At 36.4% G+C, this 89144-nt stretch carries 87 protein-coding genes, 1 pseudogene and 1 other annotated feature; of the genes and pseudogenes, 12 read left to right on the top strand and 76 right to left on the bottom strand.

What is annotated here, in order from left to right; genetic code table 11:
• Positions 1 to 235 precede the first annotated feature (235 nt).
• The 6 genes from IEO70_RS04690 to IEO70_RS04665 form a co-directional block, all read right to left on the bottom strand.
• The gene (locus tag IEO70_RS04690; protein WP_190997196.1) at positions 236 to 415 is read right to left on the bottom strand and encodes a hypothetical protein; all 180 of its coding nucleotides are present in this window, start codon (positions 413 to 415) and stop codon (positions 236 to 238) included.
• 65 nt (positions 416 to 480) lie between these two features.
• A complete protein-coding gene (locus IEO70_RS04685; RefSeq protein WP_190997195.1) occupies positions 481 to 1452 on the bottom strand; it encodes an L-lactate dehydrogenase in 972 nt (323 codons plus the stop codon).
• A 148-nt stretch (positions 1453 to 1600) separates the two neighbouring features.
• A complete protein-coding gene (locus IEO70_RS04680; RefSeq protein ID WP_190997203.1) occupies positions 1601 to 2389 on the bottom strand; it encodes a DUF92 domain-containing protein in 789 nt (262 codons plus the stop codon).
• Complete coding sequence (locus IEO70_RS04675) at positions 2382 to 2948, bottom strand: 5-formyltetrahydrofolate cyclo-ligase (protein WP_190997194.1); 567 nt, start codon at positions 2946 to 2948, stop codon at positions 2382 to 2384. Before IEO70_RS04675 ends, IEO70_RS04680 begins: the two co-directional genes overlap by 8 nt.
• Positions 2949 to 3008: 60 nt before the next feature.
• The gene (gene rpmG / locus IEO70_RS04670; protein WP_019242566.1) at positions 3009 to 3158 is read right to left on the bottom strand and encodes a 50S ribosomal protein L33; all 150 of its coding nucleotides are present in this window, start codon (positions 3156 to 3158) and stop codon (positions 3009 to 3011) included.
• Positions 3159 to 3288: 130 nt separating this feature from the next.
• The gene (locus tag IEO70_RS04665) at positions 3289 to 3930 is read right to left on the bottom strand and encodes a hypothetical protein (protein ID WP_190997193.1); all 642 of its coding nucleotides are present in this window, start codon (positions 3928 to 3930) and stop codon (positions 3289 to 3291) included.
• 421 nt (positions 3931 to 4351) lie between these two features.
• Here IEO70_RS04665 and IEO70_RS04660 point away from each other — a divergent pair, with 421 nt between their 5' ends.
• Together IEO70_RS04660 and IEO70_RS04655 are read left to right on the top strand one after the other, a co-directional pair.
• On the top strand, positions 4352 to 4702 hold the full coding sequence (locus tag IEO70_RS04660) for a hypothetical protein (RefSeq protein WP_190997192.1): 351 nt from the start codon (positions 4352 to 4354) through the stop codon (positions 4700 to 4702).
• 18 nt (positions 4703 to 4720) lie between these two features.
• Complete coding sequence (locus tag IEO70_RS04655; RefSeq protein WP_235973492.1) at positions 4721 to 5167, top strand: endolytic transglycosylase MltG; 447 nt, start codon at positions 4721 to 4723, stop codon at positions 5165 to 5167.
• A 102-nt stretch (positions 5168 to 5269) separates the two neighbouring features.
• On the opposite strand, the gene pstB is transcribed toward IEO70_RS04655, so the two are convergent.
• The 10 genes from pstB to IEO70_RS04605 all read right to left on the bottom strand — a co-directional run bounded on the left by pstB (position 5270) and on the right by IEO70_RS04605 (position 18349).
• Entirely contained in the window at positions 5270 to 6079 is an 810-nt protein-coding gene (gene pstB / locus IEO70_RS04650) for a phosphate ABC transporter ATP-binding protein PstB (RefSeq protein ID WP_407948538.1), read from the bottom strand.
• A gap of 18 nt (positions 6080 to 6097) precedes the next feature.
• Positions 6098 to 6976: a phosphate ABC transporter permease PstA gene (pstA, locus tag IEO70_RS04645; RefSeq protein WP_190997190.1), complete on the bottom strand. Its 879-nt coding sequence runs from the start codon at positions 6974 to 6976 to the stop codon at positions 6098 to 6100.
• The gene (gene pstC, locus IEO70_RS04640) at positions 6976 to 7941 is read right to left on the bottom strand and encodes a phosphate ABC transporter permease subunit PstC (RefSeq protein WP_190997201.1); all 966 of its coding nucleotides are present in this window, start codon (positions 7939 to 7941) and stop codon (positions 6976 to 6978) included. The genes pstA and pstC overlap by 1 nt, the downstream gene beginning before the upstream one ends.
• A 53-nt stretch (positions 7942 to 7994) precedes the next feature.
• Positions 7995 to 8963 (bottom strand): PstS family phosphate ABC transporter substrate-binding protein, encoded by a 969-nt coding sequence (locus tag IEO70_RS04635; RefSeq protein ID WP_190997189.1) that lies wholly within the window; start codon positions 8961 to 8963, stop codon positions 7995 to 7997.
• A gap of 259 nt (positions 8964 to 9222) precedes the next feature.
• A complete protein-coding gene (locus IEO70_RS04630) occupies positions 9223 to 11346 on the bottom strand; it encodes a peptidoglycan D,D-transpeptidase FtsI family protein (protein ID WP_190997188.1) in 2124 nt (707 codons plus the stop codon).
• Positions 11347 to 11495: 149 nt separating this feature from the next.
• Positions 11496 to 13643: a peptidoglycan D,D-transpeptidase FtsI family protein gene (locus IEO70_RS04625; RefSeq protein ID WP_190997187.1), complete on the bottom strand. Its 2148-nt coding sequence runs from the start codon at positions 13641 to 13643 to the stop codon at positions 11496 to 11498.
• 95 nt (positions 13644 to 13738) lie between these two features.
• Complete coding sequence (locus IEO70_RS04620; protein ID WP_190997186.1) at positions 13739 to 14950, bottom strand: MFS transporter; 1212 nt, start codon at positions 14948 to 14950, stop codon at positions 13739 to 13741.
• 329 nt (positions 14951 to 15279) lie between these two features.
• The gene (locus tag IEO70_RS04615; protein ID WP_190997185.1) at positions 15280 to 15888 is read right to left on the bottom strand and encodes a superoxide dismutase; all 609 of its coding nucleotides are present in this window, start codon (positions 15886 to 15888) and stop codon (positions 15280 to 15282) included.
• Positions 15889 to 16003: 115 nt separating this feature from the next.
• The gene (locus IEO70_RS04610; RefSeq protein ID WP_190997184.1) at positions 16004 to 16486 is read right to left on the bottom strand and encodes a DUF456 domain-containing protein; all 483 of its coding nucleotides are present in this window, start codon (positions 16484 to 16486) and stop codon (positions 16004 to 16006) included.
• 219 nt (positions 16487 to 16705) lie between these two features.
• Positions 16706 to 18349 (bottom strand): Na/Pi cotransporter family protein, encoded by a 1644-nt coding sequence (locus IEO70_RS04605; protein WP_190997183.1) that lies wholly within the window; start codon positions 18347 to 18349, stop codon positions 16706 to 16708.
• A 247-nt stretch (positions 18350 to 18596) separates the two neighbouring features.
• Between IEO70_RS04605 and IEO70_RS04600 the strand changes: the two genes are divergently transcribed.
• From IEO70_RS04600 to IEO70_RS04585, 4 genes are all read left to right on the top strand, one after another.
• Positions 18597 to 19385, top strand: a complete 789-nt coding sequence (locus tag IEO70_RS04600) for a DUF1189 domain-containing protein (RefSeq protein ID WP_190997182.1) — start codon at positions 18597 to 18599, stop codon at positions 19383 to 19385.
• A 205-nt stretch (positions 19386 to 19590) separates the two neighbouring features.
• Positions 19591 to 19899: a hypothetical protein gene (locus IEO70_RS04595; protein ID WP_190997181.1), complete on the top strand. Its 309-nt coding sequence runs from the start codon at positions 19591 to 19593 to the stop codon at positions 19897 to 19899.
• A 203-nt stretch (positions 19900 to 20102) separates the two neighbouring features.
• The gene (gene ispG, locus IEO70_RS04590; RefSeq protein WP_328820869.1) at positions 20103 to 21203 is read left to right on the top strand and encodes a flavodoxin-dependent (E)-4-hydroxy-3-methylbut-2-enyl-diphosphate synthase; all 1101 of its coding nucleotides are present in this window, start codon (positions 20103 to 20105) and stop codon (positions 21201 to 21203) included.
• Positions 21204 to 21383: 180 nt separating this feature from the next.
• A complete protein-coding gene (locus IEO70_RS04585) occupies positions 21384 to 22697 on the top strand; it encodes an alkaline phosphatase (RefSeq protein ID WP_328820866.1) in 1314 nt (437 codons plus the stop codon).
• A gap of 94 nt (positions 22698 to 22791) precedes the next feature.
• Here the strand turns inward: IEO70_RS04585 and IEO70_RS04580 are convergent, their stop codons facing one another.
• The 31 genes and pseudogenes from IEO70_RS04580 to IEO70_RS04430 form a co-directional block, all read right to left on the bottom strand.
• Positions 22792 to 24279 (bottom strand): oligosaccharide flippase family protein, encoded by a 1488-nt coding sequence (locus IEO70_RS04580; protein WP_190997179.1) that lies wholly within the window; start codon positions 24277 to 24279, stop codon positions 22792 to 22794.
• A gap of 219 nt (positions 24280 to 24498) precedes the next feature.
• Positions 24499 to 25584, bottom strand: a complete 1086-nt coding sequence (locus IEO70_RS04575; RefSeq protein WP_190997178.1) for a phosphotransferase — start codon at positions 25582 to 25584, stop codon at positions 24499 to 24501.
• 176 nt (positions 25585 to 25760) lie between these two features.
• Positions 25761 to 26708, bottom strand: a complete 948-nt coding sequence (locus IEO70_RS04570) for a glycosyltransferase (RefSeq protein WP_190997177.1) — start codon at positions 26706 to 26708, stop codon at positions 25761 to 25763.
• Positions 26709 to 26823: 115 nt separating this feature from the next.
• Entirely contained in the window at positions 26824 to 27984 is a 1161-nt protein-coding gene (locus IEO70_RS04565; protein WP_190997176.1) for a hypothetical protein, read from the bottom strand.
• Between the two features lie 102 nt (positions 27985 to 28086).
• The gene (locus tag IEO70_RS04560; protein WP_190997175.1) at positions 28087 to 28866 is read right to left on the bottom strand and encodes a glycosyltransferase family A protein; all 780 of its coding nucleotides are present in this window, start codon (positions 28864 to 28866) and stop codon (positions 28087 to 28089) included.
• A 51-nt stretch (positions 28867 to 28917) separates the two neighbouring features.
• Positions 28918 to 30255, bottom strand: coding sequence for a UDP-glucose dehydrogenase family protein (locus IEO70_RS04555; protein ID WP_190997174.1), 1338 nt, complete (start codon positions 30253 to 30255; stop codon positions 28918 to 28920).
• A gap of 47 nt (positions 30256 to 30302) precedes the next feature.
• Positions 30303 to 31142, bottom strand: a complete 840-nt coding sequence (locus IEO70_RS04550; protein WP_190997173.1) for a hypothetical protein — start codon at positions 31140 to 31142, stop codon at positions 30303 to 30305.
• A 65-nt stretch (positions 31143 to 31207) separates the two neighbouring features.
• Complete coding sequence (locus IEO70_RS04545; protein ID WP_190997172.1) at positions 31208 to 31966, bottom strand: glycosyltransferase family 2 protein; 759 nt, start codon at positions 31964 to 31966, stop codon at positions 31208 to 31210.
• Between the two features lie 13 nt (positions 31967 to 31979).
• Positions 31980 to 32681: a sugar transferase gene (locus IEO70_RS04540; protein WP_206711496.1), complete on the bottom strand. Its 702-nt coding sequence runs from the start codon at positions 32679 to 32681 to the stop codon at positions 31980 to 31982.
• Positions 32682 to 32686: 5 nt separating this feature from the next.
• Positions 32687 to 33796: a DegT/DnrJ/EryC1/StrS family aminotransferase gene (locus tag IEO70_RS04535; protein WP_190997171.1), complete on the bottom strand. Its 1110-nt coding sequence runs from the start codon at positions 33794 to 33796 to the stop codon at positions 32687 to 32689.
• Positions 33797 to 33835: 39 nt separating this feature from the next.
• Entirely contained in the window at positions 33836 to 34747 is a 912-nt protein-coding gene (gene galU, locus IEO70_RS04530) for a UTP--glucose-1-phosphate uridylyltransferase GalU (protein WP_190997170.1), read from the bottom strand.
• Positions 34748 to 34951: 204 nt separating this feature from the next.
• The gene (locus IEO70_RS04525; RefSeq protein ID WP_190997169.1) at positions 34952 to 36751 is read right to left on the bottom strand and encodes a polysaccharide biosynthesis protein; all 1800 of its coding nucleotides are present in this window, start codon (positions 36749 to 36751) and stop codon (positions 34952 to 34954) included.
• Positions 36752 to 37029: 278 nt separating this feature from the next.
• Complete coding sequence (locus IEO70_RS04520; RefSeq protein ID WP_190997168.1) at positions 37030 to 38355, bottom strand: polysaccharide biosynthesis tyrosine autokinase; 1326 nt, start codon at positions 38353 to 38355, stop codon at positions 37030 to 37032.
• A 200-nt stretch (positions 38356 to 38555) separates the two neighbouring features.
• Positions 38556 to 38825, bottom strand: a complete 270-nt coding sequence (locus IEO70_RS04515) for a hypothetical protein (RefSeq protein ID WP_190997167.1) — start codon at positions 38823 to 38825, stop codon at positions 38556 to 38558.
• A gap of 886 nt (positions 38826 to 39711) precedes the next feature.
• The gene (locus IEO70_RS04510) at positions 39712 to 41439 is read right to left on the bottom strand and encodes a phospho-sugar mutase (RefSeq protein WP_190997166.1); all 1728 of its coding nucleotides are present in this window, start codon (positions 41437 to 41439) and stop codon (positions 39712 to 39714) included.
• Positions 41440 to 41512: 73 nt separating this feature from the next.
• Entirely contained in the window at positions 41513 to 42505 is a 993-nt protein-coding gene (gene galE / locus IEO70_RS04505) for a UDP-glucose 4-epimerase GalE (RefSeq protein WP_190997165.1), read from the bottom strand.
• A 99-nt stretch (positions 42506 to 42604) separates the two neighbouring features.
• A complete protein-coding gene (gene tagD / locus IEO70_RS04500) occupies positions 42605 to 43027 on the bottom strand; it encodes a glycerol-3-phosphate cytidylyltransferase (RefSeq protein WP_190997164.1) in 423 nt (140 codons plus the stop codon).
• A 182-nt stretch (positions 43028 to 43209) separates the two neighbouring features.
• Positions 43210 to 44649, bottom strand: coding sequence for a flippase (locus IEO70_RS04495; RefSeq protein WP_190997163.1), 1440 nt, complete (start codon positions 44647 to 44649; stop codon positions 43210 to 43212).
• A gap of 21 nt (positions 44650 to 44670) precedes the next feature.
• Positions 44671 to 45777, bottom strand: coding sequence for a UDP-galactopyranose mutase (gene glf / locus IEO70_RS04490; RefSeq protein WP_190997162.1), 1107 nt, complete (start codon positions 45775 to 45777; stop codon positions 44671 to 44673).
• Complete coding sequence (locus IEO70_RS04485) at positions 45774 to 46796, bottom strand: sugar transferase (RefSeq protein WP_190997161.1); 1023 nt, start codon at positions 46794 to 46796, stop codon at positions 45774 to 45776. The genes glf and IEO70_RS04485 overlap by 4 nt, the downstream gene beginning before the upstream one ends.
• Before the next feature lie 18 nt (positions 46797 to 46814).
• Complete coding sequence (locus IEO70_RS04480; RefSeq protein WP_190997160.1) at positions 46815 to 47966, bottom strand: glycosyltransferase; 1152 nt, start codon at positions 47964 to 47966, stop codon at positions 46815 to 46817.
• A 79-nt stretch (positions 47967 to 48045) separates the two neighbouring features.
• The gene (locus IEO70_RS04475) at positions 48046 to 48861 is read right to left on the bottom strand and encodes a LicD family protein (RefSeq protein ID WP_190997159.1); all 816 of its coding nucleotides are present in this window, start codon (positions 48859 to 48861) and stop codon (positions 48046 to 48048) included.
• A gap of 22 nt (positions 48862 to 48883) precedes the next feature.
• Positions 48884 to 49598, bottom strand: a pseudogene (locus IEO70_RS04470) (DUF4422 domain-containing protein).
• A gap of 25 nt (positions 49599 to 49623) precedes the next feature.
• Positions 49624 to 51039, bottom strand: coding sequence for a hypothetical protein (locus tag IEO70_RS04465; RefSeq protein WP_190997158.1), 1416 nt, complete (start codon positions 51037 to 51039; stop codon positions 49624 to 49626).
• A gap of 29 nt (positions 51040 to 51068) precedes the next feature.
• Positions 51069 to 51671: a sugar transferase gene (locus tag IEO70_RS04460; RefSeq protein ID WP_328820868.1), complete on the bottom strand. Its 603-nt coding sequence runs from the start codon at positions 51669 to 51671 to the stop codon at positions 51069 to 51071.
• Positions 51672 to 51775: 104 nt separating this feature from the next.
• A complete protein-coding gene (galU, locus tag IEO70_RS04455) occupies positions 51776 to 52657 on the bottom strand; it encodes a UTP--glucose-1-phosphate uridylyltransferase GalU (RefSeq protein WP_190997156.1) in 882 nt (293 codons plus the stop codon).
• 332 nt (positions 52658 to 52989) lie between these two features.
• Entirely contained in the window at positions 52990 to 53706 is a 717-nt protein-coding gene (locus tag IEO70_RS04450; RefSeq protein WP_190997155.1) for a CpsD/CapB family tyrosine-protein kinase, read from the bottom strand.
• A 30-nt stretch (positions 53707 to 53736) separates the two neighbouring features.
• Positions 53737 to 54423, bottom strand: coding sequence for a YveK family protein (locus tag IEO70_RS04445; RefSeq protein WP_235973491.1), 687 nt, complete (start codon positions 54421 to 54423; stop codon positions 53737 to 53739).
• Positions 54424 to 54693: 270 nt separating this feature from the next.
• Positions 54694 to 55383 (bottom strand): sensor histidine kinase, encoded by a 690-nt coding sequence (locus tag IEO70_RS20320; protein WP_328820867.1) that lies wholly within the window; start codon positions 55381 to 55383, stop codon positions 54694 to 54696.
• 252 nt (positions 55384 to 55635) lie between these two features.
• Complete coding sequence (locus IEO70_RS04435) at positions 55636 to 56313, bottom strand: response regulator transcription factor (protein WP_190997153.1); 678 nt, start codon at positions 56311 to 56313, stop codon at positions 55636 to 55638.
• A 227-nt stretch (positions 56314 to 56540) separates the two neighbouring features.
• The gene (locus tag IEO70_RS04430; RefSeq protein WP_190997152.1) at positions 56541 to 56864 is read right to left on the bottom strand and encodes a DUF4190 domain-containing protein; all 324 of its coding nucleotides are present in this window, start codon (positions 56862 to 56864) and stop codon (positions 56541 to 56543) included.
• 143 nt (positions 56865 to 57007) lie between these two features.
• Here IEO70_RS04430 and IEO70_RS04425 point away from each other — a divergent pair, with 143 nt between their 5' ends.
• Positions 57008 to 57607 (top strand): 5' nucleotidase, NT5C type, encoded by a 600-nt coding sequence (locus IEO70_RS04425; protein WP_190997151.1) that lies wholly within the window; start codon positions 57008 to 57010, stop codon positions 57605 to 57607.
• Between the two features lie 309 nt (positions 57608 to 57916).
• Here IEO70_RS04425 and IEO70_RS04420 read toward each other — a convergent pair whose 3' ends face one another.
• The 3 genes from IEO70_RS04420 to IEO70_RS04410 are packed head-to-tail and all read right to left on the bottom strand — an operon-like array spanning position 57917 to position 59979.
• A complete protein-coding gene (locus tag IEO70_RS04420) occupies positions 57917 to 58327 on the bottom strand; it encodes a Fur family transcriptional regulator (RefSeq protein ID WP_190997150.1) in 411 nt (136 codons plus the stop codon).
• 24 nt (positions 58328 to 58351) lie between these two features.
• Entirely contained in the window at positions 58352 to 59185 is an 834-nt protein-coding gene (locus IEO70_RS04415; RefSeq protein ID WP_190997149.1) for a metal ABC transporter permease, read from the bottom strand.
• 50 nt (positions 59186 to 59235) lie between these two features.
• Positions 59236 to 59979, bottom strand: coding sequence for a metal ABC transporter ATP-binding protein (locus IEO70_RS04410; RefSeq protein WP_190997148.1), 744 nt, complete (start codon positions 59977 to 59979; stop codon positions 59236 to 59238).
• Positions 59980 to 60177: 198 nt separating this feature from the next.
• Between IEO70_RS04410 and IEO70_RS04405 the strand changes: the two genes are divergently transcribed.
• Complete coding sequence (locus IEO70_RS04405; RefSeq protein WP_190997147.1) at positions 60178 to 60435, top strand: DUF2624 family protein; 258 nt, start codon at positions 60178 to 60180, stop codon at positions 60433 to 60435.
• 330 nt (positions 60436 to 60765) lie between these two features.
• Here IEO70_RS04405 and IEO70_RS04400 read toward each other — a convergent pair whose 3' ends face one another.
• Both IEO70_RS04400 and IEO70_RS04395 read right to left on the bottom strand, forming a co-directional pair.
• A complete protein-coding gene (locus IEO70_RS04400; RefSeq protein ID WP_190997146.1) occupies positions 60766 to 61659 on the bottom strand; it encodes a deoxyribonuclease IV in 894 nt (297 codons plus the stop codon).
• Positions 61660 to 61692: 33 nt separating this feature from the next.
• Positions 61693 to 63009 (bottom strand): DEAD/DEAH box helicase, encoded by a 1317-nt coding sequence (locus IEO70_RS04395; protein ID WP_190997145.1) that lies wholly within the window; start codon positions 63007 to 63009, stop codon positions 61693 to 61695.
• Positions 63010 to 63217: 208 nt separating this feature from the next.
• Between IEO70_RS04395 and vrrA the strand changes: the two genes are divergently transcribed.
• Both vrrA and IEO70_RS04385 read left to right on the top strand, forming a co-directional pair.
• Complete coding sequence (vrrA, locus tag IEO70_RS04390; protein WP_190997144.1) at positions 63218 to 63973, top strand: VrrA/YqfQ family protein; 756 nt, start codon at positions 63218 to 63220, stop codon at positions 63971 to 63973.
• Between the two features lie 72 nt (positions 63974 to 64045).
• The gene (locus IEO70_RS04385; protein ID WP_190997143.1) at positions 64046 to 64996 is read left to right on the top strand and encodes a 4-hydroxy-3-methylbut-2-enyl diphosphate reductase; all 951 of its coding nucleotides are present in this window, start codon (positions 64046 to 64048) and stop codon (positions 64994 to 64996) included.
• A gap of 231 nt (positions 64997 to 65227) precedes the next feature.
• On the opposite strand, the gene galE (IEO70_RS04380) is transcribed toward IEO70_RS04385, so the two are convergent.
• Together galE (IEO70_RS04380) and IEO70_RS20160 are read right to left on the bottom strand one after the other, a co-directional pair.
• Positions 65228 to 66205: a UDP-glucose 4-epimerase GalE gene (gene galE, locus IEO70_RS04380; RefSeq protein WP_190997142.1), complete on the bottom strand. Its 978-nt coding sequence runs from the start codon at positions 66203 to 66205 to the stop codon at positions 65228 to 65230.
• Between the two features lie 115 nt (positions 66206 to 66320).
• On the bottom strand, positions 66321 to 66542 hold the full coding sequence (locus tag IEO70_RS20160; RefSeq protein WP_190997141.1) for a sugar transferase: 222 nt from the start codon (positions 66540 to 66542) through the stop codon (positions 66321 to 66323).
• 354 nt (positions 66543 to 66896) lie between these two features.
• Here IEO70_RS20160 and IEO70_RS04370 point away from each other — a divergent pair, with 354 nt between their 5' ends.
• On the top strand, positions 66897 to 67073 hold the full coding sequence (locus tag IEO70_RS04370; RefSeq protein WP_190997140.1) for a hypothetical protein: 177 nt from the start codon (positions 66897 to 66899) through the stop codon (positions 67071 to 67073).
• A gap of 83 nt (positions 67074 to 67156) precedes the next feature.
• Here IEO70_RS04370 and IEO70_RS04365 read toward each other — a convergent pair whose 3' ends face one another.
• From IEO70_RS04365 to IEO70_RS04260, 22 genes are all read right to left on the bottom strand, one after another.
• Positions 67157 to 68278, bottom strand: a complete 1122-nt coding sequence (locus IEO70_RS04365) for a Nif3-like dinuclear metal center hexameric protein (protein WP_190997139.1) — start codon at positions 68276 to 68278, stop codon at positions 67157 to 67159.
• Positions 68278 to 68985, bottom strand: a complete 708-nt coding sequence (locus tag IEO70_RS04360; protein ID WP_190997138.1) for a tRNA (adenine(22)-N(1))-methyltransferase — start codon at positions 68983 to 68985, stop codon at positions 68278 to 68280. Before IEO70_RS04360 ends, IEO70_RS04365 begins: the two co-directional genes overlap by 1 nt.
• Positions 68986 to 69231: 246 nt before the next feature.
• Positions 69232 to 69588 (bottom strand): cytochrome c550, encoded by a 357-nt coding sequence (cccA, locus tag IEO70_RS04355; RefSeq protein WP_190997137.1) that lies wholly within the window; start codon positions 69586 to 69588, stop codon positions 69232 to 69234.
• Between the two features lie 163 nt (positions 69589 to 69751).
• Positions 69752 to 70300 carry a hypothetical protein gene (locus IEO70_RS04350; protein WP_190997136.1) on the bottom strand — a complete coding sequence of 183 codons (549 nt, stop codon included), beginning with the start codon at positions 70298 to 70300 and terminating at the stop codon, positions 69752 to 69754.
• 214 nt (positions 70301 to 70514) lie between these two features.
• Entirely contained in the window at positions 70515 to 71639 is a 1125-nt protein-coding gene (gene rpoD, locus IEO70_RS04345; protein WP_190997135.1) for an RNA polymerase sigma factor RpoD, read from the bottom strand.
• 49 nt (positions 71640 to 71688) lie between these two features.
• On the bottom strand, positions 71689 to 73506 hold the full coding sequence (dnaG, locus tag IEO70_RS04340) for a DNA primase (RefSeq protein WP_190997134.1): 1818 nt from the start codon (positions 73504 to 73506) through the stop codon (positions 71689 to 71691).
• The gene (locus IEO70_RS04335) at positions 73503 to 74015 is read right to left on the bottom strand and encodes a YaiI/YqxD family protein (RefSeq protein ID WP_190997133.1); all 513 of its coding nucleotides are present in this window, start codon (positions 74013 to 74015) and stop codon (positions 73503 to 73505) included. The genes dnaG and IEO70_RS04335 overlap by 4 nt, the downstream gene beginning before the upstream one ends.
• A gap of 273 nt (positions 74016 to 74288) precedes the next feature.
• Positions 74289 to 75095: a pyruvate, water dikinase regulatory protein gene (locus IEO70_RS04330; RefSeq protein WP_190997132.1), complete on the bottom strand. Its 807-nt coding sequence runs from the start codon at positions 75093 to 75095 to the stop codon at positions 74289 to 74291.
• A gap of 25 nt (positions 75096 to 75120) precedes the next feature.
• Positions 75121 to 75753 (bottom strand): helix-turn-helix transcriptional regulator, encoded by a 633-nt coding sequence (locus IEO70_RS04325; RefSeq protein ID WP_190997197.1) that lies wholly within the window; start codon positions 75751 to 75753, stop codon positions 75121 to 75123.
• Positions 75754 to 75899: 146 nt separating this feature from the next.
• Positions 75900 to 77972 (bottom strand): glycine--tRNA ligase subunit beta, encoded by a 2073-nt coding sequence (gene glyS / locus IEO70_RS04320; RefSeq protein WP_190997131.1) that lies wholly within the window; start codon positions 77970 to 77972, stop codon positions 75900 to 75902.
• Complete coding sequence (glyQ, locus tag IEO70_RS04315; protein ID WP_190997130.1) at positions 77965 to 78855, bottom strand: glycine--tRNA ligase subunit alpha; 891 nt, start codon at positions 78853 to 78855, stop codon at positions 77965 to 77967. Before glyQ ends, glyS begins: the two co-directional genes overlap by 8 nt.
• 198 nt (positions 78856 to 79053) lie before the next feature.
• Positions 79054 to 79234 (bottom strand) — a binding site (T-box leader).
• 82 nt (positions 79235 to 79316) lie between these two features.
• Positions 79317 to 80069 carry a DNA repair protein RecO gene (gene recO, locus IEO70_RS04310; protein ID WP_190997129.1) on the bottom strand — a complete coding sequence of 251 codons (753 nt, stop codon included), beginning with the start codon at positions 80067 to 80069 and terminating at the stop codon, positions 79317 to 79319.
• A 36-nt stretch (positions 80070 to 80105) separates the two neighbouring features.
• Positions 80106 to 80249: a YqzL family protein gene (locus tag IEO70_RS04305; protein ID WP_190997128.1), complete on the bottom strand. Its 144-nt coding sequence runs from the start codon at positions 80247 to 80249 to the stop codon at positions 80106 to 80108.
• Positions 80250 to 80335: 86 nt separating this feature from the next.
• Positions 80336 to 81247, bottom strand: coding sequence for a GTPase Era (gene era / locus IEO70_RS04300; RefSeq protein WP_190997127.1), 912 nt, complete (start codon positions 81245 to 81247; stop codon positions 80336 to 80338).
• On the bottom strand, positions 81237 to 81638 hold the full coding sequence (locus tag IEO70_RS04295) for a cytidine deaminase (protein WP_190997126.1): 402 nt from the start codon (positions 81636 to 81638) through the stop codon (positions 81237 to 81239). The genes era and IEO70_RS04295 overlap by 11 nt, the downstream gene beginning before the upstream one ends.
• Positions 81639 to 81737: 99 nt before the next feature.
• Entirely contained in the window at positions 81738 to 82118 is a 381-nt protein-coding gene (locus tag IEO70_RS04290; RefSeq protein ID WP_190997125.1) for a diacylglycerol kinase family protein, read from the bottom strand.
• Entirely contained in the window at positions 82096 to 82569 is a 474-nt protein-coding gene (gene ybeY, locus IEO70_RS04285) for an rRNA maturation RNase YbeY (RefSeq protein WP_190997124.1), read from the bottom strand. The genes IEO70_RS04290 and ybeY overlap by 23 nt, the downstream gene beginning before the upstream one ends.
• 10 nt (positions 82570 to 82579) lie before the next feature.
• A complete protein-coding gene (locus tag IEO70_RS04280) occupies positions 82580 to 84733 on the bottom strand; it encodes an HD family phosphohydrolase (protein WP_190997123.1) in 2154 nt (717 codons plus the stop codon).
• Positions 84734 to 84981: 248 nt separating this feature from the next.
• Complete coding sequence (locus IEO70_RS04275) at positions 84982 to 85944, bottom strand: PhoH family protein (protein ID WP_190997122.1); 963 nt, start codon at positions 85942 to 85944, stop codon at positions 84982 to 84984.
• 3 nt (positions 85945 to 85947) lie between these two features.
• A complete protein-coding gene (yqfD, locus tag IEO70_RS04270) occupies positions 85948 to 87138 on the bottom strand; it encodes a sporulation protein YqfD (RefSeq protein ID WP_190997121.1) in 1191 nt (396 codons plus the stop codon).
• Positions 87139 to 87190: 52 nt separating this feature from the next.
• Positions 87191 to 87475 (bottom strand): sporulation protein YqfC, encoded by a 285-nt coding sequence (gene yqfC / locus IEO70_RS04265; RefSeq protein WP_190997120.1) that lies wholly within the window; start codon positions 87473 to 87475, stop codon positions 87191 to 87193.
• 379 nt (positions 87476 to 87854) lie between these two features.
• Positions 87855 to 88496, bottom strand: a complete 642-nt coding sequence (locus tag IEO70_RS04260) for a hypothetical protein (RefSeq protein ID WP_190997119.1) — start codon at positions 88494 to 88496, stop codon at positions 87855 to 87857.
• Positions 88497 to 88604: 108 nt separating this feature from the next.
• On the opposite strand from IEO70_RS04260, the gene IEO70_RS04255 reads away from it, so the two are divergent.
• Positions 88605 to 88895, top strand: a complete 291-nt coding sequence (locus IEO70_RS04255) for a hypothetical protein (RefSeq protein WP_190997118.1) — start codon at positions 88605 to 88607, stop codon at positions 88893 to 88895.
• Positions 88896 to 89144 lie beyond the last annotated feature (249 nt).

Genomic DNA, 89144 nt, shown 5'->3' with positions numbered 1-89144 from the left:
TCCTTTGGTTATTTAAGGGTCCCGTGCACTGGACACCTCGTATCATACCAAGGAGGCTTTTTTTGTTCAAACTTCATTTTGCTTCAATACAGGAATGCTTTCTTATCTTTTAAGAAAAACTGTCACCGGTCCTTTTCGGTAAAGTGGATACTCGAAAATTTTCAGTTTTCTTTAGGCCACGCCCTTCATAAAGTGTTGCAAATCAAAAAACCGACTGAATAGCCGGTTTAAGAAATTACAAGTATACACGCGTTATTAACCCGACAGGTATATTGCCTGAACCTCCTGAGAAATTCACTGCCATCCGGCGGATCAGGGGTACCTGAAGGAAAATGTTCATCAATCGATATCGATGCATATAACCTACACGAACAGCCAACATAACCAGCAATACTTTCGCGATAAATCTAAGCATAAAAAAATCCCTCCTACACTTTATTGTGAACATAGGAGGGATTTTTATAACTTTCAGAGCGTACTTTAGACAGTCTGAAGTTCTTTCTCATCTTCTAACACAGGAGCCATTGTTTCTTTCAAAACGTTGACAGAGTGCTGAAGCTTCGCTTTTTCTTCTTCACTCAATTCTAATTCCACTACTTGACGAACACCTGAACGGTTAACTACACAAGGAACACCGATGTAGACATCGTTTTGACCATATTCTCCTTCTAATAAAGTTGATACAGTCAAGATGCTATTTTCATCTTGCAGAATCGCTTTTGTAATACGAACAAGTCCCATTGCGATACCGTAGAAAGTAGCACCTTTTCGGTCAATGATATGGTATGCCGCATCACGAACATTCTCGAAAATACGATCAAGATCTTCAATTTTATAATCAGCTTTTTCTGCTAAAGCTTGAGTAAGTGGTTTTGCCCCAATATTTGCATGGCTGTATACTGGCAATTCAGTATCTCCATGTTCACCAATAATATAAGCATGAACATTTCGAGTATCAACATCGAAATAATTTGCTAGTTCATAACGGAAACGGGCTGTATCCAAAATTGTACCGGAACCAATTACACGTTCTTTCGGTAAACCTGAATACTTCCATGTCGCATATGTAAGTATATCTACAGGGTTGGCAGCAACTAAGAAAATGCCATCAAAGCCAGATGCCATAATTTCTGAAACTAAACCTTTAAAGATATTTGCATTTTTTTCAACTAAATCAAGACGAGTTTCCCCTGGTTTTTGGTTAGCACCTGCAGTCAATACAACAATGTCTGCATGTTTGCAGTCAGAGTAATCGCCATTCCAAATTTTAGTTCTGTGCGGAGCAAATGGCAATCCATGTCTTAAATCCATTGCATCGCCTTCAGCTTTGTCTTTATTAATATCAATTAATACAAGCTCTTCAGTGATACCTTGGTTCAATAATGCAAAAGCGTAACTGCTTCCAACAAATCCTGTTCCTACTAAAACGACACGGTTAACTTTCTGTTTCATAAGAAAACTTCCTTTCACTTCTAGCCAATAAATATTACATTGTTATTCTAATATAACTTCTGTAACTTTTGTAACCGTGTAAGCGCTTCATATATTAACAATTTGTTACAAAAATATTTTTTGCACATTTTCTTAAGATAGTTTATTATCAAAAAATTAAATATTGTAATATACCTAACATCGCAGCAAATATAACAGACAGAAAATTTACGGCGTCATTATTAATAAAACGTACACCCTTAATGATTGTTGTAGTCTGATCGCAATGCAAAGCTTTCTCCGTTATAATTCCGCATTTCTGGCATTGAAGCTTCACTTGAATTGTCGCTCCTAACACAGTGTCAATCAAGCTTCCAAGCAATCCGCACCCGACCATAAATGCTATGACATCTAAAGAATACTCCGGCAATAAAATAACCGAAATCATAACAATTAATAATGAGCCTCCTAGAGAAGCAAGAAGACCAAGCAGAGAGACAGCACCCGACGTACCGCTTTCAACTTGCTTTAAGGAAAGAATATAAAACGGTCGTCGCTTGCTGAGCACACCGATTTCCGAAGCCCACGTATCGGCATTTGCTGCAGCAATACAAATAATAAATGCTATTTGCCATATATCATCGGATGTAAAATATAATAACACAGCCGCTAAAGAGGCAGCTGCTCCATTTGCCATGACTTGCAGCCAATCTCTTCTTTCGCCTTTTTCAAGTATGTCATTCAGTTTTTCTTTTTTCTGTTTTTTATACTTGGACCAAAGACTCGATGAAACAAAAAAAGCACCCAGAATAATGAGGCCTCTCCACCCCAACCCTAATGCGACACAACACCCGACAATAAATGCAGCGATACTACCGGAAAAAGTAAGGGATTTAATATGATAACCGCCGGCACAAACCATCGCAATCCCAATCAGATAGATAATGATATCAATCATCAATGCTCATTTCCCCATTCGGCAATATTAATTTTTGAACTGGCTGATCAAACGGCTCATAAGGTATATTTTCATAAAGCTGTTCCGGCAAGAGTAAAGAAACAGTCGATCCTCTATAATTTTCCAGAAAACGATCATAATAACCGCCGCCAAACCCGATACGATACCCATTCGGAGCAAAGGCGATACCGGGAACAATCATTAAATCCAATTCTTCCATTACTGCCGTGCGAGTAAAAGCTTCAACCGGTTCCTGCAAATCATTGTAAACTTTCTCTAATTGGTTAAAATGCTCTAAATAACGAAATGTCATCTTCCTATCTTTTGGATTACATTTCGGTACAGCAACTTTTTTTCCTTCGGCCCAAGCCTGTTCAATGATAGGAACGGTGTCTATTTCATATTTCGTTGAGATTGTGATTGCAATACAATCCGAATTCAGCCATTCAACAGATTGAAATAATCGTTTATGAATAAACTGGCATTGTTGTCGAAATTGTTCTTCCGGTATACTGATTATTTTTTCACGCGTTTCATTTCTAATCTTCTTTTTATTCATATTCATACCCCTAAGCCAAAAATGTATGTAAAAAAAAACAACAGGAGTAATTCCTGTTGCTTACTTTGTTTCACGGTGCAATGTTGCACGTTTTTCTCTTGAGCAATATTTTTTAAGCTCAAGACGGTCTGGGTTATTTCGTTTATTTTTCTTAGAAATATAGTTACGGTCTCCACACTCAGTGCAAGCTAACGTAATATTTACACGCATTGTATAATTCCCTCCAAACATGAGTCATCTTTACATAAGACTTTTCTATAATAGCATTTTTCTTTTTGAAATGCTAGTATGTTTTTTATCAAGTTGATAACTTTTATCTTCCTATAGTAAAGAATCATTATTATACAATGCTTGAAGTTAATTCTCTTTTCCTGTATTTCACTTTCTCCTCGGAATTCGCATAAAAAATCCAAACTACTCCTTCCGCTTCCGAATGCGAAGAAAGCTCAGTTTCAAAAATAAATGTGCTGCATATATTTCCTTTAGCAATCCAGGACATCGGCAGCTGCCCACGTTTTAAAATGTTTTGCAATTGTTTGTGATTATATTTTTCTCTTGGATGAATACAATATTGCTTCATAGGTTTTCCGCCCAATGATCCGCCAATTAGAGAAACCATCTCTCCTTCATCTGAGAAAGAAACAATAGCCGACTCACTTGGACTATAGTAGGCCGTCGATGGGGCATCATTTAAATTTTGGTATTGAACGACAATCTTTACATTTCGGCACGTCTTTTCGTCTGTGGATAGACAAAACTTAATCATTTCATACTCCGCCGAACAGTTCAATGACATAATCGATAGAATCGGTTGTTCTTCTTTCTGAAACTCTGTCATATCAGGATACTTCCAAACAATCTTACCGTCATAAAACACACCAATACGAATCGGGTTATTTATATTTGCATATAAAAACGAATCCGATATTTTAGCATGGTGATTTTTTTGCCCGTTCACTGTCAATTGAGGCATACGATGCATAGCCTTCTCTCCCTTTCAGTAAATTTTCTTCATATTATCAATCTGCGACATAATTATAGTTTCCGCAGATAACTTTTTATTATTTATCAGCCTAAGCACCCTCTAATGTAAGCGCTTCAGAAAATCTATACCTTAATTATCAAAAATAGAAATTCCTTATAAATATGGTAGCATTTTACATAATATTATACAATGAACACAATTTGTCGATAATTGCTGTAACCCTGCAAGAACATGCTATTTCTATGGTTTTGGCATTAAATTTTTTTGTTAATCATAAAACCATCATAGAAAACGACAAGTTACCACAAAATTTCTTATATGTTCCACGCAAAAGAAAACAATATACCCAAATATTTCCCCAAAATTGTTTAAAAATGTGTATGATATATTTGTACAATTCATACAAGGGGTGGACATAATGGAGATCGTAATAATCAGTTTGCTTGTGCTTGCTATTTTGTTATTTATTTTGTCTTTTTTCAAGATCGATCGCGTATCCGAATTAGAAAGAAACGTTGAGGAAATGTCGTTACAACATATACAGGATATATATCAGCTCAAAAGACAAGTTCGTATACTGGAAGAAGAATTATTGACTCCCGAGCATAGTTCTATTCCGTCTGATTTTCAAGAAAATACGACAAGAATTAGTGAAATATTGAAAAATCAAGTTAAATCACTTTATCAGCAAGGTTTCTCAATAGATGAAATTTCAGCTCGTTCTACTTTGTCTCACGATGATATTATGCAAATATTGCAAAATAGTTAACAAAAGGGGAATTCACATATGAGCAGAGACAGTATTAGAGGTTTTGCAGCAGGTTTGCTTTTTGCCGCAATCGTAATCGGCGGCTTCTATTATTTTATAGAAAAAAATTCGCAGCAAGATTTAAAACTTGAAGATTTAAAACAAGCAAGCATTGAGATGGGATATGAGCTTGTCGAGAAGGAATCCACAAACAAGGAAGCTATTAATCAAGAGACGACACCAAAGAAGGAAGAAACGCAAACTATCACACCTTCCGAATCTGAGACCTACCAATTCCAAATCCCAACCGGAATGGGCTCTGATGATATCTCCCGCCTTCTCTTTGAAAACAATATTATTGAAGATGCTGACCAATTTGAGATTTATTTAAAAGATCATGACTTAGCGAAAAAAATCCAGATAGGGACCTATCAATTACATAAAGGGATGACCTTTGAAGAAATTTCAGATACGATTACAAAATAATCTTAAAAACTACGGAAATAAGCTGTCCGGAGAGCATAATCCACTCTCAGGACAGCTTTTTGAAAAGAAAAACCGACACCGGTCCTTTTTCATTAACAAAATTTAACCGAAACGACCTGAAATATAGTCTTCTGTTCTTTTGTCAAACGGTCTTGAAAAGATCAAGTTAGTATCATCCACCTCAATAACTTCCCCATTTAAAAAGAAGGCCGTTTTGTCAGAAATACGGGCTGCCTGCTGCATATTGTGCGTCACAATAATTATGCTATATCTCTCCTTCAACTCTTGAACTAAGTCCTCTACCTTTGAAGTAGAAATCGGGTCAAGTGCAGAAGTAGGTTCATCCATTAAAATAACATCCGGTTCAATCGCTAAACAGCGCGCAATGCAAAGTCGCTGTTGCTGTCCCCCTGACAACCCGTATGCATTGTCATGCAAACGATCCTTTACTTCATCCCATATAGCCGCCTGCTTCAAGCTTTTCTCGGCAATTTCCATTAAGATTTTTTTATCGCGGATTCCATGAATCTTTGGTCCATATATAACATTTTCGTAAACCGATTTCGGAAAAGGATTCGGCTTTTGAAATACCATGCCGACTTTTGTCCTCAGCTCTTCAACTTTATAGGAACGGTCTAGTATGTTCCTTCCGCGATAATTGATCTCACCCGCTGTCTTAACAGATGGAACCATTTCAATCATCCGGTTCAAAGCTTTCAAATAAGTTGATTTTCCGCATCCTGAAGGACCGATTATTGCTGTTACTTCGTTTTCATAAATATCAAGGCTTACTTCCTTCAAAGCATGCTTATCGCCATACCATAAATTTAATTGCTTTGTTTCATAAACTTTTTGTATAGCAGAACGATCCTTTTTAACTACATTTTCCGTATGGTTTCTTAAAAGTGTCATCGCCATCCTTCATTCCCCCTAAAAGCGTTTTTGAAATTTATTTCGAATAAATATCGCGATACTGTTCATCAAAACCAACATAGTCAACAACACAATAATTCCGGCAGCGGCCACATACTGGAACTCCTCTTGCGGACGTGATGTCCAGTTGTAAATCTGCATCGGCAATACGGTAAAAGTATCAAAAACAGATTGAGGCAAAAAGGCTACAAACATCGGAATGCCAATGACGACTAGCGGAGCCGTTTCTCCTATTACTCGAGATAGCGCCAAAATTGCCCCTGTAGCAATACCGGGAAGAGCAGTCGGCAGTACAACTCTGACAATCGTCTGCCATTTTGTTGCTCCCATCCCGTATGAAGCTTCTCTTAGCTCCCGCGGCACAGCACGAATCGCTTCTTGAGCAGCAACAATTATGACCGGTAATACAAGCAAGCTCATTGTTAACCCCGCAGCAAGTACGGAACGGTCCAGTGCTAAAGCACGCACAAAAATAGTTAAACCAAGCAACCCAAATACAATAGACGGAACTCCGGCCAAGTTCGATATATTAACTTTAATAAAAGCGGTAAATTTATTGTCCTTCGCATATTCTTCTAAATAAATTGCCGTGCCGACACCAAGGGTAAGCGTAATAGGTGCGACTACTGCCATAAGCCAGATTGTTCCGATAAATGCTGCCTTTATTCCGGCTTCTTCCGGCTTTCTTGAGGCAAAGTTTCCAAAGAATGATAAATCCACATACGAAATACCTTGAGAGAATATACGATAAAGAAGCACCGCAAGTACCAACAGTCCAAATAGTGTTGCTGCCGCAAACACTAACTTGAATAAAACATTTAATTTTAATCGGCCTGACATCCGTTTCATTACTTTTGCATTATCAATTAAATTCATCAGTAAACCTCCCTAAATTTTCGAGAGATATATTGAGCCAATAAGTTCATCAGCAGCGTGAAAATAAACAGCGTTGTACCTACTGCATAAATGCTGTAATAAATCGTTGTTCCATAGCCTGCATCTCCTGTACTTACTTGAACAATATAAGCCGTCATTGTCTGTATTGATGAAGTGATATCCCAGCTTAAAATCGGGGTCGCCCCTCCGGCAACAGATACGATCATTGTTTCACCGATTGCTCTGGACAGCGCCAAAACAATCGATGCCATTATGCCGGAAATCGCAGCCGGCAAGATGACTTTAAATGTAGTTTCCAGTTTGGTTGATCCGAGGGCAAAAGCGCCTTCACGTATCGAATTTGGCACAGATGACATAGCATCTTCGGAAAGCGAAGCGATCATCGGGATAATCATAATTCCTACAACAATGCCGGGACTAACCGCATTAAACATCTCGATTGCCGGAAACCTCTCTCTCAATAAAGGAGTAACAAATGTTAAAGCGAAGAAACCATATACAATTGTCGGCACACCAGCCAAAATTTCCAGGATTGGTTTAACTACTTTTCTCGTTCTTTCACTTGCATACTCACTTAAATATATAGCCGCTGCAATTCCGATTGGCACAGCTACCAATGCTGCGATAACTGTAACCTTTAAAGTGCCTGATATTAACGCGGTAATGCCGTAACTGGGGTTGTCGGCAGCGAAAGGATACCATTTATCCGCTGTTAAAAAATCAACAATTGATACTCGCGAAAAAAACTCGAACGTTTCAAGAATCAATGTGAAAACAATGCCAATCGTCGTTAATACAGAAACAATTGCTGTGAAAAGTAAGATATAAGGTACAATTTCTTCAAAATTAAAACGGTTATTTCTTTGTTTTTTCTCTTCAATTAATTGACCTATCGATTTCTTTTGTTCACCAAGAGCCAATTTAAAAACCCCTTCCCAAAACATCAAGAGGCAGAAGCTGCCGCAAATAAATACTTCGGCGGCTTCTACCTGTCCAATTATTTAATCAGATCTTCGAATACTTGAAGTGATTTAGCATATTCTTCATCAGTCAATCTTACGTATCCAACTTCTTCAGCTAGGTCGCCTACATTTTCTAAAGTGAATTTCATAAAATCAGCTACTTGAGGTTTAGTTGTTACTGCTTCGTTTGCTACATATGTGAATACAGGACGTGAAAGTGGTGAATACGAGCCATCATTAATTGTCTTGTTTGTAGGCTCAACTGCACCATTTCCGCCATCGATGGCAACCACTTTTAACTTATCTTTATTTTCAGAATAATAAGCATACCCGAAGAACCCGATTGCATTCTTATCGCCGCTTACACCTTGAACTAATACATTATCATCTTCTGATAATGTCGCATTTGCTACCAATGCTTGTTCATCAAGAATTACTTCATTAAAGTAATCAAATGTACCCGAATCCGTTCCCGGAGAATAAAACTTAATTTCCTCTGCAGGCCATTCAGGACGAATATCAGACCAAAGCTTAGTTTTTCCATTATCAACCCACATCGCTTGCAATTCTTCTATTGTTAACGAATCTACCCATTCATTGTCTTTATTGACAACAATAGAGATACCATCTTTCGCTAATTCAAACTCTGTAAACTCAACACCATTTGCTTCTAATTCCGCTTTTTCTTCATCTTTAATCGTACGAGATGCATTACTCATATCTGTTTCGCTGGCGATAAACTTTTTGAAGCCGCCGCCAGTTCCGGAAAATCCAACAGATACTTGAACTTCAGGTTGTTCTGCCATATATTCTTCAGATACTGCTTCCATGATAGGGAACACGGTAGAAGATCCGTCAATCAATACTGACCCATTTAATGTTTCTTCATTTGATCCGTTTGAATCCTCTGAGCTGCCACTTTCGGCCTCGCTTCCGCATGCCGCCATAATTGCCAGTATTCCAATCATTGAAACCAATAAAAGCAACTTCTTAAAACCATTCATTCCTACATCCTCCTGATTACTTCATTCGTTTATTTGTATTTCCCTTACAAATACATCTTAACGAACGACTATTAATGCCATATAAATGGACTGTTAAAGAAATGTAAAGAACTGTATGATAATTGTAAAAATAAGAAAAAACCGTCACCGGTCCTTGTTCATTTTTGGTTTCGCTCCTTGCCACTACTCCAATGAAAAAGGACACTTTTCTTTTAACAAAAAAAGAGACAAGCTCTGCTCGAGTTTGCCTCTTAATCTATTAATCTGTATCAGTTGCTGCTGTTTCTTCTTCCGCACCAGCAACTTGTTGACTTTGACGATTTTCCTTTAATTCAAAGTAGGCCTGGAATGCTTTTTTCCCAATATCAAGATTGATACTATGGCCGCTTCTCCCTTGATAGGCCCACGGAACAATAATAGCCATGGCAATCTCCGGATTATTATGAGGAGCATAAGCGACAAGTGAAAGATTCATCGTTGGAGCAACTCCGTACTTCTCTTTTTCCGGACCATCATAAAATGATTCAGCTGTTCCCGTTTTTCCGGCCGGGCTGTATGGTTCGCGCGCAAAACCGCTTGCAGTGCCTCCAGGAGACTGCATCACTTGTCTAAAACCTTCTTGTACTCTTTTGATCCATTCCGGTTTCATATCTAACGTATTTAAAACTTTCGGCTCTATAGTCATTACAACTTGCCCTAATTCATCCGAATCAACAGAAGGTTCCCTGATTTCTTTCACTACACGCGGTTGAATCCGTTTTCCGCCATTTGCAATCGTCGATACATATTGCGCCATTTGCATTGTTGTATATGTGTCATATTGTCCAATTGATAAGTCGAGAATTTTCCCGACCTGCAGACTATTTTCTCCTGGCATACCTCTGCTTTCATTCGGCAAATCAATGCCTGTTCGTACCCCTAAGCCAAACTGGTTGTAATAGTATCTCATTTCATCATATAAATCTTGGTCAAGCGAAAGCGGCTGATTGGGTCTGTATGTAGATTTCCCCATCCTGATTGCCGTCATAAACATATACACATTGGATGACCTTTTGAGTGCGGTAAGATCGTTAATTGAACCCATGTTTGTATACGAGCCTTTTGGCGGCGTGCCTTTTATGTGAAGCGTTTGGTCATAAATGTAGCTGCCCGGTGAAATCGCTCCTGTTTGGTAGCCCATTAAAACGGTAGCTCCTTTTACAGAGGAACCGACATTATAAGAAGTTGTTATTGTACCTTGTGCAAAGTCCTGGAGCTCCATTTTACCTTGTTCATTCTTTACAAACCTCTTGCCTGCCATCGAGAGCACTTCACCTGTATTCGGATCCATCATGACAATGAAGGCTCGGTCTAATAAATACGTACCGCCCATCGCTTTTTTCGCTCTCAATTCTTCTTCGAGTATTTGCTCCATTTTCTTCTGTAAATCGATATCTATTGTCATCACCAAGTCTTTTCCGCGTTGTCCTTCTGAAACAACCATTGATTCAATGACATTTCCAGCTTTATCCGTTATATTTCGTTCCTTTGATTTTTCACCGGATAAAATATCTTCATACTGCATTTCAAGATTACTGACTCCTACTCGGTCATTACGTTGGTAGTCCCTGATCGTGTAATAGTCGAGCTTATCCTCAGGTAATCCTTTGTCTGTATCAGTAACTCTCCCGATAATGGAGCTTAAGGTTTTATCATACGGGAATACACGCTCCCAATCTGTGAAAACATCAATCCCGGGCAATGATTCTAAGTTCTCGCTTATAATGGCTACTTCTTCACTAGTGACATTTTCATTTTTTATAATTTTGGGTGTCAATGCCTTAGCACTGGCCATCTCACGATATATAGCTAAAACTTTTTGGTCTTCGGCATCAAGTTCCGCTAATTCCTTCTCAGTGACCCGATTGACCTGCATCTTGTACAACTGCCCTTGCGTCAGTTTTTCTTCCTGAACAAGTTTTAACTCTTCTTCAGTGATCTTCGCTTCCGCCCTTTCAGGATTCAGCAAAATCCAAAAATCACGCTTATCCCGATCAGTTACCTTTTTATCATCCATTACAATAATTTTCGATAACTTACGGGCAAGCTCAAGCATTTCCTCATTAGTCGTTCCTTGGTATCTTGTATATGTAATCGCATCTACAGACGTGTTATCGACAATAGTTCTGTAATGACGATCCAACAGCTTACCTCGAGGGACAGATCCATTTACTGTCACTTCTTCTGTCTGTTCCACTTTACTGAGATAATCTTCTCCGTCCACAATTTGAACAACTCCCAGCCTGAAAATCAATCCCGAGAACAATAAAAAGACAATAAAAAATAAAGCATTCATCCGAAAAGGTATATGCGATTTTTTCTTCTTTGCCGTTTCTTTTTTCATGGCGAACCATACCCTCCCGCAAAAATAATGTTTAATTTTTCTAATATTTACTATTTTATATAATTTCTTTAATTTTTACTAGCAATATCCTATTTTTTCAGAAGTTATAGCTCTCAACAAAAAAACCGGCTATAAAAGCCGGTTTTTAATTAGTCTTCGATATTCTCTTCGTCTTCATTTTGCTCAGCTTTCTCTGCTGGCTCTTCATCAACTGCCGGTATTCCCTTTGCCCTTGATTCTTTCAGTTCAAAGTATTTATCTAATACTTTGCGACCGATATCCAGGTTCATTGAGTGACCGCTGTTTGTTTGATATGCCCATGGCACAACAACAGACATGGCTACTTCTGGATTATCTGATGGAGCATAGGCCGCGAGCGTGATATTCCATGTCTCCATGACTTTATCAAAGTTATCCTTTTTCGGACCGTCATAGAAAGCTTGAGCTGTTCCCGTTTTACCGGCAGGACTATAACTTGCGCTTGCAAACTTGCTGTAAGCTGTACCACCTTGTTCTTGCATTACTTTTCGGAAACCGCTTTGGACGAGCTTAATCCAACTTTGTTCCATATCTAACCTATTCATGACGGTTGGTGATACTTCCTTGACAATTCCACCTAATTCTTCAGGATCATCAGAAGGCTCTCTCACTTCTTTCAATAAATGAGGTTGCAATCTATTGCCGCCATTTGCGATTGTTGATACATATTGCGCAAGTTGCAACGGTGTGTATGTGTCATATTGACCAATAGATAAGTCCATCAGTTTACCGGCATTTTTTTCCGTCCCTTTAAAACCAGTCATTTCATTCGGAAGATCAATACCAGTTCGAACACCAAGACCCATTTGGCTGAAATAATAACGCATTGTATCATAAGCAGCAGGATCAACACTTAACGATTCGTACGGTCGGTATACGCCTCCACCCATTTCAATTGCTGTTCTGAACATGTACACGTTAGATGAACGTTTCAGAGCATTTTCGATATTCATGTAACCTAAGTTTTGGTATGAACCTTTTGGAGGAGTACCTTTAATATACATTTTCGTATCCATAAATCCTGTGCTTGGCGTTATCGCACCTGATTGGAGACCGGCCAGTACAGTCGCACCTTTAACTGCAGACCCCATATTGTATGACGTTGTGAAATTTCCCAATGCAAAGTCATTAAAGATAACATTTCCCTCTTTATCTTTATCATATTGTTTTCCTGCCATAGTCAAGATCTCACCTGTATTTGGATCCATCAAAACTACAAAAGCACGGTCAAGTAATGCCGTATTACCGTATGCCTTTTTCTCCCGTAACTCTTCTTCGATAATTTTCTCAACAGCCAATTGTAAGTCCATATCAATCGTTAAGACAAGGTCACTTCCTCGTTTGCCATCAGTAATTGGCACAGATTCAATAACTTCACCGGACTTGTTCGTTATATTCTTAACCTTTGCCTTCTGACCTTGCAATAAATCCTCATACTGATATTCAAAATAACTTTTACCTACTCGGTCATCCCGATTGTAATCGCGGGATAAATAGTAATCTAAGCGTTCCATAGGAAGCCCTTCTTCAGAAGAAGAAACTTTGCCGATAACAGATTGCAGCGTTTTGTCATACAAATATTTACGGTTCCAATCCGTTGTCACCTCAACACCTGGCAACGACTCCAAATTCTCACTGACAATCGCCACTTCTTGCGGCGTAACATTTTCATTTTTGATAATATAAGGCGTCAATGATTTCGCGCTGGCTAATTCGCGATATACAGCCAACACTTGAAGCTCTTCATTCGAGAAACTGTCCAACTGTTTTTCTGTAATCCGTTCCAGCTGAAGCTTATACAAATCTCCTTCTTCTATTTCCTCAGCTTCTACTTTCTTTCTATCGGTATCCGTAATGAGCTCTTCCGCTTCATCCGGGTTCATTAAAATCCAGAAATCTTTTTTATCTCGTTCAGTAATTTTTTTTGTATCCATTTGGATAAAAGTCGCTAATTTTTTTGCAGTATCGAGCATTTCTTCCGTTGTTGTCCCTTGATACCTTGTATAAGTAATTGCATCAACCGGATTATTGTCCACAACCGTCTTCAGCGTACGATCCAATATTTTGCCGCGCGGGACCGGATTATTGACCGTCACATCCTCTGTCCTCTCTAATTCGCGACTATAGTTTTCTCCATAGATAATTTGTAATACACCTAATCTCAGCACTAAAATGGAGAACAATAAAAAAACAACAAAGAAAAGTATATTCAATCGAACAGGTACGTGCGTTTTTTTCTTTTTCTTCTGACTGTTCAACTCTGTGCACACATCCTTTAGTCCATTTCACGTATCTTGTTCATTGTATACAATTCACCCTGTATTTTCTAGCATTACACTCCGACTTCAATTTTTTACAAACCCAATTGAATATCTTTTACAAAAAAGTAAATAAGGAGATGCCCGGAACCGAGCACAACAATTATGTAAGGCATTACCGTTTCTATGTTAAAAAGCGAAATGGACAATAAAAAAACGACTATAGACATGGCGCGACCGGCATTTAAGTATAATTCGCGGACAACTACATACTCAATCCTCATTTCAGCTGCTTTCCACCCTCTTCCAATCACATCATATGTTAATGAAATATACGGAATAAGCAACAATGGATAAAATACAGCAATACTCGCCCCATAAAGCATCAGGTTGAAAAAGGACACATGGAATATAAGCAAAAAAATACTGATGAATAAACCGCATCCACCAATTAATATAAACCGATTTCTATATTCCTTTTTAATAAATCTCGAAGCAATAAAATAGACAATAAAGCCGATTCCGGAATTAATTAGTCCATATGAGCCTATCGATAGCTCGCTTCCTGTCGAGATAAAAACAAATACAGAAACGATGAAGAAAAATGTCCCTTCTCTCCATCCTTGGCAGACATGTGCTAATGTAATTTTTCTCCAAGCATCATTTAGCTTTCTTTCCTTAATTATTCTGATGAAATGAAATTTTCCGTGTGCCGGTCTCCTTTTTATGAACAAACTCAAAACAACGGCCAGTGCGAAGAAGACCATAGAAATTGAAAAAATAACCGTATAGCCTTTATTGCCGAACATATGCGTGATGATATAGCCGGCTAAAAAAGGACCTACCATACCGCCAATTGAAGACATAATCCCTAGAAACCCATTAAAAAAATCACGATTTTCCGGCTCTGTTATTTCAAATGTCAGCACATTAAAAGCAAGCCAATAAAAACCGTATCCGATGCCTAATATTGCTCCCAACAAAAATAGGTGATCGCTAGCCGATCCTTTCACAAATAACACCGTTAAATAAAAAGAGGTCAGAAAAACTATGCCTAAACGAAGCACAATGACCCGGTCAAACATTTTTGCCATTTTCCCGGCCAAAATAAATGTAATAGGCTGAAAAACAACAACGACTAAATTATAAAAGCCAATATCATAAAAACTGCCGGATTGTTTCCACAGATAGATATTTACAAAAGTGTTCGATAACGCCACACTTAAGCTGTATAAACCGCCAATAACAATGAGAAGGATTAAATCCCGTGTTAACGGCACATCTCCCAAAATTTTTTTTAGAATCATTTACGACTCTCCTTTACCCCGCTAAAAAACGCTTAGCAAAGTAAGACATATGCCAAGCAAAAACGATCTCAGATAAAAATAGCTTGCGATGAACAAAGAATCGCTATTCCGGAAAATAACACCAAAAGCAAAAATACCCCCGTTTAGCGCCGTGTGTAGTTACATCGGACAGCATAAGCAGGCCGATTCCACATTTCAGCGTTACTGATTGTAGGGAGGTTGGGGAAGGTATTAAGTACTGAAGTACTAGAGCAGGATGTCGCACTATTATTTTTCTCCATAAAAAAACAAGAGCATATTTCAGCTCTTGTTCCTCATTCATATTAAAATTATTTTGCCGCTTGGTAACGTTTTTCTACTTCATCCCAGTTTACGATGTTCCAGAAGCTACCGATGTATTCCGGACGACGGTTTTGGTAGTGAAGGTAGTAAGCATGTTCCCATACGTCTAATCCAAGGATTGGCGTTTTGCCTTCCATGATTGGAGAGTCTTGGTTCGGAGTGCTTGAAATTTCTAGCTCTCCATTGTTTACAGATAGCCAAGCCCAGCCAGAACCGAAACGTGTAGTTGCAGCTTTTGCAAATTCTTCTTTGAAAGCGTCAAAGCTTCCGAATTTAGCGTCGATAGCTTTAGCAACTTCGCCTTTTGGTGCTCCGCCGCCATTTGGAGAAAGCAGTTGCCAGAATAGAGAGTGGTTCGCATGTCCGCCACCGTTGTTACGTACAGCTGTACGGATTGCTTCAGGTACTGCATCAAGGTTAGCAATGATTTCTTCTACGCTTTTAGCAAGCAACTCATCATTTCCTGCTAGTGCATTGTTTAAGTTTGTTACATAAGTGTTGTGATGCTTTGTATGGTGGATGTTCATTGTTTCTTTGTCAATATGAGGCTCTAAAGCATCATAAGCATAAGGTAATTGTGGTAATTCGAATGACATAATAATAATCCTCCTATATGTAGAAAGTTTTTCAGCTGAAGGCGGAACACGCCAACAGTTGTTATCATTAGATTAACAAAGATTGCTAGTTGCTTCAATCAATATGACTTCATTTTCACAGGACCTTGAACAAAAAATAAATAACCATAAACGCTTGAATAATAAACTTAGCAAATGCGCCGGTAATAAAGCCTATCACCGAACCAAAACCGATTTTGAAGGCCTCTACTATACCTTTTCTTTCTATTAACAGTTCAGCCAGTACTGCGCCGATGAACGGCCCTAAAATGATGCCGACAACAGGAATAATGAATGGACCGAGCAACAGACCTATTGTACTTCCCCAAACACCTGCTTTGCTGCCTCCGAATTTTTTAACCCCAATCAAATTCGAAATATAGTCAGCTCCGAATAGTAAGATAATAAATAGTGCCTGCACAATCCAAAACATCCAATTAAACGACTCAAAACTATAAAACAAACCATACGCAGCTATACCGCCGATTATAAAAAGCACACTCGGAATTATCGGATACACGAGACCAACAAAACCGATAGCGAACAGTACAATAATTATTATCCAATATAAAATCTCCATAAACATCCTCTTTTCAAAGTAATGAATATCGGCTAAGAACGCGTGCGGCCGCATGTCTTCGCCGATTTGACCTACATTATGTAGGCCTCCAAGTATGGCAGGTAAGAGGTTAGACAGCTATCCCAATATTTTTATCTACGTTTATCATATCAGAGACAATCCCAAATACATAAAAAAACAGGCTGCAGTATAGAAAATTACTGCAACCCGCTATCTATATTATCTATATTTATATTTACTGTCTCCTAGAACCGTCTCCGCAATATTGACAGCGTGGTCACCTATTCTCTCAAGGTTACTTGCGATATCTACGAAAACGACACCAGATTTTACGCTGCATTTGCCGTCATTCATACGGGCAATATGTTTCTTGCGCAGCGATTTTTCCATATCATCGATAATGCGTTCTTTCTTCAACACTTCGACTGCTAAATCCTTCTCATTAAAATCAAGAGCGTCAATCGCTTTTCTGACTGTTTCCAATGTCACTGAGAACATACTTTGTAGATCCTCAAGCGCTGAATCAGAGAAGAATGTTTTACTATTAGCTTGAACTTCAGTCAATTCCACAATATTTTCGAAGTGGTCGCCAATACGTTCAATATCTCGAACTGTATCGACTAATATAGCATGTCTTGAAGACTCATTCTTAGATAATGAACGAGATGACAGCTTAACTAAATAATCGGTGATTTTTTGATCAAGATTATTAATTGCATCCTCAAGCTGGTAAGCTGTTTCCGCATGTTTTGGCTGCTTAGTATTTAAAAAGTCTCGTGTTTCTTCCAATCCTTTAATTGCGAATTTACCCATACGAATTACTTCTTCCTGAGCTTGTCCAACAGCGATTGCCGGTGATTGTTCAATAAAGATTGGATCTAGATGCTGAGTTTTATATTCAATAATTGAATCGTCGCCAGGAATTAGCTTTGTTACGATATACGCCAGTCCAGCAATGAACGGGAATTGAATAACTGTATTCGTAACGTTGAAAATGCCGTGCGCAAAAGCGATTGTCATCTTTGGATTCAAATCAAGTGCACCCTGAAGCGCAACCACTATATCCGTAAAAAACGGAAGAATTATAATGAAAATAGTTGCCCCAATCAAGTTAAACAAGACGTGTGTCGCAGCTGCTCTTCTGGCTGCAACAGAAGCTCCGATTGATGCCAATACAGCTGTAATGGTCGTACCGATATTATCCCCGAATAAAACAGGAAGTGCTGCTTGTATATCCATTAAACCTTGAGCATGCAGCTCCTGCAAAATACCGATTGTTGCGCTTGAACTTTGAACAATTACAGTAAAAATTGTTCCTACAAACACCCCAAGAATGGAGTTATCGCTCATCATCAATGTGAAGTCTCTAAACTCTTGAAGCGATTGAAGTGGCTTCATGCCGTCTCCCATTAACTCTAAACCGAAAAACAATGCCCCGAATCCGAATACAATTTGTCCGAAATTGTGTACTTTACGACTCTTAAAGAAAAATAATAAGACTGCGCCTACTGCTATAATCGGCAATGCATAGTCTGAAACTTTAATACCAATAATGAAAGCTGTAATAGTCGTTCCGATATTAGCCCCCATAATAATTCCAATTGCTTGTCTTAAGTTCAGAAATCCTGCACTGACAAGACCTACTGTCAAAACAGTCGTTCCCGAGCTGCTTTGAATTAAACATGTAACAATAATACCCGTTAAAACACCCATAAACGGGTTTGTTGTGAAACGATCTAAAATATCCCTTAAACGGTCGCCTGCTGATTTTTGCAAGCCATCACCCATATATTTAATACCAAACAGGAAGATACCAAGACCGCCCAGAAACTGAAAAATCATTTCCTGTATATTTAATTCCACTAATATTTCAACCCCTCAAACCTTAATCGTCGACTAGGACTTTGTTATTATGTGATTAAATTCACGAAGTGTAAAGGTTTTTAGTACAGAATTTACAATACCTTAACATTTAGACGTATTATTTACATTTCTTCTTATAATCAACAATTATTTTAACTATTAGTTATAGAATTCTTTAAATTTATTGTAATATGCACTTACGGGAAGTAAAATTAGCAGTAACTATGTAGAAATTAGGTGTGACAGAATGAATATTTTCAAACAGTTATGGCTAAGCCTTTATTCTCCAAAGGATATTGCCAAGTTTAGATTTCAAGGAATCGGAAAAACGATATTGTATGTCTTTTTACTGGTGCTGATTTCATCATTGCCCGTTTTCATCACGACAGCAAATAGTGTAAATAACGGTGCCCAAGCACTTCAAAATGCCATCGAACAGAAATTGCCTGACTTCGAAATTTCAAATGGACACCTGCAAGCTGATAATGACGCTCCTATTGAAGTTACTAACGATGAATTTGATATTTACTTCGATGCACAAGGTACTTGGTCTGTGAATGATATCGCTTTAAAGTCGGATAATGCGCTCGCTATATTACCGACTGAATTTGTACTCGTCACTAACGGGGTCGTGCAATCACAACCATACAGCTTATTTGAAGGCTTTGACTTAACAAAGGCTAACATTATGCAATTTATGGAGCAAATGGATGGTTTACTGACAATTTTATTGGCCATTATCATAGTTGTTTCGTACATATTTACAGCAGGATTGAAGTTTATCGAAATTACGATGTTGGCATTGTTCGCAACGCTTATCTTAAATATCAACAAAAAGAAACTGCAATATCGACATATGTGGCGCATCTCAGCATATAGCGTAACATTAGCGACCATCTTCTTTGCCATCATGAACGCAATGCAAGTGATTGTAATCGGGGGCGTATTCGTAAATTGGGGTGTATCCTTCGTAATAGTGTACCTCGCTTATAAAGAAATTCCGTTTCCAAAACAAAAAACTCAAACAATAGACTAAAAAATGCTAGCCGGTTGTGACCCGGCTAGTTTTTTTATGCGAATCTTCTCTTTAATCGTCCCTGTCCATTATCCGTCCGAATTATAAACGAAATATTAATGGCGTTTACAATTATTGTTTTTTGTTTATGTGCCGATTTTTCGGCATAAACATCTCTCATAGCTCATACATATTAGTAAAAGGGGAATGATCGGGGGAGAAACGGTTGAAAAAAATATTTGCTCTGCTTTTAGTCGGGCTTATTATATATAGCGTCTATTTTGATTTAACAACTGGTACTTTGCCGGCCGCTTCTGTACCGGCTACTGCAGAGGAAGCAAAGCCTGAGCTTCCATACAATGAAATTGAGGTAAAACCGGGAGATACGCTGTTGAGCATCATTGAGCGCGAGGAAGGAAGTTTGCCGAAACCAATCGATAAAATCATCCTTGATTTTCAAAAACTGAACGATGGACAATCTCCACACGAAATGCAAATCGAAAAAACATATAAAATTCCGGACTACACTCCCTGACAAATCATTCTAAACCCGTCAATGATAGTCAAACTGTTGTCAAAAACTAGACATCACTGATACAATTACTAATGTATGTATTTCTGAAATTATAAAGATAGCGCAGAGCGCATTGCTCTATAGCGCCATATAAAACTGAACGCAAATATTCATATCGTTCCTGGGATACAGCAGGAATAAAGGAGAGAAAAAACGTGAGTGAAATCACACATCGTTCAAAAACCCGTCCCGTCAAAGTCGGCAATTTGACAATCGGCGGCAGCAATGAATTATTTATTCAAAGCATGACAACTACAAAAACGCATGATGTTGAGGCTACAGTTGCAGAAATTAAACGTTTAGAAGAAGCAGGCTGCCAAATTGTCCGTGTTGCTTGTCCTGACGAAAGAGCAGCTCGCGCCATTGCCGATATAAAGAAACAAATTTCAATTCCATTAGTAGTAGATATACATTTTGATTACAAATTAGCGTTAATCGCAATCGAAGGCGGAGCAGATAAAATCCGCATCAATCCGGGTAATATCGGCCGCCGTGAAAAAGTGGAAGCTGTCGTAAATGCTGCAAAAGCAAAAGGAATTCCGATCCGTATCGGTGTCAATGCCGGTTCGCTTGAGAAGAAAATCATTGAAAAATACGGCTATCCTACAGCTGACGGTATGGTAGAAAGCGCCCTTCATCATATTAAAATTTTAGAGGACTTAGATTTCCACGATATCATCGTATCTATGAAGGCATCTGATGTTAACTTGGCGATTGAAGCATATGAAAAAGCTGCAAAAGCTTTTGATTACCCGCTTCATCTAGGTATCACAGAATCGGGAACTCTTTTTGCTGGAACTGTCAAAAGTGCAGCCGGTCTTGGACCTATTCTCCACATGGGAATCGGAAATACACTTCGTATCTCATTAAGTGCCGATCCGGTTGAAGAGGTGAAAGTAGCACGTGAATTACTGAAATCATTCGGACTAGCTTCGAATGCTGCGACACTTATTTCTTGCCCTACTTGCGGAAGAATCGAGATTGACTTAATCAGCATCGCTAACGAAGTCGAAGAATATATCAGTACGATCAAAGCGCCAATTAAGGTTGCTGTACTTGGCTGTGCTGTTAACGGACCAGGAGAAGCGCGCGAAGCTGATATCGGTATCGCAGGCGCCAGAGGCGAGGGTTTGCTATTCAGAAAAGGGAAGATTGTCCGCAAAGTGCCTGAGGAAATCATGGTTGAGGAACTGAAGAAAGAAATCGATCAGATTGCTGAGGAGTATTATGCTAAGCAGGCGGAGGAAGCTGCTGCTAATAACTAAACTAAAACGAAGGTCTCCCGAAAGTTCGCTTTTGGGAGACCTTTTTTTGTGAATTAGTATCCTGATTAGTTCTCATTTCTATTATTTATATAAATGACGTATTTTCATACCTAAAACCTCATTATTATATCTTACATACCATTTATACTTTTTTATAAAGATAGATGGGAGGGAAAAACAGTGATAAAAAAGAAACAGAAACGAATTATACTATCAATTATTATATTAACTCTTATTTTAGGAAGCTTAATTGGAGGAATTTTCATAACCTCCTCTCCTAAAGTTAAATCTAGCAACGATAACGGAGATAACGCAAAAAATGTTATCTTTATGATTGCTGATGGCTTCTCAACTTCTTATGCTACTTGTTACAGATGGTATAAAGGAGAGGAAACACTTTTAGACTCCATGCTGGTAGGAATGCACCGTAATTATTCAGCTAACAGTGAAGTGACCGATTCAGCAGCAGCAGCTACAGCTATGGCAACAGGCGTCAAAACAAATAATGGGATGATTAGCACTTCACCCGATGGAAAAGGGTTAAAAACAATCTTAGAGGCAGCTAAGGAAATTGGAAAATCAACAGGCATCGTAGCTACATCTGCTGTTACTCATGCAACACCAGCCTGTTTTGCCTCCCACGTAGATAACCGTTCAAATCAAGAGGATATAGCACCACAAATTTTAGAAAACGACGTTGATGTAATTTTAGGTGGTGGGAGTAATTATTTCTCCGATTCTTTAATCGAGGATGCCACTGATAATGGTTATACTTTTGTCACCAATAGAAATGAACTGTTAGACGATTCTACTAATACAACAAAACTTATTGGATTATTTTCAGAAGATAGCATGGCACCAGAATTAGATCGTGAAGAAACAATCGAACCTAGTATTGCAGAAATGTCCAAGGCTGCTATTAACATCTTAAAAAAAGATGATGACGGCTTTTTCTTAATGATTGAAGGAAGTCAAATTGACTCAGCTGGACATGACCATGATGCCGCCTGGGCGATGAAAGATATGGAAGCATTTGAAGAAGCACTTCAAATAGTTTTAGATTTTGCTAAAGAAAACGATGATACATTAGTCATTGTCACGGGAGATCATGATAATGGAGGATTATCAGTTGGTGGATATGATCAATATGATGCTAATGTTGATTTGCTCCGAAATGTAACTGCATCAGGAAAGTTTATGGAGGCTCAACTTGATAACGACCGTAACAATATATCAGAAGTTGTGAAACAATACACAGAAATTGATTTGATAGAAGAAGAAATAGATAAAATAAAAACAGCAGAAAACCCTTCTGATGCAATTAATGACGTTATTTCTGAGAGAGCATTAATTGGGTGGACAACTAGAGGACATACTGGAGTAGATATTCCAGTGTATGCATTTGGACCAAAATCCAAATTATATGAAGGTCTTCATGAGAATACTGATTTACCGGTATTGATGGCTAAAGCTATGGAAATTCCATTTGATTAACAACAAGAATAAGCTCGCTTTTATGAAGTATTGATAAATACTAAAGAATTATTCCCCCGAAAACACATTCTACTTATCATTTCGGGGGTTCTTTTTAATCTATACGTTTACGTTTCTTTCTTTCCTTAAGTACTTTAAAAAATAGTGGAAATCGCTTTCGTTGCATAAGTAAAAATAATCCAATATAAATAGAGAAAATAAAACACTTATAAATAAAATTCCAAAAGTTTATTTCATATAAAAATATAGTGTAACTAAAATATAGACCAATAAAAATAACAGATATATTTAAGAAAGTGATCCCTATAAACTTCCATATATTATAACCTAGTTTATCATATCGGTAACTTAGTACGACAATAATAGCCACTCTTAATATCATTGCTATAGCATCAGCAAATACCGATCCATAAATCCCATAAAGCGGTATCAATTGGTACGACAAATATATATTTATAATACTACCTGTTAGAGTTGCTAAAAATATATATTTAGTCGCTTCCTTGTAATAAAATAGAATATTGATATAAAAGTAATATGGTGTTTTTATTGTGTAGGTTGCAATAATAAATGGAACAACAGTCCACGCAACTGCATAGGACTCGCTAGTCATAATTAATACCGCTTCTTGTGAAAATAGACCCAAACATAAGAACACTATACCATAGATCCACATTAATATATCAGACATAGTATTTACATCTGATTTTAGATTTTTCTCCCCCCTATTCATTTGGTCAAAAAACCAAGGCCGATATGCAGTATTAACAGATGATTGAACTAAATCTGACACTGTTCCAAAGTGACTTGCCAAACTATATATTCCAACTGATGAAAGAGAATTACTATTATTAATTAACACTTTGGAAACTAATTGTGTTATTTGGGTAGATAAATTATGTGGCAAAAGAGGAATCGAATATTTTAGCGATTCTTTAAGCATACTACTATCAATATTAAATTTGATTAATTTTTTTGATTTCAAGTCCAAGAACATAAAAACAACAAATAAAATATTTACAATTAAACTTGATAATAGTACACCGTTAACCCCCCATTGACATTTAACTACAAAAATAATATTTAATGCAAGGTGAATGAAAAAATATGCTAGTGTTACAATAGATGATTTCATTGCTAACTGCATACCCTTTAAAATTTCTTGATAGATATTATATAGACATAAAAACACAACAGAAATTACTGCTATCAAGATTACAGGAAAAAATTGAATCCCTGAAAATAAATAACTCATAAAAACATTTCTAAAAACTAAGGCTAATGTTAAAAAAATAAATCCGCTAATAATTACAAAACAAATAATTGTTCCAAAAAAACTTTTCACTTTTTCTACGTCATCTTTATAATCTACATAAAATCTAGTTATTGCATTATACAAACAAAATGTAATAATAAAGGTTGCAGCAGCATTAAAGCTACTAACCATGTTTGATATACCATAGTCAGCTGTAGTTAAATATTTAGTATAAAGAGGCAAGAGCAGGAAATTAATAGCATGTAACATTATATTGTTAACAGTATAAACAATAGAATTACTAATTACTTTCTTATTGTTGCTCATTATTTCTGTGACCTTTCATTTAGTAATTTATCTTTAATTTCTATAGAGACTCATGTGAAGCGTATACCCAATGTCATCACTATGGAACCGAATCAACATAGATATTTTAATTTTTTCTGTTTCATGTTGTAAAAAAAAAGACCCTCTAAAAAATTAAGGCTCTGAGCTTTTGTATTATTAGATGATTTTAAACGATTCAAACTGTTTCTTATTTAATGATTACCATTTGTCTACCTCTGTTAAGAGGAAAGTATAATTCCTAAGTTGTACTTTCTTTTCTTCATTTGTTTTATTAGCCATTTTTTCACAAATCATTTCTGCCAGAAAAAATAGGAAATAAATCTTTCTTTTACTTTGATTAAATTCCATATTAACCGTACTAAATAGTTTTATCATATATGTATCATATCTGCCTTCAAGATACTTTTTTAAATAGTCAGAGTTACTGTGTAAAGATTCAGTCCCTATTAAAAAAAATAAATCATAAAAGAAAAAGAACTCTCCGGAATCTTCCCAATCTATAAGACAGATTGACTGCTCCTTATTTTCCCTTACCAATATATTAGGTAGCCATAAGTCACCATGCTGATAAAAAATTGGTATTTCAATAGACATTAATTCCTTAGAAATCCTAGTTTCTAACATATAACCGATATTCGAAAAAATGCTATCACTTTTTAACCAATTAATTTTGCTCGAAACACTATCAAATTCCAAATCATTTTTTTTTAGTATTGATTTATAATAATTAATATAACTATGAAACAAACCATTTATTAGTGCTTCGTAATCATTCTGATTCCAATCCTTTTTATCTTTTGAGATCACCAATTCCTCAATAGAAATGTTTCTATTAAAATCAAAGAATTTAATACATGGCATATCAAAATAAAGTCTAAAATAATTATAATCTAGAATTTTCTTTTTTAATTTATCAGCATTTGAATATATTGATAGCACTTCTTTTTTTCTGACATTAAATATCTTTATATCTTTATTCACACTATGAGACAAAAAAAAGACTGTCCCTTTAAAGCACTCATCCTGATTTTGATCTTTTATCATAATTTTTTTCGGTGAAAGAATACCTTTCACTATACCTTTAAAACAAAATTCACGCTTAAGATTGTATGTATTTTTCACCAGGTTATCTTCAACAAACTTTACTGTATTATAATCCTTCCTCCAAGCCAAATTTGTAACATTATCTATGGAGTATGTGCCTGGTTCTAAATATCTAGTATTTTTCTTTATACTATTCTTTAAAAAGAATAAATTAAATATCTTCTTCATAAATACTCTCATTACTCTACGCTCCTTTAGGACTCTGCTAAAAACCCTTAAGTCCTATTGAGAATCTATTTATACTTAAAACAAAGAGACTATCCTAATAAATCAGTATTCACCTAACCTATAGGATAGCCTCTTCTTTAAACTAGAAAGATTGCTTCGTATATAATAGACTTTTTCGCACTAATACTTCACTTAATTATTTTTTCACTCACCTTAAATCTAATAGTATCCGAAATTTTCATAGAAAAGTATCTACTAGTGAACATACTCCTCATGAACTCAAAAGAACCCTTAAATATTCTTTTATTTTTAAAATAAGTCAATGCAGCATTGAATTTGTGATCAGCAAGGTTGAATTTTTGGATTTCCTTTATTCCACAAAGTTCCCTAGACTTTTTAGTCATGTTAGATAATAATGAGTAATCATCTAACTTTTCCTTCCTATACAGATGTAATAAACAGCGCGTATTTAAGTACTGTTCTAAACCAAAACTTCTTGAAATACTTGTACTCCGTATCCTATATAATAATAAAATTTCACTCATTTTCCCTATTTTATAATCTTTGCTTAAACATCTTAACAAGAAATCATAATCTTCACTATAAGGAACATCCCTATAGCCTTTTAAGTTATCATATATTTCCTTTTTCAAAAACCAAGTAGGGTGTTTGGAAATACATCCTTTCTCCAATAACTTACGAGAATTATTACTGTTTAGCTCTCTATCATTTTCTTGATAAAGTCGATTTCCCTGCTCATCAATTATCTCAACACCTGCAAAAACAAAGTCTAAATTGTGTTTTTCTAAATATTCTTTTTCAAGCTCTAAACGTGACTGGATAGAGATATCATCCGCATCCATCCGGGCTATATATCTGCCTGTACAATGTTGTAATGCAATGTTCAAACTAGAAACCAAACCCATATTCTTTTTATTTAAAACTAATTTAATCCTCTTATCTTCTCTTTCATATTTTTGAAGTAATTCTTTTAACTGATAATTATCAGGATTATCCAAAACAATTATAAACTCTATATCTTTATACGTTTGATTTATTATTGACTCAACACTTAATCTAACCCAATCTATTTCTTCATTATAAGTACTCATTATTACTGAAATTATGGTACTCATTTCATGCTCCCTTCTAGAATGTACTATAACAATACATCTTCGTTTTTTAGATTATGGCTAAATAGGAGGTAACAGGTATTTGTGCTTCATTTATGAATTAACCTATAATTAAAATTCACTCTTTGGACAATCTTCTATTATAAATTATTAATAAAAACACTAATATCCAAAAACCAACCCCAAGATATCCTCCTTTTTGAATATTTAAAACCAAAAAAACCATCTCTAATTTGAAATTTAATCTTAATAAGATTAAATTGAATAGTAAGTAAAGCACGAAAGCAATTAATCCTAGATCCGATAAGATATACGCAAAATTATTGTATATAGTTGGAGTGTTTCCGATTCCGTTTCCAATAAATATAGTGTCTTCTGCGACGTAACTCCAACTTCCTTCAATTCTACTGTCGGTTGAACTATCTTCTCCATTAAATATCTCTTGAGTTCTTTTAAATACCGTTCCCTCTATTGAATCTCCCATATTTAATAAGAAAAGAAGCAAGCATAAAAATATAGGAAAGTATTTTTTGCTGTTAACTATAATTTCTCTAACATTATCTAGGTTAGAATAATGCAACAATTTCAAAAGGAACATTATAAGTATTGATCCATAAGAAAGAGTTAAAATAATGGAAAAAGTTATAATAATGTCCACTTTCTTTGATATCTTGTAATTTTGTCTATTAAAACAAATAATTGCTAAAACAGAATTAAGAAAAAATCCAAAATGAGCAGGTTCTGAAAACAAACTTCTAGTTCGTATGATCGACCCATACCCCCTGTATATATAACTTGCTACGTCATTCCTAGTGAAATTCCAAAAGAATTCATAAGGAAGAACACCTTTCAGATAGATAGCAAGCGTTATATATATTCCGATAAAACATACTATAACAGTTACAACACTAATAATCTGAAGAAACTTATATTCAAGCCTATTTATAACAATAAAGTTATACAATAAAATAAAAGCTATTGTATAAAATATAACTTTACATAAACTAATAATGCTTTCATTAATGGAGAAATCTGGATTGATTAATAAATTTGACATTATATTTAATACAACCAATAGAACTAATCCTATGAGAATAATAATTTGATTCCTCTGAATTCGTAGGGTTTTGGTTAATAGTCCTATTGTCAATACTAATCCTGCATCTATTAATACTAGTATATCCCCAAAATTTATAATTCCTATACTCCAATCTACCAGTACGTATGCAATACTTAAAAGACTCAGAATTAAAGTTAAGAAGAAATTGTTTTTTTCCATTCTAGAAAAACCCTTCAATCAAAAATAATTCTATTTCTTATATCGAAAAAACACTTATATTGCCAAGCTACTTATTTTTAAATCCTTTCTTTCAGTACTTTATCATCCTTTAGTCTCTTTAATACCTTTTTTCATGGCATTATATGCTTCCCTAAAACTCATATTACTTAGCATTTCTCTATGCCTTAAAATAAATTGTAAACAAAGAATTCTTGCCCACCTTTTTGATATAAAAGCAAACAAGACGCCTTTATCAAAAAAGAACTTATCAGTATACCCACGGAACCACGAAGAATTACTTTGACTTACATAACCAATAATGGAGGAATTAGTATATACGTTTAACCCTTTTTTCAAACAATCAACAATAAAAAGACTATCCTCTCCAGATCCATACTTTGCTCCTCCCCCAAATAAAAGGGAAAAATATATATTAGCTTGTTTTATACGTTCTGTTCTGACTGCCATTTGATATGTACCAAATCTTAAACAATTGAACCATCTTACTCTTCTACTTTTTTCAATTTTATATGATGGTCTTTTCAAATTACGACTGAGTACATTAAAAAAAATTAAATCAGCCTTTGGATTTTGCTTGAAGGCTTCAATAACTATTTCCCTATAATTATCAACATATATCACATCATCATCAGCAAATAAGCAAATATCTCCCGTAGCTCTCATTAGAGCGTTATTCCTACTCAATCCAATTCCTCGTTCGTTAAAGCATAGAAAAGAAATATGATGTTTTTTATATTCAAAATTGACAACTTCATTTTTATTACATTGATTGATAACTATAGCATCAGATTGTATATTCATTTTTTCCAACAAGCTATAATCAATTTGATCCATTGTTGATACCAGTACTTCCAGATTCATGAATATGCTCCTTGTCAATTTTTATTTCTGACAAAATAATAATAGTAATTATCAAACTGTCAGTTGTGTTTCTTCTTCTAATGCTGAAATTTTATCTCCTCGTCCGATAGAATAATACTCTACTCCGATGTCTTCCATTACTTTTGGTTGATAGCAGTTTCGACCATCAAATACCTTTGCTTTACTCATTAACTTTTTAAATTTTGACGGTTCAATGTTTATTATCTCTTCCCATTCAGTCATAATAAAGCACATTTCCGCCCCCTGTAATGCCTCTTCAATAGATGTTGTATAAGTAATTGTATTTCCAAAATAACGCTTTGCATTATTTACACCTACCGGATCATAGGCTATCACTTCTGCTCCATGTTCAACTAAATAATTAATATTTACGATTGATGGAGCATCACGCAAGTCATCTGTCCCAGGCTTAAACGTTAAACCCAGCACAGCAACTCTTACATTATCAAAACTCTCTATCGTTTTACGTGCTTTTTTTATTAACTTCATTTTTTGGTTTTCATTTACCTCTATTGCTGCTTTAACTGTTCTCAATTCATAATCTTGATCACACGCTAACCAATGCAATGCTTTCGTATCTTTAGGAAAGCAAGAACCACCGTAGCCAAGACCTGCTTTTAAAAATTTGCTACCAATCCGTTCATCGTAACTCATGCCACGAGCAACATCTTCAATGTTAGCACCAACAATTTCACAAAGATTTGCAATATCGTTAATAAATGATATTTTTAAAGCTAAGAAATCATTTGATGCATATTTTATCATTTCCGCACTACGTCGATTTGTAATAACAATTGGTTGATTAAAGGCTTGATATACTCTCTCCAGAAGTTCACGAGCCCATTCACTTTCGACACCAATAACAATACGTGATGCATTTAGCGTGTCATTAACTGCTGTCCCTTGTGCCAAAAACTCGGGATTAGAAGCTACCTCAATATGAACATCATTTACAAGATGTTTTTTTATTAAAGCCTCAATACTGTCATTTGTTCCAATCGGCACCGTTGATTTCACAACTACTAGCGTATCTTTCTCAACATTTTCTGCAATTTGAATTGCTACTTTTTTAACATGATCTAAATTAGCTGAACCATCGTTCCGTTCAGGAGTACCTACAGCAATCATGATAATGTCAGCATCTTTATAAGCATTCTTATAATCAGTGGTATAATTTAATCTACCCTCTGTATAATTATTTTTCATTAACTCCTCAAGATCAGCTTCATAAATTGGAGATATACCAGCTTTCATGTCCTTAACTTTATTCTCATCAATATCAACACACACAACTGAATGGCCAACTTCCGACAAACACACTCCTGTGACTAATCCTACATAACCTGTTCCTGCTATAGCTATTTTCATTTTTGATCACCTACAATCCAAAATTTATAAAAATGAGTTGATATTAATTACATTTGATTTTTAAGTTGTACTTCCAATTTTTTCTGACTTCTTATTATTTCTTCATGTCTTAAAACAACAGCAATCTTACTAAAAACACCTGTTTTGAACTTATAAAAAAATTTTCTAAAAGGATACAAGAATCTTACAAGGACTTGTACATACCAAATATAAACTACATGTAACTTACAGTATCTTCTTTTGTAATTGAATTTCTTTACTAAGTAGTTTTGGATATTCGTATCATGATTTAATGATTTAGTACCGGCTATAATAAATTTATTGTGTTTTTTTATATAATATTGATTTATCGAATAATTAATAGCAGCACTGATCTCGAATTTTAAAAAATCAGGGTCATATTTTACTACTTGAAAATCACAAAATTTATCGTATACTTTCACTGTACCCCAGCCTACTAAGATACTGTCATAAAATACGCCCCAGATATCTATCGATTCATCCAAATTTTCAACCATTTCTTCAAATTGCTGTTTATTCATTTTATTTACATTAGTAATATATTTTTTGAACGCTTTATCATAAACATTGTATCCTTGTTCAATTAAAGATTTTTTTGAAATGATTTTTACACTACAATATTTAAAAGCTCTTCGTAATTCATTTCTTACTTTCCTTAATTCAACATCTTCAACTTCAATAAATTTATCACACACTAAATAATAGAAATCTTTATATACATCTGAATCAAAATCTGTTGTCCATCTAGCCATATAACAATGCGACTTTTTCATTAATTTCTTGATTTCTTCAATACTTTCTTCTGGCTCACTAACTTGGGGAATACAAGGTATAAGAACTTTATGATAAGCTTTCCAATGAGTCATGCCATCTCCCCCTCTCTATAAGCAAATTAATGCTTGCTATATAATTAGTCCTGCATACTAAGTGACTAACTATAGTGTTTTTTCACAGCATTTATCCCATAAAAAACAAAAAAATAAAGACATTTAAATATTGATAGATGCTCAACTTTTCTGCAATTAATCCAATGGTTTTTAGCTGCCTCAAACTTATTATGTGATATTGATCCTTTTACTTCCCTGTAATAGGCTAAACTTTCATTTAAGCCATATGCGCTATGACCTTCTCTAAGCAGTTTAGCCCAAGTCATTGAATCATGGTCTTTCTTCACATTAACTAATCTAACTTCGCCCACAATATCAAGATTTATCATTACAGTCAGTGTTCCAATAATAGTATTTTTCATGAATTGACTATAATTCAGTTTCGAAGGTACTCTAATAATCTTGTTCTGGTTCTCTCTTACAATCTCATACCCTGTGAATGAGAACCCAATATTATTTTCAATCATGAAATTTAATTGGTTTTCTAGCTTATTAGGTTTCCACATATCATCCGCATCTAAAAAAGCGATGTAACTTCCTTGCGCTTTTTCAAGAGCCTTATTTCTTGCGACAGCAGCTCCAGCATTTTTCTCTAATCTAAAATATTTGATTCTAGAATCTTTAAATCCATCAATCACTTTAGCCGTTCTGTCTGTCGAACAATCATCAGCAATAAGCATCTCCCAGTTTGGATATGTCTGAGCCAATACACTCTTTATTGTTTCACCTATATACTTTTCTGAATTGTAAACAGGTGTGATTATTGAAACTAAAATATTTTCTTTATTATTCTTGTTTCCCATTCTAAACACCGTCTTACAAGATATTTTCTATTTCTCTACTTTTCTCTATCAATGCCAAATAGGTCTTTTCATCAATCTGTCCTATTCTTAATAGGTAATCTCCAAGGTTCTCAGCGGTTATCATACCTTCTTCACTTACTCCCTCCCGCTCTAAAACCTTAATTACTGTCAAAAAAATTATTTTCCAATCTTTTATGAAAGTAATATTATCGATATATTCCAAATCCATTTCTAATTTTTCTTCCCATGTCACTGAATTGCGCCCGTGGATTTGAGCCCAACCCGTAAGTCCTGGTGTAACCTCGCATCTCTTTCTTTGTTTTAAAGTCATAAACACTATATCTTGCACAAGTTGAGGTCTTGGTCCGACAATTGAAAGATCACCTTTCAAAATATTAATTAATTCAGGAAGCTCATCCAGTGATGTATCACGAAGAAACTTGCCAAGTTTAGTAATTCTAATATCATCCGGCAATAATTCTCCATTCTCATTTCTGCTATTAGTCATTGTCCTAAACTTATATAACGTGAAAATCTCCTCATTTAATCCTGGACGTTTCTGCCTAAAAATAACGGGACTTCCCAAATTCAACTTAATAAGAATGGCAATCAGCAAAAGAATAGGACTTAAAATTACAAGTGCCGTTAAAGATAAAAGAAAATCCATTGGTCTTTTTATATACCTTCTATAAATACCTCCTTTAGAATGAAGCATTAGTATCACCGCAATTTCTTAATAATTTTTACAATTCTATTCAAATCCTCATCAGTCATCTTCGTATCACTCGGCAAACATATACCATTCTCAAATAATCGCTCTGCTACATCTGTTCCTATATAGTCATATTTCTCGAAAAACGGCTCCAAATGCATCGGCTTCCAGATTGGTCTCGATTCAATATTTTCCTTCTCAAGAGCTTCCATAACATCCAGCGGCCTTACTTCTCCACTTAATGTCATGCAGCTCAACCAAAAATTCGGTTCATTCCATTCATTAACCGGCATAAAATCCACACCATTTAGCCGCCCAAGTTCATGTCTATAAAATTCAAAGATATATTTCTTCTTACTCATTCTTTGATTTAGCACTTTAAGCTGGCCTCTTCCGATTCCCGCCAAGATATTGCTCATTCGATAATTAAACCCTAGCTCACTATGCTGATAATATCTTGCCGGATCTTTACTTTGCGCAGACCAAAATCTAACCTTTGCAATTCTCTCCTCGTGATCAGAGACAAGCATGCCTCCGCCAGAAGTAGTAATAATCTTATTTCCATTAAAAGAAAAGATACCATAATCACCTATGGTACCTAATTGTTTCCCTTTATAAAACGAACCGAGGCCTTCCGCAGCATCTTCAATCAAAGTAGCATTATATTTATGGCAAAGTGCGACTATTCGATCCATATCAGCAGATAATCCATAAAGGTGTACGACGATGACTGCTTTTACTTCCGGGTATTTCTCAAACGCTTCTTCAAGTGCCTTTGGACACATATTCCATGTTCGCTCATCACTATCAATAAACACAGGTATTGCATTTTGATAAATAATTGGATTGGCTGAAGCTGCAAAAGTAAGTGTCTGACAAAAGACAATATCTCCTTCTCCCACTCCCGCTGCTTTAAGAGCCATATGAATAGCTGCTGTGCCAGACGATAATGCTACTGCAGCTTTAGAACCAACTTTAACAGCAAATTCGTTTTCAAATTCATCTACATTTTCTCCAAGAGGGGCAATCCAATTTGTATCAAACGCTTCTTGTATATATTGCATCTCATAACCATCATCGCTCATATGGGGCGATGAAAGATAGATTCTATCAGTCACACCTCATACACCTCCTAAGGAAATATCTTAAAAAAACTACTAATTAATTAACTTTCCCTTTCCAATGTCTTCTTTACCTGTTTTTTCTTTCTCTAGTTGCTCTTCCATAAAATCCATCAAGTCTTTTTTTAATTCCGGCTTATTCAACGCAAATTCAATTGTTGTTTCAATAAATCCTAATTTTTCACCGACATCATACCGTTTCCCATCGAATTCGTAAGCAAATACGCGCTGAATCTTATTCAACTTCTGAATGGCATCAGTTAATTGGATTTCTCCTCCTGCACCTGTTTCTTGTTTTTCAAGAAACATAAAGATTTCTGGTGTTAATATATAACGTCCGATAATACCTAAATTCGATGGAGCCGTTCCTTGTTCTGGTTTCTCGATAAAGTCACTTACTTCATATAATCTTCCAGTTTGCTTAATAGGATCGATAATGCCATATCGGTGCGTTTCAGAATCTGGTACTGCTTGCACCCCAATAACAGAAGAAAATGTCTGGTCATGAACATCTATCAATTGTTTTAAGCATGGTGTTTGCGCTTCTACAATATCATCGCCCAGTAATACAGCAAAAGGTTCATCACCAATAAATTTTCTAGCACACCAGACAGCATGCCCGAGACCTTTTGGTTCCTTTTGTCGAATATAACAAATCTCAACATTTGCTGAGTCGTTCACTTTTTCTAATAAGTCTAGTTTATGTTTTTCTAATAACGTATTTTCAAGTTCAAAGGCATGATCGAAGTGGTCTTCAATTGCTCTTTTCCCTTTCCCTGTTACAATGATGATGTCCTCTATACCTGAAGCAATCGCTTCCTCTACAATGTATTGAATGGTTGGTTTATCAACAATAGGAAGCATTTCCTTAGGCATGGCCTTTGTTGCAGGAAGAAATCTTGTACCTAAACCAGCTGCTGGTATAATTGCTTTTTTTACTTTTTTCATAGCCAGCTCCCCAATCTTTTTTTAATCTTTAGGCTGTGTTAAACGATATTGTTGATTTCCGCTACGGGGAGACGCTTTCCGTGGGGCAAGTCCTGCCCGCTTCGTCTGAGCAAGAGTCACCATTCCCTCCGCTACAATTAACATTTTCCGTCCAAATCAACAACGAACGATAACAGAGCTAATTTTTAAAAAGGATTACAAAACCTAAAATCTGCTATTGGAAACTTTCAAGAGTGTATCTTTCAATTGCTTACTATCCATCATTTTGAATTGATCGATAAGTTGATACAATTCCTGTTTCTTCATCGGGTTCGCCTTACCGATATGAATTTTCGGATAAATTTGCTCTGTTTGTATTTCATCTCGACTTAATAATTCCTCATATAACTTTTCTCCAGGTCGCATACCTATATAATCAATGCCTATTTCTTCTTCTGTATAACCTGATAAAGAAATCATATTTTTAGCTAAATCAGCTATTTTGACTGGCTTGCCCATATCAAGTACAAATACCTCTCCACCCTTAGCAAGTGAGCCAGCTTCAATAACTAATCGTGCTGCTTCAGGAATGGTCATAAAATACCTTGTCATTCTCGGATCAGTGACTGTCACTGGACCTCCTGCAGCAATTTGTTTTTCAAATAAAGGAACAACACTGCCCCTACTTCCGAGTACGTTTCCGAACCGTACCACTACAAATTTTGTAGCACTTTCTTCAGCTAAATTTTGAATGATCATTTCCGCAAACCTTTTTGTTGCTCCCATCACATTCGTAGGTCTAACTGCTTTGTCTGTAGATATCATGACAAAGTTCTTCACCCCATATTGTGATGCTACCTCTGCGATATTTTTGGTTCCAAGAATATTATTTTTTACAGCTTCTTTCGGATTATATTCCATCAACGGCACATGCTTATGGGCCGCAGCATGATAGACGATGTCAGGTTTATATTTGTTCATCAATTCACATAATAGTTCTCTATCTTGTATTTCGGCTATAATAGGAACAATCTCAATTTCGTTCACGTACTTATCTCGTAATTCCATATCAATGTGATAGATACTATTTTCCCCATGACCTAAAAGAAGAATTTTCTTTGGATTGAATCGGCAAACTTGGCGACAAATTTCTGATCCGATAGATCCACCTGCCCCGGATACTAGAACCACTTTACCAGTAATATCTTCACGTATTGAATTAAGATCTAATTCGACCGGATCTCTTCCCAATAAGTCATCAATGTTCACATCTTTCAATGCGCTAAATGAAAGTTTACCGAGCATAATGTCTTCAATTTTAGGTATTATTTGTGTCTTTGCACTTGTTTTCTTGCATTCACCAATAATACTCTGTAACTTTTGCTTGTTACGTAAGGAGGGAATGGCAATGACGATATGGTTAATAGCATTGGACTCTGCTACCTTAACGATATCTTTTGTAGTTCCCAAAACAGGAATGCCCAACACTTGTAGTTTTTGCTTATTCAAATCATCATCAATAAATGCTACTGGATGTAATCCACTATCCGTGTGATTCAATAAGTGGTGTACAATCATAACTCCAGCAGAACCTGCACCAACTACTAATGTTCTCTTAACTGATTTATTGTCCGCTATTTTATAATTACTATATAGACGCCAGCATAAACGGGAAGCACCTAAAAGCAACAGATGAATCATCCACACGACGATAAAAACCCGTATATATATGTAGCTCAAAATAATGTACTGTAAAATTATTGTTACTATACACGATATAGTTACTGTTTTAAAAATAGCAATTAATTCACTGATACTAGCATACTCCCATGCCTTTTTATAAAGATTAAAATAAGAAGCACACAAAAAATAGCTGATCAATAAACCAACTACTGAAAACGTTATTTCGCTAGTTCCCATTACGGATCTGCTTTCAAATACCAGTCCATATCCTAAAAAAACCGAGGTCACTACAATCAGTGCATCAATAATATTTAATATACAAATACGTTTTTTGATTGTCATTAGCAATCCCCTTCTTCCTTAAAATAACCTATAAAAATAAATAACTAATGAAAAAGCAAAATAATTTCCTGCTTTTTCATTAGTTATTTAAATTAAAATGGGCATCTAACCCGCCCTCACACCACATTCTTGACAACGAATGCGTCTAAGGATATCTTTCGCAGAATATCCCACAACATGGCCGAGTGCCTCCATTGATAACGGATAGGAAGCCTCTCCACTTCATTTCGGTTAAATTTTTATATTCTCTAAAAGCATCAAACAAAGTATTTTTTATATTAATAGTCATTATCACTAGATTTTTTCTTATTTAGGATTACACCCAATAATTTTGTACTTGTCTTTTCTAATATTTTTTTAGCTTTTTGTGCTTGTTCGATTTCTGTCTCTCCACTTGAAACAACTATAGTAGCTGCATCGCAAAATTTAGCAAGAATTTGCGCATCAGATACAGCTAAGATCGATGGTACATCCAGAATGACTAAGTCAAACTGCTGATTTAATATCTCAAGAAGACTCCCCATATCTTTGGATACTAGTATTTTAGTTGGGTCAGGTGATGCAGGACCGCTAGTCAATATTGATAGATTATCAACTTTTGTCTTTGTAACTACTTGGTCAAGAGTTGCTTTTCCACTAAGTATAGTGGATAATCCTCTAAGATTATCTGCTTTAAATAAGTTATGAACATTTGGTCCCCGCAAATCAGCGTCTAATAACAATACCTTACGACCTTCTTGTGCAAAGGCAGTAGCTAAATTCGCTGCTGTTATTGATTTCCCCTCTCCCGGATTAACTGAAGTAACCATAATTGATTTTAATTCATGTTTAATTTCAGCATATTCAATATTAGTCCGCATCGTTCTATATTGCTCAGTAAATGTAGTTTGTTCATTATTGATAATTAACTTTTGTGGTTCGGGTGTTCTTTTGCTAAGTTTACTAATTACACCTATCACCGGCAGATTTAAACGTGTCTCGATATCCTTTTCTGTTTTCAGCGTATGATCAAGGAAAGCCAATAAAAAGGCTAAACCAACGCCCACCGTTAAACCGACAACCATTGCAATCGCTAAGTTCAATACACGATTAGGTTTAACAGGAGTCTCATGTCCCTTAACTTTCGCTTCTGTAATAATCGTTACATTATTGATATTCATGATATCGGCAATTTCCTTTTGAAATACCTCAGCTGTTTTATTTGCAATCCTAACAGCTGATTTAATACTCTTATCCTCTACTGTGATGCTCATTATTTGCGTATCGTCTTCACTTGATACAGTGATTATGTTATTTAAATCATCAATTGAATAATCTAAGTTAAGTTCATCTTTCACTTTTTCTAAAACAGTTGAGCTTTTAATCATAATTCTATAAGTTTTAATGAGTTGCACATTCGTTTCTACTTCGTTAGAATCATAAAGATTATTTTCATTGCCCGATTGATTAACAAGAATTTGCGAAGTTGCTTCATATGTAGGTGTAATAACAAAATAACTGATAATGCCTACTATAATCATCGTAATCGCTGTCAGAGATAAAATGAGTAAGCTTCTTTTTTTTAGAATATGAAATATCTCCTGAATACTAACTTCTTCCCCCATCTAATCACCTCTAGCGAACATATTTACCTTTCAACTATTTTCTTAATATACTAACTATAGTTAATTTTTGTGAATAATTAGAGAAAACACAATGGCACTTATGTTACTATCTTCTACACTTTAGAGTTAAATCAAAAGGCAATAGAAAGCATTCCATTTTACTCTTTATTGGAATGCCTTACATTAGCTAATTGAATTAATTAAATATAAGGCACAACAAAAACAGAAAGAATGATAGATAATGCACAAACCCCAATCGCCCAAGAACTAAGAGTAATTTCACCTAGTTTCATAGCAATAAAGCCTAATATGATACCAATTCCTCCTAGAACATATGGAAAGTAAAATAAAGAGACTACACCAAAAAGAATTCCGATATATCCAATCGCCTTGGAAATAGCTGATACTTTTTTTGCCGATTCATATGCTTCTTCACTTTTAGACAGATGAGAAGACTGTTTAGTTTCCATTTGTAATCACTCACTTTCTTTCCTTAAGGAATAAGCCTTATTACTATATAGACAAAAAGTGCACAATAAAAACCTTATCTGTCATTTTATATACAATATTTATGAATTTATTTTTAGGAGAATTTAAAATGAACGAGGCTTGGAATCAAATGTATAGCAAACTCTTGAATTAATTAGCGCACTAATGGAGTTGTATTCGAAGGGTATGGTGGGCTTCACACGATTTACGGAGTTGCTTAATCAGGATCCCAATATTGAAGACCGTAAAAAATGTAAGGGCAGCGAAAAATTTCACATGCAGGGGAAACAATCACTTTTGTCGATCCATCAGGTGCCAGCAAAACAACGATTTGTTCACTGATACCAGATTTTTTATGTTGGAACTTCTGGAACGATTACAATCAACAGATATGATAATTACGATACACACTGAATTATCGTTGTCACAGAAGACGGCATTGCCAAGCAAAGAACATATGCATAATTATTAAAGCAAACGGTTTGTTTAAAAAGTTCCTGATACTAATCTCAATAACCTTTTTCGGTAGACAGGGGAACGTGGAGGACTTTTGACATATTCAGCGGACAGTACAATTCATCAATGCATGATCCGCGACTATTTGATTCAAGGGACATTATTGTTGGATTGGTTGTTATTTTTCAGTGCTTTTATTTGCTTGCATGCCGATGCTCTTATCTAATTTTTTCTTCAGCTTCTCTAATTCTGTATTTGTTTTGACTGACATAATGAATTATCCTTTTTTAGTCTATTGCTTAAACACATTTAAGAAAGCGCTTTCCCTCGACTTCTATATTAATCCCGATATTGAGGTCTCCCGTGTAAAAAACATAAGAGAGACCTCAATATCAGGAGATAGTAAAGTTGTTACTTAACAAGCTCATTAACTCGTTGCATGACATCTGTTTCTAATTCTTGCAGCAGTTGCTGACTGTCTGCCTGTGATTCTCCACACACAGCGAAATAAAACTTCATCTTCGGCTCTGTACCTGAAGGTCTTAGGCAGAACCATGACCCGTTCTCACAATAAAATTTCAATACATTTGATTTAGGCAATACAAGCTTCGTTTTTTCCTTAGCGATCAAGTCGCAGCGTTCACCAGATTGATAATCTTCAACTGCAACAACCTTCACACCAGCTATTTCTGTTGGAACTTGCTGACGGAATTCATTCATCATAGCTTCAATTAACGCTGCCCCTTCTTTCCCTTTAAGCGTTAACGATTTAATTGACTCTTGGAAGTAACCAAATTGGTCATATAAAGAAAGTAAGCCATCATATAACGACATTCCCTTTTCTTTATAAAATGCTGTCACTTCAGCCACCATCACCGCTGCTTGGATAGCATCTTTATCACGAACAAAATCACGAATTAAGAAACCATAGCTTTCTTCATAGCCAAATAAAAATTCATTTTCTTGCTTTTGGCAGCACTCTTCAATTTTTTCAGCAATATATTTAAAGCCCGTCAACGTATCCTCTGCGTATACACCAAATGACTTTGCAATCTCGACACCCATTTCAGATGTTACGATTGATTTTAACACCATACTGTTTTCAGCTAATGTTCCTTGTTCTTTCTTCTGTTTGATTAAATAATGAATAAGGATAGCACCGATTTGGTTACCAGTTAGAATTGTGTAATTACCTTCTTTATTTCTCACAGCTACACCCAGTCGATCAGCATCGGGATCTGTCGCCAATAATAAATCCGCATCCATCTTCTCACCGTAGGAGATTGCCAATTTAAACGCATCATGTTCTTCAGGATTCGGCGATTTCACAGTTGAAAAATCCGGATCAGGCAGTTCCTGCTCTTGTACCACTGTTACATTTTCGAATCCAAGTCTCTTTAGACCTTCTTGCACTAACTTGTTGCCGGTACCATGAAGAGGAGAATATACAATTTTGATATCTTCCATTTTTTTGTTTTGTAGTGAAATATTTTGCAATTGAGACAAGTATGCTTCATCAATTGTTTCCCCAACGTAAATCAACAGACCTTGTTGAATTAAAAGTTCTTCTTCCATTACCGGGATTTGAAGTTCATCATCTATTTGATTAATATTGTGGATAATTTGCTCCGCTGCATCCGGTGTGATTTGACTTCCGTCTTCTCCATATAGTTTAAAGCCATTGTAAATTGAAGGATTATGACTAGCTGTAATCATAACACCTGCAAATGCTTCTAAATAGCGGACAGCAAACGATAATTCGGGAGTCGGGCGCAATTCATCGAACAAATACGAACGTATACCGTGGTTCCCAAGCGTCTTAGCAACTTCCAGGGCAAATTCTGCTGACTTATGGCGGCTATCATAAGCAATCGCCACACCACGTTCCTTCACTGCTTGACCTTGCTCATTCATATAGTGCGCCAATCCTTCTGCTGCTTTACGCACTGTATAAATGTTCATTCGATTCGTACCGGGACCAATTTCACCACGCATACCTGCTGTACCGAATTCCAAATTGCGGTAAAACATGTCCTCTAATACTTTTTCATCTGTTGCATGTTGTTCTAACTGTTCTTTTAATTCTTTTTCTAAAACAGCCGATTGCTGCCAATTGTTTGCTTTCACTTTCCAAGCCATTTAATACACCCCTATTAAAAATACCTATAGTTAAAAAGCCCGCCTCATAATGAGACGGGCTAAAAGATCAATTTCATTTATCCAAATATCCATTTGGATGGTTTTTATGCCACACCCACGCATTTTGGATGATTTGAGAGATATCCGTATACTTCGGATTCCATTTTAAAATTGCCTTAGCTTTGTCACTGGAAGCAATTAACGTACTAGGATCTCCGGCTCTTCTTTCACCTTGCACGACATTGATTGGCAAGCCTGTTACCTCTTTTGCCACATCGATGATTTCTTTCACCGAATAACCAGTCGCACTTCCTAAGTTGAAAATATTACTATCGTTACCTTCTGATAAATACTCTAATGCTAGAATGTGCGCATTAATTAAATCCACAACATGGATATAATCACGAATACATGTACCATCCGCTGTATTGTAATCATCTCCAAAGATTGTAATACTTTCTCTCTTTCCTTGAGCTGTTTGCAATACTAACGGAATTAAATGCGTTTCAATGCGGTGATCTTCACCGATTGTCCCATCTAAACTAGCACCAGCTACGTTAAAATAGCGAAGAGATACAAAACGAATACCATATGCTTCATCTGCCCACTTCATCATTTTTTCCATCATCAGTTTAGATTCACCATATGGATTGGTAGGATTCGTTGGCTCTTCTTCCGTAATAGGAATATTTGTAGGCTCACCATATGTAGCAGCTGTAGATGAGAATACAATCTTATCTACATTTCTTTCCTTCATAACCTCAAGCAATACCATCATACCGTATGTATTGTTGTGGAAATATTTTAGTGGATTCGCCATAGATTCTCCAACCAGAGAATGTGCAGCGAAGTGCATCACCGCATCAATGTTTTCTTTTTCAAAAACATTATCTAAAAAGGATTTATCACGCATGTCTCCGATATATAAAGAAACATTTGAAGGAACAGCTTCCTTATGACCAGTTTCTAAGTTGTCCACAACAACAACCTCGTGACCTTTTTCCAAAAGACCTTTTACTGCGTGTGAGCCGACGTAACCGGCCCCGCCGATAACTAGGATTTTCATAACTTCTCCTCTTTCTTTAGTTCAAATGAGTTTATTCTAACCGATAATTTAGATTCAATAAATAACCTCTAATCATGAACTGATATTAGAAATTAATATCTAAACCTCTTTAACATTTGAAGAGTTATCATTAAAGAGATCTGATTTTATCTTTGTAGTGGAGACTCCAACAGTACGCGGTAAATATATTACTTCGCAATATTCCGCTAAGAAGTCAAACTTGCCTTCCCAATCGTCCCCCATAAGAAAAATATCAATTTTATTATCTTTAATGTCCTGAACTTTCTGTTCCCAAGTGTTTTCAGGAATGACCTTATCAACGTAACGAATTGATTCCAACATTAATTTACGATATTCGTAACTATAATATGATTTTTTATCCTTCAGCTGATTAAATTCATCTGTTGAGAGACCTACTATTAATTCGCCTCCTAATTCTTTTGCCCTTCTAAGTAGATTTATATGACCATAATGCAGAAGATCAAATGTACCGTATGTTAAGATTCTTTTTCTAATTTTCATTTTTTCCTCTCCTATATCCTATTAAAAAACAAACTAATAATGCTTAGAAGTTTAAATATTTTGGCTAAAATCTTTTATTAACAGATTATTCTTAGAGCCTGTTTGACATAAAAAGAAAACATTCACACAAAGTGAATGTTTTCACATTAATTTAGTTTTAAATTAAATATATTAACAAACAGTCAAGACTGGATAACCTTCCCTATAATTTCCCATCCTTTAGAAAATAGCTTTTTATTCATATCTGATTGCAATAAAAATAAGATAGCAAAATACGAAATAGCTCCTAATACACATTGGATTATAGTTGTAAACATCCCGATGCCCATTATAACACCCAAAAATCTAATAACGCCGAACATTATGGCACCAGAAAGGAAATATTTCCATATTGGAATGAATAATTTCTTTAACTCAATATCACGTCTCACCCAATAAATTTGAACCAAAGTAACCATGCATTCAGCTATTACTGTTGCTATAGCCGTACCAATGGATAAGAAATGCTTTATCAATAATAAGTTTAGTGAGAAATTAACAAGCGCACCCACACAGACAGATGATGTATAACCTCTTACCTTTCCAACAGGCAGTAAATATTGTTGTCCTAAAACATTACTCCAAGCAATAAAAACAATAGCAGGACTAATTACCCCTATTAAAATACTAGTCTTGCTATATCCGGGACCAAAAAACCATGGAGTGAATTCATTGGCAATTCCAGCTAATCCAAACATCATAGGAATTGCAAGATAAGATACAAAATCAAATGATTGATACAAATAATTTCTTACCTTAGACATTTCTCCCTTCGCAAATGTATTAGCTACTCTAGGAAGCATGACCACTCCCATTGCCGTAACAACAGCTAAAACCACCTTAACTATCTTGTCCGAGTTATCAAAGAAACCTACTTCATCCATATTTGAAAAATAACCTAGCATCGTTTTATTTAAAACAATGTAGACTTGAATCGCAATCTGGGGTATGAATAGTTGGATAGACGGAAGGAAATGCTTACTTATATCTTTCCACTTTAGTTTCACTTTAATAACAGTTTTCGGTAAATAAAACCATAACGTTAAGTGACCAATTAACTGTGATGCTGATAAAATGAAGACATACTTCCATAAATCTGAAGTTGTTTTTACAAAAACAAATATGAGAATAACTCCCATTAACCTTACTATTAGATTTCTTATGACTGTTTTCTTAAAATCTTCTAATCCCATAAACAACCATGAAATATCAACAGCCGCAGCAATGATGTAAAGAGACTGAAATACAAAAATATTTTTGAATTCATCTGTTATATTTAAATAAAATAAGAAAACACCATAAGCAGTTAAAGTAGTTAAGATCTTTAATATAAAAATTCCCCAAAAGTTTCGACTAAGCTCTTCTTTATCGTCTCTAACATATGCTATAGTACGGTTACCATAAAGGGAAATGCCTATTGTGCCGAATAAAACAAAATACTGAACAATAGAGTTCGTATATGCATTAGTACCAATACCACTACTTCCTAATACCCTTGAAATATAAGGAATCGTTATTAAAGGTATAATCAATACTACAATTTGATAAGCCACATTGTAGAAATAGTTTTTTGCTATACTCATATAAAAATTCCTATTTCTACATTATTTAAATTCTACTTTTACAGCTTCTAATGCTGCATCGATGACTTGATGCATATCATAGTATTTATACATCCCCAGTCTGCCACCAAAAATCACATTTGGAGTTTTATCTGCTAATTCAAGGTACTGTTTAAAAATAGTATTATTCTTATCATCATTCATCGGGTAATAAGGTTCATCACCTTTTACCCATGTTTTCGGGTATTCCTTTGTAATAATTGTTTTAGCTTGTGTACCGAATTCAAAGTGTTTATGTTCAATAATTCGAGTATATGGTGTTTCTGCATCAGTATAGTTCACTACAGCATTCCCTTGGTAGTTTTCTACATTTAATGTTTCATTTTCAAAATGTAAGCTTCTATATTCTAACGTTCCAAATTCATAATTAAAGAACTGATCAATCATCCCTGTATAAACAATTTTAGGGAAGTCTTTTAAATACTCATCCTTTTTATCAAAGAAATCGACACCTAATTCAACATCAATTAAATCACTTGATAGCATCTTTTCAACTAACTGTGTATATCCACCCTCTGGAATCCCTTGATATTTATCATTGAAATAATTGTTATCATATGTGAAACGAACAGGTAATCGTTTAATGATAAAGCTTGGAAGTTCTGTTGCTTTTCTTCCCCATTGTTTTTCTGTATATCCTTTAATTAATTTTTCGTAAATGTCTGTACCAATTAATGAAATAGCTTGTTCTTCTAAGTTTTTAGGCTCATCAATTTGTACTGCTGCTTTTTGTTCCTCGATTTTTGCCTTTGCTTCTTCTGGAGTAAATACACCCCATAATTTATTGAACGTATTCATATTAAAAGGCAGATTATATATTTCACCATTATAGTTTGCTATAGGTGTATTCGTGTAACGATTAAACTCAGCAAATTGATTCACATAATCCCAAATTTCTTTATCATTTGTATGAAAAATATGCGCTCCATATTTATGCACATTAATATCTTCCATTTTTTCTGTATATACATTACCAGCTATGTGATTTCTTTTATCAATAACCTTTACTCTCTTGCCTCTTTTAGCTGCTTCGTAAGCAAAAACACTTCCAAATAAACCAGATCCAACTACTAGATAATCGTACTTCATTTCATTTCCTCCATTAAAAGGTTAACCGCTCTATTTATAGATGTTTTACAAAAATGACCATTTCTTATTTTTCCCGCCATGCTAATTACATTATTTTTCATAGTACTATACTGCTTTTCTGTTACTTTAGAAAGTTCATGATCAATATTTTCTAAAGAATTTATCGCAATTCCTAAATTATGTTTTTCTATAAATTTAGCTAGTGCTGCTTCCTTCCAAATAATAACTGGCAATCCACAACTCAAATACAAAGATGTTTTATGAGGATTATTATATTTCATATACTCACCAAATAAACCTGAACAAGTATCAACCGAAGTTCCATCCCATATTAAACCGAATTTACCATTCATACGATTTGGCAACTCATTTGGAGGGAATGCTCCGATATATCTGATATTTTTTGCTTTGTATGTTTGAGGATTTGGACCATATAAAATTAATTCATTATTCATATTCGAAATTTCACTCAAGAATTCCGATTTTTGCAGATTACCAGCAAAAACAATACCATTATTATTAGTTTCTTGGAATGCACTATGATTATGATAATCAAAAATTTCTAAGTCAATAATATTCCTTTTAACACCAATTTCCTTTAAAAAAGAAGTCATTTCTTCATTATGAGAAATGATAATATCAAACTGATTTAATGTCTTTACCTCTTCAGCAATCACTTTTTTATCAGCTTTATTTCTTATCGAGTCTATGTCATGTACAACCAATATACTAGATAATCCTTTTTGCTTTATTGTTTTATATAGAACACTAGCAAAAGAACTCTTTCCGTATATTGGATACTGAATTATTACAATATCATCCTTATTTAAATTAGATAATTTTCTTTTTACATTACTATTCATAAACAATAATTTTTCTAATTTACTTACAGATCGATCAAAAACAATTTTAGGGATGCCCATTTCACTAAAGAAATGGTTCATATCATCTCTTGCTTTTGAACCTGCATGAAAATGTGCAGGTTCTATAGTTTCTATTGAATATATACGTCTTTTCATAAAAGTACTCCTATTTTATTACAAACAGTTATTATATCTAGTTTGATCATTGTTACTCTCAGCATTTAAATAAAACTCAGCTAAATCATCAGCTACATCCTTAATGTCATAACCTGACTCTTTCACTTGAAAATAACCATTACATCTATTTCTACTATGGTTATGTTCTTCCTTTAATATCGCATCTGCCCACTTTTCAGGTTTATCTTCAAGTGATAAAAAAGAAACAAACTCTGAACATTTTGTTTCACTTGCTATTGAGTCTGAAATAAAACATGGTAAACCTGCTGTTTGTGCTTCTATTAATGTCAATGGTAAGCCTTCATATAATGAAGGAAATAGTAATACATCCATCCCCTGAATTAACTTTGAAACGTCATTTCTTAAACCTAAAATTTTAACACTATCTTTAAGATTTAAACTGTTTACCATTTCAATAATTTCTTTTTTTGTATTTCCATCTCCTATAAGTAAAAGAACAGCATTTTTATTTTTCATATATATTTGATGAAACACCTGTATGAGAAATTTATGATTCTTTTGAGTTTCAAATCTTCCAACATGACCAATAACAAATTTTTCGTTAATGTTCAATTCTTCCCTTATATCCCCACGTACTACTGGAGAATATTTGAAAGAATCTAAGTCAATACCATTTTTTATTATCTGTATTTTATTTTCACTCAATATTTCTTGTTCATAAAACCATTTTGCTGCCTTACTCGAACATGCAAAGAAGTGAGTAGCATTTTTGGCAACAATCCCCCTACCAATATTGTGCAATTTCATCTTGATAATATTATTCTTATCATTATATGAATTATGCGAATGAACAATTATCTTAGGTATCTTAAACTTTTTCGCCCAATAAAACGGCATAAATTTGTGTAATGAATCATAATGAAAGTGGATAGCTTCATATTCTTTTGCATGATGTTTAAGAAATAAATACCATTCAATTAGATGTTTACACACATTTTCTTTAATTGGAGTTATACTAACTTGTCCCCAACCTTTTTTATCCATTTCTTCTTTATAATCATTTTTCCCAAACTCACTTACAAAATCAAAACGGAGCTCCTTATCTTGTATATTGGAATATGTGGTCATTAAAAATTTCGAAATACCCCCGCCTCGAGCCATTCCACCAACTACAAGTACTCTCTTCATTGTCCACCTCTGCTCTAGTTAAAATCTATAAAATATTATTGTTAAACCCTTATTTTACAATTCCAGTTTTTCTGTATTTCTAAATAGTTTTGGTATTATGTTTATTTTTAGCATCTTCCCTTGGTGGAGTCATATAATCGCCATACATTTGCGACAGTACGAAATTAAAATTTTTAGGCGCTATCAATTGTTCAGTCTCAAATTCATATTTTTCTGTATCATCGTATATTTCTCTTAGAAACATTTCTTTAAATTTATATGCCCCCATAAAATTCACAACATATTTAGAATTATGGTAATTGTATTTCTTTAAAGCTATATCTAATTTATTCATACATTTTTCTGTATCTAAAATTCTCTCGAAGTTAATCATTTTACCTATTTTTATTAATATATTTTCATGTAGTGGCCTATTAGGTAAATTTTGATTAACTATTACTGAGAATTGAGAATACTGTAATGTAACTCTTAAATATAACAATCTAATTTTATGAAAAAACCTAACAAGTCTATTGTTAGGCATACCATCAAGTGGAAAAATATCAATCCAGGCATTTCTAATTCTCTTCTTAATTGCAGAGTTATCTTCAATTTCAAAGTTAATATTCTCTACCCTTGAAAAATAAATAGTTTTCTCATTTCCTTTTTTAAAGTTTTTATATATATAATCACCATGCAATTTTTGATCTACAATTTCAAAAAAATTTTCATAGTCTTCCCTTGGCATTGCTATATCAATGTCATCATCCCAAGGTATAAACCCCTTATGCCTTACTGCTCCTAAAAAAGTACCTCCCATTAAGAAGTATCTTAAATTATTTTCTTCACAAATTTTCACAACATCTTTTAATATTTCTAATTCAACTAATTGTAGTTCCCTTAAAGGTGTACTCATTTTAGATATCCTTTCTAAAAATCTACATTTCTAATTGGTTTATAGTAAATTTTCTTTTAATAAATTGAAAGATTTTCTTAGGCCAATTCTGATTCTCCATATGCACTACAGGTACTTCGATATAATTTACATTATGAACTTCAATCCATACATCTAATAAGCGCTCACTAATAAATCCGAATACTCTAGCTTGATATGTAGAATAATTTGAAATATCAATTTTTTTCTAGTTCAAATAAGATTTCAAATAACCATTCACAATAAGCATCAAAGAGTTCTTTTTTCATCACAAACATATTAAATCTATGTCCTGAACGTTTATTCATAATCATATCAAAAGCACTAACGTACTCTGGATATTTCTCACTAATAATATCTTTTGTTAATTCCAAATCTCGGCCATAATGAGCATTGACATACTGTGACTTATTTGTTTCAATCCAATAATTTCGTTTCTTAGGAAAAATTGCATCATATCCTTTTAAAAGTTCTTGAGCTTTGTCTTTAGTTAATATATTCTTTTTCTTTTCTGAACCAATAAAAAAAGACTTGCTACCAAAGTGTCTTCGATAATGAACTAGTCCTAAATAATCAGTATCTATATTTTTCCAAGCCCAATACATCGCTGTAAGCTCACAATAATTTGGGTTTTTAAGCGAGATATTTTCACCTGTATTGTCACCAATATATTCCAAGGAACTGTTGATTGCCTTCCCTACTTGAATTGGTAAATACATTTGGTCTTCTGGCATCTCATACTTTTTATGTGTTGCTACAATAATTTTTATATTCAATCAAATTACTCTCCTTGCTCAATTCATCTTTCAATAATTGTCGAACTACTATAAAAAAGAAAAACATAATTAAATAACAGCTTTCAGACCAACCAAAACTTAAAAAGGATATTATTATATAGAAATACACAAAAAAATGGGCTGCATCTTTAATAGCTATAATCAATTGACAATTTTCATGATTAATCGAAATGGCTTGTTTACTTAATAGTCGATAATCCTTTAAAAGTTTATTTAAGTAGAGAATAATAAAGATCATACAGACTGTACCAAATTCTGCTAACCAGCCAAAAAATATACTTAAGATAGGATAAAAATTTTCTGGTACATAAACGTTATGATATTCCCAATTTCCGGTTGACCACAATGGAACGTTTTCGAATAAATAGAAATTATGATAGTCCCAACCAATTCCGGTTATTAAATGCTTTAACCATATAATTATAAGCCCTATAGTTCCTCCCGAACGATTCATAGCAGATCCACTTTGTGCTTTATTAAATAAATTTTCATTTAAAATTTCCATCATATAAGTATTGCTTAGACAATAAACAATTCCTATAGAACCTAAAAATACAAACATAATAGCTGTAGTTACTTTTCTTTTCCACGGCAAACTCATCCAAAAAAATGCAAAAATCATTAAAATTGCAACAAGACCAGTTGTTGTTTTTGCGAAAAATAAGATTATTACGATACTAGTTAACAAAATATAAAAAAATGTAGGTTTATATTTTTTAGAACTTGAGAAAATATTCACTTTGTTTTTTATAGATGCTAATATAAACGGTACGAATACTATTAATAATTGTGCTGCTAAATAACCAGCTTCCGGATTTAAACCATTGATTCTTCCCATTGTCTGTACATAGCTTCCATTGTCATACCATGATCTATCAAATCTATGCTCAAATAATCCAATTATACTTACAAGCCCATCAAAAAGACCTGGGAATATTACGTATAAAAGTTGAATATAACTAATTGCAAGAATAATAAATAAAGAGATTATATTTCCTCTTATAAACCCTCTAATATCTTGCATATTATTGATAAAGTATTTGACAGCAAAATAGTGAATAAAAATACAAGTTAGAAAGATACATAGCTTTATAAATTGTTTAATAGGATTTATATTTAACGAATCATTCCCTATATAACCATAACTTATAAGCATTGCTAACAATTGAAAACCTAAAACAATTGCTATAAATATAAATACTTTCGTATTAAATAATCTTTTTAATTTTATTTTAGTTCCTATTATAATTGAGATTATTATTAGCAATAAATAAAAATAAATAGGTAATTCTCTCAAATAAGAGATAGGTAACTCAATAAAATTTTTAATAAATAAACTTATTGGTAAAAGTAAAGCTGACATTGATATACCTCTAACCTTTTTAATTAACCTTAGTAAGCACCTTTTCTAGCAATTACTTGAAAAACGGTTTTAAACATAATTTTTATATCAAGTATAATTGATTGATTGTAGACATAATACAATTCAATATCAACTCGTTCTGGATACTTCACATCACTTCTACCACTTGCTTGCCAATACCCTGTTATCCCTGGCTTAACGGATAAAAACTCTTCTACTCTGTTTTTATATTCACGTAGCTCTTCTTCAACAACTGGTCTTGGGCCTACAAGACTCATATTACCTTTTAAAACATTATAAAACTGCGGTAGTTCGTCTAAACTTGTCTTTCTTATAAACGCTCCCAATTTTGTAATTCTAGGATCTTCACTAGGTTCTAATTTATAATCATTTTGAATATATTTTGCATATAATACTTGATTCTCTTTTAGTTTCTTCTCAGCATCCATTACCATAGAACGAAATTTATAGATATAAAATTCATTTCCGTTTTTCCCGATTCTTTTTTGTTTAAAAAACATGGGACCTTTATTATCACCGATTCTATAACAGCAGAATAATACTAGGTAGACAGGAATAGTTAAGAGTAATCCAACAATCGATCCGAAAATATCAATAAATCTTTTTAAAATTCTATATACATTACTCTGTTTTACTCTTCTGTCATTAAATACTTTGTCCGTTGTTGTTACTTGCTTCTTAGCTGTTGAAAAATCCAAATCTATTGTTCCTCCTCTTATACAACTTCTTTTTCTTTGTTCAACATTTCTTCTAAGAATGTTAAAAGATCTTTTCTAAGACTTGGATCTTTAATTGCAAACTCAATAGTCTTTTGAATAAACCCAAACTTTTCACCTACATCATAACGTTTACCTTCAAAGTCATAAGCAAACACATTTTGAATTGTATTAAGTTTTTGAATAGCATCTGTTAATTGAATTTCTCCACCCGCTCCAATTTCTTGCTCTTCTAAAAACTTGAAAATTTCCGGTGTAAATACATAACGCCCCATAATAGCCAAATTTGATGGAGCTGTTCCAGGTGCGGGTTTTTCAACAAAATTACTCACTTGGTAACGGCGGCCTTCACTTCCACAAGGGTCAACAATTCCGTAACGATGTGTTTCATTTTCCGGAACAGTTTGAACTCCAATTACTGAAGAAGAAGTTTTTTCGTATTCATTCATCAATTGACGTAATCCTGGTATTTCCCCTTGCATAATGTCATCACCAAGCAACACAGCAAAAGGTTCATCCCCAATAAAATTACGTGCACACCATACAGCATGCCCTAAACCTTTTGGTTCCTTTTGACGGATATAGTGGATGTCTACTTTTGAAGATGCTTGTACTTTTTCAAGCAAGTCAAACTTTTGCTTTTCTAACAAATTATGCTCAAGCTCAAAAGAGTAATCAAAATGATCCTCAATAGCTCGTTTTCCTTTACCAGTAACGATAATAATGTCCTCAATTCCTGATTCAATTGCTTCTTCTACAATATATTGAATCGTTGGTTTATCAACGATTGGCAGCATTTCCTTAGGCATAGCTTTTGTTGCAGGTAAAAATCGTGTACCTAATCCAGCAGCTGGTATAATTGCTTTTCTAACTTTTTTCATCTATTCTCCTCCTAATATAAAATAGTTAATGAAAAAATATGTCCAACACATATTCTTTCATTAACTATTTAAAAAATATTTTATTATTATCGGGCATCTAACCCACCCTCACATCATACCCTTGACAACGCGCGCATCTAAGGATGTCTTCCTTACAACATCCCACAGTACAACCGAGTGCCTCCATTGATAACGGATAGGAAGCCTCTCCAATTCGATCATTATATTAATCTTTCATAAATAGACTTTAGTTTCTCACTTTATAGCCAATGAAAAGAGACAGCTATATTTGAAATCAACTGTCCCAATGCGAGTATTCCATCCGTTCAACGTTAAATCGCCTTTTCATCATGACCATAATAATAGTAATAATCGTTCTTCTCTTGCTTTTTATTGTTTAGAACTACACCTAATAATGGTGCATTAGAGGATACTAATAATTGTTTCGCCTTTTTGCCTTGTTCTGTTTCTGTTTTGCCATATGACACAACTAAAACGACCCCATCGACATGCTTGGATAGGATTTGCGCATCAGATACCGCTAAAACAGGTGGTGTATCAAGAATGATTAAGTCAAATTCCTGACCTAACATTTCGAGTAAATGCTCCATTGATTTGGATGTCAGCAGTTCAGCCGGATTTGGTGGTATAGGACCACTTGTTAAAATCGATAAATTTTCAATTGATGTTTCAATGATTGCATCTGTTAAGGCATGTTTTTTCGTTAATACACTCGATAAGCCGATATGATTATGGACACAGAATTTCTTGTGAACTGTTGGCTTTCTTAAGTCTGTATCTACTAATAAGACTTTTTTTCCTTGTTGAGCAAATACAATAGCTAAGTTACAAGATGTTGTCGACTTCCCGTCACCAGGGGTGGCCGATGTAACTAAAATGGATTTTATATCTTTATCAATCGCCGAGTACTCAATGTTTGTTCGAACCGTTCTATATTGTTCTGCAATGACTGACTTTGAATGACTGCTTGCTACTAAATGATGACGCAAAGTCAAATTTTTCTTTTTCTTGAAAATTCGCTTGAACATTTCATTCTACCTTTCTGTTCAAAATTCGCTTTATTCTAATCCTTCAAATGTAGGGATAACACCTAAGATTGGAAGTTCCAAATGCTTCTCGATATCTTTTTCTGTTTTAAATGTGTTGTCCAAATACTCCAACAGAAAGGCCAATCCGATACTAGCCATTAATCCGACAACAAGTCCAATTGCTGTGTTTAATAGAGTATTTGGCGATACAGGAGATTCATTCCCTTTCACTCGTGCCTTCGACAAAATTGTGACATTGTTCACATTCATAATATCGACAATTTTCTCCTTAAACACTTGTGCTGTTTTATTTGCGATATTTACCGCATTAAGGATACTTTCATCCTCAACTACAATATTCATAACTTGAGAGTTATTTGCGCTTGATACTGAAATTTTCTTATTTAATTCCTCTATCGTTAAATCCAATTCCAAATCATCTATAACAGATTGCAAAACCGCAGGACTTTTTATAATCTCATTATACGTATTAATCAACTGGACGTTGGTTGAAACTTCATTAGAACTATAAATGCTATTCTCACTTTCTGCTTTGTTAACTAAAATCTGTGAAGATACTTGGTACTTCGGAGTTAAGCACAAGCTACTAAACATTCCTGCTACTAATGCTGCAATAATTGTTATTATTAAGATAAGTGCTGCTCTCTTCTTTAAAACTTGAAATAATTCCTGTAGACTAATTGTCTCTTCCATCATGTCCTCCCATTAACCGCTTAAGAAATAAATTATTACTGCTCTTCCAATATATATAGTTCGAAAAGTTTTTCTAAGAAAACTTATACACATCAAAACATACTTTAAAATAATAAAAATTCGGATTAATATTTACCGTTATCCGTGAAGTCGATGATCTTTAAAACTCCCTAGTGTCTTCAGACATAAAAAAACTCTTCCGGATGCTCATATTCAGGTTAGCGAACCCGAAATATCTTTGCTTCTCCGGAAGAGTTTTAAAGGAAGACCTTGTTACTCTCGTTTATATGATTGTAATAATATAGTAACAATCGTTGAATCTTTTGTACTTCTGGCATATACTTGTCCATTGTATACATTGACTATCTCTTTCACAATCCATAGTCCTAAGCCCGAACCACTTACTTGTTTTTTCGTATTTCTAATACGATAATATTTCTCGAATATTTTTTCCTGATCCTCTAATGAAATAGTCGGCCCTCTATTTTCAACCGCAAGTTCAATTTCATGACGCGTGTTGCTGCTGATTCGAATAATGATAGGAGTACCACAGTCTGCAAACTTAACTGCATTACCGATGAGGTTTTGCATAACTAATCTGAATAGAGCAGGTTCCATTTTTATGTAGTTATTAAACCCTTTTTGGATTTCTAAAACAAATCCTCTATCCGGATATGTATCTTCAAAATAATCCAAAATTTTTTCTATGTTTTCGATTGGACACATTTCTCTATTTAAAACTTCTGTTTGGTCTTTTAGTAAATGTATATTTGATAAATCGCGTAATCCATCCAGCAAAGAATTAATTGTATATGCATGATGAATTATAATATCCATTAGTTCTGCACAATTCTCATCCATGTCTTTTTGCAGTTCAGCGACATTGATAATATTGTTCAATGGATTTTTAATTTCATGCGCAGCTTCCTCTGAAAAGGTTTTAAACGTGGATTTTGCTTTTATGATCTCACCTTTTTGGATATTGATTTTATCGATTAGCGAAGTAATACTTTCATCTTTTATACTGGAGTATTCAACTCTGTCTCAATAATATCGACAGTAAGAAAACAACTCTTACTTTTTTTCCTGTTTTAGTATGATCATTTAAAAATGATTTGTTTCCGAGGGCCAGTATCTTATCCTTTACTCTCATAACCAGCCCCTCAATTTGTTTTAATTTTTAAATTTATAATATGAAAATGTTGAGTGGAGGACTTAAGGTGCAATTTCATAGCCAAAGCCCCGATGCGTTATTATTATATCGTCCACTAACTCTTTTCTGATTCGATTGATAGTTGAATTAATGACATCATCGCTGACATAATATTCTCCCATCCATACGTGTTCGGATAATTCCTTCTTACTGATAACTCTTCCCTTATTTTTTATCAAATAAGCTAAACAAGCCATCGGTTTTGGGCTTAAGCGAATACAATAATCTTTAGTATGAATAATATTTCTTTCTATATCTAATTTATAGCCTTTGTAAACCAGCGGTTGGATTTCACCGGTCCCGGAACTTTTAATGTTATACAGTATATTTTTAACTTGCAGAGCCAATACTTTAAAGCTTATAGGCTTCGTAAGATAAGCTACAGCTCCTTCATTTAATCCTCTAAGGTGAGCATCTTCACTGCTGGCAGATGTTACAAAAATAAAAGGAATATTCGCCTTGCTGCGTCTCCTGATCATGGATGCAGCCTCTACACCATCGATATCTGATTCGTGCATTACAACATCCAATATTAACAGATCATATTGGTTGTTATCACAGGCTTCAATTGCCTCCAATGGATCTGATACACAATCTACTGTATAGCCTTCAATTTCCAGTCTGCGTTTCAAAGTAACAGAAGCAATTTTATCATCATCTAAAACTAAAATCCGAGCCATAATAATAAATTTTCCCCTTTTTTACTATGATTTTCTTACTATATGAATCTTCTTGAAGAAGCAAAACTCATAACCGATAAGCTAAATTGTTTATTTCCATTACTGATAATATCATCTAAAAAGCCAATTCTGCTTTTTATAGTTTTTTCACTAAAGATTAATAATTCTAAACATTACAAACGGTAATATAGGCTGTCTCATACAAGTGAGGCAGCCTCTTTAACACCTCAAAAAAGCGGTATTATGAAAATGGCAAGGATAATCGATAACGCACTTATACCAATTGCCCAGGCTCCAATGGCGATTTCTCCAATTCGCTGAGCAAAGAAACCTATTATAATGGCGACCACAGCACAAACAAATGGTGCTATAAAAAATGATAATAAACTTAAAAACAGTGCCACAAAGCCAGCCAATTTAGACAAGTTCCCGGTTTCCCGGTTATTTGCTTGATCTGTATCCCTTCTATAAGGAGAACAAATCATTTCTGCCGCAATCTCCTCATGATAAATATTTGCTCTGGCATGCCTCTTGTTTTTGCGATACCTCACACTATAGTCCTCACTTTCATATTAAGGTGCCAGGTTATTTTCTCCAATTATATTTGTCTTTACTCATCATCAAACTCTAACAGTGTCAACTTGACGGAATTGTTTTACAATGGTATTAAATAAATTTATTTAAGGGGAGTAAAATGAGTAAAAAACGATTTGGTATTGATATTGACGGAACAATTACCAGACCTGATACAATTCTGCCTTATATAAATAAAGATTTTAAAACCGAACTAAAGCTCGAAGATATTAAAGAGTACAATATCAGAAAATTCGTTGGAGTTGATGAACAAACGATGTATCAATGGTTTCGCTCTAACGAAGAGAACATATACAAAAATTCGCCTTTAAAGGATGATTCAAAGCAAATACTTAATACATGGGCTGAGCATTTTGCTGAGCTGTTTTACATCAGTGCCAGAAATGCCTCATTAATGACTATTACAGAGGAATGGTTTATTCATCATCAATTAACGTACAACCATCTTGAACTTATCGGCTCTCATGACAAAATCGAATCGATCAAAAAACACAAGATTGAACTTTTTTTTGAAGATAAAGATGATAACGCGGTTCAAATTCTCGAGGAATGTAACATACCTGTCGTTTTATTTAATACACCCTACAACCAAGGCGTTACTCCTAATGGCATCATTAGGGTCAATAACTGGACTGAAGCTGATGAATGGGTACGAAGATGGCTAAATAGAAAAAACGGCACCGGTCCTTTTTCATCATGAATATGCTACTTAGATTTACCTCGATGAAAAAGGAGACATGCAGGAGGACTAAGATGACTCCCCCAAGGAACCGTTTTTTTGTTTCTTGGGGGAGTCACATGTAATGAACATCAGCTAAAACCATCACGTCCGCATGTCTTCGCCGATGTGACCTACATCCTGTAGGGCTCCGAGCATGGCAGGTGCAAGGTTAGACATCTATCGTTGTTCAGAAATATCAACTTTCTTACCTTTTAAAAAACGGCACGCAACAATAAAAAAGCGCCTGTCAGAAAACTGTTTCACAGCTTTACTGACAGGCGCTTCTCATTATTGACATTGCGGGCAGCGTCCATAAATTTCGAACTTATGGCCGGAAATATCATATTCTTTTAAGTCTTCATTCAGCGTGCTCATCGGACACGTTTTAATTTCCTTTGTCTTCCCACAGTCCAAGCAAATAAAATGATGGTGATGATGATTATGACTGCAAGTAAAACGAAAATGTTTTTCACCCGATAACTCTGTCATTTCCAGAATCCCCAGATTTACAAACAGCGATAAATTTCGGTAGATTGTATCGAAACTTAGGCCAGGATAATTCACTTTCATATTTTCAAGCACATCTTTAGCTGTCAAATACTTGTTATGATCAGAAAAAAGCTGAAGCATTTCTTCGCGTTTCCCTGTAAATTTATATCCCTTTTCCTTTAAAAGCAATAATGCTTCATCCACTCTCATAAAGGTTCACTCCTATGACAAGTTTTAAGCACGACGAAACTTCTTGATTAAAATAGAGCCGATCAAAATAAGAATAGCGAGCATTACAATTGTTCCGCCCGGCGCCAAGTCTAAATGATAGGCTAGTATAAGTCCGCCGACAACAGAAATTTCTCCAAATATGACCGAATAGACAATCAGCTGTTTAAACCCTTTCGCTAATCGAAGACCTGCCGCAACAGGCAATGTCATTAGTGACGAAACAAGCAAAATACCGACTATACGCATAGAAGCGGCAATCACAAGCGCCACTAACACAATAAAAATAAAATGGATATATTTTGCCGGAATGCCCGATGCCTTTGCATGGTCTTCATCAAATGACAGTAAAAATAATTCCTTAAATAAGATATAAACAATTGCTATAACAATAATCGCTACACCAGCAATCGTCCATAAATCCTGCCTAGAAACAGCGCTGACACTGCCGAATAAATAATTAAATAAATCTGTATTAAACCCATCTGCCAAAGAAATGAAAATAACACTAAGCCCCATCCCGGCAGATAAAATAATCGGAATAGCAAGCTCCTGATAATGCTTATATACACTTCTCAGCTTTTCAATTATAAGTGAGCCGCCGACCGAGAATGCCATTCCCATATAAAGCGGGTTCATCGCACCGGCAACAAGAAATTTTTTCTCAATAAACAAACTGAATGCGATACCGCCAAGCGTTACATGGCTTAGCGCATCTGCTATTAATGATTGTCTTCGCACCACAACAAAAACACCCAACAATGGTGCGATGACGCCAATGATCATCCCTGTAAAAAAAGCATTTTGCAGGAATTCATATTTAAGTATACCTGATATCATCGGAAGCCTCCCGATTCATTTTTCTAAATTCATTGTTGTGATAAATTAAATTATCTTTTCCTTGGACTATTATCATAGAAGCATGATAATTCCACATCGCTTAACTGCTGATATTCATGGGAGTTTCCATGAAAGTGAAGATGTTTATTCAGGCAAGCAACCTGCGTCACTTCATCGCTGACAGCTTCTATATCATGTGTCACAAGTATGATTGTAATGCCAAGGTCTTTATTTAAATGCTCCACGATTTTATAAAACTGCGTTTCGTTTGCCGCATCGACGCCGACTGTCGGTTCATCCAAAATCAGCAGTTGCGGATCGCTGACAAGCGCTCTGGCAATGAATACGCGCTGTTGCTGACCACCGGAAAGTTCACCAATGTTACGATCGGCAAAATCAAGCATATCGACTGATTTCAAGGCACTCATCACTTGCTCGCGATGCTGCTTTTTCGCAAAGTGGAAAAGACCGATTTTCTTTGTCAATCCGCTCATGACAACCTCAAAAACAGTTGCCGGGAACCCGCTGTTAAACGAGTTTGCTTTTTGCGAAACATAACCGATTTGGTCCCAATCTTTAAACTCCTGAATTGGCTGTCCGAACAGCTCGATTGAACCTGTTTGGACTTTTAATAACCCGAGCATTAATTTAATTAAGGTCGATTTACCAGAACCGTTTGGCCCGATAATCGCCAAAAAAGAGCCTTTAGGAATATTAATATTTATATGTTCAAGCACTGCTTCCTTTTCATATCGATAAGAAAGGTCCTTGATATTAATGACTGTTTCATTCAATATAATCACCTATTTTAAGAATCATTACGATTTACTTGTTGTAGTATACTCTCTTCCAAGCAAAAAGTAAAGAAAACTCGGTTAAGAACCTCTCAGTATACATTGCAGACCAACGATACATATTTTATAGGAAAACAAAGCACTTTTTTGGTCACTAATCCAAGTTCTCTTCATATGTTAATGAAGAGGAGGGATAACGTGAAATTTTTGGAAAACCTTGTGAATATGAAACTGAACAACATCAGACGAGGAGAATTGCTGCAGTTGGCTAAGCAAAACGGTATTGCCCTCTCAACAGCTGAGGCAGACCAAATCGCCATGGAACTGAACGGAAAAAACTATAACCTATTCAATGACAGCCATCGAAATATGATCTTAAATAAAATATCCGGGATTGTTGGCAATGAACGTGCCAAACAAATTGAATACGTTTTCCTGAAACTGACGGGAAGATAATAAGAAAAACCGTCACCGATCCTTTTTCATCATGAATATGCTACTTAGATTCACCTCGATGAAAAAGGAGCCATGCGGGAGGACTAAGAAGAATCACACAAGAAACCCGCCTTTGGTTTCTTGGGGGAGGCTGCTTAGGACCGAGCATGGCAGGTGTAAGGTTAGACAGCTAACCGAGTTCATAATTTTATACTTTCTTAAGAAATAAGAAAAACCGTCACCAATCCTTTTTCATCATGAATATGTTACTTAGATTCATCTCGATGAAAAAGGAGCAAACAAAAGAGAGGATATGCTCGTCAATATGAGCGTATCCTCTTTGTCGTTTAATCAGGAATTAGCAATGATTGTTTGCAAGTCTTCCTGGAACACACCTTTTTTCAACATATCGATTTCATACTTATAAGGTGCCTTTTTATTGTTTTTATCTTCACCGACAAACGGCGTTTCCAAGATTTTTGGAATGTCCATCAATTGCGGGTGATGAACAATTTTATGAATCGCATCAAAACCGATGTGACCAAAGCCGATATTTTCATGACGGTCTTTTCCGGCTCCACGTACATTTTTGCTGTCATTAATGTGCAGCACTTTTAAGCGATTGATACCGATAATTTTATCGAATTCATTCAATACACCATCGAAGTCTTCAACAATATTATAGCCTGCGTCATGCGTATGACATGTATCAAAACATACTGATAAACGGTCATTATGCGTAACACCATCGATGATCATCGCCAGCTCCTCGAAGCTGCGTCCGCATTCAGTCCCTTTACCCGCCATCGTTTCTAGCGCGATTTGCAGTTGCTCTTTGCCCGTCAGTACTTCATTTAGGCCTTCAATAATCTTTTTGATGCCTTCCTCAGCGCCAGCGCCGACATGAGCGCCTGGATGAAGCACAATTTGCTTTGCTCCAATCGCTTCTGTACGCTGAATCTCAGATGTTAAAAACTCAACACCTAATTGAAATGTTTCCGGCTTCAGCGAGTTCCCGATATTAATAATGTATGGAGCGTGAACGACAATGTCATGCATACCGTGCTCTTCCATATGTTTTTTGCCGGCTTCAATGTTTAAATCCTCGATTGGTTTTCTACGCGTATTTTGCGGCGCACCAGTATAAATCATAAACGTATTGGCACCGTAGGATAAAGCTTCCTCACTGGCTGCCAATAACATCTTCTTCCCGCTCATAGATACGTGTGAACCGATTTTTAGCATTGTTCCACTCCCTTTAATCCGTCAATATTCATCTTACTTCTTTTTTCTTGTTTCGATTTTACGTTGGCGTTTTTTATATTTATCCAATTCCCATTGCTGTTTCTTCTTATAGCCAGGCTTAACCTTCGTTGGTTTCTTCACGATTTGCTTCGCTCTGACATCAAGCTCTTCTTTTGTTTTCTTGCGTTTTTTACGCTTATTGCGGTCGTCTGTCTCTTCCCATTCACCATTAACAAGATCTTTATTGATGAAAGTCAAGCCCATTTTTTCAAGTTTATTTAACGCATCGTCATCCGGCAAATCATAAATTGTAGCTGCAATACCTGAATAACCAGCACGAGCTGTACGACCTGTTCTATGAATATAGAAGTCCAAATCTGTCGGCAATTCATAGTTAATGACATGGCTGACACCTTCAATATCAATACCTCGGGCTGCTAAGTCTGTCGCAACAACATATTGGAATTCCAGATCATTGATTTGCTTCATCATTTTGCGGCGTTCACGCGGACTTAAGTTTCCGTGTAATCTTCCAACTCGCAAGCCCTTATTCATCAAATCATCCGCAACGATATCAGCTGTTTGTTTTGTATTTGTGAAAATTAAAGCCAAATATGGGTTGTACGATGTTACAACATCATATAACAATTGCGCTTTATTGCGGTGGCGAAGTGGAATAAGAATGTGCTCGATTTTTCGAGCTGTAATTTGCTTCGGATCAACTTGGAAATAACGCGGGTTTTCCATGTACTTCTGTAAGAATGGTTTCAGCTTCTCCGGAATCGTTGCTGAGAAGACAAGCATTTGAAACTTCTCACTCATACGTGCGGCAATATAATCAACATCTTGAATGAAGCCCATATCAAGCATTAAATCTGCTTCATCGACTACTAAAGTAGATGCCGTATACACCTGCAGTGCTTTCGCATCCATTAAGTCTTTAATTCTTCCTGGTGTTCCAATTATAAGTTGTGGTTGCTGTTTTAGCTTATCAATCGTTCTTTGTTTATCGGTTCCCCCAATATAGCAGCGAACAGTAAGTGGCGACTCTTCCGGGAAATGTTCCGCAATTTTCAGCGCCTCTTGGTAAATTTGGTTCGCTAGTTCACGAGTAGGAGCTGTAATGATTGCTTGCACTTCTTCTTTTTGCGGATCGATCTTGTTCATAATCGGTAGCAAGAACGCATGCGTCTTTCCCGTACCCGTTTGCGATTGCCCAATAATACTTGTGCCTTTTAATGTCGCTGGAATAACTCGTTCCTGAATATCAGTAGGTTTCTCAAAGCCGCGTTCTTCAATGGCTTTTAAAATATATGGATGAAAGGAAAACCTTTCGAATTGGTTTGTCATAGCGTAATACTCCTTATATAATCTGCATTTTTCAACAATTACTGCTTGTACTATCTTACCCTTAAAGCTATATTAACTCAACAATTCCAACTACATTATGAAAATTCTTTTTTTGATTAAGCGGAAATATTCCCAAACCTTCCAAAAATGCATACGCTATATTAGAACATAATATGGTCAAAATTATTCAGAGGGAGGAATATTCACCATGAACAGAATGTATAACCAGATGCCCCGCAATCAATTTATGCCGAATCAATATCCCGTTCAGCAGCCAATGACCTATAACATGAACTATTATCCAAACAATACGCAACAAATGCCGCCTCCTTACCCTCTTCAGCAGCAATATCAGCCTGGCGGGAATTATAGACAATATCCGAACCGACCACCTTCCCAATCGTATATGATGCCTCCAAGGCAAGGATTTAACGAGCCTCCGGAGCAGGAGAAGAAAGGATTTCTTTCCAAGCTGTTCAGAAATTCAAACAAGCAGCCGCCTCCACCTGCACCAACTGCCCAATCGCTCTTTTCGCTGCCTTCTGACAATACAAGAGGCGCCGCTTCAGCCGCCACAGCAGCTGCCGAAAGCGGAGGAATTCTGCAAAGCATCGTTAATCCGGCTAACCTTACTAATATGTTAAACAATACCCAAAAAGTTTTGCAAGCAGCTGAATCGTTTGGCCCGCTCGTTCAACAATACGGTCCAATGGTCAAAAACATCCCTTCAGTGTGGAAAGTTATTCAAGGACTAGGCAGCAAAGAAGATGAACAGCAAAAATCGGAGAATAGAGAACACACTGCTGTTGCCTCTCCATTAAAAAGCGAGCAGGCACCGATACCTGAACAAAAGCCAATCACTCAACACCAACCGCATATTAAGCCGCCTTCTCCGATACAAGGACAAAATCGATCTTCCCGTCGCTATGCACCAGGTGAGTCAATTCCGCGGTTATTCGTTTAGTTGTACTTTGTAAAGTCATCAAACGTTATATATAATAGAAGTATTATGATGATTTTTTGCAGGAGGTTCTAAATGAAAGTTATAAAAATATCTCCGCGGGGCTATTGCTACGGAGTTGTAGACGCTATGATTATTGCGCGAAATGCCGCTTTAGATAAAACATTACCAAGACCAATTTATATATTAGGAATGCTCGTTCATAATAACCATGTCACAGAAGCATTCGAGGAAGATGGTATTATTACGTTAGACGGAAAAAACCGATTAGAGATTATTAATCAAGTAGAAACCGGAACAGTAATTTTCACCGCTCATGGGGTTTCACCTGAAATCAGAAAGCTTGCCGAAGAAAAAGGACTTGTCACAATCGACGCAACATGCCCGGACGTAACTGTAACGCATGACCTGATTCGCGAGAAAAAAGCGCAAGGTTATCATGTCGTTTATATCGGTAAAAAAGGGCATCCCGAACCGGAGGGCGCAATCGGTGTCGCACCGGATATTGTTCATCTTGTTGAAAACTTGCAGGATGTCGAAGACTTACACATCGAATCAGATAGAATCATCGTCACAAACCAAACAACGATGAGCCAATGGGACGTGCAAGAAATTATGGAACGCGTTCAAGAGAAATATCCGCAAACTGAGATTCATAAAGAAATTTGCAATGCAACACAAACGAGACAAGAGGCGGTAGCGGAGCAAGCAGGAGCTGCTGATTTGTTGATTGTTGTCGGAGATCCGCGCAGCAATAACAGTAACCGTTTAGCACAAGTATCCGAAGAAATTGCCGGTACTAAAGCTTACCGTGTCGCAGATGTTTCAGAAATTGACCCTGAATGGTTAAAAGGTATTGAGACCGTAGCCGTTACAGCTGGTGCTTCCACCCCAACGCCAATTACGAGAGAGGTCATTGCTTATTTAGAGAAATTTGATGTAAATGATCCCGCTACTTGGAAAGGCGAACGTCAAGTTCCGTTGAATAAAATTTTGCCTAAAGTGAAGAAGAGTGTAGAGGCGTAAGAAAACCGTCACTGGTCCTTTTTTATTTCCGTTTTGTCTCCTTTTTATTCAATGAAAAAGGAGACATGGGCAGGAGTAATGAACATCGGCTAAAGACGTCACGTCCTGTGACAACGCCGATGTGACCTACATCTTGTAGGCCTCATGGCAGGTTTAAGCTTAGACAGCTCTAATTTTAGAAAAAAGGCGGTCATCTCCAAGCATAACACTTGAAGATGACCGCCTTCACTATTATCTCAATGCTGATTTTTGACTATGCCAATTCCATGCGCTTGAAATAATTGTTTCTAAGTTTCTCTCTGCCTTCCAACCCAGTTCATCTGCAATTTTTTGAGAGGAAGCAACTAGTTGTGCCGGGTCGCCTGCACGTCTTTCACAAAATTCAATCGTAGCCTTACGATCTGTAATTCGCTCACACATATCAATCACTTCTTTTACCGTATAGCCAGTACCGTTCCCTAAGTTATATGTTGCCTTTTCTTTTTTGCCGGAAAGGAGCGCCTTAAGCGATAAAATATGAGCATTTGCAAGGTCTGTTACATGAATGTAATCTCTGACGCAAGTTCCGTCCTTAGTCTCATAATCTGTACCAAATACAGAGATTTTTTCTCTTTCGCCTAATAAATGCTGTAAAATAATCGGAATCAAATGAGTTTCAGGATTATGATTTTCACCAATCACCCCTGTTTCATACGCCCCGGCTGCATTAAAGTAACGCAATACAACATAATTCATGCCGTATGCTTTATGATAATCCTCCAAAATTTGCTCAATCATCAATTTAGAACGACCATATGGATTGATTGGATTTGTTCGGCTTTCTTCCGTCAACAAATCTGTGTCCGGAATACCGTAGGTAGCTGCTGTAGAAGAGAAAATGAATTTCTTCACATCATACTCCATCATCACCTTCAGCAAGGTTAATGTCGCTCCAACATTATTTGTGTAGTATTTTTGTGGGTCTACAACCGATTCACCAACTAAACTATTCGCTGCAAAGTGCATTACCGCATTAATTTTGTAAGCAGTAAATAGTTTGTGTAAATCCTCAGCATTTCCTAAATCACCTTCAACAAATACAGCTCTCTCATCGACTGCCTCTCGGTGACCAGTGGATAGGTTATCCAGGACAACAACTTCATATTTCTTTACTAATTCTTTGACTGTGTGGCTGCCGATGTATCCTGCTCCGCCGACTACTAGTATCATATTTACACTCTCCTTTTCCCATCTAAAATAATATCATATTTACATTCTCCTTTTCCCATCTAAAATAATGCCAATCATTATCTTACTTTATATCTACTCTTCTAATTTATAATAATTATAGCTCCTCACCAACAATCATACCTTTTACTGTTTTTAACATAATGATAATATCTAATAAAGTACTTCTATTTTGTATATATGTAAGGTCCATCTCAACCATTTCCTTAAACTCCTCACTAAGCAATAAAATCGCCAATCGTTTCAGGCTTTTTCTAAATCTGTATAACCAATTTTTTCGTAAATTTTTAATTCGCTGTTCTCCTCTTCGGGTACCCATGATTCTAAAAAATGATGAATTGCAAATGTTTTAGAAGTAAGTCTCAATTTGCCTGATTCTCTTTAGTACAAAAATGGGATGCAGGATAAATGACTAGACCATTATTAAGCTCTTGATAGGTATTCTGTAGTTTCACATCATACACTGCTTCTGTAAGTTCAGTAATTACTTCAACATTTGTTGTTAAATCCAAATCACTATTTTCTAGAATAAAAGAGCGATTAAGTTATTTCTTTATAACTCCTACCTATCAAGCATTCAACACAATTATTAGTAAACAAAGCAGAAGATGAAGAAACACTTTATAACAGTAATGAAATACAAACAAATCTGCAGTTGATGAATACATAATATGTGATTCTTGAGAGCCCGCGTATTCTTAACCTTGTGATTGAAGAGTTAGATTTATCAATAACAGCAGCAGAATTGAATGAAATGATCACTGTTGAAAGCAAGGAGAACTCTCAGGTCCTTGATATAACGGTTAAAAATGAAAATGCTGTAACGAAATTAAGTTATTTCAAATATTAAGAAATTATGTATTTTATAACTTTTTTAATATAAAATTAACTTATTAAAAACAACAAAAAAAGAGCACCATATAGCGCTCTTTTTCACATAAACACAAAAGGATCAGTATGAATTTCTGAAGGGAATATGTTCAGTTCCCATTTTTGCTTGTTGCTGTGTGCTGTTAACACATTTGTCACACCTTGTTTCATTACTTTCTCGATATTATGGCCGGGATCGACGATATTCAAGCCTGCCATCATTGCATCGTGGGCCGTATGGTAATACATATCACCTGTCACATATACATCGGCACCTGCAAATTTAGCGGACATAAAGTACTTATTTCCGTCCCCGCCTAATACGGCTACCTTTTTCACTGTATCTTTCAAATTACCGACTACGCGGACGCCTTTAACATCAAAAGCCTTTTTGACATAGGTAGCAAATGCTTCAAGTGACATTTCTTGCGACAGTTCGCCTATTCTGCCTAGGCCAAGAATTTCGCCTTTATTGGCTAAAGAATAAATATCATAAGCCACCTCTTCATACGGATGCGCCTTAATCATTGCTGAAAGTACTCGTTTTTCGATATCTGCTGTGAAAACCGTTTCAATTTTCACTTCTTCGACACGTTCCAGTTGGCCTGTCGTGCCGATATAAGGGTTTGTTTCTTCCCCCGGCATGAATGTGCCATGACCACCCGATGTAAAGGTACAGTGGCTGTATGCGCCGATATGGCCTGCTCCGGCATTGCCTAGTGCTTCCCGAACTTGCTGCTCAGCCTCTTTTGGCACGAAAACCGCCAATTTCTTCAATCCTACTTCATACGTCGGTGAAAGCACCTTTGTATTTTGCAACTCCAACGCTTCCGCAATCCAATCGTTAACGCCGCCTTTGGTCACATCCAAATTAGTGTGAGCCGCATAAACAGTAATATCATTTTTAATCAGCTTTTCGACAATGCGTCCTGCCGGCTGATTTGTATCAATCTTTTGAAGCGGACGATAAATGAGCGGGTGATGAGCAATAATGAGGTCCACTTGCTTGTCGATTGCTTCATCCACTACTTCCTCGAGCACGTCCAAAGCAACCATGACGTTTTTCACCGACTTGTTCAATGTTCCAATCTGAAGTCCGATTTTATCGCCCTCCATTGCCAAATGCTTCGGTGAAAATTGTTCAAATGCCGCGATTACCTCGAAACCATTAGGTATTTTCCCCATTATGATAGAGCCTCCTCCACATATGTGTTATAAGTGCGCAGTTGCTTTTCTTTTTCAACAGAGGACTCTGTTTTTCCACTCGTTTGCAGCTGTTGAATGATGTTTTTCCAATGTTTGCTTTCAGCTGTCCATTTCTTGCGAAATACATCAGAGCATTTCTTCATTAGAAAAGGACCAAGCAATAGCTCTTTGTCTATTTCTTTCGTATACGGAGCGGAACTGTTTCCTTTCTCTGCAACAAGAATTTCATAAATTTTACCATCTTCCTCAAGAATTGTTTCGTCAATTAATTCCCAGTTGTTTGCGATAAGCCATTTGCGAATATTGATTGCTTGTATATTAGGCTGAAGGATTAATCGTTTTGTTCCGACCAATTTATCTTTGCCGTGTTCAAGGATTGAGGAAATTAGTGTTCCGCCCATTCCAGCTATGGTAATGCATGTTGCCTCTCCCGGAGAAAGCACGTCCAGGCCGTCACCTTTGCGGACAGATATAGTCTTTTCCAAGCCCTCCTCTTTCACTTGATTGAGAGCACTGTTGTAAGGACCATCCACAACTTCTCCTGCGATCGCTGATGTCGCTATGCCTTTATGCACCGCATAGCACGGTAAATACGCATGATCCGAACCGATATCAGCTAAAACGCTGCCTTCCGGAATGTATGTTGCTACTGTATGTAATCTTTTAGATAAGTTTTCGCTATTCATGTTTGTCACCTTTTCTTTTTCTTTTCCTCCTACAGTATAAAGAACATTTCCATCACTATGCAACCTTAAAGAAAAACCGGCAACGGTCCTTTTTGGTTTAACGCATACTCAAGAATTTGCAGTCATCCTCAAATGTTTTCTTATAATGTCAGGAAAAACCATTATCATTCTTTCTTTGTCTTATACAGCACCGTTTTCTGACACACAAAAAGCGACCAGAATTGCACCAGTCGCTTTTTGATGACCTTATAACGAAGAAAGCCATTCCGTCATACTATCAATTTGTTCCTCAGGAACAAGTCCTCCAGGCATTGAGCCTTTACCATTACGCAAAATTTCTTTGATTTCATCAGCTGATAATTTGTCGCCAACTCCAGTTAGCGCAGGGAAACCGCCCATCCCTTCTTGGTTACCACCGTGACAGTTGATACATCCAGCAGATTGATAAAGCTCTTCCGGAGTGCCCGCCACTTGTTCACCATTCGATCCGCCTTCCTCTTCTGTTGCCGCTTCTTGATTGAGTCCCACAAAGGAAAGAGTAAACATTAACGCAATACCCATTACCATAATTAATACAAATGGAATAACCGGATTATTCTTCATTCCTCCTACCTCCCCTATGTACCTTTTCAAATCTGCATTTTATAAATCCAAACTACATTCATTTTACTTTAATTCAGATAATTGGAAAACCCCAAACATACAAATGATGGAATATTTTCAGAAATTAGACATATATGGGGTTTTTTATTGTCATAAAGTCATGCTATAGCAGACCAAAAAACATACTGACAAAATAAAGAATGACAGCTGTTCCAAGCCAGCCGGCAACAGTGAAATACAAATAGCCAGTTTTTTTTCCGGCAATCAGCCACAGAAAAGAATTAATCAATAAAATGCTATACAATAGCAGAGTCTGTGAAGGAAAGAACAGTTCCCAAGCTCTTACAGACATCAGCAGAAGAACTATGGCCGATGCAATTAATGGATATAGCAAGGTTTTTTGTTTTCGAAATTGATAGTAGGTTATCCCTAAGAGCAAGCAAATAAAAAATGTGAAAAGAGACATTTGCATTGCTCCCTTAACTTCTGTAAAATAATTTACAATTAAAGTAGTCATAAGAATGAGACTGATAAAAATCGCAGTCAGGAAATAACTGATTTTTCTCTTCGAGGGTTTTGTTGCAACCTGCAGCTCCAAATCTCCCTCCGAATAAAGGGCAAGTAAGTAATCGCAGTATTTTTCCGGCAAAATTCTCGTTTGTTTCCAATATAAGATCTCATTCAATATGACTTTCTTCCGTGTCTCATTCATAAGTAACACATCCTTGGGCAGATCTCTCTACTTGTTATATCGGGGTGTATTTGAAAAATTCAAACACGGAGAAGCGCATTATTTGAAATAAAAAAAATAAACCATAAGCTTGCTTACGATCATACAAGCAAAAGGGCAAACCGTCTTCTTCTTGCATTCGCTGGCGCAAACCTATGATTTATTAATTTATTTAGAGCTGCTGACTCTCTAGACTCTATTCTAAGAAGTCTTTTAATCGCTTGCTTCTGCTTGGATGTCTTAGTTTTCTTAACGCTTTTGCTTCGATCTGACGAATACGTTCACGTGTAACACCAAACACTTTGCCCACTTCTTCAAGAGTGCGTGTTCTGCCGTCGTCTAATCCGAAACGAAGTCGAAGGACATTTTCTTCACGATCTGTCAATGTATCAAGTACATCTTCAAGTTGCTCTTTTAATAGTTCATAAGCAGCATGTTCAGATGGAGAAGTAGCATCTTGGTCTTCAATGAAATCTCCTAAATGCGAGTCATCTTCTTCACCAATTGGTGTTTCAAGCGAGACAGGTTCTTGAGCAATTTTTAAAATCTCTCTTACCTTTTCCGGTGTTAAATCCATATCTTCAGCAATTTCTTCCGGAGTTGGTTCACGTCCTAAATCTTGAAGTAATTGACGTTGTACACGAATTAATTTGTTGATCGTTTCAACCATGTGTACAGGGATACGGATTGTTCTCGCTTGGTCGGCGATTGCGCGAGTGATTGCTTGACGAATCCACCAAGTAGCATACGTACTGAATTTAAAGCCTTTACGATAGTCAAATTTTTCTACCGCTTTAATCAGTCCCATGTTTCCTTCTTGAATCAAGTCAAGGAACAGCATGCCGCGACCGACATATCGTTTTGCGATACTTACTACAAGTCGGAGGTTGGCTTCAGCCAAACGACGTTTCGCTTCCTCATCGCCTTGCTCGATTCTTTCAGCTAAGGCAATTTCTTCTTCACCTGAAAGCAAGTCAACTCGACCGATTTCTTTCAGGTACATACGTACAGGATCATTAATTTTAACACCTGGAGGAACACTTAAGTCATTTAAATCAAACTCTTCTTCTTTTTCTAACTGCTTTATGTTAGGATCACTTTCTTCGTCTTCATCCGCAAGAACTTCAACACCTTGCTCACCCAGGTATTCAAAGTATTCGTCCATAGCATCAGAGTCCAGCTCAAACGTTGAAAGTTTTTCACTAATTTCGTCATAAGTGAGGACACCGCGTTTTTTTCCTGCTTCAAGTAATTGATCCTTTACTTGATCAAGTGTTAATTCATTTTCTACATCTTTGGAACGAGCTGATTTATCAGCCATGTGTTCCCCTCCTTCCAAACTTTCGACACATCATGCAAATATAACAAATTTACAAACTCTTCTTAAGTTGTATGATTTCAGAAGCGATTACAGCAGCCTGCTTATAGTCCTTTAAGCGTTCCGCCTCAGCTCTTTGCACTTCTTTTTCTTTTATCATTAACATCTTTTGCTGTTTCAACACTACACTAATATAATCTTTTATTTCTTGATCCGACGGTTCGGGTGTAACCGACATCATCTGGATTTGTGAAATGATTTTGCGCAGTTGCTGATCAGGGACAAAAGATAAAAATAAACTGATATCCGAATCTTCACTTTGTTCGTAGAAGCCGAATAAATATGTCATGATTGCCTGATGTTCATCAATATTGAGCAGGATATTTCCCATTAAATGCTTGATTTTATAGGCTATTTCCTTGCTTTGCATCATATGAGCCAACAGCTTTAACTCTGCATTGATATAGGCTGGCTTCAATTTTTGTTCGTACTGCAATACCATTTGACCATTCATGTTTTGTTGATTAGTCTGCGGCAAATTCCCTCGTTTCTTTTCGGCGAAGTAAAACTTTTTTTGCTGTGCTTTCAGCGCTTCTAAAGAAAGAGAAAACTCAGAAGAAATTTGGCGCAAATAATGCTCTCGTTCAACAGGGCTCGGAAACTTGTTGATTTCTTTCAAAACATCTTCAATATATTCAATTTTGTCGCCTTCATTATTCAGATTGCGACCTTTGCGCAAATACCTCATTTTAAAGGCAAGATACGTAAGGCTATTGCCAATTACATCTTGCATGAAGCTTTGCGGACCATATTTCTTTATATATTCATCCGGATCCAGCCCATCCGGCATATATGCTACTTTGATGGTCATTCCTTCTTGAAGAAACATGTTAGAAGCACGGTTTGCCGCTTCGATTCCGGCATTGTCGGAGTCAAAGCAAATGAGCACTTCGTTACAGTTTCGTTTTATGATTTGGATATGTTCTTCCGTTAACGATGTCCCCATCGTCGCCACACCATTATCTACTCCCGCTTCTGTGGCCGATATAACATCAGCAAATCCTTCAAAAAGCACGACAAATTCTTTTTTGCGGATTGCTGCTCTTGCTTGATGAAAGTTAAACAGCAACTTGCTTTTATTAAAGATTGGCGTTTCAGGGGTATTTAAGTATTTTGGTTCATCATTCCCAAGGGCGCGGCCTGAAAAAGCTACCACTTCTCCTTGGTGATTGTGTATTGGAAACATAACCCGGTTACGGAAGCGATCGAATTGCTTACCGTCATCCTCACGTTTGACAATAATTCCCGCCTGATATAGCAGTTCACTATCAAAGCCCCGTTTGGATAAAAAATTTGTGACGAACTCCCATGAGTTCAATGCATAACCAATTGAAAATCGATCGATAGCTTGACGGGTAAAGCCTCTATCCTCTAAGTATTGTAACGCGTTTTCTCCTTCTTTTGTGTTAACAAGTAAATGATGGTAGAATTTACATAATAGCTCATGAGCTGCTATCATTTTCTTAGAGGTGCTCGGTTGTTCACTGCGCGCTGAAGAGTCGCTAATCTCAATTTCTAAGGGGATATTCCCTCTCTCGGCTAACTCCTTGGCAGCTTCCACAAATGAATAACCTTCAATATCCATTAAAAAAGTAAAAACATTTCCGCCCGCTCCACATCCAAAGCAATGAAAGATTTGCTTATCAGGAGATACAGAAAAGGAAGGAGTGTTCTCACCATGAAACGGGCAAAGTCCAAAATAATTGCGCCCCTGCTTTTTCAGTTGTACATATTCGTTGACAACATCAACAATATCTACAGCATTTCGAATCATATTCAATTGTTCTTCAGAAATCTTCTGTGTATTCATTCGATCACACCATTTTCTTTCGGTGATAATCTATAATTCGATACTAATTCTTTATTTCCTTCAAAATTCGACAAAATTCTTGTCAATTCTTCATGAAATTTTTTTCGATCCGCCGCAGTAAATGCTTTAGGGCCTTTTCCGTATATTCCATTGCGTCTTTTTTTAGCCGCTACGTGCCGCATAAATAAAAGAGAATCAATGGACTCCTCATTATAGATTATTCCCTTTGAAGAAATAACACAAACCCCTTTCCCCAGAAGAGCAGCTGCTAAACCGATATCATTTGTGACTGCAATATCGCCTTTACGTGCTGCATTCATTATATAGAGGTCCGCAGCTTCCTTATCCCAATCGACATACACCCATTTCGCTTCCAGGTTGTGATGTGATTGATTTTTAATCGACGCAACGATTGTAACCGGAACAGAAAATTCACGGGCACAAGCAATGCATTCTTCTTTAACAGGACATGCATCCCCATCTATAAATATGGAAGGCTGATAAGTCATTTATCTAATTTCTCCATTTTTCTTCATATTCCTTCTAACTGCTGCAAAAGAGATGCCTTTTGTCGAAAAGTATTTATATTATATCTTGACAATCCCTTGTTATTTAGTTTATTCGTTCAGATTCAACTCTAAACCTAAAGAATCATAATTTATAACAATTTTTCATTATAAAACAAAAAAAAAGAAAAATCCACATAAATTTATTATAGGGCTTCTCAAAAGTGCTACATATAACACCTATGAGACAGCCCCTTCGCTTTTTTATATAAAAAATTATTTTCTGCTTTGAATAGTTGTAATAACAGTATTCGCTGTTTCTTCAATCGCCTTGTTCGTTACATCAATAACCGGACAATTCAATTTCTCGACAATCTTATTAAAGTACGCCAATTCTTCTTTAATACGTTCCAAATTAGCGTAAATCGCATGATCGCCCAGACCTAGTGTTTTCAAACGTTCTTTACGGATATGATTTAACTTCTCCGGACTGATTTTTAACCCGATACACTTCTCAGGCGCTACTAAGAATAACTCCTCAGGAGGCTCGACCTCCGGAACAAGCGGCACGTTCGCCACTTTATAGCGTTTATGCGCCAAAAACTGCGATAATGGCGTTTTGCAAGTTCTGGAAACACCGACTAAAACAATATCTGCGCGTAAAATCCCTCTCGGGTCTCTGCCGTCATCATACTTGACTGCAAATTCAATTGCTTCTACTCTTTTGAAGTATTCATCATCCAGCTGTCTGACCAATCCAGGTTCAAACTCAGGCTTGGATTTATATTTCTTCTCTAATTCATCCATTAAAGGCCCGATTATATCATAAGCAAATATACCTTCTTCTTGAGCTCTCTTTCTCATGTATTCACGATCTACAGGGCGAACAAGTGTGTAAGCAATAATTGCCTGATTTAATTTAGAAAGCGATATGACTTCTTCTATATGCTCCGGGCTTTCAATAAATGGAAATCTTTTTATTGAAACATTTGATTGTAGAAACTGGCTGGCAGCTGCCTTCGTGACAAGCTCAGCCGTCTCACCGACAGAATCGGATACAACGTAAATTACCGGTGACGTCATCTCTTGAACTTCCCCCCTTAAATTATCATTCTTCAGTCGCAAGAGAAACAAACGCTTTTGCTATATTCGTTTTTGTAATCCGTCCCACTACCTCATAGCCGCCATCTGCTGCCTCTTTAACAACAGGAAGGGCATCTATTTGTTTAGCAATTAGTTTCTTTGCAACATCTAATAGCAAATCATCACGGAAGCACATCGTAATATTAGGCATGCGCGTCATAATAATATTCACTGGTATAGTAGCTAGGTCTTTCGTACCGATGCTGGCACGAAGCAGATCTTTTCTAGACAGTACCCCTACTAATAATGATTTTTGATCGACTACAAATAATGTACCCACATCTTCTAGAAACATCATAACAATTGCATCGTATACAGAAATACCGTCATTGACAACAACAGGTATTGATTGGAAATCTTTTACGAATAGTTTTGACAGATTATCTGTCAGCAACTGCGTGCCGGATTTTCCGCTATAAAAATAACCTACACGCGGTCTTGCCTCTAAGAATCCTGCCATTGTTAAAATCGCTAAATCCGGACGTAGTGTAGCTCTCGTTAAGTTTAACTGATCAGCAATATGTTCACCAGTAATAGGTCCTTGCTCCTTAACTATTTGCAATATATGTTCTTGCCGTTTATTCAGTTCGATTTTAATTCACCGCCTTCATACTACAAAAACCGGAAACGGTCCTTATATAAAGTGTTATACTCATTGAAATAATTATATACTATTTCCCCTTATTTGAAAAAGTAAGATATACTTTTCGTATATCTTACTTTTTATAAGCAGTTTCTCGGCGATTATAAAACTAATACTTTATTCATGAAGGCAAAGGACTTGATTACATCAGCCACTTTCTTCATAAGGGATAAACGGTTGAAGCGGAGCGCTTCATCATCAGCCATTACCATTGTATCTTCAAAGAATCGTTCAATAGCACCTTGGAGCGAAGCCAATAAAGCAAATTGTTTTTCTTCATCAGAAGTCATTTCATATTGCTCTTTCATTGCTACATATTCATTATATAGCGCTTTTTCCGATTCATTCTCAAATAATTCGACAGAAACCTTCGGCTCATCCTCCAGTTTAACAGCAATATTCATAACACGGCTCAATGCTTCTACTGTTTCTTTAAAGCTTGATTCGCCCTTCGCTTTTTCCAGCACAAGCGCTCTGTTTACAAGTGAAGAGACAATACCGATTTCACCTGTCAGAACTGCATCAATCAAATCATAGCGCACTTGCTGTTCGTTTAAGTGATGTTTGATTCGCGCTTCAAAGAATGAAATAAGATCCGCTTTAATTTCAGCCGCTTCTCGTTTAGCGAAACCTTGCTCGATAATTGGCTCAAGTGCTAAATCAATCACTGCCTCTAAGCTAACAGGCCATTTTTTCTCCAGTAAAATCTGAACGATACCGCTCGCTTGACGGCGAAGCGCATATGGATCTTGTGAACCTGTCGGAATGTTATTAATCGCAAAATTAGCGATAATTGTATCCATTTTTTCTGCTACGCTGACAATCGCACCGATTTCACTTGATGGAACGCTGTCTTCTGCATGACGTGGCATGTAGTGCTCGTTGATAGCAACAGCAACAGCTTCGTCTTCTCCTTTAATGCGGGCATAGCGCTCACCCATGTAACCTTGAAGTTCCGGGAATTCGTAAACCATACCTGTCACTAAGTCGAACTTAGCAATTTCAGCTGTGCGGTCCGCCAACCTTCTTGTGCTTTCATTAATATTCATTGCTTCACTGATTTTCCCCGTTAATTCACGCACTCGGCTAACTTTTTCTGCAAGCGTACCGATTTCTTCATGATAAACGATTGTTTCTAGTTTCTTTAAGCAGTCATTGATTTCTTTTTGCTGATCTTCACGATAGAAGAACGCTGCATCGGCTAGACGCGCGCGAAGCACTTTTTCATTCCCTCTCGCTACAGTCGCAATACCGTGATCAGAACCGTTACGCACAGTCACGAAGAACGGCAACAGCTCGCCGGCTTCGTTTTTCACCGGGAAGTAACGTTGATGCTCCTTCATAGAAGTGATTAGAACACGGTCAGGAAGCTCTAAATATTCCTCTTCAAATTTACCGAATAAAGCAGTCGGGTATTCAACAAGGTTATTAACCTCTTCAAGCAAATCTTCATCAACCGGGATTACCCACCCATTTTCTTGTTCCATTTGCTTCAATTGCGCAAGAATCATGTTCTTTCTCTTCTCGCTATCAGCAATAACAAATTGCTCTTCCAGCTTTTGCACATATTGTGCCGGCTCTGCAATCTCAACCTTCGTACCAAGGAAACGATGTCCCATTGTCGTATTGCTTGTTTCAACATTTGTTATTGAGAAAGGAATAATTTCATTACCGAATAAAGCAATCATCCATTTGATTGGGCGTGCATAGCGCATATCGTTGTTAGCCCAACGCATATTTTTCGGGAATGTCAATGATGTGATGATATCCTTCAGCTCAACAATTAGTTCTTTAACTTGTTGTCCTTTTGTAAATTTCATTACATGGACGTATTCAACGCCTTTGATTTCTTTAAAGTAAATATCTTCAACAGATACGCCTTGTCCACGCGCAAATCCGATTGCGGCTTTTGACCAATTGCCTTCCGCATCTTGTGCAATTTTCTTCGCAGGTCCTTTCGCTTCTTCTTTTGTATCTGCTTGCATTTCGTTCACATCTGTAACAACGATTGCCAAACGGCGCGGGGTTGAATATTTATGAATATCGGCATAACCGATTTTTTTCTCTTCAAACCATTTTTGTACTTTTGCTTGCAGCTGCTCAATCGCATCCGTAACGAAACGAGCCGGCAGCTCCTCTAATCCAATTTCGATTAATAAGTCTTTCTTACTCATGACTGTTGTCTCCCTTCTGCTTCAAGATTGGGAATCCTAATTTTTCACGCTCATCATAAAATGTTTTCGCTACTTTTCTCGCCAAGTTACGGCAACGGGCAATATAGCCTGTTCTTTCAGTAACAGAGATTGCTCCTTTTGCATCTAAAAGGTTAAATGTATGAGAACATTTCAGCACATAATCATACGCCGGGTGAACAAGGCCTTCTTCCATTTGCGCATGCGCTTCTTTTTCATACATATTGAATAGTTCAAACAACATTTCTGTATTGCTTGTTTGGAATGTATATTTTGAATGTTCATATTCAGGCTGACCGAAAATATCACGAACAGTAAAGCCATCTGTCCATTCAAGATCGAAAACATTTTCCTTATCTTGAATGTATGAAGCAAGGCGCTCAATTCCGTATGTGATTTCCACTGATACCGGTTTGCATTCTAAACCGCCGACTTGTTGGAAATACGTGAATTGCGTGATTTCCATACCGTCAAGCCAAACTTCCCAACCAAGACCCGCACAGCCTAAAGATGGGTTTTCCCAGTTATCCTCTACGAAACGAATATCATGCTCTAAAGGATCGATACCTAATGCTTTCAAAGAATCTAAATACAGTTCCTGAATGTTATCAGGAGAAGGCTTCATAATGACTTGGAATTGATGGTGCTGATACAGACGGTTAGGGTTTTCTCCATAACGCCCGTCAGCTGGACGGCGTGATGGTTCAACATACGCCACATTCCATGGCTCCGGTCCAATCGCACGTAAAAACGTGTATGGACTCATCGTTCCCGCACCTTTCTCAGTATCATACGCATTCATTAAGATACAGCCTTGTTCTGACCAATGCTTTTGCAAAGTTAAAATCATATTTTGTATATTCATAAGGCACCTCCATAAAAGTTATAAAATCTATTTATTGCAATAAAGAAAACTTGCCTTTGGCAAGCCAATACGGCGCAGTCAAAAGACTAGTTGCACTTATACCATAGACTTAAAATCGGCGACTACGTCGAACTTGTACCTCGTAGCCAATTTATAATTTTATAGTACAAAAAAACTCTCGTCTCTATGCTGCATTAGCATAGGGACGAGAGTTTACCCGCGGTTCCACCCTATTTGCTGTTTTTCATCAAAACAGCCTCTTTTATACGTTCAAATTGCTCCGGCACGCCTTCCTTAACTATCTGCAACCCGGCTTACACCAGTCCCGGGCTCGCTTTTACAGAGGGAGTTACATACTACTTGCCATCTTAGCAATATTCAGCTTTCGTTTACATAGCATTTTATACAACATGTTCCTACTTTGTCAACCTGATGCGGAACTTTTTTCTTTACAAAAAAGTTCACCATAAGCCGTCTAGCTTATGCATTTGCTGCAGAAATTTTTTTGATTTCAAGGATATTCCCACATAATTATCATAGTAGGCATCAATTACTTTATTCAATTCCTTTTTCGTTTCTTCTTTTAAGGCTATATTTCCAAGACGATTAAGATCGAAATAATAAAATAATCGAAGCAACTTAATAGTGCTTGCGCTCACCTGTATTCGATAAGGATCAATTCGCTTGCACCTATGGCAAAGAAAACCGCCTTCACGAATCGAGAAATCAAATTCACCTTCAGTCTGCCCACAATTTACACATCGATCAAGGACAGGAGGGACACCAAATACAGCAAGCATTTTCATCTCAAAAATCGCCTTCAGCACTTCAGGATCAAACCCTTCATTAATGTAATGAAGGGTTTGATAAAGCAATTCGAACAAATACGGGTTCGGTTTTCGATCCTCGGCTCCTTTATCGAGCAACTCGACTATGTAGGAAGCATACGCCGTACTCATAATATCCTCGCGTATGTGCCGAAAGGAATCCAAGGATTCGCCTTGTGATAAACTGCCTAATCCAGACGATCTTTGAATCAGGAAATAGCCGTAATAAAACAATTGGGTAACAGAAGAGAGCCTGCTGTTAGGTTTGTTGGCGCCTCTTGCCATCACCCCGATTTTCCCGAATTCTCTTGTGTAGATGGTAATGATTTTATTATTCTCTCCATAGTCTGTCCGGCGTATAACAATGCCTTCGCATTTTTGAATCAAGACATGTCACCTTCTCATTAGAGGGCAAGACATTTATTAGGAGATTGGAAAATTCACATCTGCTAGTTCTTCTTCAACAGGGTCCATTTCACTTTGATGTTCTAACTGAATTTCTTTAAACAGGAGATACGTATCTATGTTACCCGTTTCTTTAAAAATACTCCAGGTAAAATCCAACATATTCATTCCCACCTTTCAGTATTTAACTAGCAAGCTGGTTCCAAACCTACACTATTATCTTGACCGACTATAAAATTTTCATACGATTAATATTCGTCTTCTCTGAATCCGTAATCACGCAATACAGATGCTTTATTGCGCCAATCTTTTTGTACTTTGACCCATAGCTCCAAGAACACTTTCGAGCCTAAAAGCAACTCGATATCTTGTCGTGCCCTTTGACCGATTTCTTTTAGCATGCTGCCTTGTTTTCCGATGATAATCCCTTTTTGCGAACTGCGCTCAACAATAATTGTCGCCATCACATGCACGGTTTCTTTGCCTTCCATTTTTTTAATGGAATCAATGACAACTGCGATTGAATGCGGTACTTCTTCCCGAGTTAAATGCAACGCTTTCTCACGTATCAATTCAGAGATGATAAATCTTTCCGGATGGTCAGTCACTTGATCAGCCGGATAATATTGTGGCCCTTCAGGAAGCTCTTCTTTAATGGCAGCAAGCAGCGTCTCAATATTATTTCCTTGTAAAGCAGATATTGGCACAATCGCTTTGAAATCCAATTTTTCTTTATATTTCTCGATTAGCGGCAATAGCTCATCCGGATGTACTTCGTCAATCTTATTAACAACTAAGAAGATTGGCGTTTTAATTCCTTCAAGCTTTTCGATAATATATTCATCACCGCGCCCGATTCCTTCAACAGCGTTTACCATGAATAAAATCACATCGACTTCTCGTAAGGCGTTTATCGCGCTTCTTACCATGAAATCGCCCAGTTTATGCTTCGGCTTATGAATACCTGGTGTATCAATAAATATCATTTGTGCATTATTCTCTGTCAATACACCTTGAACTTTGTTTCTTGTTGTTTGAGGCTTATCGCTCATTATAGCTATCTTTTGACCGATTACCCGGTTAAGAAAAGTAGACTTACCGACATTCGGTCGCCCTATAATTGAGATAAAACCCGACTTGTACGCTTGATTATCGTTCATTTAAATCCTCCGGTGAAAATGCTCCTGGCAATAATTGTTCTACTGTAATCTCTTGAACATCGCCTTTTAAGTTTGTTAAATAGACGATCATTTCTTTCGGACAAAGCTCCGCAATAACTTGGCGGCACGCTCCGCATGGCGAACATGGGCGATCTGTGTCAGCCACAACCGCTAATGCGGCAAAATCCGTATCCTTCACTGCATAGGCGCTGAATAGCGCTGTTCTTTCTGCACAATTGCACATACTGTATGCAGCATTCTCTATATTACAACCGTGATATACTTTTCCATCTTTCGTCAGAAGTGCCGCTCCCACTTTAAATTTCGAATATGGAACATAGGCATTTTCCCGTGCTTTTTTTGCTTCTTCCATTAATTGTTTTGCTTCCATTTTCCAGCTTCCTTTCAAAAAGGCATATATTCATTTTACACTACATTAGCTTATCTCTATAAGCATCTGATTTCATGAGTGTTTCTATAAACGCTCATTCTAAATGAAGTATTCCAATAATTTCGGTAAAAACACAACCATACCGACAATGATTGAATATACAGTATAAATGAGGACAGCCCCGGCAGCAAGGTCCTTTGCCGCCTTCGCTAAAGGATGATATTCTCCCGTCACTAAGTCAACTGTTTTTTCAATTGCCGTATTAACCATCTCTAAGGAAAACATACCGGCTATACAGAGAAGAATCCATAGCCATTCTGTTTTAGAGATGGGAAAGAAAATGCCGGCCAGTATCACAAGGACAGCGGCTGTACCATGTATTTTCATATTTCTTTCGCGAAAAGAAAATTTTATGCCGGCAAGCGCATAACCTACACTTTTAGGAAAACTGATTTTCTTATTGCTCCCTGGATAAGCCATACTTTTCCAAAATATCCCTTTGTTTTGTGAACATAACCACTTCATCTTCTTTCGTCATATGGTCATATCCCAGAAGATGAAGAAATCCGTGAAGAGCCAAAAATCCAATCTCCCGATTCGTGCTGTGTCCATACTCCTCCGCCTGCGCTTTGGCTGTATCAACTGAAATGATAATATCGCCAAGCACTCGTGGCATATCAGCGCCGACAATCTCGATTTCTCCTTCCCCCATCTCTTCAAGAGCAAATGAAATGACATCTGTGGCACTATCTTTATCTCGATATTCCCGATTGATTTCACGAATAGCTTCGTCATCGACAAATGTAATCGACAGTTCGCATTCTTCTTCAATATTCTCTTCTTTCGCCGCGAACTGTAAAAGTTGTTCTATCAGCGCTGTTTCTTCTTCTGTTACAAAATTGGTTTCATCAATAAAATCGATTGAAAGCAATTCCCTTCACCTACTTACTTTCATTTTTTAAATCCGGATATTCAATGCGCGAATGGAAAATGCCATTCAATGTTTCGCATAATATTTTTTCTACAGTATCCAGCTCTTTCATCGTAATATCGCATTCTGAAAATTGATCTTCATTCATGCGGCTATGGATAATGCTTTTTACAAGACTGTCTATCTTCTCCCTCGTTGGGTGCTTCATTGATCTCACAGCTGCTTCCACACTGTCCGCAATACCGATTACAGCACTCTCCTTCGTTTGCGCTTTCGGTCCCGGATAGCGGAAATCTTCCTCCTTCACATCTTCCCCGGCTTCTTTAGCCTTATGATAGAAAAACTTTAATAAAGTTGTGCCATGATGCTGTTCTGCAATATCGATTATTTCTTTTGGCATTTTATGCTTTTTAAGAATTTTAACGCCATCAGTAACATGGGCGATAATAATATCTCTACTCGTTGTGCACTTCAGTTTATCATGAGGATTATCAATATTCATTTGATTCTCAATAAAAAATTGCGGACGTTTCGTTTTGCCGATATCATGATAGTAACAGCCGACTCTTGCCAACAAACCGTTTGCTCCAATCGCTTCACAGGCTGTCTCCGCCAGATTGGCAACCATCACGCTATGATGATAAGTACCTGGAGCTTCCGTCAATATTTTGCGCAATAGAGGATGATTCGGGCTTGATAGCTCAATCAGTTTCATTGTTGATAACACGCCGAAACCGGCTTCGAAGAACGGCAATAATCCAATTGTCAAAATCGCAGAAGAAATGCCTGATACAAATGCGGCAAATAAATATAAAATTGCCGTAACTCTCGAAATTTCCAAATCCATCGTATAGAAAAGCGCAAAGATTATAACAACATTAACAACCGACAACAAAAGCCCTGTCTGAAAGATTTTCGTCCGAAAATGCTTCGTTGTCAATAAAAGCAAACCGACTAATCCGCTTAGCAATAAATACATGGCAGAAATATAATTGAAATTTGTCGTCACATACTCATTGAAAATCAATCCTCCGAAGATGCTTGTAATCAAGATAAACACAATTGAATATCGGTCATCCAGAAGGATTTTCAAAAGCATCGCTCCCATTGCTGCCGGAGCAAAATAACTTAAATCTACATCTTCATAGTTAGATAATAAACTAATTAACTTATACAACAAAATTGCAAATAAAAACACAAGACTAAAAATTAACAGGCGCGTGTTTCTATGCTCGCTATGCACTTCAGAAACACGATAATAATAAAAGATGCTGCCGAATATAAGTAGAAGTAAGATACATAACCCAATATAAGGTGTAATGGATTGGTCGCTTTCTAATAATCCGGACAACTGAATATTGCGATACACTTCCTCATCAATAAGATCGCCTTTTTCCACAAGAACTTGTCCTTGAAGAATTTTCGTCGGTTCAACTTCTTCTAATGCTTTTTGTCTTTGTTCCTCTGTTTTGACGGGATCATAGAAATAATTTTGTGTAATAGCAAAACGAGCTAGCACAATCGAAGCTTCCTTTAATTCAGTTGTCATCGCGGACAGCTGCACCATTTCCTCGACTTCATTTCTGGCATTTTCCACATCACTTGCGGCAATTTGCTGACTCATTACATCATTGATAGCAGATAAGGTCGCATCTTTCGCCACTGTAAGCTGCGCACCATTTGCATTCAGCAACGCCTTATACACGTCATCGGACAACTGCTTGTTCACTTCTTCAGTAAGTTTATCCTTCAGTTTTTTCACTAATTCAGCGTTTTCCGCCTCTGTTGACTGTTCTGTCTGAGAAGCTTCCCCTTCTGCACTATCCGTATCTGCCTCACTCTTAACTTCTTCAACAGCTTTGAAGATGGAGGAAATCAGTTTGACACGATTTTCTTTGTACCCTTCCTTTAATGCATAAACATCTTCAACTTGCTTTAAGGCTTCATCCTGATCTGCTTTGGTTTTCTCTACATCCTCGACCGTTTTAGGAGCCCTGATTGTTTCTTCAGCAACCTGCAACAGTTTTACCTCTATTGTTTCCGGTTTTACATTAGAAAACAAAACTGAATAGGAGATAATTGCTAAAACAACAAATAGCAGCACTTGAAAAACAGTATGTTGAAGTAATTGTTTTATTTTCGTTACTAATTGACTACTATTCATATACTAGTCCTCCATTGTATGTACAATCTTCCGAAAGCTCAAAAAGTTCCTTATGAAAATGATAGCAGTTTTTCACCTAACTTTCACCCTGCTGTTGAAGATTCACCTGAATTCTTTTGAAAAATGATACTGACATTTATAATGTAAGGCCGACGCCTTGCTAACAGTATTCCACCAAAACTGAACTTCCAACATTATACAAAAGACGAAATAGAAGCTGCGAAAATATTCACAGCTTCCAGCCAATTTTATGCATTATATTCTTCGTATGCCTTCACAATTTTGCCGACTAAAGGATGTCTGACAACATCACTGCCTTCAAGAATAACGAATCCGATGCCGCTGACTCCTTTCAAAATTTGTGTAGCAGCCACTAAGCCGGACTTCGCTTTTCTAGGCAAATCGATTTGCGAGCGATCACCCGTTATAATCATTTTTGATCCAAAGCCTAAACGGGTCAAAAACATTTTCATTTGCGCTTCAGTTGTATTTTGCGCTTCATCCAGAATGACAAATGCATCATCAAGCGTTCGACCGCGCATATAAGCCAGCGGTGCAATTTCAATCACGCCTCTTTCAATCAAACGCTGCGTATGCTCCACTCCCAATATTTCATGGAGCGCATCATATAATGGTCTTAAATACGGATCGACCTTTTCTTTCAGATCCCCCGGAAGAAATCCAAGACTTTCTCCCGCTTCTACTGCCGGTCGGGTTAAAATGATTTTATTCACTTTTCCGCTTTTCAAAGCCGAAACAGCCATTGTCACCGCCAAGAACGTCTTACCCGTTCCTGCAGGCCCAATGCCGAACACAATGTCATTGCGTCTGATTGCCGATATATATTGTTTCTGCCCAAGCGTTTTAATACGAATCGGCTTGCCTTTTACCGTTTTTCCTATTTCCTCTTCATACATCTCTTGAAAATATTCCAAAGAGCCTTTTTTGGCAAGCGATACTGCATAAATAACGTCACGAGTACTGATATTTATGCCTTTTCTGATAACACCCAGTAAAGCTCTAATCACTTCAAATGCAGTCTCAGCCTCAGGAAGCTTACCTTCAATAGTGATTGTTTCGCCTCTTGTAATGATTGCAATCCCCAGTTCTTCTTCCAGTACCTTCAAATGACTGTCTCCAGTTCCCAGTAAGGTCATTGCTTCATTTTGATTATCAAGTTGTAGATCAATCAATTTGCTTTCATCTGTCATTCGTTAATCTCCTTGCACAATTGGACGTTCATTTCCTATATTTTCTAACACTTGGTAATGAATTGATAATACAACTTTACCATTCTCCAAACTTTCATGCAAAATTTTTTCTCCCATTATCTCACTGTCTTCAGGGATCAAATTTCGCAAATCCTCTAAAGCAACCTCTTTCGCCTTTTTAACCGCCTGTTCTTTAGTATACTTGCGCAATACCGTTTCTTTATCACGGACGGTCACCGTTTTATAATAAAAAGGAAGCTTCCAGCCGAGAAAATATAATGGTTTTTCCGTTATCTCTGTCTCATACTGCTTGAATTCACGATTTTTGAATCCCCAAATCGGTATCGGCAATTTGCTGATTTGAAAATAATGCTTCGTTGTTTCTTCACCGGAAAAAACATTAAATTCTGTTTCCAAAGGTATCTCGACATCTGACTTATACCAAACTTCCCCTAATATTGTTGCTTTGGCCGGCACTAACGTCTGTTTCTCTTCATCGTTGCTTATATTACTTGTCACAAGCAGCTGTCCTTTATGGACAAAATCATTGACCATGACAACCGCTTTCCCTTTCTCTACAAACACTTTTCGTATGACAGCCTTTTTCATTGCCACAATTTTTTGACTGCCTGGTATTTTAACAATTTGAGGCTCCTTCTTCTCAACCACTTGCAAATGGAAGCTTGTCCCCCTCAAATCGACACCGACCCATGTGATGACATCAATTTCATTTGTTAGTATTCGCTGAATATCATCTGATTCTGCAATGAAAAATTGGAATTTCCCTTTCTCTACGCCCAATTTCTTCAGTTCTTGTCTGATTTTATGCTCTGTTTCAGGCTTTGCTCCCGAAATCTCAATCCCCCATACAACATTCGACAGTAAAAAAATACATATTAAAAAAAGAAAAAAACCGATCACAAAGCCGCCATTCAATAAAAGACGCTGAAAAAGAAACGGAAATCCGCTTCTTTTTAGAAATGTGACCTTGCATGGATATTTTCTCAAGGTCACCCTCATTTTCGCTATGTCTCCCAGCGGCATAGAGAAAATAACGATTTTCTCATCTATTCGTTTTACAGCGGTAACTTTAATGCCCTTTCTGACCAGTTCATTAATGAATGGCTCAACAAGCTGGCCAGTTACCCTCACTTCAACAAAACCGCCAAAAAAGGTTGTCCATTGGTTTTTCACTGTATCTCCACTCCCTTATCTTTTTGAAAAAATGCAATTCCATAACGCCACGCTAATTGTTAATGAACGTGACAGATTGAATAACGCCTTCAACTAAAATTTCTTCCGGGAGAATAGCTTTAATAATAAACTGGTTTCCCTTGATTGAAAGTTGCCCCTGAGTCAAGGTGAGCCGGATCTCATCTTCTTTAAAAGCTATCAGTCCTCTATGGTTCTCAATATATATATGTAATTGTCCAATCATTGTAATTCTCGGGAGATCTAACATGACATCCTTTGGAAGATCTGCAGTATTTGCCAGCATTTGTTTCAGTTTTTGACTCCATTTTTTAGCCATAAAAAAGAATCCCCCTCCTTCTATGTATGAATCAACCTAATAACATACTATTCTAATGGAGTTCGATTCATGTTAATTAATACAGCTTTCTCTCTTCGTATGGACGTTTTTATATGCTTATTCAGTAAAATAAAAAAGGCATGCCGCTAACTGCGGCTGCCTTAACTTTAATGTTGGAATGATTATTGTTCGCATTTTTATTTACCGGGAGAATTCACTTTACCTGCTTGTCTATTTTTTTCAAACTTTTTCACAAGTTGATGGTGTTTTTGTTTCGATCGCAAATACTTCACATCTGTAATTATTCGTTGGCCACCACAGCCGCATCCCATGAACATTCCCTCTCTTCTTTACCCGAATTTTCCGGAACATTTGACGCTTACCCTTTTTTAGGATGACAGTCACTTTCACATCGAGGAAGCACAAAGAACCCAGTGACAGTTAGCTGTTTGTTTCCACATGAATTGTTGGATAGCTTGTATGAAGTAAAGACAGCTTTTGTGTCACAGAAATCAGGACAAGGATTATCATCGCACGTAAAACAAATGACATTATTCACGCAAAACGTTTCATCATTAACTGCATTTATAACTCCGCTGCCGCATTTCGGTTCTGAACCTAATGTTAAGAAGGCTCGAATAGCCCCGACAGCACGTACACGATTCACAGCTACTTCACAACCAGTAATCGGTGGCCCTTTTGGATCGCACGGATTATTGACAGAGGCTCCTTCAAGGATACATGGCTCAATAACACATTTAACGCAACAAGCATCGAAACCGAATTCCACCGATTTAGGATGTAATCCGCAAGCAGAGAATGGCGCCGTTACGCTAATACAGAACGGAACAAGTCTATTACAAATTTCTCTGCCGGTATGCATATCCATGGTTACATTTCCATCTTTAGCATTAAAATGATTAATCGCCTCTTTTACTTTTGACTGTTCCTCCTTCTCTACATTGACAAAATACACATCTCCTTCTTTCAACTCTAGTAAGGCTTCCATTTCCAAACGCATTTTACCCTCTCCTTTTTAAATAGATACAATAAAGTTAAGAGAGAGTCCAAGAAAATGAAGGAGTACCAGCATATAAATAGAAATAGAAAAGCCAGAAAGGTGAGGACTATGGAAAACAAAAAAAATCCGGATCTTATTCGAGGTATTGCTATCGCTGAGGAAAATCATGAGAGAACAATGGACAACCAAATCAATTTTTATAAAGAAGCATTAAAAAACGCACAAAACAACTCGAATCAACCTACTACTCATCAAGGACACCACCCTCAAAATAACTCATCCGATGGACAGAACCCTCTGACCAAAGATAGTTCTTCTAATAATCCAGCAAAAAAAGAAACGATGATTGATATTTTTAAAAAATGGTTTCGCAAACTATTTCCTTCTTCCCAAAAATAAAATAACAGTAAGTAAAACAGGCACCGGTCTTTTAGTATGGCAGATACACAGGAACTTGTACTTCTTCAGATAAATTTATTACCTTAAATATGATGCAGGTTAAACAGCTATCTTTATTCAAAAATACAAATCTTTATCCAATCGAGTAGGAGGGGGCGATTAACCCCCGACCTCTCACACCACCGTACGTACGGTTCCGTATACGGCGGTTCAATTAAGATAATTGACGCAAGTATTCATAACGAGCTT

This window comes from Peribacillus faecalis (assembly GCF_014712675.1).
In the GTDB taxonomy this organism is placed as follows: Bacteria; Bacillota; Bacilli; order Bacillales; family DSM-1321; genus Bacillus_AD; species Bacillus_AD faecalis.
This window is presented reverse-complemented; position numbering and strand designations above follow the sequence as displayed.

Coding starts and splice junctions, on each gene's coding strand:
- IEO70_RS04385 (WP_190997143.1), top strand. CDS start 64,046: ATGAAAGTTATAAAAATATCTCCGCGGGGCTATTGCTACGGAGTTGTA.
- IEO70_RS04675 (WP_190997194.1), bottom strand. CDS start 2,948: ATGAATAAAAAGAAGATTAGAAATGAAACGCGTGAAAAAATAATCAGT.
- IEO70_RS04565 (WP_190997176.1), bottom strand. CDS start 27,984: ATGGAAAAAAACAATTTCTTCTTAACTTTAATTCTGAGTCTTTTAAGT.
- glf (WP_190997162.1), bottom strand. CDS start 45,777: ATGAAGTACGATTATCTAGTAGTTGGATCTGGTTTATTTGGAAGTGTT.
- IEO70_RS04415 (WP_190997149.1), bottom strand. CDS start 59,185: ATGATATCAGGTATACTTAAATATGAATTCCTGCAAAATGCTTTTTTT.
- galU (WP_190997156.1), bottom strand. CDS start 52,657: ATGAAAAAAGTTAGAAAAGCAATTATACCAGCTGCTGGATTAGGTACA.
- IEO70_RS04545 (WP_190997172.1), bottom strand. CDS start 31,966: ATGGGAAACAAGAATAATAAAGAAAATATTTTAGTTTCAATAATCACA.
- IEO70_RS04570 (WP_190997177.1), bottom strand. CDS start 26,708: ATGAGTACCATAATTTCAGTAATAATGAGTACTTATAATGAAGAAATA.
- IEO70_RS04680 (WP_190997203.1), bottom strand. CDS start 2,389: ATGATTGATATCATTATCTATCTGATTGGGATTGCGATGGTTTGTGCC.
- rpoD (WP_190997135.1), bottom strand. CDS start 71,639: ATGGCTGATAAATCAGCTCGTTCCAAAGATGTAGAAAATGAATTAACA.
- rpmG (WP_019242566.1), bottom strand. CDS start 3,158: ATGCGTGTAAATATTACGTTAGCTTGCACTGAGTGTGGAGACCGTAAC.
- IEO70_RS04515 (WP_190997167.1), bottom strand. CDS start 38,825: ATGGAAACTAAACAGTCTTCTCATCTGTCTAAAAGTGAAGAAGCATAT.
- IEO70_RS04275 (WP_190997122.1), bottom strand. CDS start 85,944: ATGACAGATGAAAGCAAATTGATTGATCTACAACTTGATAATCAAAAT.
- IEO70_RS04550 (WP_190997173.1), bottom strand. CDS start 31,142: ATGACTCATTGGAAAGCTTATCATAAAGTTCTTATACCTTGTATTCCC.
- IEO70_RS04305 (WP_190997128.1), bottom strand. CDS start 80,249: ATGTTGGATTTTACCTGGAGTATTTTTAAAGAAACGGGTAACATAGAT.
- dnaG (WP_190997134.1), bottom strand. CDS start 73,506: ATGAATACACAGAAGATTTCTGAAGAACAATTGAATATGATTCGAAAT.
- pstB (WP_407948538.1), bottom strand. CDS start 6,079: ATGACACTTTTAAGAAACCATACGGAAAATGTAGTTAAAAAGGATCGT.
- IEO70_RS04665 (WP_190997193.1), bottom strand. CDS start 3,930: ATGCATCGTATGCCTCAATTGACAGTGAACGGGCAAAAAAATCACCAT.
- IEO70_RS04425 (WP_190997151.1), top strand. CDS start 57,008: ATGAGTAAAAAACGATTTGGTATTGATATTGACGGAACAATTACCAGA.
- IEO70_RS04630 (WP_190997188.1), bottom strand. CDS start 11,346: ATGAAAAAAGAAACGGCAAAGAAGAAAAAATCGCATATACCTTTTCGG.
- galE (WP_190997165.1), bottom strand. CDS start 42,505: ATGAAAATCCTAGTTATCGGCGGGGCCGGTTACGTCGGCTCACACGCA.
- IEO70_RS04635 (WP_190997189.1), bottom strand. CDS start 8,963: ATGAATGGTTTTAAGAAGTTGCTTTTATTGGTTTCAATGATTGGAATA.
- IEO70_RS04520 (WP_190997168.1), bottom strand. CDS start 38,355: ATGGGGGAAGAAGTTAGTATTCAGGAGATATTTCATATTCTAAAAAAA.
- IEO70_RS04420 (WP_190997150.1), bottom strand. CDS start 58,327: ATGAGAGTGGATGAAGCATTATTGCTTTTAAAGGAAAAGGGATATAAA.
- IEO70_RS04610 (WP_190997184.1), bottom strand. CDS start 16,486: ATGGAGATTTTATATTGGATAATAATTATTGTACTGTTCGCTATCGGT.
- galU (WP_190997170.1), bottom strand. CDS start 34,747: ATGAAAAAAGTAAAAAAAGCAATTATACCAGCAGCTGGTTTAGGTACA.
- IEO70_RS04435 (WP_190997153.1), bottom strand. CDS start 56,313: ATGGCTCGGATTTTAGTTTTAGATGATGATAAAATTGCTTCTGTTACT.
- IEO70_RS04350 (WP_190997136.1), bottom strand. CDS start 70,300: ATGAATGAGACACGGAAGAAAGTCATATTGAATGAGATCTTATATTGG.
- IEO70_RS04525 (WP_190997169.1), bottom strand. CDS start 36,751: ATGACAATCAAAAAACGTATTTGTATATTAAATATTATTGATGCACTG.
- IEO70_RS04280 (WP_190997123.1), bottom strand. CDS start 84,733: ATGAATAGTAGTCAATTAGTAACGAAAATAAAACAATTACTTCAACAT.
- IEO70_RS04465 (WP_190997158.1), bottom strand. CDS start 51,039: ATGTCAGCTTTACTTTTACCAATAAGTTTATTTATTAAAAATTTTATT.
- IEO70_RS04560 (WP_190997175.1), bottom strand. CDS start 28,866: ATGAATCTGGAAGTACTGGTATCAACAATGGATCAAATTGATTATAGC.
- glyS (WP_190997131.1), bottom strand. CDS start 77,972: ATGAGTAAGAAAGACTTATTAATCGAAATTGGATTAGAGGAGCTGCCG.
- era (WP_190997127.1), bottom strand. CDS start 81,247: ATGAACGATAATCAAGCGTACAAGTCGGGTTTTATCTCAATTATAGGG.
- IEO70_RS04400 (WP_190997146.1), bottom strand. CDS start 61,659: ATGCTAAAAATCGGTTCACACGTATCTATGAGCGGGAAGAAGATGTTA.
- glyQ (WP_190997130.1), bottom strand. CDS start 78,855: ATGAATATACAAAATATGATTTTAACTTTGCAAAAGCATTGGTCAGAA.
- IEO70_RS04655 (WP_235973492.1), top strand. CDS start 4,721: ATGAGCAGAGACAGTATTAGAGGTTTTGCAGCAGGTTTGCTTTTTGCC.
- IEO70_RS04480 (WP_190997160.1), bottom strand. CDS start 47,966: ATGAAGAGAGTACTTGTAGTTGGTGGAATGGCTCGAGGCGGGGGTATT.
- IEO70_RS04295 (WP_190997126.1), bottom strand. CDS start 81,638: ATGGAAGCAAAACAATTAATGGAAGAAGCAAAAAAAGCACGGGAAAAT.
- IEO70_RS04660 (WP_190997192.1), top strand. CDS start 4,352: ATGGAGATCGTAATAATCAGTTTGCTTGTGCTTGCTATTTTGTTATTT.
- yqfC (WP_190997120.1), bottom strand. CDS start 87,475: ATGGCTAAAAAATGGAGTCAAAAACTGAAACAAATGCTGGCAAATACT.
- IEO70_RS04485 (WP_190997161.1), bottom strand. CDS start 46,796: ATGAAAAGACGTATATATTCAATAGAAACTATAGAACCTGCACATTTT.
- IEO70_RS04290 (WP_190997125.1), bottom strand. CDS start 82,118: ATGGCTTATCCAGGGAGCAATAAGAAAATCAGTTTTCCTAAAAGTGTA.
- IEO70_RS04685 (WP_190997195.1), bottom strand. CDS start 1,452: ATGAAACAGAAAGTTAACCGTGTCGTTTTAGTAGGAACAGGATTTGTT.
- tagD (WP_190997164.1), bottom strand. CDS start 43,027: ATGAAAATTAGAAAAAGAATCTTAACATACGGTACATTTGATCTTCTG.
- vrrA (WP_190997144.1), top strand. CDS start 63,218: ATGAACAGAATGTATAACCAGATGCCCCGCAATCAATTTATGCCGAAT.
- IEO70_RS04330 (WP_190997132.1), bottom strand. CDS start 75,095: ATGACGTCACCGGTAATTTACGTTGTATCCGATTCTGTCGGTGAGACG.
- IEO70_RS04690 (WP_190997196.1), bottom strand. CDS start 415: ATGCTTAGATTTATCGCGAAAGTATTGCTGGTTATGTTGGCTGTTCGT.
- IEO70_RS04615 (WP_190997185.1), bottom strand. CDS start 15,888: ATGTCATTCGAATTACCACAATTACCTTATGCTTATGATGCTTTAGAG.
- IEO70_RS20160 (WP_190997141.1), bottom strand. CDS start 66,542: ATGGGTACCCGAAGAGGAGAACAGCGAATTAAAAATTTACGAAAAAAT.
- IEO70_RS04575 (WP_190997178.1), bottom strand. CDS start 25,584: ATGAGAGTATTTATGAAGAAGATATTTAATTTATTCTTTTTAAAGAAT.
- IEO70_RS04555 (WP_190997174.1), bottom strand. CDS start 30,255: ATGAAAATAGCTATAGCAGGAACAGGTTATGTAGGATTAGTCACAGGA.
- IEO70_RS04450 (WP_190997155.1), bottom strand. CDS start 53,706: ATGTTCAAGCGAATTTTCAAGAAAAAGAAAAATTTGACTTTGCGTCAT.
- IEO70_RS04620 (WP_190997186.1), bottom strand. CDS start 14,950: ATGATTCTAAAAAAAATTTTGGGAGATGTGCCGTTAACACGGGATTTA.
- IEO70_RS04495 (WP_190997163.1), bottom strand. CDS start 44,649: ATGAGTATAGCAAAAAACTATTTCTACAATGTGGCTTATCAAATTGTA.
- cccA (WP_190997137.1), bottom strand. CDS start 69,588: ATGAAGAATAATCCGGTTATTCCATTTGTATTAATTATGGTAATGGGT.
- IEO70_RS04510 (WP_190997166.1), bottom strand. CDS start 41,439: ATGGCTTGGAAAGTGAAAGCAAACAATTGGCAGCAATCGGCTGTTTTA.
- IEO70_RS04395 (WP_190997145.1), bottom strand. CDS start 63,009: ATGACAAACCAATTCGAAAGGTTTTCCTTTCATCCATATATTTTAAAA.
- IEO70_RS04580 (WP_190997179.1), bottom strand. CDS start 24,279: ATGAGCAACAATAAGAAAGTAATTAGTAATTCTATTGTTTATACTGTT.
- IEO70_RS04360 (WP_190997138.1), bottom strand. CDS start 68,985: ATGAATAGCGAAAACTTATCTAAAAGATTACATACAGTAGCAACATAC.
- IEO70_RS04260 (WP_190997119.1), bottom strand. CDS start 88,496: ATGCGTTTGGAAATGGAAGCCTTACTAGAGTTGAAAGAAGGAGATGTG.
- IEO70_RS04540 (WP_206711496.1), bottom strand. CDS start 32,681: ATGCTTCATTCTAAAGGAGGTATTTATAGAAGGTATATAAAAAGACCA.
- IEO70_RS04600 (WP_190997182.1), top strand. CDS start 18,597: ATGAATATTTTCAAACAGTTATGGCTAAGCCTTTATTCTCCAAAGGAT.
- IEO70_RS04335 (WP_190997133.1), bottom strand. CDS start 74,015: ATGACTTATCAGCCTTCCATATTTATAGATGGGGATGCATGTCCTGTT.
- IEO70_RS04475 (WP_190997159.1), bottom strand. CDS start 48,861: ATGAGTACACCTTTAAGGGAACTACAATTAGTTGAATTAGAAATATTA.
- pstA (WP_190997190.1), bottom strand. CDS start 6,976: ATGAATTTAATTGATAATGCAAAAGTAATGAAACGGATGTCAGGCCGA.
- pstC (WP_190997201.1), bottom strand. CDS start 7,941: ATGTTTTGGGAAGGGGTTTTTAAATTGGCTCTTGGTGAACAAAAGAAA.
- galE (WP_190997142.1), bottom strand. CDS start 66,205: ATGATACTAGTAGTCGGCGGAGCAGGATACATCGGCAGCCACACAGTC.
- IEO70_RS04255 (WP_190997118.1), top strand. CDS start 88,605: ATGGAAAACAAAAAAAATCCGGATCTTATTCGAGGTATTGCTATCGCT.
- IEO70_RS04365 (WP_190997139.1), bottom strand. CDS start 68,278: ATGGGGAAAATACCTAATGGTTTCGAGGTAATCGCGGCATTTGAACAA.
- IEO70_RS04445 (WP_235973491.1), bottom strand. CDS start 54,423: ATGATGGAAGAGACAATTAGTCTACAGGAATTATTTCAAGTTTTAAAG.